Annotated in this window: 105 protein-coding genes and 1 pseudogene; 65 read left to right on the top strand and 41 right to left on the bottom strand. The window is 70.7% G+C overall.

The features are described 5' to 3' along the window. Window positions 1–139 precede the first annotated feature (139 nt). The gene (locus E1181_RS05520) at window positions 140–1162 is read right to left on the bottom strand and encodes an LLM class flavin-dependent oxidoreductase (protein ID WP_132672802.1); all 1023 of its coding nucleotides are present in this window, start codon (window positions 1160–1162) and stop codon (window positions 140–142) included. 7 nt (window positions 1163–1169) lie between these two features. Then, complete coding sequence (locus E1181_RS05515) at window positions 1170–2288, bottom strand: acyltransferase family protein (RefSeq protein WP_268952432.1); 1119 nt, start codon at window positions 2286–2288, stop codon at window positions 1170–1172. A gap of 132 nt (window positions 2289–2420) precedes the next feature. Here E1181_RS05515 and E1181_RS05510 point away from each other — a divergent pair, with 132 nt between their 5' ends. The 3 genes from E1181_RS05510 to E1181_RS32515 all read left to right on the top strand — a co-directional run bounded on the left by E1181_RS05510 (window position 2421) and on the right by E1181_RS32515 (window position 4367). Further along, window positions 2421–3392, top strand: coding sequence for a HAMP domain-containing sensor histidine kinase (locus E1181_RS05510; protein WP_235876420.1), 972 nt, complete (start codon window positions 2421–2423; stop codon window positions 3390–3392). Further along, entirely contained in the window at window positions 3389–4042 is a 654-nt protein-coding gene (locus tag E1181_RS05505; protein ID WP_132672800.1) for a response regulator, read from the top strand. The genes E1181_RS05510 and E1181_RS05505 overlap by 4 nt, the downstream gene beginning before the upstream one ends. A gap of 202 nt (window positions 4043–4244) precedes the next feature. Next, entirely contained in the window at window positions 4245–4367 is a 123-nt protein-coding gene (locus tag E1181_RS32515) for a hypothetical protein (RefSeq protein ID WP_268952431.1), read from the top strand. A 14-nt stretch (window positions 4368–4381) separates the two neighbouring features. On the opposite strand, the gene E1181_RS05500 is transcribed toward E1181_RS32515, so the two are convergent. Further along, complete coding sequence (locus tag E1181_RS05500; RefSeq protein WP_132672799.1) at window positions 4382–5332, bottom strand: helix-turn-helix transcriptional regulator; 951 nt, start codon at window positions 5330–5332, stop codon at window positions 4382–4384. A 62-nt stretch (window positions 5333–5394) separates the two neighbouring features. Here E1181_RS05500 and E1181_RS05495 point away from each other — a divergent pair, with 62 nt between their 5' ends. From E1181_RS05495 to E1181_RS05485, 4 genes are read left to right on the top strand one after another with little or no spacing between them, the layout of a single operon-like run. Then, window positions 5395–5964 carry a DinB family protein gene (locus tag E1181_RS05495; protein ID WP_132672798.1) on the top strand — a complete coding sequence of 190 codons (570 nt, stop codon included), beginning with the start codon at window positions 5395–5397 and terminating at the stop codon, window positions 5962–5964. 4 nt (window positions 5965–5968) lie between these two features. Next, on the top strand, window positions 5969–7051 hold the full coding sequence (locus E1181_RS05490) for a winged helix DNA-binding domain-containing protein (protein WP_132672797.1): 1083 nt from the start codon (window positions 5969–5971) through the stop codon (window positions 7049–7051). 39 nt (window positions 7052–7090) lie between these two features. Beyond that, complete coding sequence (locus E1181_RS32840) at window positions 7091–7216, top strand: TetR/AcrR family transcriptional regulator (protein WP_165944528.1); 126 nt, start codon at window positions 7091–7093, stop codon at window positions 7214–7216. A gap of 41 nt (window positions 7217–7257) precedes the next feature. Next, complete coding sequence (locus E1181_RS05485) at window positions 7258–7974, top strand: hypothetical protein (protein ID WP_132672796.1); 717 nt, start codon at window positions 7258–7260, stop codon at window positions 7972–7974. Between the two features lie 32 nt (window positions 7975–8006). Here E1181_RS05485 and E1181_RS05480 read toward each other — a convergent pair whose 3' ends face one another. Together E1181_RS05480 and E1181_RS05475 are read right to left on the bottom strand one after the other, a co-directional pair. Continuing rightward, window positions 8007–9599 carry a DUF4241 domain-containing protein gene (locus E1181_RS05480; RefSeq protein WP_165944520.1) on the bottom strand — a complete coding sequence of 531 codons (1593 nt, stop codon included), beginning with the start codon at window positions 9597–9599 and terminating at the stop codon, window positions 8007–8009. 515 nt (window positions 9600–10114) lie between these two features. Continuing rightward, window positions 10115–10750: a TetR/AcrR family transcriptional regulator gene (locus E1181_RS05475; protein WP_235876418.1), complete on the bottom strand. Its 636-nt coding sequence runs from the start codon at window positions 10748–10750 to the stop codon at window positions 10115–10117. Between the two features lie 92 nt (window positions 10751–10842). Between E1181_RS05475 and E1181_RS05470 the strand changes: the two genes are divergently transcribed. Further along, the gene (locus E1181_RS05470) at window positions 10843–12159 is read left to right on the top strand and encodes a flavin-containing monooxygenase (protein ID WP_132672794.1); all 1317 of its coding nucleotides are present in this window, start codon (window positions 10843–10845) and stop codon (window positions 12157–12159) included. Then, window positions 12156–13262, top strand: coding sequence for a serine hydrolase domain-containing protein (locus tag E1181_RS05465; protein ID WP_132672793.1), 1107 nt, complete (start codon window positions 12156–12158; stop codon window positions 13260–13262). The genes E1181_RS05470 and E1181_RS05465 overlap by 4 nt, the downstream gene beginning before the upstream one ends. A gap of 48 nt (window positions 13263–13310) precedes the next feature. Here the strand turns inward: E1181_RS05465 and E1181_RS05460 are convergent, their stop codons facing one another. Continuing rightward, on the bottom strand, window positions 13311–14270 hold the full coding sequence (locus E1181_RS05460; protein ID WP_235876415.1) for a chitinase: 960 nt from the start codon (window positions 14268–14270) through the stop codon (window positions 13311–13313). A 17-nt stretch (window positions 14271–14287) separates the two neighbouring features. Then, window positions 14288–15283 (bottom strand): chitinase, encoded by a 996-nt coding sequence (locus E1181_RS05455; RefSeq protein ID WP_132672792.1) that lies wholly within the window; start codon window positions 15281–15283, stop codon window positions 14288–14290. A 468-nt stretch (window positions 15284–15751) separates the two neighbouring features. On the opposite strand from E1181_RS05455, the gene E1181_RS05450 reads away from it, so the two are divergent. Together E1181_RS05450 and E1181_RS05445 are read left to right on the top strand one after the other, a co-directional pair. Further along, the gene (locus E1181_RS05450; RefSeq protein WP_132672791.1) at window positions 15752–16786 is read left to right on the top strand and encodes a C40 family peptidase; all 1035 of its coding nucleotides are present in this window, start codon (window positions 15752–15754) and stop codon (window positions 16784–16786) included. 161 nt (window positions 16787–16947) lie between these two features. Then, a complete protein-coding gene (locus E1181_RS05445; protein WP_235876413.1) occupies window positions 16948–17406 on the top strand; it encodes a L,D-transpeptidase in 459 nt (152 codons plus the stop codon). Between the two features lie 69 nt (window positions 17407–17475). Here the strand turns inward: E1181_RS05445 and E1181_RS05440 are convergent, their stop codons facing one another. From E1181_RS05440 to E1181_RS05405, 8 genes are all read right to left on the bottom strand, one after another. Then, on the bottom strand, window positions 17476–18084 hold the full coding sequence (locus E1181_RS05440) for a TetR/AcrR family transcriptional regulator (protein ID WP_207922023.1): 609 nt from the start codon (window positions 18082–18084) through the stop codon (window positions 17476–17478). Between the two features lie 28 nt (window positions 18085–18112). Continuing rightward, a complete protein-coding gene (locus E1181_RS05435) occupies window positions 18113–19273 on the bottom strand; it encodes an acyl-CoA dehydrogenase family protein (RefSeq protein ID WP_132672790.1) in 1161 nt (386 codons plus the stop codon). After that, window positions 19270–21264: an acetyl/propionyl/methylcrotonyl-CoA carboxylase subunit alpha gene (locus tag E1181_RS05430; protein WP_132672789.1), complete on the bottom strand. Its 1995-nt coding sequence runs from the start codon at window positions 21262–21264 to the stop codon at window positions 19270–19272. Before E1181_RS05430 ends, E1181_RS05435 begins: the two co-directional genes overlap by 4 nt. A gap of 12 nt (window positions 21265–21276) precedes the next feature. After that, window positions 21277–22875: an acyl-CoA carboxylase subunit beta gene (locus E1181_RS05425; RefSeq protein ID WP_132672788.1), complete on the bottom strand. Its 1599-nt coding sequence runs from the start codon at window positions 22873–22875 to the stop codon at window positions 21277–21279. Beyond that, window positions 22872–24062 (bottom strand): acyl-CoA dehydrogenase family protein, encoded by a 1191-nt coding sequence (locus tag E1181_RS05420; protein ID WP_132672787.1) that lies wholly within the window; start codon window positions 24060–24062, stop codon window positions 22872–22874. The genes E1181_RS05425 and E1181_RS05420 overlap by 4 nt, the downstream gene beginning before the upstream one ends. Next, on the bottom strand, window positions 24017–25723 hold the full coding sequence (locus E1181_RS05415; RefSeq protein ID WP_268952430.1) for an acyclic terpene utilization AtuA family protein: 1707 nt from the start codon (window positions 25721–25723) through the stop codon (window positions 24017–24019). The genes E1181_RS05420 and E1181_RS05415 overlap by 46 nt, the downstream gene beginning before the upstream one ends. Beyond that, complete coding sequence (locus E1181_RS05410; RefSeq protein ID WP_132672786.1) at window positions 25720–26511, bottom strand: TIGR03084 family metal-binding protein; 792 nt, start codon at window positions 26509–26511, stop codon at window positions 25720–25722. Before E1181_RS05410 ends, E1181_RS05415 begins: the two co-directional genes overlap by 4 nt. A 108-nt stretch (window positions 26512–26619) precedes the next feature. Beyond that, window positions 26620–27216 (bottom strand): hypothetical protein, encoded by a 597-nt coding sequence (locus tag E1181_RS05405; protein WP_132672785.1) that lies wholly within the window; start codon window positions 27214–27216, stop codon window positions 26620–26622. A gap of 274 nt (window positions 27217–27490) precedes the next feature. Here E1181_RS05405 and E1181_RS05400 point away from each other — a divergent pair, with 274 nt between their 5' ends. Both E1181_RS05400 and E1181_RS05395 read left to right on the top strand, forming a co-directional pair. Then, window positions 27491–27802: a hypothetical protein gene (locus tag E1181_RS05400; RefSeq protein ID WP_132672784.1), complete on the top strand. Its 312-nt coding sequence runs from the start codon at window positions 27491–27493 to the stop codon at window positions 27800–27802. Then, window positions 27799–29064, top strand: a complete 1266-nt coding sequence (locus E1181_RS05395) for a nucleotide sugar dehydrogenase (protein WP_132672783.1) — start codon at window positions 27799–27801, stop codon at window positions 29062–29064. Before E1181_RS05400 ends, E1181_RS05395 begins: the two co-directional genes overlap by 4 nt. 125 nt (window positions 29065–29189) lie before the next feature. On the opposite strand, the gene E1181_RS05390 is transcribed toward E1181_RS05395, so the two are convergent. Genes E1181_RS05390 through E1181_RS05365 form a run of 6 tightly spaced genes read right to left on the bottom strand, consistent with a single transcriptional unit; the run spans window position 29190 to window position 34651 of the window. Beyond that, window positions 29190–29645 (bottom strand): DUF6917 domain-containing protein, encoded by a 456-nt coding sequence (locus E1181_RS05390; RefSeq protein WP_132672782.1) that lies wholly within the window; start codon window positions 29643–29645, stop codon window positions 29190–29192. After that, the gene (locus E1181_RS05385) at window positions 29642–30526 is read right to left on the bottom strand and encodes a Gfo/Idh/MocA family protein (RefSeq protein ID WP_132672781.1); all 885 of its coding nucleotides are present in this window, start codon (window positions 30524–30526) and stop codon (window positions 29642–29644) included. Before E1181_RS05385 ends, E1181_RS05390 begins: the two co-directional genes overlap by 4 nt. Further along, window positions 30526–31593 carry an Ldh family oxidoreductase gene (locus E1181_RS05380; protein WP_132672780.1) on the bottom strand — a complete coding sequence of 356 codons (1068 nt, stop codon included), beginning with the start codon at window positions 31591–31593 and terminating at the stop codon, window positions 30526–30528. The genes E1181_RS05385 and E1181_RS05380 overlap by 1 nt, the downstream gene beginning before the upstream one ends. Beyond that, window positions 31577–32860 (bottom strand): M20/M25/M40 family metallo-hydrolase, encoded by a 1284-nt coding sequence (locus E1181_RS05375; protein WP_132672779.1) that lies wholly within the window; start codon window positions 32858–32860, stop codon window positions 31577–31579. The genes E1181_RS05380 and E1181_RS05375 overlap by 17 nt, the downstream gene beginning before the upstream one ends. Beyond that, window positions 32860–33699 (bottom strand): sugar phosphate isomerase/epimerase family protein, encoded by an 840-nt coding sequence (locus tag E1181_RS05370; RefSeq protein ID WP_132672778.1) that lies wholly within the window; start codon window positions 33697–33699, stop codon window positions 32860–32862. Before E1181_RS05370 ends, E1181_RS05375 begins: the two co-directional genes overlap by 1 nt. Beyond that, on the bottom strand, window positions 33689–34651 hold the full coding sequence (locus E1181_RS05365; protein WP_132672777.1) for a Gfo/Idh/MocA family oxidoreductase: 963 nt from the start codon (window positions 34649–34651) through the stop codon (window positions 33689–33691). The genes E1181_RS05370 and E1181_RS05365 overlap by 11 nt, the downstream gene beginning before the upstream one ends. Window positions 34652–34913: 262 nt before the next feature. Between E1181_RS05365 and E1181_RS05360 the strand changes: the two genes are divergently transcribed. Genes E1181_RS05360 through E1181_RS05325 form a run of 8 tightly spaced genes read left to right on the top strand, consistent with a single transcriptional unit; the run spans window position 34914 to window position 44847 of the window. Then, on the top strand, window positions 34914–36050 hold the full coding sequence (locus E1181_RS05360) for a DegT/DnrJ/EryC1/StrS family aminotransferase (RefSeq protein WP_235876401.1): 1137 nt from the start codon (window positions 34914–34916) through the stop codon (window positions 36048–36050). Continuing rightward, a complete protein-coding gene (locus tag E1181_RS05355) occupies window positions 36050–37168 on the top strand; it encodes a DegT/DnrJ/EryC1/StrS family aminotransferase (protein ID WP_132672775.1) in 1119 nt (372 codons plus the stop codon). The genes E1181_RS05360 and E1181_RS05355 overlap by 1 nt, the downstream gene beginning before the upstream one ends. Then, window positions 37158–38081 carry a UbiA family prenyltransferase gene (locus E1181_RS05350; RefSeq protein ID WP_132672774.1) on the top strand — a complete coding sequence of 308 codons (924 nt, stop codon included), beginning with the start codon at window positions 37158–37160 and terminating at the stop codon, window positions 38079–38081. The genes E1181_RS05355 and E1181_RS05350 overlap by 11 nt, the downstream gene beginning before the upstream one ends. Continuing rightward, window positions 38078–39370 (top strand): protoporphyrinogen/coproporphyrinogen oxidase, encoded by a 1293-nt coding sequence (locus E1181_RS05345; RefSeq protein ID WP_132672773.1) that lies wholly within the window; start codon window positions 38078–38080, stop codon window positions 39368–39370. The genes E1181_RS05350 and E1181_RS05345 overlap by 4 nt, the downstream gene beginning before the upstream one ends. 14 nt (window positions 39371–39384) lie before the next feature. Next, window positions 39385–40968, top strand: a complete 1584-nt coding sequence (locus E1181_RS05340; protein WP_328590846.1) for a class I adenylate-forming enzyme family protein — start codon at window positions 39385–39387, stop codon at window positions 40966–40968. Beyond that, complete coding sequence (locus E1181_RS05335) at window positions 40965–41744, top strand: class I SAM-dependent methyltransferase (protein ID WP_132672884.1); 780 nt, start codon at window positions 40965–40967, stop codon at window positions 41742–41744. Before E1181_RS05340 ends, E1181_RS05335 begins: the two co-directional genes overlap by 4 nt. After that, complete coding sequence (locus E1181_RS05330) at window positions 41741–43231, top strand: CoA transferase (RefSeq protein ID WP_328590845.1); 1491 nt, start codon at window positions 41741–41743, stop codon at window positions 43229–43231. The genes E1181_RS05335 and E1181_RS05330 overlap by 4 nt, the downstream gene beginning before the upstream one ends. Then, window positions 43228–44847, top strand: a complete 1620-nt coding sequence (locus E1181_RS05325; protein ID WP_132672772.1) for a class I adenylate-forming enzyme family protein — start codon at window positions 43228–43230, stop codon at window positions 44845–44847. Before E1181_RS05330 ends, E1181_RS05325 begins: the two co-directional genes overlap by 4 nt. Here the strand turns inward: E1181_RS05325 and E1181_RS05320 are convergent. Then, the gene (locus tag E1181_RS05320; protein ID WP_132672771.1) at window positions 44811–45347 is read right to left on the bottom strand and encodes an EF-hand domain-containing protein; all 537 of its coding nucleotides are present in this window, start codon (window positions 45345–45347) and stop codon (window positions 44811–44813) included. The two genes, E1181_RS05325 and E1181_RS05320, sit on opposite strands and share 37 nt — an antisense overlap. 139 nt (window positions 45348–45486) lie before the next feature. Here E1181_RS05320 and E1181_RS05315 point away from each other — a divergent pair, with 139 nt between their 5' ends. The 5 genes from E1181_RS05315 (at window position 45487) to E1181_RS05295 (ending at window position 49319) form a co-directional block, all read left to right on the top strand. Then, complete coding sequence (locus E1181_RS05315; protein WP_207922022.1) at window positions 45487–46608, top strand: amidohydrolase family protein; 1122 nt, start codon at window positions 45487–45489, stop codon at window positions 46606–46608. A gap of 69 nt (window positions 46609–46677) precedes the next feature. After that, complete coding sequence (locus tag E1181_RS05310) at window positions 46678–46923, top strand: hypothetical protein (protein WP_132672770.1); 246 nt, start codon at window positions 46678–46680, stop codon at window positions 46921–46923. 92 nt (window positions 46924–47015) lie between these two features. After that, window positions 47016–47789 (top strand): HpcH/HpaI aldolase family protein, encoded by a 774-nt coding sequence (locus E1181_RS05305; protein WP_132672769.1) that lies wholly within the window; start codon window positions 47016–47018, stop codon window positions 47787–47789. A 412-nt stretch (window positions 47790–48201) separates the two neighbouring features. Beyond that, window positions 48202–48681: a DUF4396 domain-containing protein gene (locus tag E1181_RS05300; protein ID WP_132672768.1), complete on the top strand. Its 480-nt coding sequence runs from the start codon at window positions 48202–48204 to the stop codon at window positions 48679–48681. A gap of 89 nt (window positions 48682–48770) precedes the next feature. After that, window positions 48771–49319: a GNAT family N-acetyltransferase gene (locus tag E1181_RS05295; RefSeq protein ID WP_132672767.1), complete on the top strand. Its 549-nt coding sequence runs from the start codon at window positions 48771–48773 to the stop codon at window positions 49317–49319. Here the strand turns inward: E1181_RS05295 and E1181_RS05290 are convergent, their stop codons facing one another. Then, window positions 49320–49904 (bottom strand): cysteine hydrolase, encoded by a 585-nt coding sequence (locus E1181_RS05290; protein ID WP_132672766.1) that lies wholly within the window; start codon window positions 49902–49904, stop codon window positions 49320–49322. Window positions 49905–50056: 152 nt separating this feature from the next. On the opposite strand from E1181_RS05290, the gene E1181_RS05285 reads away from it, so the two are divergent. After that, window positions 50057–51535 (top strand): ABC transporter substrate-binding protein/permease, encoded by a 1479-nt coding sequence (locus tag E1181_RS05285; protein WP_132672765.1) that lies wholly within the window; start codon window positions 50057–50059, stop codon window positions 51533–51535. Then, entirely contained in the window at window positions 51532–52311 is a 780-nt protein-coding gene (locus E1181_RS05280) for an amino acid ABC transporter ATP-binding protein (protein WP_132672764.1), read from the top strand. The genes E1181_RS05285 and E1181_RS05280 overlap by 4 nt, the downstream gene beginning before the upstream one ends. 7 nt (window positions 52312–52318) lie before the next feature. Here E1181_RS05280 and E1181_RS05275 read toward each other — a convergent pair whose 3' ends face one another. Together E1181_RS05275 and E1181_RS05270 are read right to left on the bottom strand one after the other, a co-directional pair. Next, window positions 52319–52705 (bottom strand): YchJ family protein, encoded by a 387-nt coding sequence (locus tag E1181_RS05275; RefSeq protein ID WP_132672763.1) that lies wholly within the window; start codon window positions 52703–52705, stop codon window positions 52319–52321. A gap of 12 nt (window positions 52706–52717) precedes the next feature. Continuing rightward, a complete protein-coding gene (locus E1181_RS05270; RefSeq protein WP_165944519.1) occupies window positions 52718–54067 on the bottom strand; it encodes a sulfatase-like hydrolase/transferase in 1350 nt (449 codons plus the stop codon). 243 nt (window positions 54068–54310) lie between these two features. Here E1181_RS05270 and E1181_RS05265 point away from each other — a divergent pair, with 243 nt between their 5' ends. Continuing rightward, on the top strand, window positions 54311–55441 hold the full coding sequence (locus tag E1181_RS05265) for a methyltransferase (protein ID WP_132672761.1): 1131 nt from the start codon (window positions 54311–54313) through the stop codon (window positions 55439–55441). On the opposite strand, the gene E1181_RS05260 is transcribed toward E1181_RS05265, so the two are convergent. After that, window positions 55410–56270, bottom strand: coding sequence for an alpha/beta fold hydrolase (locus E1181_RS05260; RefSeq protein ID WP_132672760.1), 861 nt, complete (start codon window positions 56268–56270; stop codon window positions 55410–55412). The two genes, E1181_RS05265 and E1181_RS05260, sit on opposite strands and share 32 nt — an antisense overlap. Window positions 56271–56362: 92 nt before the next feature. Here E1181_RS05260 and E1181_RS05255 point away from each other — a divergent pair, with 92 nt between their 5' ends. Then, the gene (locus E1181_RS05255) at window positions 56363–57601 is read left to right on the top strand and encodes a cytochrome P450 (RefSeq protein WP_235876399.1); all 1239 of its coding nucleotides are present in this window, start codon (window positions 56363–56365) and stop codon (window positions 57599–57601) included. A 9-nt stretch (window positions 57602–57610) separates the two neighbouring features. Here E1181_RS05255 and E1181_RS05250 read toward each other — a convergent pair whose 3' ends face one another. Then, window positions 57611–58009, bottom strand: a complete 399-nt coding sequence (locus tag E1181_RS05250) for a DoxX family protein (protein ID WP_132672759.1) — start codon at window positions 58007–58009, stop codon at window positions 57611–57613. A gap of 219 nt (window positions 58010–58228) precedes the next feature. Between E1181_RS05250 and E1181_RS05245 the strand changes: the two genes are divergently transcribed. The 9 genes from E1181_RS05245 (at window position 58229) to E1181_RS05205 (ending at window position 68943) form a co-directional block, all read left to right on the top strand. Beyond that, a complete protein-coding gene (locus E1181_RS05245; protein WP_132672758.1) occupies window positions 58229–59170 on the top strand; it encodes an Acg family FMN-binding oxidoreductase in 942 nt (313 codons plus the stop codon). A 447-nt stretch (window positions 59171–59617) separates the two neighbouring features. Continuing rightward, window positions 59618–61120: an adenylyl-sulfate kinase gene (gene cysC / locus E1181_RS05240; RefSeq protein WP_235876381.1), complete on the top strand. Its 1503-nt coding sequence runs from the start codon at window positions 59618–59620 to the stop codon at window positions 61118–61120. Continuing rightward, window positions 61105–61986, top strand: coding sequence for a sulfite exporter TauE/SafE family protein (locus E1181_RS05235; RefSeq protein WP_132672757.1), 882 nt, complete (start codon window positions 61105–61107; stop codon window positions 61984–61986). The genes cysC and E1181_RS05235 overlap by 16 nt, the downstream gene beginning before the upstream one ends. Continuing rightward, a complete protein-coding gene (locus E1181_RS05230; RefSeq protein WP_132672756.1) occupies window positions 61983–62735 on the top strand; it encodes a 3'(2'),5'-bisphosphate nucleotidase CysQ in 753 nt (250 codons plus the stop codon). Before E1181_RS05235 ends, E1181_RS05230 begins: the two co-directional genes overlap by 4 nt. Beyond that, window positions 62735–63637 carry a sulfate adenylyltransferase subunit CysD gene (cysD, locus tag E1181_RS05225; protein ID WP_132672755.1) on the top strand — a complete coding sequence of 301 codons (903 nt, stop codon included), beginning with the start codon at window positions 62735–62737 and terminating at the stop codon, window positions 63635–63637. The genes E1181_RS05230 and cysD overlap by 1 nt, the downstream gene beginning before the upstream one ends. After that, a complete protein-coding gene (locus tag E1181_RS05220) occupies window positions 63637–64905 on the top strand; it encodes a sulfate adenylyltransferase subunit 1 (protein ID WP_132672754.1) in 1269 nt (422 codons plus the stop codon). The genes cysD and E1181_RS05220 overlap by 1 nt, the downstream gene beginning before the upstream one ends. Before the next feature lie 31 nt (window positions 64906–64936). Then, window positions 64937–65593, top strand: coding sequence for a sulfotransferase family protein (locus E1181_RS05215; protein WP_132672753.1), 657 nt, complete (start codon window positions 64937–64939; stop codon window positions 65591–65593). Between the two features lie 222 nt (window positions 65594–65815). After that, window positions 65816–67312, top strand: a complete 1497-nt coding sequence (locus E1181_RS05210; RefSeq protein ID WP_132672752.1) for an arylsulfotransferase family protein — start codon at window positions 65816–65818, stop codon at window positions 67310–67312. Between the two features lie 155 nt (window positions 67313–67467). Continuing rightward, window positions 67468–68943, top strand: coding sequence for an MFS transporter (locus E1181_RS05205; RefSeq protein ID WP_132672751.1), 1476 nt, complete (start codon window positions 67468–67470; stop codon window positions 68941–68943). On the opposite strand, the gene E1181_RS05200 is transcribed toward E1181_RS05205, so the two are convergent. After that, on the bottom strand, window positions 68944–69588 hold the full coding sequence (locus tag E1181_RS05200) for a GTP cyclohydrolase II (RefSeq protein ID WP_132672750.1): 645 nt from the start codon (window positions 69586–69588) through the stop codon (window positions 68944–68946). A gap of 82 nt (window positions 69589–69670) precedes the next feature. Between E1181_RS05200 and E1181_RS05195 the strand changes: the two genes are divergently transcribed. Beyond that, a complete protein-coding gene (locus tag E1181_RS05195) occupies window positions 69671–70069 on the top strand; it encodes a 6-pyruvoyl trahydropterin synthase family protein (protein ID WP_132672749.1) in 399 nt (132 codons plus the stop codon). Next, entirely contained in the window at window positions 70066–71061 is a 996-nt protein-coding gene (locus tag E1181_RS05190; RefSeq protein WP_132672748.1) for a glycosyltransferase family 4 protein, read from the top strand. Before E1181_RS05195 ends, E1181_RS05190 begins: the two co-directional genes overlap by 4 nt. Window positions 71062–71073: 12 nt before the next feature. Here the strand turns inward: E1181_RS05190 and E1181_RS05185 are convergent, their stop codons facing one another. Continuing rightward, a complete protein-coding gene (locus E1181_RS05185; protein WP_132672747.1) occupies window positions 71074–72291 on the bottom strand; it encodes an RNA-guided endonuclease InsQ/TnpB family protein in 1218 nt (405 codons plus the stop codon). A 116-nt stretch (window positions 72292–72407) separates the two neighbouring features. On the opposite strand from E1181_RS05185, the gene E1181_RS05180 reads away from it, so the two are divergent. Together E1181_RS05180 and E1181_RS05175 are read left to right on the top strand one after the other, a co-directional pair. Continuing rightward, window positions 72408–73181, top strand: a complete 774-nt coding sequence (locus E1181_RS05180) for a methyltransferase domain-containing protein (RefSeq protein ID WP_132672746.1) — start codon at window positions 72408–72410, stop codon at window positions 73179–73181. Continuing rightward, on the top strand, window positions 73178–74116 hold the full coding sequence (locus tag E1181_RS05175) for a lysylphosphatidylglycerol synthase transmembrane domain-containing protein (protein ID WP_235876368.1): 939 nt from the start codon (window positions 73178–73180) through the stop codon (window positions 74114–74116). Before E1181_RS05180 ends, E1181_RS05175 begins: the two co-directional genes overlap by 4 nt. On the opposite strand, the gene E1181_RS05170 is transcribed toward E1181_RS05175, so the two are convergent. After that, window positions 74042–74731, bottom strand: coding sequence for a creatininase family protein (locus tag E1181_RS05170; RefSeq protein WP_132672745.1), 690 nt, complete (start codon window positions 74729–74731; stop codon window positions 74042–74044). The genes E1181_RS05175 and E1181_RS05170 overlap by 75 nt on opposite strands. Beyond that, window positions 74718–75689, bottom strand: a complete 972-nt coding sequence (locus tag E1181_RS05165) for a zinc-dependent alcohol dehydrogenase (RefSeq protein WP_132672744.1) — start codon at window positions 75687–75689, stop codon at window positions 74718–74720. The genes E1181_RS05170 and E1181_RS05165 overlap by 14 nt, the downstream gene beginning before the upstream one ends. 27 nt (window positions 75690–75716) lie before the next feature. On the opposite strand from E1181_RS05165, the gene E1181_RS05160 reads away from it, so the two are divergent. Next, window positions 75717–76397: a CDP-alcohol phosphatidyltransferase family protein gene (locus E1181_RS05160; RefSeq protein WP_132672743.1), complete on the top strand. Its 681-nt coding sequence runs from the start codon at window positions 75717–75719 to the stop codon at window positions 76395–76397. On the opposite strand, the gene E1181_RS05155 is transcribed toward E1181_RS05160, so the two are convergent. Then, the gene (locus tag E1181_RS05155; RefSeq protein ID WP_132672742.1) at window positions 76378–77064 is read right to left on the bottom strand and encodes a RibD family protein; all 687 of its coding nucleotides are present in this window, start codon (window positions 77062–77064) and stop codon (window positions 76378–76380) included. The genes E1181_RS05160 and E1181_RS05155 overlap by 20 nt on opposite strands. A gap of 130 nt (window positions 77065–77194) precedes the next feature. Between E1181_RS05155 and E1181_RS05150 the strand changes: the two genes are divergently transcribed. The 4 genes and pseudogenes from E1181_RS05150 (at window position 77195) to E1181_RS05135 (ending at window position 81556) form a co-directional block, all read left to right on the top strand. Beyond that, window positions 77195–78007 (top strand): hydroxypyruvate isomerase family protein, encoded by an 813-nt coding sequence (locus E1181_RS05150; protein ID WP_132672741.1) that lies wholly within the window; start codon window positions 77195–77197, stop codon window positions 78005–78007. Window positions 78008–78023: 16 nt separating this feature from the next. Further along, window positions 78024–78920, top strand: a pseudogene (locus tag E1181_RS05145) (2-hydroxy-3-oxopropionate reductase); the annotation flags it as partial. Between the two features lie 24 nt (window positions 78921–78944). Beyond that, a complete protein-coding gene (gene gcl / locus E1181_RS05140; RefSeq protein ID WP_132672739.1) occupies window positions 78945–80720 on the top strand; it encodes a glyoxylate carboligase in 1776 nt (591 codons plus the stop codon). Between the two features lie 11 nt (window positions 80721–80731). Then, complete coding sequence (locus E1181_RS05135) at window positions 80732–81556, top strand: fumarylacetoacetate hydrolase family protein (protein WP_328590843.1); 825 nt, start codon at window positions 80732–80734, stop codon at window positions 81554–81556. Window positions 81557–81705: 149 nt separating this feature from the next. Here E1181_RS05135 and E1181_RS05130 read toward each other — a convergent pair whose 3' ends face one another. Next, entirely contained in the window at window positions 81706–82329 is a 624-nt protein-coding gene (locus tag E1181_RS05130; protein WP_207922021.1) for a TetR/AcrR family transcriptional regulator, read from the bottom strand. 114 nt (window positions 82330–82443) lie between these two features. Between E1181_RS05130 and E1181_RS05125 the strand changes: the two genes are divergently transcribed. The 11 genes from E1181_RS05125 to E1181_RS05075 all read left to right on the top strand — a co-directional run bounded on the left by E1181_RS05125 (window position 82444) and on the right by E1181_RS05075 (window position 97484). After that, entirely contained in the window at window positions 82444–83706 is a 1263-nt protein-coding gene (locus E1181_RS05125) for an MFS transporter (RefSeq protein WP_132672737.1), read from the top strand. Next, window positions 83706–86189: a beta-glucosidase H gene (locus E1181_RS05120; RefSeq protein WP_132672736.1), complete on the top strand. Its 2484-nt coding sequence runs from the start codon at window positions 83706–83708 to the stop codon at window positions 86187–86189. Before E1181_RS05125 ends, E1181_RS05120 begins: the two co-directional genes overlap by 1 nt. Window positions 86190–86465: 276 nt before the next feature. Continuing rightward, window positions 86466–86993 (top strand): hypothetical protein, encoded by a 528-nt coding sequence (locus E1181_RS32705; protein ID WP_328590842.1) that lies wholly within the window; start codon window positions 86466–86468, stop codon window positions 86991–86993. Between the two features lie 143 nt (window positions 86994–87136). Continuing rightward, window positions 87137–87514, top strand: a complete 378-nt coding sequence (locus E1181_RS05110; protein WP_132672735.1) for a PH domain-containing protein — start codon at window positions 87137–87139, stop codon at window positions 87512–87514. A gap of 134 nt (window positions 87515–87648) precedes the next feature. After that, a complete protein-coding gene (locus E1181_RS05105; protein ID WP_235876359.1) occupies window positions 87649–89115 on the top strand; it encodes an FAD-binding protein in 1467 nt (488 codons plus the stop codon). A 456-nt stretch (window positions 89116–89571) separates the two neighbouring features. Continuing rightward, entirely contained in the window at window positions 89572–90615 is a 1044-nt protein-coding gene (locus E1181_RS05100) for a glycosyltransferase family 2 protein (protein ID WP_132672733.1), read from the top strand. Beyond that, window positions 90603–91034 (top strand): GtrA family protein, encoded by a 432-nt coding sequence (locus E1181_RS05095; protein WP_235876349.1) that lies wholly within the window; start codon window positions 90603–90605, stop codon window positions 91032–91034. Before E1181_RS05100 ends, E1181_RS05095 begins: the two co-directional genes overlap by 13 nt. Beyond that, the gene (locus tag E1181_RS05090; protein WP_132672732.1) at window positions 91031–93265 is read left to right on the top strand and encodes a hypothetical protein; all 2235 of its coding nucleotides are present in this window, start codon (window positions 91031–91033) and stop codon (window positions 93263–93265) included. The genes E1181_RS05095 and E1181_RS05090 overlap by 4 nt, the downstream gene beginning before the upstream one ends. Continuing rightward, the gene (locus E1181_RS05085; protein ID WP_132672731.1) at window positions 93262–95202 is read left to right on the top strand and encodes a PIG-L family deacetylase; all 1941 of its coding nucleotides are present in this window, start codon (window positions 93262–93264) and stop codon (window positions 95200–95202) included. Before E1181_RS05090 ends, E1181_RS05085 begins: the two co-directional genes overlap by 4 nt. Window positions 95203–95260: 58 nt before the next feature. Then, window positions 95261–95818, top strand: a complete 558-nt coding sequence (locus tag E1181_RS05080; RefSeq protein WP_132672730.1) for a TetR/AcrR family transcriptional regulator — start codon at window positions 95261–95263, stop codon at window positions 95816–95818. Between the two features lie 85 nt (window positions 95819–95903). Next, window positions 95904–97484 (top strand): GMC oxidoreductase, encoded by a 1581-nt coding sequence (locus E1181_RS05075; RefSeq protein ID WP_132672875.1) that lies wholly within the window; start codon window positions 95904–95906, stop codon window positions 97482–97484. Window positions 97485–97523: 39 nt separating this feature from the next. Here the strand turns inward: E1181_RS05075 and E1181_RS05070 are convergent, their stop codons facing one another. Then, a complete protein-coding gene (locus E1181_RS05070) occupies window positions 97524–98096 on the bottom strand; it encodes a dihydrofolate reductase family protein (RefSeq protein ID WP_132672729.1) in 573 nt (190 codons plus the stop codon). 157 nt (window positions 98097–98253) lie between these two features. Between E1181_RS05070 and E1181_RS05065 the strand changes: the two genes are divergently transcribed. From E1181_RS05065 to E1181_RS05045, 5 genes are read left to right on the top strand one after another with little or no spacing between them, the layout of a single operon-like run. Continuing rightward, complete coding sequence (locus tag E1181_RS05065; RefSeq protein WP_132672728.1) at window positions 98254–99474, top strand: ROK family transcriptional regulator; 1221 nt, start codon at window positions 98254–98256, stop codon at window positions 99472–99474. A 14-nt stretch (window positions 99475–99488) separates the two neighbouring features. Next, window positions 99489–100292, top strand: a complete 804-nt coding sequence (locus E1181_RS05060) for an ABC transporter permease (RefSeq protein WP_132672727.1) — start codon at window positions 99489–99491, stop codon at window positions 100290–100292. After that, window positions 100289–101077 (top strand): ABC transporter ATP-binding protein, encoded by a 789-nt coding sequence (locus E1181_RS05055; protein WP_268952429.1) that lies wholly within the window; start codon window positions 100289–100291, stop codon window positions 101075–101077. The genes E1181_RS05060 and E1181_RS05055 overlap by 4 nt, the downstream gene beginning before the upstream one ends. Window positions 101078–101086: 9 nt before the next feature. Continuing rightward, the gene (locus E1181_RS05050; protein WP_132672725.1) at window positions 101087–102070 is read left to right on the top strand and encodes an aliphatic sulfonate ABC transporter substrate-binding protein; all 984 of its coding nucleotides are present in this window, start codon (window positions 101087–101089) and stop codon (window positions 102068–102070) included. After that, window positions 102067–103563, top strand: a complete 1497-nt coding sequence (locus tag E1181_RS05045; protein ID WP_132672724.1) for a sulfatase-like hydrolase/transferase — start codon at window positions 102067–102069, stop codon at window positions 103561–103563. Before E1181_RS05050 ends, E1181_RS05045 begins: the two co-directional genes overlap by 4 nt. A 155-nt stretch (window positions 103564–103718) precedes the next feature. Here E1181_RS05045 and E1181_RS05040 read toward each other — a convergent pair whose 3' ends face one another. Together E1181_RS05040 and E1181_RS05035 are read right to left on the bottom strand one after the other, a co-directional pair. Further along, window positions 103719–104228, bottom strand: coding sequence for a hemerythrin domain-containing protein (locus E1181_RS05040; protein WP_132672723.1), 510 nt, complete (start codon window positions 104226–104228; stop codon window positions 103719–103721). Between the two features lie 81 nt (window positions 104229–104309). Then, window positions 104310–105620 carry an MFS transporter gene (locus tag E1181_RS05035; protein ID WP_132672722.1) on the bottom strand — a complete coding sequence of 437 codons (1311 nt, stop codon included), beginning with the start codon at window positions 105618–105620 and terminating at the stop codon, window positions 104310–104312. Window positions 105621–105973: 353 nt separating this feature from the next. Between E1181_RS05035 and E1181_RS05030 the strand changes: the two genes are divergently transcribed. Beyond that, the gene (locus E1181_RS05030; protein WP_132672721.1) at window positions 105974–106654 is read left to right on the top strand and encodes a polysaccharide deacetylase family protein; all 681 of its coding nucleotides are present in this window, start codon (window positions 105974–105976) and stop codon (window positions 106652–106654) included. A gap of 2 nt (window positions 106655–106656) precedes the next feature. On the opposite strand, the gene E1181_RS05025 is transcribed toward E1181_RS05030, so the two are convergent. From E1181_RS05025 to E1181_RS05005, 5 genes are all read right to left on the bottom strand, one after another. Continuing rightward, on the bottom strand, window positions 106657–107442 hold the full coding sequence (locus E1181_RS05025; RefSeq protein WP_132672720.1) for an alpha/beta fold hydrolase: 786 nt from the start codon (window positions 107440–107442) through the stop codon (window positions 106657–106659). A gap of 100 nt (window positions 107443–107542) precedes the next feature. Further along, window positions 107543–109243, bottom strand: a complete 1701-nt coding sequence (locus tag E1181_RS05020; RefSeq protein ID WP_132672719.1) for a PQQ-dependent dehydrogenase, methanol/ethanol family — start codon at window positions 109241–109243, stop codon at window positions 107543–107545. 12 nt (window positions 109244–109255) lie between these two features. Further along, complete coding sequence (locus tag E1181_RS05015; protein WP_132672718.1) at window positions 109256–109717, bottom strand: MSMEG_3727 family PQQ-associated protein; 462 nt, start codon at window positions 109715–109717, stop codon at window positions 109256–109258. A gap of 227 nt (window positions 109718–109944) precedes the next feature. Continuing rightward, complete coding sequence (katG, locus tag E1181_RS05010) at window positions 109945–112146, bottom strand: catalase/peroxidase HPI (RefSeq protein WP_132672717.1); 2202 nt, start codon at window positions 112144–112146, stop codon at window positions 109945–109947. Between the two features lie 23 nt (window positions 112147–112169). Then, complete coding sequence (locus E1181_RS05005) at window positions 112170–113564, bottom strand: DNA-binding protein (RefSeq protein WP_132672716.1); 1395 nt, start codon at window positions 113562–113564, stop codon at window positions 112170–112172. Between the last annotated feature and the right edge of the window lie 126 nt (window positions 113565–113690).

The raw sequence follows: 113690 nt of genomic DNA, 5'->3' as shown, positions 1-113690 counted from the left end.
AGGGGGTGTGGTGCGCGGCACAGTGGCTCACTGGCTCAGCCACTTTCCGTGAAACGCAGCCCGAAGTCAATACCGAACTGGCCAACTGGCTCATCCAGTTTCGGGACGCCGCCGGCCGCCCGGCCGCCTTGCGGTGCGATCAGCGCCAGCCGAGCTCCGGGGCCACGTGGCGGAGGATGCTGTCGATGACGTGGGCGTTGTAGTCCACGCCCAGCTGGTTGGGCACCGTGAGCAGCAGGGTGTCCGCTGCGGCGATCGCCTCGTCCTCGGCCAGCTGCTTCACCAGCACGTCCGGCGCCGCCGCGTAGGAACGACCGAAGATCGCGCGGGTGTTGGCGTCGATGTTGCCGATCTTGTCCTCGGTGTTGTCGTCGCCGCCGAAGTACATGTCGTCGAGGTCGTTGACGATGGCGAAGATGCTGCGGCTGACCGACACCCGCGGCTCGCGCTCGTGCCCCTCGGCGCGCCAGGCCTCGCGGAACGCCTCGATCTGCTTGCGCTGCTGGACGTGCAGCGGCTCGCCGCTCTCGTCGTCCTTGAGCGTGGAGCTCTGCAGGTTCATCCCCAGCTTCGCCGCCCACCGCGCCGTGGCGTTGGAGCTCGACCCCCACCAGATGCGGTCCCGCAGGCCGGGGGAGTGCGGCTCGACGCGCAGCAGCCCCGGCGGGTTGGGGAACATCGGCCGCGGATTGGGCTGCGCGAACCCCTCGCCCTTGAGGACCTCCATCAGCACCTCGGTGTGGGTGCGCGCCATGTCCGCGTCGGTCTGGCCCTCCGGCGGCTGGTAGCCGAAGTAGCGCCAGCCCTCGATCACCTGCTCCGGAGAACCCCGGCTGATGCCGAGCTGCAGCCTGCCGTCGGAGAGGAGGTCGGCCGAACCCGCGTCCTCGGCCATGTAGAGCGGGTTCTCGTAGCGCATGTCGATCACGCCGGTGCCGATCTCGATGCGGCTGGTCCGGGCGCCGATCGCCGCCAGCAGCGGGAACGGCGAGCCGTACTGCCGCGCGAAGTGGTGCACGCGGAAGTAGGCGCCGTCGGCGCCGAGCTCTTCCGCTGCGACGGAGAGGTCGACGGCCTGGTGCAGCGCGTCCGACGCGGTGCGCGTCTGCGAGTGCGGCGAGGCCGACCAGTGCCCGAAGGACAGGAACCCGATCTTTTTCACACCGGGTTCAACGCGGGCCGACCGTTTTTGTTTCCCGGGTGCGAGGCGCGCCACCACCCTGCTTGAAGGGCTTCATGAGCAGCTTGTGGGCCGGCTGCTCCACCACGCGGGTCAGCATCCACCCGAGGAGCGTGCCCGTCACGAGCATCGCCAGGGTCTGCGTGATGGTGTCGACCCCCACGTCCTGCAGCTTGCGCAGCACGATGTAGCCGATGGCCTGGTGCATCAGGAAGGTGCCGTAGGAGATGCCGGCGAACCAGCTGATCGCGCGTCGAGCGGGCTGCGGCATCGCCATGTCGGGGGAGCGCGCGACCAGCGCGATCAGGCACATGCCGATGGCCACGGCCACCGACGAGCCGGTGTCGGCCAGCAGACCTTCGGGCGTGCGCGTGTAGTTGTGCACCTCCTGCGCGGCCATGCAGAGCGCCAGCAAAGCCGCGAAGTGCGGGGTGGTCAGGCGCTTGACCGACCACATCCAGATCGCAACTCCCGCGACGAACAGGTGCCAGCGGTGCATGCCGACCCCGTCGACCACGGTCCGGTAGGTCTCGTCGATCGGCTCGGCGATCCGGATCGGCCACTGCGCCAGCGGCACCAGCACCGCCACCCACAGCACGATCACGATCCTGCGGCCGTGGCCCCACCAGCCCCGGTAGAGCAGGGCGGCGACGGTGAAGCCCATCAGCTGCAGCGGCACCGTCCAGTGCGAGCCGTCGATGAACGGGTAGAACTGCGGCTTCCAGTGCCACAGCATCAGCAGGTTGGCCCGCAGGTCCTCGGGCAGCGGGAAGAACCAGCCCTCGATCGGGAACGCCCGCAGCACGTAGTAGCTGATCACCACGGCAGCCAGGAACGACGGCAGCAGTCGGGCCACGCGGCCCCACCAGTAGCGGAGCAGGGAGCCGCGGCGGATCGTCACGCACGCGAAGTACGCGGAGACGACCAGCAGCAGGCTGGCCCCGACCTGATACGGGAACTCGAAGGTCCTCGGCTCCAGCTCGGGGTGGAGGAAGACGCTCAGGCTCGTGGAGTGATAGAGCATCACCAGCACCACGCAACCGGCCCGAACAAGATCCCAGCTGATCTTCCGGCGGCTCTGTCCACCGCCGGATCCGGCTGTCGTCACGCTTGTCGCTCTTCCTCTGCGCTAGTCCTCCAGCCAGCTTCACCCAGGAGAGCGACCGTTGGCCATCGGGGCTGACACCCATTTTTGGTGCGCACGACCCGTATGGGTGTTCGAAGGGCGACCGGTGGTCGAATGGGCGTTCAGGAGGTGCGGGACGTGTCCTTGTTCTGGCGGGTGTTCCTGCTCAACGCCGCCGTGCTCACCGGAGCGACGGTGCTGCTGGTGCTCAGCCCGGCCACGGTGTCCACGCCGGTGCTGCCCGCCGAAGGTCTGATCCTGGTCGCCGGGCTGGTCGCGATGCTGGTGGCCAACGCGGTGCTGCTGCGCATCGGGTTCCTGCCGCTGCGGCGGCTGACCCGCGCGATGACCACCATCGACCTGCTGCGGCCGGGATCGCGGCCGCCGGTGTCCGGGCACGGGGGCATCGCCGACCTGATCATGGCGTTCAACGCGATGCTGGACCGGCTGGAGTTCGAGCGCGCCACCAGCAACGCCCGGGCGCTGTCCGCGCAGGAGGCCGAGCGCCGCCGCATCGCCCGCGAGCTCCACGACGAGATCGGGCAGAGCCTGACCGCGGTGCTGCTGGAGCTCAGGCGGGTCGCGGACGAGGCGCCCGAGGCGGTGTCCGACGCGCTGCACCAGGTGCAGGAGACGACCCGCGACAGCCTGGACGAGATCCGCCGCATCGCCCGGCGGCTGCGTCCCGGGGTGCTGGAGGAGCTCGGCCTGGCCAGCGCGCTGAAGTCGCTCACCGGCGAGGTCCACGGCGTCGCCGCCCGGTGCCGGATCGAGGGCGAGCTGCCGGAGCTGGGAGAAGAGGTCGAGCTGGTCATCTACCGAGTGGCGCAGGAGAGCATCACCAACGCGGTCCGGCACTCCGGTGCGACCCGCATCCACCTGCTGGTGCAGGTGGAGCCTTCGGAGGTCCGTCTGCGGGTGCGGGACAACGGCGCGGGAATCGGGGACTCCCCGGAAGGCGCCGGCATCCGGGGGATGCGGGAGCGCGCGCTGCTGGCCGGGGCGACGCTGGCCGTCGAACCGGTCGCCGAGGGCGGCACGGAAGTCCGGCTCGACGTGCCGATCAACACCGGGGGCGGGCGATGACCGACACGACCCGCATCCTGCTGGCCGATGATCACGTGCTGGTCCGTCGCGGAGTTCGGCTGATCCTCGACAACGAACCCGACCTCGCCGTCGTGGCCGAGGCCGGCGACGGGGCCGAGGCCGTCGAGCTCGCGCAGGCGGAGGAGTTGGACCTGGCGATCCTGGACATCGCCATGCCCAGGCTGACCGGGTTGCAGGCCGCCCGGCAGCTCACCCGGCTGCAGCCGGACCTGCGCATCCTGATCCTGACGATGTACGACAACGAGCAGTACCTGTTCGAGGCGCTCAAGTCCGGTGCGTCCGGCTACGTGCTCAAGTCCGTCGCCGACCGCGACCTGGTGGAGGCGTGCCGCGCGGCCATGCGCGGCGAACCGTTCCTGTACCCGGGGGCGGTGACCTCGCTGATCCGCAGCTACCTCGACCGCGCGGGCCAGGGGGAGGCCGTTCCCGAGCGGGCCATCACCGACCGGGAGGAGGAGATCCTCAAGCTCGTCGCCGAGGGGCACTCCTCGAAGGAGATCGCCGACCTGCTCGTCATCAGCATCAAGACGGTCGAGCGCCACCGCTCCAACCTCATGGCGAAGCTGGGCATGAAGGACCGGCTGGAACTCACCCGCTACGCGATCCGTGCGGGGCTCATCGAACCGTGATCCATCACGGCATGTACGAGAATGTTCTTCACGAAACGACTTTCGCGCACGACCGGGTGGTGCGCCCGCGCTCCGGGAGGTCGAATCCGATCGTTCGTGCGGGTTAAAAAGCGACGAAACGCTTTGCGCTCGTCCGCAGTTTAGTGATCATGCGGTACCACTGAAGTGCGAAACATCGCATCAGAGAAGGAGTTCGGAAATCGTGACCGCTCGACCGAAAATCCTGACCGTCTACCTCCTGCTGGCCTGCCGCTACGGGGCAGCCGCCGGCCGGGCCGCCGTTCACCCCTACATCGGTAGCAGGGGGAACCAACGAGGAGCCTGAAACGGCAACCCGGCCTAGGGATTCGGTGCGCCCGCCGCTGCCCGGGTGTAGCGGTCGGCGAGTTGGGAGAAGGCGGTTCTGAGCTCCGGTGGTCCGATGACCTCCACGTCCGCGTCGTACTTCCCGAGCTCTGCGGCCAGTGCCTTCCACGACCACGAACCCAGCGTGAGCTTGCAGCGGTCGTCGGTCAGCTCCTCGACCACGCCGTCGTAGGTGTAGCGGGAGACCGTCCCCGCGGGCAGGTCGAGGACGACCTCTCCTTGGCACGGCCATGTTTCAGCCCCCTGGAACCTGGCCCTGACGAAGGCGGCCACGTCGCCGCCGGGGAGTTCGCGCCGGGTGAAGCGCGGACCCGTCGGGACGCGCGGGGTGATCCGATCGGCGCGGAAGGTGCGCCAGTCATCGCGGTCCAGGTCCCAGGCGACGAGGTACCAGCGACCGCCCCAGGTGATCAGGTGGTGCGGCTGCGTCCGGCGAGGCGCGGACGAGCCGGTGTAGTCGAACCGGAGCTCCTCCCGAGCGTGCACCGCGATGCTCAGGGCCATCAGGACATCGCTGTTGACGCGCTGGGCGGTGCTGCGCTCGACCGCGGTGATCTGCAACGAATCGATCCGGTGGCGGAGCCGCGAGGGCATCACCTGGCGGAGGGTGATCAGCGCGCGGGCGGCGGCCTCCTCGATGCCCGCTCCCGCCGTGGTCGCGATGCGCAACGCGATCGCGAGCGCGACCGCCTGGTCGTCGTCGAACAGCAGCGGCGGCAGGTTGCTGCCCGCTTCCAGCCGATAGCCGCCGTCAGGTCCTTTGATCGCCGCGATCGGGTAGCCCAGCTCCCGCAGCCGGTCGACATCGCGCCTAACCGTGCGGTCGCTGACCTCCAGGCGCTCGGCGAGCACCGAACCGGGCCAGTCCCGGCGCGCCTGGAGCAGCGACAGCAACGACAGCAACCGCGTCGAAGTTTTCCGCATGTACCCCATCGTGCCCGCAGTAGCGGACAGAACCTGACCGCTACCGGTGTCAAGCTGCTCTCATGACTGCTTCCAACACCGCACTCGACGTTGAAAAGGCTGACCTGCTCGCTGAGCTCGCCACCGTGCGCGGCCAGTTGCTCAACACCGTCCGGGGACTGACCGACGAACAGCTGGGCGAACGCCCGACCAAGAGCGAGCTGTGCCTCGGCGGGATCGTCAAGCACGTCGCGAGCACCGAGGAGTCGTGGCTGCGGTTCATCACCGACGGGTCGTCGGCGATGTCCTTCGCGCTGCCCGACGGAGTGACCTGGGGCGACATCGAGGCCGGCACCGCGCGCGAGTACCCGCAGTGGATGACCGACCGGATCAACGATTTCCAGATGCTGCCGGGTGACAGCCTCGAAGGAATCGTGCAGCGCTGCGAGGACGTCGCCGCCCGCACCGAGGAGATCGTGACCGCGCTGCCCGACCTGCTGATCACGCACCCGGTGCCCGACGCGCCCTGGAACGAACCCGGTACCGAGCTCAGCGCCCGCCGCGTGCTGCTGCACGTGATCTCCGAGATCGCGCAGCACGCCGGACACGCGGACATCATCCGCGAGACCATCGACGGCCAGACGACCACCTGAGCGCATGACCGTTCTCGACACCCGCGCGCTCAACCGCGCGACGCTGGCCCGGCAGCTCCTGCTCCAACCCGCGGACCTTGCACCGCGCGATGCCGTGGCGCACCTGTGCGGCGTGCAGGCACAGGACCCGCAGGAGCCTTTCGTCGGCCTCTGGTCCCGGCTGCGCGTCTTCGATCCGGCGGAGCTCTCGGAGCTGCTGACCCGCCGGCGAGTGGTGCGGACGCACCTGATGCGCCGCACCATGCACCTGCTGGCCGCCGAGGACGTCCTGTCCTGGCGGTCCCGGCACGACGCGATGCTGTTGCAGCGGGTCCTGGGCGTCTACCGGCGCGAGCTCGCGGAGGTCGACCTCGGCGAGCTCGCGGCCGCGGGCCGGGAGGTGCTGGCGGAGGGCGAACCGCATTCGCAGTCCGAGCTCGCGAAAGCGATCGCCCACCGCTGGCCCGAGCAGAGCCTCCGCGCTCTGGGCGAAGCCGTGGTCGGAGCCCTGGTTCCCGTGGTGCAGCTGCCGCCGCGAGGTCTGTGGCGGACCAGCGGGGCGGCCCGCTACCTGCCGGTTTCCGCTTGGTTGGGCCGGGACGTCGACCAGGAGTCACCCGACGACCAGGTCGGCAGGGACCTGGTGCGCCGTTACCTCGCCGCGTTCGGCCCGGCCGCCACCGCCGACATCCGCGCCTGGTCGGGGTTGGCCGGCCTGCCGGGCGCGGTGAAGGCGGTGCGTGACGAGCTCGTGTCCTTCCGGGACGAACGCGGGCGTGAGCTGCTGGATCTGCCCGACGCGCCGCGCCCGGACCCGGACGTGCCCGCGCCCGTGCGGTTCCTGCCCGCGTTCGACAACGCCATCCTCGGTTACGACGACCGCAGTCGGATCATCGACGACGAGCACCGAGGTCTGTCGGTGGCCGGCGAACGCGTCGTGCTGGTGGACGGCCGCGTCGCCGGCACCTGGAAGGTCGCCGACGAGACCGTGAACATCGCTGCGCTGCACACCTTCTCGCGCGGCCAACGTGCGGAGCTGGTCGAGCAGGGGAGCGCGCTGGCGTTGTTCCTCTCCGACGGCGAGACCGACCGCGCCCGCCTGACCTAGCCGGTCCGGGAGCGGAGCACCCCGAGCGACGGCTCCCGGCTGCTCGGGGTCGCCGTCTCCCGCTACGTCGTCGGCACGCCGCCGCTGGTCGACATGGGTGACGCGACGCTCATCCGCTGGTTGCGGCCTGTGCTGGCCCATTTCCTGACCACCGATGCGCCGTGAGATGGTGGCGTCGATCCCTACCGGTGTGCACAGTGGAGGCCATGGTGTTCCGCGTACCGACGCCCTCTGACGTCCTCGGCCTGGCGAAGTCCACGGTGGGCTGGGCAGCCGAAACGGCCACGGCCGCCGCAACCGCTCCGGTCCGGGTGCTGGGTCTTCTCGGTGAGACTGAGAAGCTGGTCGGCCGCATCTCCACGGTGGTGGATCAGGTGGAAGACCTGGTCCAGCGCGCCGGCGGAACCGTCGCCGACGCCGAGGAGACGATCCAGGACGCCCGCGCGGTCGCCGTGGCGGCCGCTCCCATCGTGGCCGCAGCCGGCCAGGTCTCGACCATGGCGGAATCGGTCGTGCGGCGGGCGAACGGGATCTGCGACGACGCGGCCAAGACCGTCGCCGAGGCCCAGCGCACCTCGGCCAACGCCGACGAGCTCCTCTCGCTGTACTCGCCCACGGCCAAGAAGGCCGCACCGCTGGTGGACAGGTTCGTCGAGGAGCTCTCCGACGCCGAGGTCGATGCGGCGATCCGCCTGGTCGACGAGCTTCCGCAGCTCACCGAGCACATCCTCACCGACATCCTGCCGATCCTGCGGACCCTGGACCGAGTCGGTCCCGAGATCCACGAGCTCCTCGAAGTCACCTACGACGTCCGCCGGGCGATCGCCGGCATCCCCGGGTTCCAGTTCTTCCGCCGCCGGGGCGAGGACAAGGTCGACGACGAGGAACCCGCGAAGCCGCAGTCGATCGCCGCAGCGGAGTGACCACCATCAAGTCGTGACCGGGAGGGCCGAGGTCAGCTCTCCGACGGCTCCGCCGGAACGCGTTCCTGGGCCGGAACCGACTGCCCCATGGGGATTGCCGGCGTGGCCGCGGTCAGCTCGGCGGTCACGAGCGGTTGCAGAGGCTCGGCCATCGTCAGGGCGGACGGTGCGATCGCCGACATGGCGGCCGACAGCGGGGAGTGCCCGTCGGTGACCTGCGTTCCCGGGGTGGTGCGGACGCTCCAGACGACGACGTCGTCGGTGTTGCGGAGTTCAAGACCGTCGTCGCCGACGGTCAGGTGCGCTCCCGGATTGCCCGCCGTGCCGGTGGACCACACGGCGCCGCCGCGCCGGTCGTAGAGGACGAGGTCGCCGTCGTCGAGGAGCTTGCAGCGGCCGGTCCCGCGGAACTGGGTGTCCGACGCCCAGAGCGCACCACGCCCCTCGTTGCTGTAGAGGACCAGGTTCCCGTCGTCCTGGTGGGTCAGCGTGTGACGGCCGGACGGGGAGGTCAGCGACTGGCGTCCCAGGGTCTGGCCGGGAAGCATCCGGTCACCGATCGCCGGCGGGCCGCCGGGGACGGACGCAGTGCTGTCGGAGGTCCAGACGATCTCGCCGTCGACGTCGGTGATGGTGACGTCGCCGCAGTCGCGCACCACGAGCTTGGCGGCCGGTCGGACCGCGCCGGTGGACCAGATCCGCCTGCCGCTGGGGGAGAAGAGCGCGAGGCCGTCGGTCTCGCGCAGCGCGCAGAGGGCGGTGTCCGCGCCGCAGGTGTTCGAGGCCCACCACGCCCGCATCGACTCGTTCTCGTAGAGCACGATGTTGCCGTCGTCCTGGTGGACCAATGAGAACCGGCCGTTCTCCGAGGTGAGGGATTCGCGGCGCAGCGTCTGCCCGGCGCGCATCTCGTGGCCGGTGGCGTAATCGCCCGGTGCGTAGTCCGGCGCGTCGAGCGGACCGCCGTCTTCGCCGTCGTCGTCACCGTCGTCGGTCAGGATGAAGAAGTCCGTGACGAAGCAGGTGATCTCGCCGTCGGCGTTGCGCCCCACCCAGGTCGGGTAGTGGCCGTCCCCGCCGCCGGAGGAGCACACGACGACCACCGTGCGGTCCTGCTCGTCGGCGAGTCGTCCCGTGCCCGTGCAGTCCCGTTCTTCCAGGGCCTCCAGCACGCGGTCAACGTACTCCTCGTCGTCGCAGAAGGACAGGTTCGCCGCGTCGATGAAACCACCGGTGCCGCCGTCGACGGGGTAGCCGAAGAAGGAGTCGCCGTCCAGGGTCGAGGCGTCCTGGTCACCCACCAGCGCCATCTCCCAGGAGGTCGCCGGCTCGTCGCGAACCTGGATCTTGATCGCTGCCACGGCCTGGTACCAGCTGAACTGATCGGGCTCGCCGAACCGGGCCTCGGCGAGCACGACCGGGTAGGTGCCTGGGGGAACCTCCTGCACGAACGCTCCGTCGTCGGACGAACCGAACATGAAGGGCTCGCCGGCGTAGACCTTCCCGGAGGGCATCCACAGCGAGGTCTCCTGGCGCAGCTGAACGGTGGCGTCGCCGAGCTTGGGGATCGAGTGGCGGGATCCGTCGGTGAAGATCTGGTCGAAGTCAGGGGCGGGGATCGGCATGGGGGCTCTTCCGTTGTGATGTCGGGTTGTTCTCCACACGTGGCACGAGTCGCGTTCGGTTCGCCCCACGCGAATCGGGTTCGGCCGAACGCCCGCCCCGGGCGGTCGCCGCGCGAATCCGCTGGACTCGCGCGGCGACCGCAGGATGCCCCAGGTTCCGAGTTTTCCCACTCTGCAGTTATCAAACAACGAGTGCCGCAAAAATGTTGGGTCAACCGACCTTGGGGTCGGAGTGGTGTTCTCCGCCGAGGAATGGCGGGTCTCGTGATCTGGATGGCTCATCGAGCGCTGCCGAGGGTGCGTTCAACCAGCCGCACCAAGCCGGGTTCATCCGGCGGATGAGCACTGTGGACGGTTGACCGCGGGCGTCGGGACGAGTGGTCGCGGAGGAAATCAGCTTCGAACTCATGTGCTAAATGATGCCCGACGGCGTTCGAAAACGCGAGCGAAAACGCATCGCTAAATAGGGTGATCAAGACGATCACTCAGTGAAACGGTGTGGGCCGTAACCTGTTTCAGGATTGCTCGGCCGAGTGACGTTCCTCGGGTGGCAGCAGCGCCGGGTACCAGATGTCGGTGAGCGTTTCCGCGGGATCGGTGTCGGTGGTGTCCAACGTGCCCTGAACCGCCCAGCGGGTGAAGAAGCGCTCCAGCTGAGTCACCAGCAGTCCGACCCGCAAGCGCGCCTCATCGCCGCGCGAGGCGCCCCACCGCTGCAGGTATCGCGGCATCGCGGCGGGCAGCTCGGCGACCGCTGCCGTCGCGATCGGCCGGAAGGAGGGCTCCAGAGCCACCGCCTCGTCCCACACCGGCAGGATGTCGCGGTTCGCCTCGAACCAGTGGAGGGCGCGGCGCAGCCACTCGGTGAACCGGTCCCGCGAACCGCTGGCCAGGACCGCGTCCAGGTCGGCGTAGACCGAGGCCGCGCGCTGCTGCGTCGTTTCAGCGCCGATCCGCCGCAGGACGTCGGGTTTGCCGTTGAAGTGCAGGTAGAAGGTCGCTCGGCTGCAGCCGACCTCGGAGGTGACGTCGTCGACCGTGACCGCCGCGTAGCCGCGCTCGACGAACAGTCGGCGGGCCGCCTCCAGCAGCGCGGCACGGGTCTGCTGCTTCTGCTGCTGCCTCAGCGTCAGGCGCTCGGTGTCGGTCACGGCCCCGACAATACAGCTGCCAACTCACTGGACACCGCGTCAGCGAAATGGCAGAGTCGATCGCCGATCGCATCGCGACGAGGAGGTTGCCGATGGGTTCCGATCCGGTGGTCTGCATCATCGGCGCCGGTTGTTCCGGCTTCACCACGGCCAAGCGGCTCCGCGACGCCGGAGTTCGCTACGACTGCTTCGAAGAGTCCGACGACATCGGCGGGAACTGGTACTTCGACAACCCCAACGGCCGTTCCGCCTGCTACGAATCGCTGCACATCGACACCTCGACCACCCGGTTGCAGTTCGAGGACTTCCCGGCGGCCGGTGCGTGGCCCGACTTCCCGCACCACACGCTGATCCACCGCTACTTCCGGGACTACGTCGAGCACTTCGGCCTGCGCGAGACCATCACCTTCAACACCCGCGTCGAGGCCGCCCGGCGAACCTCCGGTGGGAACTGGGAAGTCCGGCTGAGCAGCGGTGAGACGCGCGAGTACGACGCGCTGGTGGTCGCCAACGGTCACCACTGGGACCCGCGAACCCCGCAGTACCCGGGCGAGTTCGACGGGACGACCCTGCACAGCCACTCCTACCGCAGCCCGTTCTCACCGGTGGACATGCGCGGCAAGCGGGTCGTGGTGGTGGGCATGGGCAACTCCGCGCTGGACATCGCCGCGGAGCTGTCGCACCGCTCCATCGCCGAGCACGTCTGGGTTTCCGCACGTCGCGGGGTGTGGGTGCTGCCGAAATATCGGGGCGGCAAGCCGGCCGACAAGCTGATGATGCCGCCGTGGATGCCCAAGCGGCTCGCGCTGCGCCTGGCGCGCAAGGCCATCAAGAGCAACGTCGGCGCGATGCGGGACTACGGTCTGCCCGAACCCGACCACGAACCGCTGTCCGCGCACCCGTCGGTGAGCGTCGACTTCCTGGCCAAGGCGGGTTCCGGCGATCTGACCTGCGTTCCCGGCATCGAGCGGCTCGACGGCTCGGAAGTGGAGTGCACCGACGGCACCCGGATCGCGGCCGACGTGATCGTGTTCGCCACCGGCTACAACATGAGCTTCCCGTTCTTCGACGACCCGGAGCTGCAACCCGATGCCGAGCACCGGTTCCCGCTGTTCAAGCGGATCCTCAAGCCGGGCATCGACAACCTGTACTTCGCCGGTCTCGCGCAGGCGTCACCGACGATCGTCAACCTCGCCGAGCAGCAGAGCAAGCTCATCGCCGCGCACCTCACCGGCGAGTACCGGGCTCCCGCGACGGCGGAGATGCGGCGGATGATGGCGCACGACGAGCGCAAGCATCTGCGGCAGTACTACGACGCTCCTCGGCATACCATCCAACTCGACTTCGCCCGGTACGTGCGCGATCTCCACCGCGAGATCGCCGCAGGCAGAAAGCGAGCCACCCGATGAACGGTCACTGCGCACCCCGCTTCGCGCCGCTGCGCGACCTCCTGGAACGCCGGTTGGGCGAAGGCGAGGAACGCGGCGCCTCGATCTGCGTCGTCCAGGACGGCGAGGTGGTGGTCGACATCTGGGGCGGCGAAGCCCGGGAGGGCGTGCCGTGGGAGAGGGACACGCTGGTCAACACCTTCTCGGTGACCAAGACGATGCTCGCCCTGGTCGTGCTCGGCCTGGCCGATGCGGGGGAGCTCGACCTGGACGCGCCGGTGGCCCGCTACTGGCCGGAGTTCGCCGCTGAGGGCAAGGCCGAGGTGCTGGTCAGGCACGTTCTCGGGCACACCAGCGGACTTCCGGGCTGGGACGAGAAGATGACCGTGGCCGACCTCTACGACACGCGCCGGGCGGCGGCGCTGCTGGCCGCGCAGAAGCCGTGGTTCGAGCCGGGGAACGGGTCGGGCTACCAGGCGATCAGCCACGGCCACCTGCTCGGCGAGCTCGTGCAGCGGGTCACCGGGCGGTCCGCCGGAACCGTGCTGCGCACGGACTACGCCGAACCGCTGGGTGCCGATTACTGGCTCGGCGCACCGGAATCCGCGGACGAGCGGGTCGGGGTCCTCAAGTCGCCGCCGCACGCGCCCGACCTCGGCGAGTTCGGGCAGCGGGCGCTGCTCAACCCGCTGTTCTCGATGAAGCTGACCACCACGCGGGAGTTCCTCGGCGCCGAGCTCGGCGGGTTCAACGGTCAGGGCAACGCCCGCTCGGTCGCGCGCCTGCAGTCGCTGGTGTCGCACGGGGGCACCCTCGACGGCAGGACCTACCTGTCGCCGGAGACCGTGGAGCGGATCTTCGAGGTCCAATCCGATTCCCCGGACCGGGTTCTCGGTCACCGCATCCCCTTCGGCATGGGGTACGCGCTGCCCACGCCGGATCTCATGCCCACGCCGTCCGGGCGGATCTGCTGGTGGGTCGGCCACGGAGGCGCCGTGGTGGTCAACGACCTCGACCGGCGGATGACCATGGCCTACACGATGAACAAGATGGCCGCCGAGCTCGTCGGGGCGGCCAAGACCCGCGAGTACGTGCGCACGACCTACGAGTGCGTGGCGGCCTGAGGACATGACGACGCCGGCGACCCGCGGGGCCGCCGGCGTCGTCGGCGATCAGGCTCCGAAGCCCTTGAAGATGGTGGTGAACTCGAAGGGCTGCTGCTCGATGCTGCTGCACGTCGGCGACACCGCGCCGCCCGGGCAGCCGCCGTTGTCGCGGCCCGCGGACCAGAACGACAGCAGGCCGATCCCGTTGGCGTTGGCCCAGTCCAGCAGCTGGCGGGCGTGGTCCTGGGTGAAGATGTTGCCGTTGAAGTTGCGGCCGATCATCGGCGTGACGCCCAGCTTCTTCTTCAGGTCGGCGTCGCTGAGGTCGGGCCAGATCTCCTTCATCTGCTTCAGGGTGCTCTCGGCGGCCGCGATCACCGCGTCGCCCCACGGCTTCTGCGAGCCGAACTCCATGGCCATCGGGTTGACCAGCACGTCGACCCCGTGCGCGGCGGCGCTCTGCAGCACCTGCAGCGAGTAGGGGTCGAGGCCGGTCTCATCGGCCTGGACGCGCAGGGTGTAGCTGACCTTGGTGCCGCGCTCGGCCTGGAGCTTGGCGAGCGCCTCGTTGACGACGTCGTGCGGGATGGTCGCCTCGACGTCGACGTCGAGGTGGTTGGCGCCGGTCGCGTCGAGGATCGCCTTGTAGGCGCCCAGCAGCTCGTCGGCGGTGCCGCACACGCTCTCCAGGTACGGGCCCATGGCGCCGCCGGTGGCGACGATGACGTCGCCGCCCATGGCGCGCAGTTCGTCGATCTGGCCCTTGATGGCCGGGTCGTCGACGGCCCGCTCGCCACCCCACATCGGGGTGCAGCCGGCGGCGCTGCCGAGCACGAAGGCGAGCGTGAAGTGCTGCTGGCCGGTGGCCTTGGCGACCTCGGCCAGGGTGGGCTTCTCCTGCATCACGTCGATGTAGGGAGCGGACTTGATCTCGGCGGGCGCTTCCTGGGCGAGGGCGGAACCCGCCGCCAGCGGGAGCATCGAGCCCGCGACCAGGGCGGTGACGAGCTTTCGGGGGATTCGCACGGTGCTACTCCGGGGGCTCACTGGAACTCGGCGATGATCTTGGTGAATTCGTAGGGCTGCTGCTCGACGCTGCTGCACTTGCCGTCGGCCCATCCGCCGGGCTGGGTGCAGACGCGGTCGCGGTTGAGCGCCCAGTAGGAGAGGCGGCCGATCTGCTTCTGCTTGGCGTAGTCCAGCAGCGCGCGGAAGGTGTCCGGCGTGAACAGCTCGGACGGCTGGTCGGTGTGACCGTTCATGAGGATCACGCCGGTGCGCGCGTAGGCCGCGGCGTCGTCGAACTCGGGGTGCAGCTCGCGCAGCTGCTTGTGGAACGCCTCGGCGACCGAGATGGCGCTGTTGGCCATGTCCTGCCCGGGGCCGCCGTAGTCGAAGTCCATGATCTTGAACAGGTCGATCTCGGCGCCCATGTCCTTGGCGCGCTGGATCTCGGCCTTGCCCGCTTCGTTGAGGCCGACGGTGGTCATCGGCAGCGTCAACGTGACGTGCAGGTCGGGGTTGCGCTCCTTGAGCATCTTGATGGCTTCGAAGCGCTTGGTCTCGTTGGGGACGTCGCCGAGGTCGTCGCCCTCGATGTCGAGGTCGATGTGCGTCAGCTCGTAGGAGTCGATGACCTGCTGGTAGGCGTCCGCCAGGGCGGTGGCGTCGGCGCACGCGGTCGCGAGCTCGATGCCGTTGTAGCCGCCGAAGGACACCGAGATGTTGCCGCCGGCGGCGCGCACCGCGTCGGCCTTGGCCTTCACGGCGGTGTCGGTGGCGATCTCCTGACCGACCTTGCCGTCCCAGGTGGGGGTGCAGGAGTCGGTGGAGGGGGCCAGGGCGAAGGCGAAGATGTAGTCCTTCTGCCCGCTGGCCCGGATCGCCTCGGCGATGTCCTGCGGTTCGTTGTCCAGCGGCATGTAGTAGGGCGCGGCCTTGAGCTCACCGGGCGCGGCCTGCGCCGTCAAGGCTCCGGCGATCGGCAGCATCAGCAGGCCGGCGGCCAGCGCCGCCCATCGGATCGGTTTCCTCGTCACAGGGTTCTCCCCTCATGGCGACCCGGCCGGTCGGTCGGGTCGTGAATCGATCCGGAAGCGCGGCGCGCTCGGCCCCGGATTTCGCACTGCGGAGATCTCCGCTACCGGCGCGGCAGAAAGTATGTGCACCACGCCACGGAGTCAATGGGTCTAGACCACTTTGGCGGGACTACGCAACGACTCTGGACCAGGCGCGCCATCGGCAGCGCCCCCGTGCCGCAGCGGGTTCCGCCGGACACCGCGCCACGTCGTTCCGGAGCTGCCCGGCGTTAGCGGATTCCAGCGGTGCGAAGGATCACGATCTGCCAGCGGTCCTCACCACGCGGACGACCGCCTGCCACTTGATCCGTTCTTCCTGCGCACAGCCGGGTGAAGGGGGCTTCGCCCGGTTCCGGGAGGTTCAGCGGCGGGGATCTAGGGTGGCCGCCCATTGCCGCAGTACCCACTCGAAGGAGTGATCGGCTCCCCATGTCGAACGCCAACCCAACTCCGAGGCGCACCGCGTTGGTGGCGGCTGCCGCGCTCTCCACCGTGATGCTCGGCAGCACCCCGGCCACCGCCGAGCCCGAGTCGGGCGAGGCGTCGCAGGCGGCGCAGAAGCTGCGCGAGCTGTCCCGCCAGGCCGAGGTGATCACCGAGGACTACAAGAAGGCGCAGGACGACCACGCGGCCAAGCGCCACGACCTCGACCGGTTCAACGCCGAAGCCCAGCAGGCGGACCGGGTCGCCGGCGAAGCGCGCGTGCAGGAGGAGCAGCTCCGCGGCCAGGTCGACCGGCTGAGCAAGGCCTCCTACAAGGGTTCGCAGATGAACTCGATCGCTGCGGTCCTCGGAAGCGAAACCCCGGACGCGTTCCTGGACCGGGCCTCCACGCTCGACCTGATGGCGCAGCACAACTCCGAGTCCGTGCACGCCTACGCCGAAGCCACGCACCGCGCGGAGAGCGCCCGCCGCCAGGCCTGGGACGCGCGCGCCGGTGCCGCCAAGGCCGAGTCCGACGCCGCGCGGCTGGAAGGCGACATCGCCGGCCGCAAGAAGGAGATGGACTCCCAGGTCGCCAAGGTCAAGCAGCAGTACAACGAGCTCAGCGAGAAGGACAAGGACGCGCTGTCCGGCGTCGAGAGCGCCGTGGGTCAGCTCACCGGTTCCGGTGCGGCGATCAAGGCGGTCAACGCCGCCCTGGGCAAGCAGGGCTCGCCGTACGTGTTCGGAGCCAAGGGGCCCGAGGAGTTCGACTGCTCAGGCCTGGTGCAGTGGGCCTACAAGCAGGCAGGCGTCGACCTGCCGGGCTCGACGCGCTCGCAGGTGTCGGCGGGGCGTTCGGTGTCGCAGTCGGAGATGAAGCCCGGCGACATCGTCTTCTTCTACAGCTCCGCCAGCCACGACGGCATCTACATCGGCAACGGCAAGATCGTGCACGCCCCCACCGAGGGCCAGGACGTCACCGTCGAAGAGGTCGAGTACATGGGTGAGGTCCACTCGGTGCGTCGCGTCGCCGGCTGACGGCCGGTTGCGCGCAGCGGGTGGTGTTCCGGCATTTCGCGACCGCGCCGAAATCGGTTCCGCTACAGTGTGTGCTTGCATGATCACTGAAAGCCAGGTTCCTGGTCCCGCCCTCGCGTGAACCGAGGTTCCGGGCGAGGCGGAGAACGTTGGGAGAGCCCATGTTAAACAGGATCGCGATGGTGTCGGTGACCGCTGCGGCCACCGTGCTGCCGCTCGGCGCGGGCAGCGCGGCGGCCCAACCGGCGCCGGGCCCCGAGCTCGTCCCCGGCACGCCGTGCACGGCGACCGCGCATGCGTGCGTGAGCCTTTCGAAGAACCGCGCGTGGCTGATTCGCGCCGGCGAGGTCTACTACGGCGAGGCCTCGGCGCTCGGCGGCCGTCCGGAGAGCCCCACCCCGGCCGGGGTCTTCCACGTGACGTGGAAGGACAAGGACCACCACAGCAAGGAATTCGACGCACCGATGCCGAACTCGGTGTTCTTCACCAACACCGGCGTCGCGTTCCACCAGGGCAGCCTCACCGAGCGCTCCGCGGGCTGCATCCACCTGTCGAAGAAGTCCTCCACGGTCTTCTTCGACAAGCTCCAGGTCGGCGACGAGGTCCAGGTCGTCCCGTAAGCGGAGAACCCGTGGAGGGCCCGTGACTTTCGCGCACCACGTGCGGGAGTCGTGGGCCCTTCGTCACTTTCAGGACTGGGGGAGGGCGGCGTGCAGCGTCGCCGCCCACTGGGTGACGATGTTCTGGCGCCGCGCGGAGTCGTCGGTGAGGACGTCGGCGAGGCCGAGTCCCCGGGCGAGGTCGAGGGTGGCCTGGACGAGACGTCGCGTGGTCGGGTCGGTGTCGTCGGCGCCGAGCAGCTCGATCGCCGTCTGGTGGACCGTGCGGCCGAACTTCGCTTCCAGCGGCACGATCCGCTCCCGCAGGGACGGGTCCGCGGCGGCCGCCGTCCAGACCTGGAGGGCGGCCTTGAACAGCTCGCCCGTGTAGTGGTCGACGACCCTGGAGACCACGAACTCGGTCCGTCCTGGCCCTTCGGGCAGCCGGGTGCTCTCGGCGCGGATCTCCGCCATCCGCGCGTCGAACATGTGCTCCAGGGCTGCGGTGATGAGGTCCTCGCGAGCCGGGAAGTGGTGCTGCGCCGCACCGCGCGACACACCCGCGCGCTGCGCCGCGGCGGTGACCGTCGTGGCCTCCCAGCCCTGGTCGGCCAGGCAGTCGATGGTCGCTTCCAGCAGGCGTTGCCGCGTCGCCCGGCTGCGGTCCTGCTTCGGCTCGCGCGACGACATTCTGCTCATCCCCCCACCGGTGCTGACCGGATCCGGCTCAGTACGACTTCGGCAGGCCCAGGCTGTGCTGGGCCACGTAGTTGAGGATCATTTCACGGCTGACCGGAGCGACCCGGGCGATACGGGCGGCCCCGAGCATCGCGGCCAGGCCGTGCTCGGCCGTCAGGCCGGAACCGCCGTGGGTCTGGATGGCGCGGTCCAGGGCGGCGATGCTGGCCTCGGCGGCCGCGTACTTGGCCATGTTCGCCGCCTCGGCGGCCTCCAGGTCCAGGCCCTCGTCGTAGAGCGTGGCGGCCTTCTGCATCATCACCTTGGCCAGCTCCACCTCGATCTTGTGCTGCGCCAGCGGGTGGGCGATGCCCTGGTGCGCGCCGATCGGGGTCTTCCAGACCTGCCGCTGGTTGGCGTACTCGACGGCCGTGGTCAGGGCGTAGCGGCCCATGCCGGTGGCCAGGGCGGCACCGAGGATGCGTTCCGGGTTGAGGCCGGAGAACAGCTGCATCAGCGCCGCGTCCTCCTCGCCGACCAGCGCGTCTGCCGGCAACCGCACGTCGTCCAGGAACAGCGTGAACTGCCGGTCCGGGGCGATGATGTCCATCTCCATCGGCTGCGCCACGAAGTTCGGCGTGCCGGTGGGCACGACGAACAGCGCGGGCTTGAGCTTGCCGGTGCGGGAGTCCTCGGTGCGGGCGACGACCAGCACCGCGTCGGCCTGGTCGACGCCGGAGATGAACACCTTCTGGCCCTGCAGGATCCAGTCGTCGCCGTCGCGACGGGCGGTGGTGGTGATGTGGTGCGAGTTCGAGCCCGCGTCCGGTTCGGTGATGGCGAAGACCATCGTGGTGGTGGCGTCGGCGAGGCCGGGCAGCCAGCGCTGCTTCTGCTCGGGCGTGCCGTACTTGGTGATGATCGTGCCGCAGATCGCGGGGGAGACCACGACCAGCAGGAGCCCGGCGCCCTGGGCTGCGAGTTCTTCCTGCACCAGCGCGAGTTCGTAGATCCCGGCACCGCCGCCGCCGTACTCCTCGGGGATGTTGACGCCGAGGAACCCGAGCCTGCCCGCCTCGGACCAGAGCTCGGTGAGCGGTTCGTGCCGGCGCGCCTTGGGCAGCACGTAGTCGACGTGGTTGTAGCGCTGGGCGAGCTTGGCGACGGAAGCGCGCAGTTCCTTGCGCTCGTCGGACTCGATGAAGCTCATGCGTTCTCCTCGGTGTCCGGGGTGTCGACCACGGCGAGCACGGTTCCCACCTCGACCTGCTGCCCCGCGACGACGTCGAGCTCGCTGAGCACGCCGTCGGCGGGGGCGGCGATGGTGTGCTCCATCTTCATCGCCTCCAACCACAGGATCGGCTGACCTGCGGTGACGCGGTCTCCGACGGTGGCGGCGAGGCGGATGACCTTGCCGGGCATCGGGGCCAGCAGCGACCCCTCGGTGACCAGGTCGGCGGGGTCGGTGAAACGCGGCACGCGCGCCAGCGCGACCGGCCCGAGCGGGGAGTCGACGTGGACGCGGTCGTCGTAGCGGGCGATGTCGAAGCTCCGGCGGACCGGGCCGTGCTCACCCGGAACGTCGAGCACGACGCGGGTCGGGGTCGCCTCCACCAGCGCGAGTCCCGGGTGGTCGGCGACCTCGACGCCGGTGCGCTTGGCGAGGTAGGACACCTCGATCTCGCGGTCCCCGCAGGTGTAGGTCTTGGTCTGCGGCACCGACGGCAGGTTCCGCCACCCCGACGGGATCCGGGCGTTGGCCCGCGCGGTGAGGCGGTTCTCGGCGGCCGCGGCCATCGCGGCGGCGACCGCGGCGAGGTCGGCGGTGTCGTCGGTGGCCAGCGGGCGGGACAGGGCCGGCAGGCCGTGGCGGTCGAAGAACGCCGTGTCCGTGTCACCGGCCAGGAACGCCGGGTGCCGCAGGATGCGCACGAGCAGGTCCCGGTTGGTGACCAGGCCGTGGATCTCGGCTCGCGCCAGGCTCGCGGCCAACAGCCGCGCGGCTTCCTCCCGGCTCTCGCCGAAGGAGATGACCTTGGCCAGCATCGGGTCGTAGTGGATGCTCACCGCGTCCCCGTCGGCGAAACCGGAGTCCAGCCTGACCCCCGGAGTGCTCAGGACGGTGAACTCCGCTGCGGTGTCGCCGAACTCGATGCGCTCCATCGTTCCGCTCTGCGGGCGCCAGTCGTGCGCGGGGTCTTCGGCGTAGAGCCGGACCTCGATCGAATGACCTCGGGATGCGGGAGGTTCGGTGGGAAGCGCGTGGCCGTCGGCGATCTGCAGCTGGAGCCGAACCAGGTCGACTCCGGTGGTGTTCTCGGTGACCGGGTGCTCGACCTGCAGGCGCGTGTTCATCTCCAGGAAGAAGAACTCGCCCCGCTCGTCGGCCAGGAACTCCACGGTCCCCGCGCCCTCGTAGCCGATGGCGGAGGCCGCGAGCCGCGCGGACTCGAACAGCCGCTCCCGCATCTGCGGGCCGATGCGCTCGACCAGCGGGGACGGCGCTTCTTCGACGACCTTCTGGTGCCTGCGCTGGATCGAGCACTCGCGCTCGCCGAGCGCCCACACCGTGCCGTGCGCGTCGGCGAGGACCTGCACCTCGATGTGCCGGCCGGTCTCCAGGTAGCGCTCGCAGAACACGGTCGGGTCGCCGAAGGCCGACTCGGCTTCGCGACGCGCGGCGTCGAGCTGCTCCGGCAGCTCGGCCAGCGTCCGCACCACCCGCATGCCGCGACCACCGCCGCCTGCGGAGGCCTTGACCAGGACCGGCAGGTCGGACTCGGTGACGGACTCGGGGTCCAGCTCGGGCAGCACCGGGACCCCGGCGTCGGACATCAGCTTCTTGGCCTCGACCTTGGAGCCCATCGACTCGATGGCCTGGACCGGCGGACCCACCCAGCGGAGCCCGGCGTCGGAAACCGCCTGCGCGAACGCGGCGTTCTCCGAGAGGAACCCGTACCCGGGGTGGATGGTGTCGGCACCGGTGGACCTCGCGGCCTGCACGAGCCGCTCGGCCCTCAGGTACGTCTCACCCGGGGTGTCGCCGGGCAGCCGGACCGCCACGTCGGCTTCGGCGACGTGCGGCGCGGACGCGTCGGTATCGGAGAAGACCGCCGTGGTCGACAGGCCCATGCGGCGGGCGGTGGCGAAGACCCGTCGGGCGATCTCACCGCGGTTGGCGACCAGAACATGGGTGATCATCGCTTCAGGACCTCACATCCGGAAGACGCCGAAGCCCTCGGCGCCTTCGATCGGGGCGTTGTGGATGGCCGACAGGCACATCCCCAGCACCGAGCGGGTGTCGCGCGGGTCGATGACGCCGTCGTCGTAGAGCCGTCCGGACAGGAACATCGGCAGGGACTCGGCTTCGATCTGGTTCTCCACCGCCTCCCGCATCGCCGCGTCACCGGCCTCGTCGAACGGCTGGCCCTTGGCCTCCGCGGCCGCGCGGCCGACGATCGAGATCACTCCGGCGAGCTGGGCGGGGCCCATCACAGCGGACTTCGCGCTGGGCCAGGAGAAAAGGAAGCGCGGGTCGTAGGCCCTGCCGCACATGCCGTAGTGGCCGGCGCCGTAGGAGGCGCCCATCAGCAGCGAGATGTGCGGGACCTTGCTGTTGGACACCGCGTTGATCATCATCGCGCCGTGCTTGATGATGCCGCCCTGCTCGTACTCGGCTCCCACCATGTAACCGGTGGTGTTGTGCAGGAACAGCAGGGGAGTCTCGGCGCGGTTGGCCAGCTGGATGAACTGGGTGGCCTTCTGCGACTCCTCGGAGAACAGCACGCCGCGGGCGTTGGCGAGGATGCCGACTGGATATCCGTGCAGCTCGGCCCAGCCGGTGACCAGGCTCGATCCGTAGCGCGGCTTGAACTCGTCGAAGTCGGAGCCGTCGACGACGCGCGCGATCACCTCGCGCGGGTCGAACGGCACCTTCAGATCCGTGGGCACCACGCCCAGCAGCTCGTCGGCCGGGTGCAGCGGCTCGCGCACCTCCGCGCGCGGGGTCGGTCCCTTCTTGCGCCAGTTCAGGCGTTTGACGATGGAGCGGCCGATGCGCAGCGCGTCCGGCTCGTCGACGGCGAAGTGGTCCGCCAAGCCCGACACGGAGGCGTGCATGTCGGCCCCGCCCAGCGACTCGTCGTCGGCGTCCTCACCGGTGGCCATCTTCACCAGCGGCGGACCGCCGAGGAACACCTTCGAGCGCTCCTTGACCATCACCGTGTGGTCGGACATGCCCGGGATGTAGGCGCCGCCGGCGGTGGAGTTGCCGAAGACCAGCGCGATGGTCGGGATTCCGGCCGCCGACAGCCGCGTGAGGTCGCGGAACAGCGCGCCGCCCGGGATGAAGACCTCCTTCTGCGTCGGCAGGTCCGCGCCGCCGGACTCGACCAGGGAGATCACCGGCAGCCGGTTGCGCTCCACGATCTCGTTGGCGCGCAACGACTTGCGCAGCGTCCACGGGTTGGAGGTGCCGCCGCGCACGGTCGGGTCGTTGGCGACGATCATGCACTCGACGCCTTCGACGACGCCGAGGCCGGTGACCACCGACGCGCCGACCTGGAAGTCGCTGCCCCACGCGGCCAGCGGGCACAGCTCCAGGAACGGCGAGTCCTCGTCGATGAGCAGCTCGATGCGCTCGCGGGCGGTGAGCTTGCCGCGCTTGCGGTGCCGCTCGACCTTCGACGGGCCACCACCGGCGACCGCCGTCGCGTGCGCCTCGTCGACCTCGGCGATCTTGTCGAGCATCGCCTGGGTGGCCTCGGCGTACTCCCCGGAGCCGGTGTCCAGCGCGGATCGCAGGATCGTCATGCTCGGTACCCCAATCGGTTCGCCGCCAGTCCGGTCATGATCTCGGTGGTCCCGCCGCCGATGCCGAGGATGCGCATGTCCCGGTACTGGCGCTCGACCTCGGACTCGCGCATGTAGCCGAGCCCGCCGAACAGCTGCAACGCCTGGTGGGCGACCCACTCGCCGGTTTCCACCGCGGTGTTCTTGGCGAAGCACACCTCGACGGTCAGGTCCTGCTCACCGGCGACGGCGCGTTCGCCCAGCCGCCGGGTGTAGACGCGGGCGACGTCGATCTTGCGGGCCATCTCGGTGAGCGTGTTCTGCACGGCCTGCCGGGTGATCAGCGCGCGGCCGAAGGTCTCGCGGTCGCGGCACCACTGCTCGGCCAGGTCCAGGCAGCGCTGCGCGCTGGCGTAGGCCTGCACCGCCAGCGAGAGGCGCTCGCTGAGGAACGCCTGGGCGATGTGGAGGAAGCCGGAGTTCTCCGGTCCCACCAGGTTCTCCGCCGGGACGCGGACGTCGGTGAAGGAGAGCTCGGCGGTGTCGGAGGCGTGCCAGCCCATCTTCTCCAGCTTGCGGGAAACGGTGAACCCGGGAGCGTCCTTCTCCACCACCAGCAACGACACCCCGCCCGCGCCGTCGTCACCGGTGCGCACGGCGGTGACGACGTAGTCGGCGCGGCATCCCGAGGTGATGAACGTCTTGGCGCCGTTGACCACGTAGTGGTCGCCGTCGCGGTCCGCGCGGGTGCGCAGGTGACCGACGTCGGAACCGCCGCCGGGCTCGGTGATGGCCAGCGACCCGATCTTGTCCCCGGCCAGAGTCGGTTTCACCCAGCGCTCGATCTGCCGCGGATCACCGGCGGAAGCCATGTGCGGCACCGCGATTCCGCAGGTGAACAGCGAGGCGAAGGTGCCGCCGGAGCAGCCGGCGTAGTGCATCTCCTCGGCGATGACCGCGGCGTCGATGAGGTCACCGCCGCCACCGCCGACCTCGACGGGCAGTGCGGCGCCGAGCAGCCCCAGCGCACCGGCCTTCTCGTGCAGCGAACGCGGTAGTTCGCCCTCGCGCTCCCACCGGTCCTGATGCGGCAGGACCTCGGTCTCGACGAAGCGGCGCGCGGTGTCGCGCAGCACGCGCCGCTCGTCGTCGTCCCACGGGTTCACAGCAGCGCCTCCGGAACGTCGATGTGCCGGGACCGCAGCCATTCGCCGAGTCCCTTGGCCTGGGGGTCGAAACGGGCTTGGGACGCCGCACCTTCGCCGAGGATTCCCTCCACGACGAAGTTCAGCGCCCGCAGGTTGGGCAGCACCGTGCGGGTGATCGGCAGCTCGGCGGCCTCCGGGAGCAGGGTGCGCAGGCGGTCGACGGTGAGCGCGTGCGCCAGCCAGCGCCACTGCTGCTCGGTGCGCACCCACACACCGACGTTGGCGTTGCCGCCCTTGTCGCCGCTGCGCGCGGCCACGAACGTGCCCAGCGGGACCCGCCTGCTGGGTCCGTCCGGAAGCGGTTGCGGCAGGGCGGGTTCGGGCAGCGCTTCCAGCGATCGGGTCTCCGGGGCCGGTGGCACGTCGACGGGCTCGCCGCCGGGGAGCACCGCGACGTGCGGCACCTGGGCCTGGTCGACGTAGCCCGCGGTGAACACCCCGTACGGGGAGGCCTTGCCGGGGACGCTGGTGAGGCTGCACCCGGGATAGCTCGCCAGCGCCATCTCCACGGCCACGCCGGAGAACGCGCGTCCCACCACGTCCTGGTCGGGATCGCGCACCACGCAGCGCAGGATCGCGCTGGCCCGCTCCTCGGTGTCGGCGTCAGGTCGGTCGAGCCGCGACAGCGTCCAGGTGAGCTCGGTCGGTCGCCGGACCAGCCCGGCTTCGAGCTGGCGTTGCGCGAGTTCGGCCTTGGCCTCGACGTCCAGACCCGTGAGGACGAAGGCCATCTCGTTGCGGAACCCGCCGAGCCCGTTGAGCGAGACCTTCAGCTCCGGCGGCGGGGCTTCGCCGCGCGTGCCGCTGATCCGGACCCGATCGGTGCCGTCCTGGCCGAGCTCGATGGTGTCGAGCCTGGTGGTGACGTCCGGGCCCGCGTAGCGCGCGTCCTGGACCTCGTACATCAGCTGCGCGGTCACGGTGTCGACGGTGACCGCGCCACCGGTGCCGGGGTGCTTGGTGATCACGCTCGAACCGTCCCGCCGCAGTTCGGCGATCGGGAACCCGGGCCGGGTCAGGTCGGCGATCTCGGTGAAGAACGCGTAGTTGCCGCCGGTGGCCTGCGTGCCGCACTCGATGACGTGACCCGCGGCGACGGCTCCCGCGAGCGCGTCGTGGTCGGTGCGGTCCCAGCCGAAGTGGGCCGCGGCGGGCCCGACGATGACCGAGGCGTCGGTGACCCTGCCGGTGACCACCACGTCGGCACCGGCGTTCAGGCACTCCGCGATGCCCCAGCAGCCGAGGTAGGCGTTGGCGACCAGGGGCGCGCCGAGGTCGAGTTCGGCGGCGCGCGCGGTCAGGTCGTCGCCCTCGACGTGCGCGACCGACACGTCCAGGCCCAGGCGCTCGGTGAGCTCGCGGATCCGCGCGGCGAGACCGGCGGGGTTCGCGCCGCCGGCGTTGGCCACGATCCGCACGCTCCGCTCCGAGGCGAGGCCGAGGCACTCCTCCAGCTGGCGCAGGAAGGTCTTGGCGTAGCCGAGATCGGGGTCCTTGAGCCGGTCGCGGCCGAGGATGAGCATCGTCAGCTCGGCCAGGTAGTCGCCGGTGAGCACGTCGAGCTCACCGCCGGTGAGCATCTCGCGCATCGCGGAGAGCCGGTCGCCGTAGAAGCCGGAGCAGTTGCCGATCCGGAGGAGTTCGGGGTCGGCGCCGATCACGAGTGCTGCCCCGGCTTCCGGCCCTCGCCGGGTGCTCCGGCGAACGCCTGCGCGATGGTCAGCCAGTGCGCGGCGTCGGCTCCGACGGTCTCGACGGCGAGGTCGTCGGGATGCCGCCGCTGCGTGACCAGCAGGCAGAAGTCCAGCGCGGGACCGGTGATCCGCTGCGCGGCGTCGGCCGGGCCCCACTCCCACGCCTCGCCGCCGGGGCCGACCAGTTCGACGCGGAACGGTTCGGCCGGCGGGGTCTGGCCGTGGGTGGCGTAGGCGAAGTCGCGGGTGCGCACGCCGATGTGCGCGACGTTGCGGAGCCGCGCGGTGGGCGTGCGGGTGACGTCGAGCGCGTCGGCGATGTCCTGACCGTGCGCCCAGGTCTCCATCAGCCGCGCGGTGGCCATCGAACCGACGCCCATGGGCGGGCCGAACCAGGGGAGCTTGCGCCCGTCCTCGACGCGGCGCAGCGTCTCGGCGAGCCGAGCGCGACCGAGGCGCCAGGTCGAGATGAGGTCGGCGGGCCGGGCGCGGGCGCGCTCCTCGGCGCCCTCGTCGACGAAGCCGAGGGGGTTGCGCGCGGCCTCGTCCACGACGGCCGCGAAGGCGTCGGGATCCGTCGCCGACAGCAGCGCCACGTCGTCGGTCCAGGCCAGGTGGGCGATCTGGTGCGCGATCGTCCACCCCTCGGCGGGCGTGGGGCGAGCCCACTGCTCCTCGTCCAGCTCAGTGACGAGTTCGTCGAGCTCGTCACCTTCCACGCACATGTCGTCCAGCAGAGCGCCCACGTTGGCCATGCCGACCAGGGTGGGCCCGCGTCGGAGAAAAATCAAGCGCGCTTGATTGGTTTAGCGGGCGAAGCGAGGGGCGGAGCCGCAGCTCCGCCCCTCGCATCGCCCGCGGACCTACTGGCTGAGCTCGTACTTGCCCGCGAAGTCGAGCGAGTCCAGACCCCCGGCGAGGCAGCCGCCCGCCGCCGAGGCGAGGTCGAACTGCGCGCTGCCCTTGTGGGAGGCCTCGGCGAACTCACCGGAGGTGGTCTTGCCGGTGAACGCGCCGCCCGCGGGCTTGGTCGCGTTGGTGAGGTCGCCTTCGAGGTTCAGCTCGAAGTTCGCCTTGCTGGTCTTGGTGCTGCCGTCCTCGTACTTCCAGGTGATGTCGACGTCGCCACCGACGCCGCGCGGCAGCGAGGTGCACGACATCTTGCCCGCCATGTCGCCGGAGAACGTCGCGCTCACGACGCCCTCCGCCGCACGGCTGGCCGGGGCGCAGTTGGTCGCCTCACCCTCGACCTTCAGCTGGGTGTCCGCGCCGGCGGGGTTCGTCGACAGGGCCGGGGAGAACGCGGCCGTTCCGGCCATGTCGCACGACAGCAGCGCCTTGGCCTCGGGAGCGGGGGAGGGTTCGGCGTGCGCCGACACGGTGGCGGCGATCAGCGGAGCGGCGACCAGCGCGGCGGTCGCGCCGAAAATGCCGGACTTCTTCCCGAATTTGGAGAGCATGCGAATTGAACTCCTTCGTTCACAAAGGGTTGAAGGACCGTCCTTCGATTCAGAATGGGAGCACGGTTCCGTTCCGGCGGCAGTCCGAGTCGCACGATCGAGCGCACTATCCATGCGTTGCGATTGATGCAGATCTCTTCTCCCTGCGCGGGTTTTCGGCCGTTGCTACAGTCCGGTCCGCTGTTTTCCCGGGGTTTCCAGCTCAAGACGCCCTGGGCGGAGCGCGCCTCATCGCGGGAGTTCCGCGATGAGCAATCGGGGAAAGGAACATGACATGAGAATTCGACGCATCGCATCGGTTCTGCTCGCCTCCGCTCTGCTGGTGATGGGAGTCGTCGGATCGGCCGGCGCGCAGGCCCCGTCCGGCCAGGTCCTGGTGTTCATCGCCGACGCAGCCGTCCCCGTGGAGAAGTTCCAGAACCCGCAGGGTTGCCACGCGCTGCCGACCGGGACTCACGTGGTCATCAACGACACGGACCGCGCGATCACGCTGCACCCGACGCCCACCTGCACGGGGCCGGGCATCGAGCTGGCCCCGGGGCACGGCGCGCACGAACTCCCGGCGTTCGGCGGCTTCCAGGCATGACCGATCCGCGACTCGACCTGGTCGTGGTCGGGCTGGGGTACGTCGGTCTGCCGCTGCTGGCCCGCGCCCACGAGACCGGCATGAGCACCGCCGGTTTCGACATCTCCGGCGAGGTGGTGGCGGGTCTCAACGCGGGTCGCTCGCACGTGGCCGACGTCCCGGACTCCGCGGTCACCGACATGGTGGCCACGGGGTTCCGCGCCACGAACGAACCGTCGGTGATCGCTGACGCCGACACCGTCGTGCTGTGCGTGCCCACCGGTCTCACCGACGGGGCTCCCGACCTGAGCTCGGTCCGCGCGGCCGCGCGCGCGGTGGGGGAGAACCTGCGGCCGAACACCTTGGTCGTGCTGGAATCCACCTCCTACCCGGGGACCACCGAGGACGTCGTCCGCCCGATCCTGGAGAGCGGGAGCGGGCTTCGCGCGGGCGAGGACTTCCACCTGGCCTACTCGCCGGAACGCATCGATCCCGGGAATCCGCAGTTCGGCGTGCGCAACACTCCGAAGGTGGTCGCGGGCGTGACCCCGCTGTGCGCCAAGTACGGAGTGGCGTTCTACGGCCGCTTCATCGACACCCTCGTGGTGTCGCGCGGGACGCGCGAGGCGGAGATGGCCAAGCTGCTGGAGAACACCTACCGCTACGTCAACATCGCGCTGGTGAACGAGGTCGCGCTGTTCTGCGACCGGATCGGCATCGACGTGTGGGACGTGCTGCACTGCGCGGGCACCAAACCCTTCGGCTACGCCCCCTTCCAGCCGGGGCCCGGTGTCGGCGGCCACTGCATCCCGGTCGATCCGGTCTACCTCCACAGCGCCGCAGAAGGAGCCGGTTTCGCGTTCCGGACGCTGGCCGCCGCCCGCGAGGTGAACGAGCGGATGTCCGAGCACGTGGTGTCCCGGGCGCAACAGCTGCTGCGCGACAGCGGTGCGCCCGTCGACGGAGCCAAGGTGCTGCTGCTGGGGGTGAGCTACAAGCCCGACATCGCCGACATCCGCGAGACGCCCGCGGTTCCGGTCGCCGCCGGACTGCTGCGCGCCGGTGCCGAGGTCGCCTACCACGACCCGCACGTGCCGGGGTTCGAGGTCGTGGGCCGGCCGCTGAACCGCGTGGAGCACCTCGACGAAGGTCTGCGGGAGGCCGATGTCGCGATCGTGCTGCAGGACCACTCCTGCTACGACCCGGTGCGGCTGGTCGCCTCGCGGTGCCTGCTGCTGGACACCCGAGGCAAGCTCGCAGGCGAGAACGTGCAGCACCTTTGAGCGTTGTCGCGGTGCGGGTGGCCGAAACCTCCCGAACGGGAAAGCGCTGCGGTCCTCCTGCTCCGGGCGCGCCGACTCATGCAGTCCAACACGCGGCGTCGGCGCGTCCTCGCAGGAGAACCGCCTCAGAACCCGCGGCGGTGCGAGCTGAGCCCCACACCTGAGGCAGTGGCTTCCGGAGGCTGGGCGAAGGTCAGCTGCTCCTCCGGTCGCAGGTCCAGATCGCCTCCGCTGAGCGGTGTTTCGGTGTGGATGAGGATGTTGTAGTGGTTGGGGAAGTGACAGGCGTCGAAGCCGAGCACGGTGCCGACGACGCGGTCTGCGATGCGGAGCCGGTCACCGCGGTCGATCACGCCGCCGTGGTCGAACTCGGCGAAGCCGAGGAACGCCACCCGGTCGATGCGCGCTCCCGACGCCGTCTCGACGTGGTCGGTGGTGACGAGTTCGTGCACGTCACCGGCCCTGACGCAGCGGCTCGCGTGCGGTTCGAGCGACATGCCGCGCTCGCGGCGGTGATGCACCAGGACCTTGACGACCCGTGCCGTCAACGTCCTCTTCGGACCGTCCTCCTCGGGGTTCACCGCGCCTCCCGGTAGACCGAGTGCACGAGCTCCAGCGCAGCCAGACCACCGGGGTCGGTGCAGGTCGTGGAGGCGAAGGCGTCGAGCACTCCGCGGTACTCGTGCCACAGCGAGTTCTTGAACCCCGGGTGCCCGGCCAGCATGTCGGCGTGCAGCCGAGTTCCGTCCGCCAGCAGCACTTCCACGTCCTTGGTCTCGCCCGGGTGCGACCAGTCCAGCTCGACGACGGCCGGGAACCCGGAGGTCGATTCCAGCTCGACGACGGCCTGCCGGTCGGTTCCGCGCTCCTGCTTGACCACGGCGTGCGCCAGCTCGACGTCGCCGAGGAACAGCCGGACGAGGTCGAAGGCGTTGGGCCCGTTGTCGGCCACGCACCCGCCTCCGCAGCGGGCCGGGTCGAGGTACCAGGTGTCGCCGCCGATGTGCTCCTCGATGCGCTCCAGGTAGCGCACCCGCATCGCCGTCACCCCGCCGCGCGCGGCGACCTCGGAGCGCAGTCGGAGCACGTTGTCGTTGTAGCGACGGTGGAAGGAGGTCAGCAGCGGAACTCCCAGCCGCCTGGACAGGTCCACCAGCTCGCGGGCGTCGGCCAGGGCGACCGCGAGCGGTTTCTCCACGCACACCGCGATGCCGTGCCGCACCGCGTCCCGGCAGACCTCGGCGTGGACGTCGTTGGGGGCGGTGACGACGACGGCGTCGAGCTCGACGCGTTCGAACAGCTCCCGGTGGTCCTGGAAGCCCGGGACCTCCGGTGCGAACCCGCGCAGCTTCTCGGGGCGCACGTCGCACACCGCGCTCAGCCGCCATTCCGGTTCGGCCTCGACGGCGGCGAGGTAGTACGCGGAGATGGCGCCGAGTCCGACGACCGCGACGCGGCGCATCAGCCGACCACCGCTTCGTCGAGTTCGAGCAGCTGCACGAGCAGTTCCCGACGGACCGGAACGCCGTCCCGCCGCCGGCGCACCGCCCGCTCCGCCTCCCACCAGCCCGGGTAGTGCACCTCGCCCGCGGGCGGGCAGTCGAGCACCGCGCCGAACATCGCCCGCGCGGCCTCGGCGAAACCGGGGCGCAGCCGCTCACCGTCGATGGCCAGCACGAAGTAGCCGATGTCGTCGTCGCGCCCGGCGTCGCCGAGCAGCGCCTCCCGAGTGGGGCCGAGGGCGGAACCCGACAGCAGGGCGGCGAGGAGTTCGACGACCAACCCGAGGCCGAATCCCTTGTAGGCGCCGGTGTCGGGGTCTCCGCCGAGCCAGCGCAGGTGGGCGGTGCCGTTGTCGAAGGCGCTCGGATCGGTGACCGGGCGCCCGGTGTCGTCGGCCAACCATCCCTGCGGAACCGCCGCACCGTCACCGGCGGCGACCCGGACCTTGCCGGTGGGCACCACGGTCGTGCTCATGTCCAGCAGGAAGGGGTGCTCCGGCAACGCGGGCGCGGCCACCGCGAGGGGGTTGGTGCCCAGCAGCGGCAGCGCGCCGTGCGGGGGACGGGCGATGCGCTGACCGCCGCAGTTGCTCGCGACGACACCGATCAGGCCCTGCTCGGCGGCGCGTGCCGCGTGAAAACCGGCGCAGCCGAAGTGGGTGGCGCCGTGCACCGACACCAGGCCGATCCCGTGCTGCCGGGCGCGCTCGATCGCGTCGTCCATCGCCTCCGACGCCGCCCACAGGCCCAGCGCACGTCCGGCGTCGATCGTCGCGCAGGCGCCCAGATCGGTCCGGGTGACCGGTTCGGCGCGCGGGTCGACGCGGCCGGCGTCGAACAGCGGCAGGTACAGGCGGGGCAGGTTGAACACGCCGTGCGAGTCGAAGCCGCACAGGTCGCCGTGGCACAGCGCGGAGGCCGCCAGCTGAGCGCGATCGTCGGGCACGCCGCGGGCGCGGAACTGCTCGGTGACCAGGCGGTGCAGTCGTTCGTGCGGGACCTGCACGACGTCAGGCTGCGGGTGCATCGTGGTGTTCCTCTCCGGTGCGTTGCCGGGCGAATCCGGTGAGCACGGCCGAGACGACGGCCGCGAACTCCTCGAGCTCGGCGCGGTCGGCGTACTCGCCTTCGGCGTGGGCGTTGTTGGTGTCGAGGCGGCCGGGCCCGAGCACGGCGGTGTAGCTGCCGGGCAGGTCGTGCAGCCAGATCGCGTCGCAGGTGAAGCCCGGTTCGTCGTCCGGCCAGCGCTGCGCGCCGGAGCGGGCGAGGAGGTCCTCGGCCCACGGGTCGCTGTTGTCCAGGCAGGGCAGGCCGCGCTTGAGCCAGTCGACGCGGGTGATCGCCGCCGCGTCCCGCGCGGTGCGGGCGAACTCGCGGCTCCCGGCGAACAGCTCCCGGAACCGGTCGAGCCCGGCCTCCACCTCGCGGTCCAGCGCGACCTCGGCGTCGGCTCCTTCCGCCGTGGTGGCGTAGGTGAGGTTGAGCAGCAGGTCACCGGAGCCGTAGACGCGGTTGTGCAGGTCGCCGGTGCCCAGTCCGGCCACGCACAACCGGCCGGAGCGGTCGGCCGGATCGAGCCTGTCGGCCAGGTGCTGGGCGAGGAACCCGAGCAGCACGGTCGCGTTGTGGCCGGCGTCGGGCCGGTCGTCGATCGAGCCGTGGCCGTCGACCCGGATCCGCGCGGTCATCGACGCCGTGGATCGCGGCAGGTAGCGCAGGCCGGTGGGTTCGCAGCAGATGTTGAGCCTGCCGACGTGACCGCGCTCGACGAGCGGTCGGGTGCCGAAGGTGCCCATCGCACCGCCTTCTTCGCCCGACACCACCTGCACCAGCACGGAGACATCGCGCCCCAGCGCGGGTTCGGTGGCCAGGGCGTCCCGGATTCCCGAGAGGAGCGCGACCGAAGGGCCTTTCGCGTCGATCGCGCCACGCCCGGTGAACCGCCCCGAGTGCAGACCGGCGGGTTCGAGGCCCGCGACGGTGTCCAGGTGCACGTTGAACATCACCGTCGCCGAACGCGGCAGGTCGGGCCCGAGGCGCAGCAGCAGGCTGGGCTGCGCGTCGAGGAAGCCCGGTCCCGCGCGGCGCACGACCTCGGGCACGTCGGAGCGGTCGAGCACCCTCGGATCGGGCGGGCCGTGGTGCAGCACCTGGAACCCGATCTCCTCGGCGGCGCGGGCGTAGCGGCGCTGGGCCTGCCAGAGCTGCGGGGGTTCCGTAGTCTCCAGCGGGCTGACCGTCGGCGTGCCCAGCAGTTCCAGCAGCAGCGCGCAGTCGTCGTCGGTGAAGGGCATCAGGCGACGCCGGTGGGTGCGGCCTGCAACAGCTCCTCCAGCCGTCGCCCGGCCTGCAGGAACGGAGCCGGATCGGTGGCGGCCAGTCCCTCGTGCGGCCGCGTGAGCAGGTGCGGTTCGAGGGAGAACGCGCCGGTGTAGCCGTGGTCGAGCAGCATCCGCAGGCAGTCGCGCACCCGCGCGTTCCCGTCCCCGGGGAGCACGTACTCGGCGTGGCCGGGAGAGCCGACGGCGTCCTTGACGTGCACGTGCTCGACGTGCGGCAGGATCCGCCGGAGCACGTCGACGGCGCCGTAGCCGTGATCGACGCCGTTGCCCACGTCGAACAGCAGCCGCAGGCACGGCCCACCGGCGTCCACCAGCCGCAGCATCCGCTCGGGGTCCGAACCGGCCCAGCCCGAGCAGTTCTCGTGCAGCAGCACCACGCCGTGGCGGGCCGCTCGGTCGCTCAGCAGCGCGATCCGGTCCAGCACGCGCGCCTGCCACTCCGGTTCGTCCAGCCCGTCGGAGAGGTAGGACATGATCCTGATGTAGCGGGTGCCCAGGCTCGCGCACCGCTCGGCCAGCACGTCGAGTTCCCGCAGGTCCGCCGTCGGCGGCGCGGTGATGGGACGTGACCAGTTGCCGATGCGCGAATCCAGGCACACCACGCGCAGCCCGGCGGCCCGGACCGCCCGGTGCACCCGCAGGAACCGCGAGGAGTCCAGGTCGGCCAGCGCGTGGCCGTCGACCGCGCGCAGCTCGATCCCGGACCAACCGAGCCCGGTGATCGCGGCGATCTGCTCCGGCAGCGCGGCGGCGGCTTCGTCGCCGATCCCGGCGAGTTGGTCAGCGCGCATGCGCGAGCGTCCTCTCCTTGGCCGCGGTGAGCAGTCGGATGATGTCGGCGTGCAGGCCGAAGGTGCCGTGCTCGCCTGCGGGCCGGAGGTGGTGGAGGTAGGTGCGGACCATCCACCGGGTCAGCGCGTCGTCGCGGAAAACCGCACTGCGACCGTTGATGTCGAGCTGCGCGTGGTCGTCGTCGGCCCCGATCGGGTAGTGGCCGACGACCCGGCCGCCGTCGAGTTCGAGGGTGATGCGGCGGCGCCGGATCGGCGCGGTCAGGTCGGACCGGATCTCGCTGCGCACGCCGCTCGCGTGCGTCAGCGCCAGCCGGGCGCTGCCCAGCCTGGGCAGCACGGTGTCGGCGAAGCGCATGTCGGCGCACTCGGCTTCGGTGAGCTCGGCGGCCCCGGCCAGCCGCAGGACGACGCCGAGCGAGTGCGGCAGCTCCACGTCGAACGCGGTCGGGTGCCCGCTGGTCGCGCAGGACCGGGCGAAGCGGGGTTTGTCCTGGTCGAAGGTGATCGACCGCAGTCTGCCGCGCCCGACCAGCCCGGTCAGGTGCTCGGTGAGCCGGGAATCGAGCCAGTGGCTGACCACCGCGATGTCCAGGTCGTGCCTCTCGCGCAACGCGGTGATCGCCGCGAGCTCGTCCAGATCGGTGGCCAGCGGTTTCTCGACGATGATGCGTCGGAAGCCGTGCTCGGCGAGTTCGGCGAGGACCGCCGCGCGCCCCTGCGGCGGCGTGCAGACGTGGGCGACGGTCCGGTTCGGGTCGAGCAGCGCGGTCGCGGCGGCGATCGAGTCGGTCGTGGTGACATCCGGTCGGTGCCGTCTCGCGTCGGTATCGCAGGCCACCACGGGACCGGGCGCGAACAGCCCGGACGCGACCTCCCGGGCCTGCGCGAGCACCCGCAGGTGCAGGCCCGACCCGGCACGGCCGAGACCGATCACGAAGGGTTGCAGCATCGTTCGATGTCCTCTGTGGACCAGTAGGTGGAGTGGGAGCGCTGGAGATCCCGGGCTCCGGCCGACTGTACAGATCACCTCGGGAGCCGGAAGTCGTTCTGCCGACGGAAAAACGGTGTCTCACTGGAAGGAGTGAAGATGGCTCTTCCAGCCGTCGGAGACGATCAGGACTCGTTAGGTTCGATCTAGGTCCGGCAGCGGTACCGAGCGCTTCACAGGGGGTTGGTCGACGGTGTCCCTCGGGACGGAATTCGTTGGGGGAGTGGCGGAAGGACCTGTTCCGTTCTTCACCCAGGCGCGCACCTTCGAAAGGCTCTGGCCCGAGATCAGCGGCCGCATCTGCGACGTCTTCGACAACGGGAAGTTCTCCCACGGGGAGCAGGTCGGCGAACTCGAAACCGCGCTCGCGGAATATACCGGCGCACGTCGGGTGGTCGGCGTTAACAGCGGGACCGACGCGCTGGTCCTGCTGCTGCGGGCCCTCGGCGTCCGCTCCGGCGACGAGGTCGTGGTCCCCGCGTACTCCTTCATCGCCACCGCCACGGCCGTGGTCCTCGCCGGCGGCACACCGGTGTTCGCCGACATCGACCCCGCCACCTACGCGCTGGACCCCGACGAGATCGCCCGGGTCGCCACACCGCGCACCCGCTTCGTGATGCCCGCGCACCTGTTCTGCCGGATGGCCGACGTCGACGGGATCAACGAGGTCGCGCGGGACCTCGCGCTGACGGTGGTCGAGGACAGCGCCGAGGCCATCGGCATGCGCCACGGCGGCGTCCACGCCGGCCTGCACGGTGCGGGCGGTGTGCTGTCGTTCTTCCCCACCAAGACGCTCGGCGCGCTCGGCGACGCGGGCGCGGTGCTCACCGACGACGACCACGTGGCCGACGCCGTCGCGGCGCTGCGCCACCACGGGCGGGTCGGTCGGACCCTCAACGACTTCCCGGCGATCTCCACCGAGACCGCGATGGCGGGGACCAACAGCAAGATGGACGACATCCAGGCCGCGATCCTGCTGGCCAAGCTGCGGCACCTCGACGACGACATCGCCCGCCGCGCCGCACTCGCCGAGCGCTACCGAGCGGGCCTCGACGGTGTCGTGCCGCTGCCGGATCCCGGCGACGCGCCGGTGTTCTACGTGCAGCTGATCGAGGTGGAGCTCCGCGACGCGCTGGCCGAGCACCTCGCCGAGCGGGGCATCGGCACCGAGGTCTACTACCCGGCACCGCTGCACCTGCAGCCGTGCTTCGCCGCGCACGGCCACCGCCGGGGTGACTTCCCGCGCGCCGAGACCGCCAGCGCCCGAGCTCTCGCGCTCCCGCTGCACGCCGACCTGGAGCCCGAGCAGGTCGACGGGGTGTGCGCGACGATCCGCGAGTTCTACGCCGGGAGGCCCTGATGGAGATCCCGTTCTTCCCAGCCGACCTGTTCGAGAACGACCGCAAGGTGATGCTCGACCTCATCCGCGAGATCGGCGTGGCACCGGAGCAGAAGTTTATCCTCGGCGAGCGCACCCGGGTCTTCGAGGAGATGCTGCGCGACGACCTCGGCGCGGCCGACGTCGTCGCCTGCGGCAGCGGTACCAGCGCGCTGGGGCTCGTGCTGCGCGCGATGGAGATCGGTCCCGGTGACGAGGTCGTGGTTCCGGCCTTCGGGTGCGCTCCGCTGGCCTCGGCCGTTCTGGAAGCTGGCGCGCAGCCGGTGTTCGCCGACGTCGACCGGCGCACCGCGGTCGTCGACCCCGAGGACGTGGCCGCGCGGATCACTCATCGCACCAAGGCGATCATGCCCGCGCACATGTTCTCGGTCATGGCCGACATGCCCCGGTTGACCGAGATCGCCTCCTCGCGCGGGGTGCGGCTCGTCGAGGACTCCGCGGTCGCGCAGGGCGCGGTCCTGGCGGGAACTCCGGCCGGGTTGTGGGGCGAGGCGGGCGTCTACTCGTTCGTGCAGGTCAAGTCGTTCGGCATGCCGGGGGAGGGCGGTGCGGTGGTGACCCGCGACGCCGAGCTGGGGGCCCGGGTGCGGATGCTGCGCAACCACGGTCAGCGGACCCGGTTCGTGCACGAGGTGGTGGGCACCAACAGCCGCTTCGACGAGATCCAGGCCGCGTTCCAGACCTACCGCTACTCCGGGTTCGCCGAACGGCTGGCGCGTCGCGCCGACATCGCCGACCACTACACCTCGTGCTTCACCCCGCTGCCCGACGTCGTCCCACCGCCGCCCGGGCGCGATGGCCGGTGCTACTACGTCTACTGCGTGCAGAGCGACCGGCGCGACGAGCTGCGCGCGTTCCTCGCCGCGCGCGGGATCGGTTCGCACGTGTACTACCCGAGCCCGCTGCCCGAGCAGCCCGCGTTCGCGCCGCACGCCCCGGTGGGCGAGGGGTGGCCGGGTGCCGAGAGCGCCTGCGCGAGGATCCTGGCGCTTCCGGTGTACCCGCACCTGTCCGACACCGAGGTCGAGCGCGTCGCCGACGCCGTGCGCGAGTTCAGCGGGGGTGCGCATGACCGCTGAGGTCGTCGCGCCCCGCCCGACGAGCAGCGTTCGGGACTACCTGCGGCTCGGCAAGTTCGACGTCTACGACTACTACCTGGGCATCCTGATCGTCGCCTCCGCGGCACCCGCGGAACCGGTGACGCTGCTGCTGTTCCTGCTCGGCGAGGTCGCGGTGATCGTGGCCGGTGTCGCGTTCGACGACGTCACCGGCTACCGAGACGGCAGCGACCTGGTCAACTACGGACCCGATGACAGGCTGCGCAAGAAGCTCCGCAAACCGCTGGTCGCCGGAACGCTGACCGAGTCGCAGGCGCTGCGGTTCGCCTGGGGCGCGGCGGCGATCGGAGCCGCCCTGTGGACGGCGGCGGTGCTGACCGCTCCGCACCGTCCGATGTGGAGCGTGGTGCTGCTGGTCGTGGTGTTCGCCGCCGCGTTGCAGTACTCCTACGGGCTCAAGCTCAGCTACCGCGGTTTCCAGGAGGCGTTCCTGGTGGTGCTGGGCATGACCCTGGTGCTGGCGCCGCACGGTCTGATCACCGGCGAGTTCTCCGGGTTCGTGCTGGTGCAGGCGGTGCTGTTCGGCATGGGCCCGCTGATGTTCGGGGTGTACTCCAACACCAACGACGTCGACGGCGACCGCGCCGTGGGCCGTCCGACCGTCGCCGCGCTGACCACCGAGCGCGGCAACGCCCGGTTCATAGGCGCGCTGTCGGTGGGCGAGTTCCTGCTGGGCGCCCTGGCGTCGGTGACCGGGGTCGCGCCGTGGTGGTTCGCGCTGCTGGTGCTGCCCGCCACCGCGCTGCGCGCGCGGCAGTACCACCTGGGTTTCGCGGTCGGGGACATCATGCGGGCGCGCAAGCTCGGCTTCACCGCGCACCGCACGTGCGTGGCCCTGCTGGTGCTGGCCAACGTCCTGGTGGCGATCGGATGAGCCCCGACGTGGACGTGGCCGTCGTGGGGGCGGGCATCGCCGGGCTCACCGCCGCCACCGAACTGCGTCGCGCCGGGCTGGACGTGCGGGTCTACGAAGCGGCCGAGCGGATCGGCGGGCGCATGGCCACCGCCCGCGTCGACGGCTGCGCGATCGACACCGGCGCCGAGCAGATCTCCCCGCGCGGCTACCCGGCGACCTGGGACCTGTTGCGCCGGTTGAACTTCCGCCCGTCCGACGTGCCGCCGATCGGCAGGCCCATCGCGATGTGGCGGGACGGCGAGGCGCACCTCGGATTCGGTTCCGCGCGCGGCCTGCTCACCGGAGCCGGGCTGTCCCCGCGCGCACGACTGGACCTGCTGCGGCTGCCGACGCGCATCGACCCGGAGCGCCCGGAGAGTTCGAGCCTGGGCGATGCCACGGTGACCGCGCTCGCCTCCCGCCACCACCCGGACGTGCACGACTACCTGCTCCAACCCGCCGCGTCGTTCTGCCTCTGGGACCCGCGGCGGTCCTCGGCGGCGGTGCTGCTCGGCATGCAGCAGGCGGTCGGCAGCGCGTCGACCTGGCGCACCTACCGGGAGGGCATGGACCAGCCGTGCCGTCGCATGGCCGCCGAACTGGACGTGGTCATCGGGCGGCCGGTGAGCGAAGTCGTCTCCGGCGGTGACTCCGCGCGGCTGCGGGTGGGGGAGGGCGTGATCACCGCGCGGCAGGTGCTGCTGTGCGTGCCTGCTCCCGTCGCCGCTGCCTTGCACGCCAATCCGCCTGCGGCGGAAGCGGAATTCCTGACCGCCTGCACCTTCACCTCGGCGATCAAGGTGGCCATTCCGCTCGAGGCCCCGGTCGCGCTGCCCGGCAGGCCCTACCTGCTGATCACCCCGCGCGCCGAGGAGGACCTGCTGGCGGCGATCCTCTTCGACCACCTCAAGCACCCGGATCGCGTGCCGGCGGGCAAGGGGATGGTGACGGCGGTCGTCAACGCTGAATCCACCCCGGAGCTCCTCGCCGCGCCCGACCACGAGGTGGTCTCCCGCGTCATCGAGGCCGCGCGGCGCTACCTGCCGGTCAGCGGCGCGGCGCACGTGCACCGCCACGCCCACGCGCTGCCCGAGTGCACCCCGGCGGCCCTCGCCGCGCTGCCGGGTTTCCGGGGACGCGCGATCGGGCCGGTGGACTACGCGGGGGACTGGGTGAACCTGCGCCCGCACAGCGAAGGGGCGGTCCGCACCGCCGCGCTGGCCGCCTCCCGGGCGCTGAGCAGGTTCGGCGCCGCCGTTCCGGTCTGACGAAGGAGTTCGCGTTGCGTCCACACGACATGGGTGCGCTCTTCGACCGAGCCGCCTCGCGAGGTCACGCCACCACGGTGCACCTGGACCGGCCGTTCGACATCGCGCCCGGCGCAGGCACCGACCACGACGTGCCCGCGCTCGCCGAACTCGTGCGGGCGGCCTCCGGCTGGTGGTGGGAGGCGGGCGCGCGGCCCGGGAGCCGGGTGGCGATCCTCAAGGACGACCACTGGGACGTCGACCTGCTCGCCTGCGCCGCCGTCCGCGCCGGTGCGGTGCCCGCGAAGCTGTCCGGCCGGCTTCCCGCCGAGACGGCCTCAGCGCTGCTGAAGCGGCTGGAACCGGACGTCCTGGTGACCTCGCCCGGACTGATCGAGCGGGCCGCGGAGGAGGGCGTGGACCTGGCCTCGTTCGCGCGCACGACCGTGAGCACGGGACCGGCCCCGGGCGCGGTCCACCTCGACGAGCTGCGGGGGAGCGGCGTTCCGCAGCCGCACCGGCGCGGGGACGACGAACCGCTGGTCATCACCCACACCTCCGGCACCACCGGGGTGCCCAAGCTCGTGGTGCACTCGACCCGGTCGATCATCGCCAACCTCGCCCGCTTCGAGGCGCTCCCGACGCCGGTCGTGGGCATCCGCAAGGACGACGTGCTGGCCACCGCCAGCTCCTACGCCCACGGGCGGACGTTCTGCTGGACGGCCGTGGCCGTGAGCACCGCGCCGCGCGAGATTGTCGTCCTGACCGGTCAGGACCCCGATCAGGTCGACCCGGTGCTCCGGCAGCACCCGCCGACGGTCGTGGAGGGGCTGCCCGCTTCGTTCGTGCGGCTCAAGCCGCTGACCGCGCGGCTGGCCAACCCGTTCCGCCGCACCCGGCTGTTCATCAGCACCTACGACGCGGTGCACCCGCCCACCGTGCGAGCGTTCCTCAAGGCCAGCTGCCGGAAGCACCCGCTGTGGCTCGACGGGTTCGGCCAGACCGAGACCGGGCCGCTGACGTTCCGGATCCACCACCGCGGCTCGGTGCAGCGGCGGCGCTCCACCACGCACCGCGTGGGCCGGCCGATCCCGTTGAAGACGCGCCTGAAGCTGGTGGATCCCGGCACCTTCCAGCCGGTGCGGCCCGGCGAAACGGGGCTGCTGCTGGCTCGGACCCGCGCGCTGTGCCTGGACTACCTCGGCGAATCGGAGCGGTTCGCCGCCAAGAAGGTCGGAACCTGGTGGAACACAGGCGATCTCGGCATCCGCACCAGGGACGGCAGCGTGCACCTGGTGGACCGCGAGGTCGACTGCGCCGCCGAGGGGAGCTGCGTGGCCACCGAGGACACCCTGGAAGAACGCATCCCGCGCGCGATCGAATGCGTGCTGCTGGCCCGCGCGGACGAGCCTCCGCTGCTGGTCGTGATCACCAGCGACGGCGAGCTGTCCGAGCACACCTGGCGCCACGCCTGCCACGGCCTGCCCGCCATGTCCGCACCCGTCGTCCTGAGGTGGGAGGACGTGCCGCGAACCGGCACCGGCAAGGTGCGCAGGCTCGAACTGCTGGACCGGCTCACCGGAAGCGCCGAGACCTACGGAACGGGACGGTGGACATGACATCCCAGGCCTACGTCTTCACCAACGACGGCCCGCACTACGCCGAGCAGCACCGCTGCCTCGCCGCGTCCTACGACCACATCACCACCGGGCGACTGGCCGCCACCGGTGTCACCGACGGCTGGCGCTGCCTCGAAGTGGGCACCGGGCACGGCAGCGTCGCCCGCTGGCTGGCGGAGCGGGTCGCCCCCACCGGCAGCGTGCTGGCCGGCGACATCGCCCCCGGCGACGTCGAACCGCACCCGAACCTGACGGTCGTGGAGCACGACATCGCCACCGATCCGCTTCCCGCCGAGCGCTTCGACCTGATCGTGGCCCGCATGGTCCTGCAGCACTTCCCGCAGCGGAACGCCGTGCTGCGCAAGCTGATCACGGCGCTGAAGCCGGGCGGGTGGTTGCAGATCGACGAGCTGGACACCGGTTACGAGCCCGTCCTGATCGCCACCGACGCCGCCGTCTACGAGAAGTTCCTCGCGGCGAAGACCGATCACATGCGCTCCCGGGGAGGCGACCCGGAGTGGGGCCGCAAGGCGCCCCTCGCGATGCGCTCAGCCGGGTTGGTCGACGTCGACCCGCGCCCGCACATCGGTTCCCGCCACGCGGGCTCGCCCGAGCTCGCGCTGCAGTACAACCACACCTTCCACCTGCGGGAAGGTTTGCTGGCAGCGGGGATGACCGAGGCGGAGCTGATCCGGGTGCGCGAGGTCATGCGCGATCCGGGTTTCCGGGCGTCGTCGAGCGTTCTGTACTCGGTGCAGGGCAGGAAGCCGTCGTGATCGCCGAGCGGGTGGCGGCCGGGCTGCTGCGCGAGCTCGGCGAATTTCCCGCCGTCTGGTGCGACATCGACTGGCCCGGGCCGGTGGAGATGGCGTTGCGCGACGAATCCGCCGTGCAGGCGGCCTGCGGGATCATGCACGTCCACGGTCGAGCGTCCGGGGGTCTGAGGCGACTCGGCGTCGACTACGCCTCGGCCGTGGCCGGAGTCCTGGCCGTCCACGGCATGCTGGCGGCCGAGCTGGCGCGGGTGCGCGGCGCCCGGGTCGAGGCGGTGCGCACCTCGGTCGCGCAGGCGGCTCTGCTGGCGGTCGGCCAGTACCTCGCGGTGGCCACCACCGACGACGACTGGGACGAGCGGTGGGAATGCGGTCCGCGCCCGCCGTTCCGGTCGCAGGACGGCATCCGGTTCGAGCTCGAAGCGTTGAAAGCCGAAGGCTGGCAGCAGTTCTGGAGCCACCTCGGTGCCGAGCCCGCCGACGTGGCCGCCGGCTGGTGGCCGTTCCAGCAGCGCTTCGCCACCGCGTCCTGCGCGCTCCCGGAATCGCTGATGTCCCGCACGCGCCGGTTCCCGTTCCGGGACCTGCTGAAGGCCGCCGGGCAGGCGGGGGTGAGCGTCCTGCCGGTCCGCGACGAGCCGGGCCAGCCGACGAGGGTTCCCGCCTGCACGTTCCGGGACCTGCCGGGATCGTCGAGGGCTCGTCCCTGGACGGGAGGTGAACCGCTGGACGGGATCGTCGTCGTCGAATCGACGCGCCGGATCCAGGGCCCGATGGCCGGGCACGTGCTGCGGATGCTCGGCGCCGAGGTGATCCGCGTCGAGCCGCCGGGTGGCGACCCGATGCGCGGCATCCCGCCGATCTCGGGGGACAGCTCGGCCCGGTTCCGGGTGTTCAACGACGGCAAGCGCGTCACCGAGATCGACCTGAGAACCGCTGCCGGGCGGGAGGAACTGCGCGAACTCGTGGCCGGGGCGGACGCCTTCGTGCACAACTGGGCGCCCGGTCGTGCCGAACGCGACGGCCTCGACGCCGACGAACTCGCCCGCGTCAGGCCCGGTCTGGTCCACGCGTGGTCGTCGGGGTGGACGCCGCTGCCCTGGCCGGACCCGCCGCTGGGCACCGATTTCCTCGTGCAGGCCCACAGCGGCCTGGCGGCCACCGAACCCGACCGCGCGCCGTCGCTGATGACGCTCACCGACATCATGGGCGGACTGGTCTGCGCGGCAGGCGTCCTGGCCGCGCTGCTGCGCCGCGAGCGCACCGGGCTCGGCGCCCGCGTGGACAGCTCGCTCTACTCGGCTGCGGGGGTGATCCCGCGGAGCCCGGCAGGTCCCGCGCGGCTGCTGGAGCGGGACGGTCGGATGGTGCTGCTCGATGGCACACCGGTGTGCACCGACCTGCGGGAACTCGCCGCCGACCCGCGGTTCAAGCGCGCCCTGAACCACACCACGCACGTGTCACCGCAACCTCCTTGGGAGTTCGCATGAGCTGGACGTCGCGCAACGGGATCGAGATCCGCGACCTGGTGCCCGCCGAACTGCGCGCGCACTGGGTCGAGCAGGGACTGTGCCCGGATCGGCCGATCTACGACCTGTTCACCGACCGGGTCCGGTCGCACCCGGGACGCGAAGCCGTCATCGACGGCGAGGTGACGCTGACCTACCAGGACCTCGACCAGGCGGTGCGGCGCGTGGCCGCCGCCCTGAGCGCCGACGGATTCGGCCAGGGCGACATCATCGGGATCCGGTTGCCCAACGGGTGGCGCATGGTGGTCGCGGAACTCGCGGTGGCCGCCATCGGAGCCGTCGTGCTGGCCTACCCCGGAGGGAGCGGAACCAAGGACACGATCAGCCTGCTGGGTCGATCCCGAGCAGCAGCAGGCATTTTCAGCGATCCCGCTGACGCCGAGGTCGCCGCCGGGCTGCCGACGCTGCGCGCGGCGCACGTCTTCGACGACCTCGACAGCGGCGCCGACTGGCACCCGCCGGAACTCGACCCCGAAGCACCGGTGCGCATCCTGGTCACCTCCGGCTCGCAGTCCGACCCGAAGATGATCGCCTACTCGCACAACGCGATGGCGGGCGGCCGGGCCAACTACGTGCGGGCGTTGAGTGGCGGAGACGAGCCGATGCGGGCCCTGGCGCTGATGAAGCTCGCGTCCTCCTACGGTTCGCTCGTCACCCACGTGAGCATCGCCGCGCTCGGCGCCACCGTCGTCCTGCAGGACCGCTTCGACGCGGGCGAGACGCTCCGCGCGGTCACCCGGCACCGGCCGACCCACCTGTTCGGCGTGCCCACGATGCTGCGCAGGCTCACCGAGCACCCCGCCGAAGCGGACGAGGACCTGTCGAGCCTGCGGGCGGTGGTCTCCAGCGGTGCGCCGCTGTCGGACGTCACCGCCCGTGCGTGCACCCGCCGGTTCGCCGCGCGGGTCATCACCGTCTACGGGTCGTCCGACGGCATCAACTGCCACACCGCGCTCACCGGCACGGGCGAGGGGACGGGAACCGGCTCACCCGACCCGGAGGTCGCCGAGATCCGCATCGTCGACGAGGTCGGGCGCGACGCCGGACCCGGCGAGGCGGGGGAGATCTGGGCGCGCGGACCGATGACGCCGCTGAGCTACGTCGCCGCCACCGAGCTCGACGAGCGCCACCGCACGCGCGGCGGGTGGGTGCGCAGCGGTGACCGGGGCGTGCTGGACGAGCTCGGGAGGCTGCACGTGCTCGGCAGGATGGACAACACCGTGCTGCGCGGTGGTTTCCAGATCAGCCCGGCCGAGGTGGAGCGGGAGATCGGCGCGCATCCCGGCGTGGTGGACGTGGCCTGCGTGCCGGTCCCGGACGACGAGCTGGGGCAGCGGCTGTGCGCGTGCATCAGCCAGGCCGCCGGGACCGAGGACCTGACGTTGGACGAGGTCACCGCGTTCCTGGAGGGGGAACGCGGGCTGGAGCGTCGCAAGCTCCCGGAGTTCCTGCTCCGGTTGCCGGAACTGCCGCTGGCGCCGACCGGCAAGGTCTGCCGGCGCACGGTCACCGCGATCGCCGCCGAGCGCTTCGCCGCGGATCAGCCCGCGATGAGCTCCACGTCCAGCCTGCCGTAGTGGTATTCGCGGATCGCTGAGAGCAGTTCGTCGAGGCACAGCGTTCCGCGGCCGCCGACGTCGATGCGCTCGAAGGCCTCCCCGGCCCGCTCCTCGTCGAGGCCGAGGATGACCAGCCACCGGGTGAACTCGGTTCGGTCGACCCTGCCGTCCCCGTCGCGGTCGCACACGCCGACGACGCCGCCGATGACGGGGCGCAGCGCGCGGTTGAACGCGGCTTCGCCCTGCTCGAAGATCAGGTCTTCGGAGAGGGTGGAGAACTGCGCTTCGGTGATCGTCCCGTCGCGGGAGACCCCGGCCTGATCGGCGCAGAGGTCGAAGAGCGCGCCGAGGGAAGCGCGAAGGCGCGAGGCCGCCGGGTCGGCCGGGTCGAGGCCGAAGGCGCCGGCGATCCGCTCGGCCTCGCGCTCGACGTCCTGCCGGGTCAGCTCGCCGTTGCCGGCGAGGTCCCAACGGGCGAACCGGGTCTTGATCCGGCTCTGCGCAACACACCGATCCACTCGACACCGTCCACAATCGACCGTGAATTCCCCTGGAACAACACGACAATAGCCCGATTCAGATCATCTCGCCGGATCGCGCGCCACGTCTGCGGGAACTGGGTACATTCGGGCGCGGTTTCGAGAGGTGGTGGTGCTCGTGGAGTCGTTGGCCGCGGAGATCGAGGGGATCGCGCTGGTGGATCACCACGCGCACGGGGTGCTGCCCGCTGATCCCGGGCGGGCGGAGTTCGAGGGTCTGCTCACCGAGTCCGACCGCGCCGTTCCGCCGTGGATGACGCAGTTCGACTCGCCGCTCGGGTTCGCCGTGCGCCGGTGGTGCGCTCCCGTGCTGGGGCTGGCGCCGCACGCCTCGCCCGAGGAGTACCTGGCGGTCAGGGGATCGCTGGGCTGGGACGAGGTGACCCGGCGGCTGCTCGACGCCTCCGGGGTCGGGTGCGTGCTGCTCGAAACCGGGCTGGACAGCGGTCTCGGCGTGGCGGAGTTCGCCGGGCTGTCGGGAAGACCGGTCCACGAGGTCGTCCGCCTGGAAGCGGTGCTGGAGGAGGTCGCCGGATCCGGGGTCTCGGCGGCGGAGCTGCCGTCGCGGTTTCGCGAGGCGCTGGCGAGCCGGTCGGCGGTGGGCTTGAAGAGCATCATCGCCTACCGGTACGGCTTCGACTTCGACCCGGAGCCGCCCGGCGAGGCCGAGGTCGTCCGGGCGGCCGGCGCGTGGCTCCGGCAGGGCGCCACGCGGGTGAGCGATCCGGTGCTGCTGCGGTTCGCGCTGTGGGCGGGCGTGGAGCGCGGACTGCCGATCCAGCTGCACACCGCCTACGGCGACCCCGACCTGGAACTGCACCGCTGCGATCCGCTGCTGCTGACCCGGTTCATCAAGAACGTCGAGCCGCACGGCGTGGACCTGCTGCTCCTGCACTGCTACCCGTTCCACCGCAACGCCGCCTACCTGGCCCAGGTCTTCCCGCACGTCCACTTCGACGTCGGGCTGGCGATCAACCACACCGGAGCGCGTTCGGAGGCGGTGATCGCCGAATCCCTGGAACTCGCCCCGTTCGCCAAGGTCCTCTACTCCTCCGACGCCTGGGGCCTGCCGGAGCTGCACCACCTCGGTGCCAGGCTCTGGCGCAGGGGGATGAGCCGGGCGCTGGCCCACCACGTCGAGTCCGGCGACTGGAACTTCGACGACGCGCTCCGGGTGGCCCGCATGATCGGCCGCGACAACGCCGAGCGCGTCTACGGCCTGCGCGACTCGCGCTCGTGACGACGACCCGGTGGGGCGGTGGCGGGTTCGAGCCAAGTGCCCGATATCACCCACCGTGAGGTGTGGACGGTGGCGCTCCTGATCGTTACGTTGGTGCCGCCCACCGGAGTTGACGACGTCGTTACGGGGAGGGATCAGGCGATGGCGCCTCTTGACCTGCTGTGCGCTGTGCTGATCCCGCTCGCGCTGATGGTCGGAACGGCCGCCGCGATGGTCGGCCGCAAGGTCGTCGCGCAGCGTCTCGCGGTGACCTCCGGTGCACTCGCTGTAGTGGGTCTGGCGTTGGTCTCGGTCGTGTCGTTGTTCGGCCTGTGAGCCGGCGCCCCGGCGCGGGCTGTTGGAACGCGGTGTGCGGGTCGGTAGGAACGACGTGAGAGGACCCGATCGCCACGCCGGGAGGAAACACCGTGTCCGCAGCCGAATTCGCGCGCGAACTGCGCGCTCGTGAGGAGCTCGTCGGGTACTGGATCGCGCTGGACGCCCCGGCGGCCACCGAGCGGATCGCGCGGGTGGGCTACGACTACCTGGTCGTCGACGTCCAGCACGGGCTCATCGGCCATTCCGGGATGATCAACGCGTTGCTGGCCATCGATGCCGCCGGCGGTGCGAAAGGCCTGGTCCGCGTCGCGGCGAACGAGCCCAGCGGGATCGGCCACGCCCTGGACGCGGGAGCCGCCGGAGTCATCGTCCCGCTGGTCGACACGCCCGAGGACGCGGCCGCGGCGGTCGAGGCCACCCGCTACCCGCCGCGCGGGCGCCGCTCCTACGGTCCGATGCGGTCGGGCCTGCGGGTCGGCCCTCGGCCGATCGAAGCGGACGAGTCGACGGTGGTGATCGCGATGATCGAGACCGCGCAGGGCCTGGCCAACGTTCGCGAGATCTGCGCGACCCCGGGGCTCGACGGCGTCTACGTCGGCCCGGCCGACCTGTGCCTGGCCGTCGGCGGCGCCTACCCGGGAGATCCCGACGTGGCCGAGGAGTTCGAGGCCGCGGTCGAGAAGATCCAGAGCGCGGCGGCGGAGGCGGGCATCGCCGCCGGGTTCCACGTCTCCGACGGCGACGGGGCCGGACTGCGACTCGCCCAGGGTTACACCTTCGCCAGCATCTCCTGCGACCTGGTGCACCTGGAGGCCGCCGCAGCCGGTCACCTGCGCGCGGTCAAGGGATCGGCCCAGCGCTGAGGCCCTGAGCAAGCAGCAGCCCCGGAGCCGTTTCCTCCTCGGTGAGAAGGCCGAACCGGACTCAGTTCGGGGCTCCGGGGCCGGGTAGCTGCCTGGTATTCGCCGACCGCTCTCCCGCGTCGGGATCCACAGGATTTCGGGATTCGCGCACGTCGGGTCGGCTGTTGTGCCGTGGGCGGTCCTAGCGGACAGCCACCTCACAAGTCCTGTTGGTATTCAACGTCGGACCACCTCCTTTCCTGTGTGCCCGCAGGCTATGCCGCGTCCCGTTCCACCGGCAACAGATTTTTTCGGGTCCTGAAATCGCAGGTCAGAGTACTCGTCCGGGCGTCGATGTCGATCGTTGACACCCCTACCCCCTAGGGGTATGTTCGATTTCAGGACGACGGTGGACCGTTGCGGGGAGGGCATCATGGACCACGAGCACCACCACGCCGGTGTTGAGCAGCAGGACGGTCGCGCGCTGACCCGATCGGCGATCAGCGCCACGGCGCACTGCCTGACCGGCTGCGCCATCGGTGAAGTCCTCGGCATGGTCATCGGAACCGCGCTGGGCTGGGGGAACCTGGCCACCATCGTGCTCGCGATCGCGCTGGCGTTCCTGTTCGGCTACAGCCTAACGATCGTCCCCGTGCTGCGCGCGGGCGTCGGTCTCGGCGCGGCCATCGGCGTCGCCTTCGCCGCCGACACGCTGTCGATCACCGTCATGGAGATCGTCGACAACCTGTTCATGGTGCTCATCCCGGGAGCGATGGACGCGGGACTGACCAGCTGGCTGTTCTGGCTCTCGCTGGCCGCTGCCCTGGCCATCGCCTTCGTCCTCACCGTCCCGGTCAACCGAGTTCTGATCAGCCGAGGCAAGGGCCACGCAGTAGCGCACCAGTACCACTAGGGAGTTGTGGAGGTGGTGCTCCGCGTTCGGCCCCGCGTCAACCCGAGCCGGTCAACGCCGCTGGTGACAGGCCCGGTTAGGCTCGGGTCATGCCGATGTCTGTTCGTCTCGCCACCAAGGAGGACCGGCCCGCGATCCTCGAACTGCTCCAGTCCGCGCAGGAGAGCGCGGTACCCGAGGACAAGCGCGGGGAGCAGGGGTTCGTCCCGGGTGAGTGGGACGAGGAGGCGCTGGAGGCGTTCACCGGTGGTCCCGGCACGTTCCTGGTGGAGGACAAGGACAAGCTCGCCGGGGTCCTGCTGACCGCCGAAGGCGACAGCGCGCTGCCCGGGCCGGCGCAGCGGACCGCGGTGCTGACCAAGAACCTCGACGCTCCCGTCCTGCACTGCGGCCCGGTGGTGGTCGCGCCGAAGTACCGCGGCAAGGGCGTCGTGCGGATGCTGCTGTCGGGCATGGCGCTCATGCTCGGCGACCGGTACCCCAGCGCCGCGGTGTTCGTCGAGAACACCAACCAGCGCGGGTTGAAGGTGCACCGGGCCTTCGGCATGAACAAGCACACCCGGTTCACCCTCGACGACCGCGCCTACACGGTCTTCACCTTCACCCCGGCGGACTTCAGCCCCCGACCGGCCAGGTGATCATCCGCCGAGGCGCGCGAGGGCCTCGGCGCTGCTCAGGCAACCGCCGGTCGTGAGGTTCAGGTTCGCCACGGCCGCCTCGTGCACCGCCGGGTCCGCCGCGGTCGTGCAATCGGTGATCACGTGCGCGGTGAAGCCCAGATCGGTGGCGTGGCGGGCGGTCTGCTCGACCGTCAGGTTCGTGGCGACGCCGGTGATGAACAGCGTGTCGATCCCCCGGGCGGTCAAGCGGTCGGCCAGGTCGTTGCCCGCGAGGCCGGAGAGCTTCTGGTTGTCGACCACGTCCAGCGCGCCGGACATCTCCGGGATCAGCTGCGCGCCGGGGGAGTCGGGGCGGAAGAGCTCCTGGGCCTCACCGACCGCGCGCATGAACTCGGTGTTGCGCACCAGCAGCCCCTCGCCCTCCGGGACGGTGAAGCGGGTGAACACCACCGGTGCGGCCGCCTCGGCGTGGAAGCGCGCCGCGCGCTCGACCACGCCGCTGCGGGCCACCGGATCGGCGAGCATGCCGCCGAAGAACCCCTCAGGCTTGATCACGTTGACCTGCCAGTGCAGCGCCAGAATCGCGTGTGAACCGTTCGCCATGCCGGAATCGTGCCCGACGGAACCGCCTGGTGGTGGGAGGGTGCGGAATCCCGGCTCCCACATAGTGGATCTTGAGGCGGTGTCGCGGTGGTGGTCGTATGCTCCCGTCCACGGTGCTCGGACCGAGCACTGTGGACGGTGAGGAGTGGCCGATGCGGCATGCGCTCAGGTGCGCGCTGCTGTTGCTGACGTTGATGATCGTCGCCCCCGCGCAGGCCGGTGTCGCCGTCGCGCAGGACGCCGGGCCACCCGTGATCAGAGTGGGAACCGAGGGCACCTACCCGCCCTTCTCGTTCCACGACCCCCGATCGGGTGCGCTCACCGGCTACGACATCGAGGTCGTGGAGGCGATCGCCGAGCGCGCGGGCTGGCGGCTGGAGTTCGTCGAAACCCAGTGGGACGCGGTGTTCCCCGCGCTGGACTCCGGCCGGATCGACGTCGTGGCCAACCAGGTCTCCAAGAACGCCGAACGCGCGGCCAAGTACGGGTTGTCCGACACCTACACCTACTCCCACGGCGTGATCGTCCGGCGCACCGGCGACGAGAGCATCAAGACCCTCGACGACCTCCGGGGCAAGGTCACCGCCGAATCGGCCACCAGCAACTGGGCGGACATCGCCCGCGGCGCCGGTGCCCGGGTGGAATCCGTCGAAGGATTCGCCCAGGCCGCTGCGCTGCTCACCCAAGGCCGGGTCGACGCGATCGTCAACGACAACATCGCCGTGCTCGACTACCAGGCGAGCACCGGATCGAGTGACGTCGAGGTCGCGGGCAAGGCCGGTGCGGAGACCAGCGAGCAGGTCCTCACCTTCCGGAAGGACGACCGCGAGCGGCTCGACGAGGCGAACCGGGCGATCAGCTCGCTCAAGGCCGACGGCACGCTGCGCGGCATCTCCGAGAAGTACTTCAAGGCCGACGTCTCGGTCCCCGACGGCGGCAGCGCCGACCTGTCGCAGGGACGCGATCACCTGTCCACCTGGGAAGTCGTGCGCAACACAGCGTGGCCGATGTTCGTCGGCCTGGTGCAGGTGACGCTGCCGCTCACGGCGCTGAGCTTCGCGATCGGACTGGCGCTGGCGCTGCTCGTCGCGCTCGCGCGGATCTCGTCCTACCGGGTGCTCTCCGGGCTGGCCCGGGCGTTCATCTCGATCATCCGGGGAACGCCGCTGCTGCTCCAGCTGTTCATCGTCTTCTACGGGCTGCCGCAGCTGGGCGTGAAGTTCCCGCCGTTCACCGCCGCGGTCATCGCCTTCAGCCTCAACGTCGCCGGCTACGCCGCCGAGGTGGTGCGCTCGGCGATCCTGGCGGTGCCGAAGGGTCAGTTCGAGGCGGCCGCGACGATCGGGCTGAACTACCCGCAGACCCTCCGCCGGATCATCCTGCCGCAGGCCACCCGCACCGCCGTCCCGCCGCTGTCGAACACCCTGCTGTCGCTGCTGAAGGACACCTCGCTGGGCTCGGTGGTGCTGCTGACCGAGCTGTTCCGCGAATCGCAGCTGGCGGCGGCGGAGAGCAACGAGTTCCTCGCGCTGTACGCGTTCGCGGGGCTGTACTACTGGGTGATCTGCGTGGCGCTGTCGGCGGCGCAGAAACGACTGGAAACGCGACTGGACAGGTACGTGGCCCGATGACCGAAACCGAGCACACCCCCCGCATCCGCGTCCGCGGGCTGGAGAAGTCCTTCGGCGACCGGCACGTCCTGCGCGGCATCGACTTCGACTCCCCGGCCGGGACCTCGACGGTGGTCCTGGGAGCCTCGGGCTCGGGCAAGTCCACGCTGCTGCGGTCGCTCAACGCCCTGGAGGTCCCGGAACGCGGTGTCGTCGCCATCGACGACGTCGAGGTCGACTTCGCCGGGCTCGCGACCGGCAGGGCCGGACGCCGGGAGACCGAGCGGCTGCGCGGGCAGAGCGGGATGGTGTTCCAGGCCCACAACCTGTTCCCGCACCGCACGGTCCTGGAGAACGTGGTCGAAGGCCCCGTCGTCGCGCAGCGCCGCCCGCGCGAGGAGGTCGTCGCCGAGGCCCGCGCGCTGCTCGACCAGGTCGGTCTGGGCGACCGGGGCGATACCTACCCGTTCCAGCTCTCCGGCGGGCAGCAGCAGCGGGTCGGCATCGCGCGGGCGCTCGCGCTGAGGCCGAAGGTCGTGCTGTTCGACGAGCCGACCTCGGCGCTGGACCCGGAGCTGGTGGGCGAGGTGCTGGCGGTGATCAAGGACCTCGCCTCGCAGGGCTGGACCACGGTGATCGTCACGCACGAGATCCGCTTCGCCCGTCAGGTCGCCGATCAGGTGCTCTTCCTCGACGAGGGAGTGATCGTCGAGAAGGGCACCAGCGACGAGGTCATCGACGATCCTCGGGAGGACAGGACCCGCCGCTTCCTCAGCAGGATCCTCGACGCGGGCTGATCGTCGCTCAGTCGTGGTCGCCGTCGACGTAGAGCCAGGCCTTGCCGCGGCGGGTGAAGCGGCTGTGCTCGGCGAGCGACCCGGTCGCACCGTCGAGGCGGTAGAGGGCGCGGAAGTCCACGGTTCCCTCGGAGTCGAAGGGACCGCCGCCGGTGCGGCTCAGGATCTCCAGGCGCAGCCAGCGCTGCGACGGGTCGAGGTCGAGCTCCGCCGGGCGCGTCTTCGGGTGCCAGGTGCGCAGCAGGTAGTCGGCGTCGCCGACCGCGAACGCCGAGTAGCGCGAGCGCATCAGCTGCTCGGCCGTGGCCGCTTCGCGCTCACCGGCGTGCAGCGGTCCGCAGCACTCGCCGTAGGGCTCGCCGAGTCCGCAGGGGCACAGATTCTTCACGCTCACCTGGGAAGTTTCTCATCCGCTTCCCTGATGCCGCCGGGTGCGCTCGATCGCGGCGGCGCGGTTGCGCAGGATCTCGTCGTTGAAGATGCGGGCGCGCTGGGCCAGCGAATCCCGGATCAGCGGGTGGGCGGCGCCGACGTCGGTGGACTCGGCGGGATCGGTCTCGAGGTCGACCAGCATCTCGCGGCCCAGCTCCGGCCAGACCGTCGCCGGCCACAGCAGCTTCCACCGGTCCTGGCGCGCGGCGGCGACGGTCCACACCGCCTCCGGGACGACCTCGCCCGTCGGGCCCTCCTCCAGGTCGCCGTAGAAGTACAGCGTGCGACCGCGCGGCATCGGCTCGCCCGCCAGCGCGGGAGCGATGCTGATGCCGTCGATGGGCCGATCCGCCGGAGGCGGGGGAGCGCCGGCCAGGTCGATCAGCGTCGGCAGCACGTCCACGAACGAGATCGGGTACCGGTTCTCGGCGACCGGGACCCGGCCGGGCCAGCTGACCATGAACGGCACCCGGAGGCCGCCCTCGAACGCATCGGTCTTGCGGCCCCGCAACCCGCCGGTGCTGCCCTCGAACCACGGCCCGTTGTCGCTGGTGACGATGACCAGCGTGGACTCCACCAGCTCCAGCGCGCGCAGCTCGTCGAGCAGCCTGCCCACCTGCCGGTCGGCCTCGCGGAGGACGTCGGGGTAGCGGCCGTCGGCACCACCGGTCTCCTCGGGCACGTGGAACGGCTGGTGCACGGAGCTGTGCGGGACGTAGGCGAAGAACGGCCGTTGCCGCGCGACGCTCCTCCGGATGAACGCGATCGCGGCGTCGGTGTACTCGCCTGCCAGCCGCTCCTGCCCCTGCTCGGTGTTGACGTCGTCCACCGCCACCGCATCGCCCCGGTACAGCGGCAGCCACTGCTGGTCGCCCCACCCCTGGTCGTTGCTGTAGGGGATCCCGCAGAAGTGGTCGAAACCGTGCGCGGACGGCAGGAACCGGGGCCGCGCGTCCCACGGGTTGCCGGTCAGCCGCGGATCGCCCAGGTGCCACTTGCCGAAGACCCCGGTGGCGTACCCGGCCGCCCGCAAGGCCTCGGCGACCGTGTGCTCGAACTCCGGCAGCCCGCGGTCCTCCTCCGGCCACAGCACCTGCGGCAGACCGACGCGCTGCGCGTAGCGGCCGGTCAGCAGCGCGGTGCGCGACGGGGTGCAGATCGGCGCCCCGGCGTAGGCCTGCCGGAAGGTCATCCCCGCGCCTCCGACGGCGTCCATGCGCGGCGTGCCGACCGGCGAGCCGTACCGGCTCAGATCGCCGTAGCCCAGGTCGTCGAGAACGAGGAGCACGATGTTCGGTCGTGACCCCGAAAGCGCACCGGACATGTCAGCACCCCCTGACGCGGTCGCGGTCTCGATTCTCCCTGGAAGACGGCGGTTTTCCCGTTCTTGCCACCCGGTCAGCGCACGAAAACCGATCGTCTGGCCCAGCGCGGGGAGCAGGTGTGAGAAGATTGCCCGACTCGACGAGGGATCGGCCGTGGTCACGGACATGGTTCGAGGTGATCGCCGCTCCTGCGACGAAGAGCTGCCCGACCCGAGGCACCTTCGTCCCCGCAGGAGCAGGCAATGACCACGATCAGCTGGTCCGAGAACGGATCATCGAACTCCGCCCGTTGGCATTCCGAGAACTCGGCCCCCGCGCCGGTCAGCGTTGTCGTCGTCGACGACCGCACCACGGCGAAGGCCGCCCACCGCACCGCCGAGGCGGGCACGGCCATGCTCTGGCGCGGTGACTTCCACGCGGCACGCCGCCTCGTGCAGGACCTGGACCGCCGCCTGCGCCGCCGTCCCGAGCCCGAGGGCGACGCGGCGTCGCTGTTCCGCGCGCACCGCGCCGCGCGCGCCGAGCGGGCGGAGCTGCTCGGCCGGGTGCTGCTGGTGCTCGAACCCGACCGCACGCTGGCGCTGGATCGCGCACCCGACGTGCGCGAGGCGTGCCTGCACGCCTACGGCCCGCCCACCGGCGAACCGATGTGCGTCTCCGTGCCCGAACTGCTCGGAGTGGTCAGCGCCCACCAGTGGCACGAGAAGGGCGTGGACGTTCCCGCGCTCGGCGAGCGGATCCACCCCGACTACGGCGTTTTCGCGCCCGTCCGGAGCGAGTACGTCGACCTCGTCGCCGAAGCGCCGCTTCCGGCCGAACCCCCCGTCGCGTTCGACCTGGGCACCGGAACCGGCGTGCTCGCAGCGGTTCTCGGCAGGCGCGGCGCGCGCGTGGTGGCCACCGACATCAACCCGCGCGCTGTGGCGTGCGCCCGCGCGAACCTCCACCGGCTCGGTCTCTCCGAGCGGGTCACGGTCGAGGAGACCGACCTGTGGCCGAGCGGACGTGCCGACGTCGTCGTGTGCAACCCGCCCTGGATTCCCGCGCGACCCACCTCGGCGCTGGAACTCGGTGTCTACGACCAGGATTCGGACATGCTGCACCGGTTCATCGACGGCCTCCGCGAGCACCTCAACCCCGGCGGCGAAGGCTGGCTGGTGCTCTCCGACCTCGCCGAGCGGCTGGGCCTGCGGACCCGCGCCGCGCTGCTCGACCGCATCGCCGCCGCGGGGCTGGAGGTGCGGGACCGCTACGACACCGCGCCGAGCCACCCCAAGGCCTCGGACACCACCGACCCGCTCCACCAGGCGCGGCGCGACGAGATCACGTCGCTGTGGCGGCTCAGCGCAGGAAGTCCAGCAGGTGGTCGGTGACCTCGGCCGGCTTCTCCAGCTGCAGGAAGTGCCCGGCCCCGGACAGCAGCGCGGCGCTCGACGGCGGTGCGATGCGGGACCGCGCGACCGCGAAGAAGCGCGGGTCGATCGCGCCGTCCCAGTCGCCGTGGAGGTAGAGCAGCGGTTTCCGGGGTTCGGCGAGCGCCGCTCTGCTGCCGCGCGAGGCGAGGGCGCGGTAGTAGGACACGACGGCCTTCGCCCGGGCCTGGTCGGGGACGGCGCGCGCGAGGTGGGCGAGGTCGTCGGTGGCGTCGTAGCCCGGTGACCACGTCCGCCACAGCCGCCGGGCCAGCCGGGTGAAGTTCCGCTCGGCCAGGCCGGGGACCTGGTTGTAGGCGATGTACCAGGAGTGCCGCGGCTGCCTGACCAGCGCCGACAACCAAGTCCGGGCCACCGCCCGCGTCGGGTTCATCCAGGCCAGCGGAGGCACCGCCAGGAGGGCGACGCGCGCGTAAGGCGAGGACTTCTCGGCGGCCAGCGCGCCCGCGGTGATCGCGCCCCAGTCGTGGCCGATCAGCGCGGTGGAGGAGCTGCCGCCGAGGCGCTCGTGCAGCGCGACGGCGTCGGCGGCGAGCGCGCTCACCGAGCAGTCGCCGTCGACCGGGACGTCCGAGGGCGCGTAGCCGCGCAGGAACGGCGCCACCACCCGGTACCCGGCCTCGGCCAGCAGCGGCCCGACCGCGCGCCACGTCCACGCGGTGTCGGGAAAACCGTGCAGCGCCACCAGGAGCTCACCGTCCACCGGCCCCCACTCCAGGACCCCGACGTCGTGCGTCGGCAGGGAGATGGTGCGCTCGCGAGGGGTCATGACCGCCGACGCTAATCGCTGGGAGCACCCGCTGCGATGGTGGATCGATCCCGCCGGTGAAAGCCGAGTGCAAGCGGGAGAACCTAGCGTCGGTGATCGACTTGGGAGACAAGATGACCACGATCGATCTTTCCGACCTCGACTTCTGGGCCAAGCCGCGCTCGGAGTGGGACAAGACGTTCGCGGCGCTCCGCGCGGCCGACGAACCCGTGTTCTGCCCGCGCGACGACGGCCCCGGCTTCTACGCGATCACCCGCTACGACCAGATCGCCGAGGCCAGCCGGAACCCGCAGGCGTTCAGCTCGGAGCCCATCGCCGTCGGCCTCGACGACCCGCCGCCGGAGGCGTCGGAGCTGCTGGGGTCGATGCTGAGCATGGACGACCCGCGCCACGCGCGGCTGCGCCGCATCGTCGCCCGCGCCTTCACCCCGAGGATGATCGCCAGGGCGACCGACGACGTCGCCCGGCTGGCCGGCGAGATCGTCGACGGGCTGGTGGAGCGGGGGCCGTGCGACTTCGTCGCCGAGGTCGCCCAGCCGATGCCCCTGGAGATCGTGTGCCGGATGATGGGCGTTCCCGAATCCGCCCGGCCCGAGGTCGTCGAAGCGACCAACGCGTTCATCGCCGCCGTCGGAGACCCCGACTACCAGGACCCGAGCGGCAAGCCCCGGTCCGCGGTGCTGGTCGACAGCGCGCGGTTCATGCACGAGCTGATGGGCGAGCTCGCCTACGACCGGCGGGCGCACCCGGCCGACGACATCGTCACCGCGATGGTCCACGGCGACGTCGACGGCGAAGCGCTCAGCGACGCCGAGCTGGGCAAGTTCTTCGTGCTGCTGGTCGTCGCAGGCAACGAGACCACCCGCAACGCCCTCTCGCACGCGCTGGCGCTGTTCACCGACCACCCGGAGCAGCGCGACCTGCTGCTGTCGGACCTCGACGAGCGGATGCCCGCCGCCATCGAGGAGGTCGTCCGCTACGCGACACCGGTCAACTGGATGCGGCGCACCGCGACGCGCGACGTGGACCTGCTGGGCCACCGCTTCCGCGCCGGTGACCGGCTGATCATGTACTACGCCTCGGCCAACCGGGACGAGACGGTCTTCGTCGACCCGTACCGGTTCACCATCACGCGCAACCCCAACCCGCACCTCGGTTTCGGCTCGCGCGGCCCGCACTTCTGCCTGGGAGCGCACCTCGCGCGACGCGAGATCGCCCTGATGCTGCGGGAGCTGTTCACCCGGGTGCCCGACATCCACGCCACGGCTGAACCGGTCCGCCAGCGGTCCAGCTTCGTCAACGGGGTGCTGGAACTCCCCTGCGCGTTCTAAGAGCGCGGTTCAGCGCCCGGCGGCGCGCAGCGCGGTGCGGATCATCGGCCACTGCAACGGCAGCCGGGCGAGGGTGCCGGCGAAGAACGCCGCCGGTGCCGCACCGCCCTTGCGCTTCGCGCGCTTGCCCGCGTCCACGCTCATCTTGACGTTGCCGGGGAGGACACCGGCGAGCAGCGCGGCGCTGGCGAGCCCGGCGGCGCCACGGGTGCGCGGGTGCAGCAGCCCGGCGGCGCACGCCAGCTCGGCGACTCCGGAGACCTCCACGACCCGGCGGGGCGCGGGCAGCGCGGACGGGATCAGCGGCTCGAAGATCTGGGGCCTGACCAGGTGCAACGTCCCGGAGGTGGCGAACAGCGCGGCGAGTCCGACGATGGGGAGGTCCAGCGGTGCCGGGCGTGAGGTCATGCGCCGAACATAGTTGACCTGGTCGGGCGCGAGGGGCCGAGATAGGTCACACCGACGTCCGCCACCTGGCCGGATTGGGTGCGATGTACGGATGGTCGGGACTTTGTCCCCTGTGCGGGACCTCCGGCGGCCGGGAGCCTCGAGAGTCGGTCGGGGCGCGGTGCGCTGGGCGGCCGTGCCGTCCTGACCAGGGCGGATCGGAGTCGGGGGAGGAATCATATGGGCGTCGCGCAGAGAGAGCACACTGATGTTCGGGCACCGGAGGTCGAGTGGTCGCCCGCCGAGATCGGGGAGCTCGGTGAGGCCGTCTCGCGCGCTCCGTCGGTGCACAACAGCCGGCCGTGGTCGCTGACGCTGCACCGGCGCACCGCCGTGCTGCGCGAGGACCCGGCGCGGCGCATGCATCACGATCCGGAGGGCCGTGACCAGCGCATCTCGTGCGGTGCGGCGGTGATGAACCTGGTGCTGGCGGTGCGGAGCCTGGGGTGGAGCGCGCAGGTCGAGCTCGGGGCCTCCGGGGGTCTGGTCTCCGCGGCCGTCAGCGCCGGCGAGCCCGCCGACCCGAGCCCGCGGGAGGCGGCCTGGGCCCGCGCGATCCCGGAGCGCCGCAGCCACCGGGAGCCGTTCTCGGGCAAACCGGTGCCGGAGCTGCTCCGCGAGAAGATCTGGGACGCCGCCGCGGGCACCCGCTGCGGCGGGCGCTGGATCAACTCCGACGCCGAGGCCGCCGAGGTGGCGGGGATGCTGAGCCGGTCGGCCGCCGCGTTCCAGGCCGACGCCGACTACACCCGGGAGATGGCCGGGTGGGTGACGCCGGAGGGCAAGCGGTTGCGGAGCGAGTCCGAGGGGCTGCGCGGCCTCGCGGCGGCCGGGCTGACCGCCATGACCACGCACTTGCCTGACAAGGGCGGCCTGGCGCGGCTGCTCCGCGAGGAGTCGGTGCTGCTGGTGGGCACGCGCGGCGACCGCGCGATCGACCACCTGCGCGCGGGTCAAGCCGTCGAGCGGGCGTGGCTGGAGGCCGCCGGATCCGGCCTGTCGGTGTCGATGATGACCCAGCCGCTGCACGTGCCGGAGGTCCGCACCGGCCTGGCCGAACGCCTCGGCACGTCCCTCATCCCCCAGGCGATCATGCGCTTCGGCTACCCGAAGGGCTCCTGACGCCATCGGGGTCGCGCGTCCGGTGATCGTGGGCGGTGGGCGGTTCTCGTCCGAACCGCCCATGATCGATGTCGCTCTTGCCCGGTCAGTTCGGACCAGACCGCCCGCTGCTGGGGACCTCGCCACCGGGGGTCAGCGCGCTCGGAAAAACGGGAAAATCCGCTGGTTCTGTTAACGGAGGGCGATCTTCCGTTCACGTCGGCTGTGTGCCGGTGCGCGTTCCTCCGTGCGCGCGCGCCCTCTGGTTCCGTTGCTGTCCCGGAGGGCGAGGTTTGTCGGGTTGTGGCAGGTAGCGGGGACTGAATTCGGTTCTCCTCGTGGGAAAAATCAGAACTGGCGAGTATTGGTCACCGGGCTTCTCCGTCCGGGGGCGGTCGGTCACCGTATGGATCCAGATGTCCCACGGGATGGACCGGTTCGTCCCTCGATCAGAGGACAGAGGTGCCTGTGAGCGCGAACGGAACGGATGCCGATCGTCCGGGCGGGAGCACGGAGGTCTCCGCCGGTCCGCAACGCCGCGCGATCTGGGTTCCCGAACCCGCCGAGCTGTCCGATGTGGAACTGCTGCTCGACGGCGCTTTCCCGCCGCTGCGCGGATTCCTCACCGCAGACGAGGTCGAGTCGGTGCGCACCCGCCAACGCCTCGACTCCGACGTGCCCTGGCCCGAACCGATCACCCTGACGGTCCCCGAGGACGTCGCCGCGGCCGAGGAGATCGAGCTGCGCGACGTCGAGGGCGCCCCGGTCGCGGTGATCCGCAACGAGACCCCGTGGGCCGACGAGGCCGGCGCGCACCCGGCGGGCCCGCTCGTGGCCGCCGAGGAACCCACCGGAGTGCTCCGCCGGATGCGCCCGCCCGCCGAGCGGGTCCGGGCCGCGCTCCCGGCCGGACCCGTGCTCGGCGTGCTGCCGGAGTCCCCGCTGCACCACCGCGAGCTCGCCCAGATCCGCCAGCTGGCCGCCGAGCTCGACGCGCACGTCCTGATCCTGCCGCGCATGACCGGTCCGCGTCCCGAAGTGCTGGTCCAGTCGGTGCTGGCCGCTCGCCCGGAACTGCCCGAGGGCACCACGATCGTCCCGGTCCCGCTGGTGCGCCGCGCCGACCCGAAGCGCGACGCCCTGCTCGCCGCGCACGTCGCCGCCGCCTACGGCGCCACCCACCTGCTCTCGGACGGCCCTCTAGAACAGGCCCCCGTCCAGGCGATCGAAGCCCCAGAGCTGGTGCGCGACCACGCCGACCGCTGGCGCCCCGCAGCGCAGGTCGCTCCCTCCGAGAGCCGTCCCGGCCTCAGCGACGAAGGGCTGCGCGAACTCCTCGACAGCGGCGCTGAACTGCCCGGCTGGTTCACCACGCCCGCCATCGCCGAGCAGCAGCGCAGGCTCCACCCGCCGTTGACGGCGCGCGGGTTCACCGTCCTGTTCACCGGCCTGTCCGGCGCGGGCAAGTCGACGCTGGCCCGGGCGCTGCGCGACGAGCTCAGCAGGCACGACCACCGCGCGGTGACGCTGCTCGACGGCGACGTGGTCCGCCGGACGCTGTGCGAGGGGCTCGGGTTCTCCGCCGAGGACCGCAGCCGCAACGTCCGCCGCATCGGCTACGTCGCCGCCGAGGTCACCCGCCACGGCGGCGCGGCGATCTGCGCGCCCATCGCGCCGTACCACGCCGACCGGGACGCGGTGCGCCGCATGGTCCACGAGGCGGGCGGGTTCGTGCTGGTCCACGTGGCCACGCCGCTGGGGGAGTGCGAGCGGCGCGACCGCAAGGGGCTCTACCGCAAGGCGCGCAACGGGTCGCTGCCCGAGTTCACCGGCGTCTCCGCTCCCTACGAGGTCCCCGACGACGCGGACCTCGTCCTCGACACCTCCGAGCTGTCGCAGGACGAGGCCGTGGGGCGCGTCGTGGCCTTGTTGCGCGAGCGGGGCTGGGTGCGGTCGTGGACCTCGGTGTAGCGGCGACGGGGCTGCTCACCGGCCTGATGGTGGGCGTGACCGGCATGGGCGGCGGTGCGCTGACGATGCCGCTGCTGACGCTCGTCTTCGGCGTGCCACCGCTGGCCGCGGTGTCCTCGGACCTGGTGGCCGCGGCGGTGATGAAACCGCTGGGCGCGGCGGTGCACCTGCGGCGCCGCACGGTGCAGCCCAAGCTGGTCGGCTGGCTGTGCCTGGGTTCGCTGCCGTGCGCGGCGGCCGGGTCGCTGCTGGCGGGATCGCTGGGCAGCGGGGCCGAATCGGTGCTCAAGGAGATCGTGGGCGGCGCGGTGCTGCTGGCGGCGATCACGCTGTTCGCCCGGATGCTGCTGTCGCGCCGACCCTCCACATCGGACGGAACGCGGGTGCGCCCGGTGCCCACGGTGCTGCTCGGCGCGGTCGCCGGACTGGTGGTGGGCACGACCTCGGTGGGCTCCGGATCGATCATCATCGTGGTCCTGCTGCTGCTCAACCGCGGGCTGAGCTCGGCGCGGCTGGTCGGCACCGACCTCGTCCAGGCGGTGCCGCTGGTGCTGGTCTCGGCGATCGGCCACCTCTTCGCCGGCGATGTCCACATCGGACTGGTCGGTTCGCTGCTGGCGGGATCGATCCCCGGAGTGCTGGTGGGATCGCTGATCTCGGCGCGGGTTCCCGACCGGCCGGTGCGGGTGCTGCTCGGTGGGATGCTGGTGACCACCGGGCTGATGATGGTCGGCACCGACGTCCTGCCGGGAGTGTCGGCGGGACTGCTGGTCGTGCTGCTCGGCGCGGTGATTCCACCGCTGCGCAACGCGATGTCGTCGCGGCGGGAGACCGCAGCGAGTGATCACAGGGAGGTAGTGGGGTGAGCGACGACCACGAGCTGGCCGCGCGGCTGGCGCGGCGAGCGGGCGAGCGCCTGGTCGAGCTGCGAGAGGGGTCCACGGCGGAACCCCGGGCGCTCGGTGACGCCGGTGACGCCGCGGCCCACCAGCTGCTCGTCGAGGCGCTCGCGCAGGAACGCCCGGCCGATCCGGTGCTGTCGGAGCACGGCGTGGCCGGCCCGGAACGCGTTCCGGGCGAACGCGTGTGGATCGTGGACCCGCTCGACGGCACGCGCGAGTTCACCGAAGCCGGCCGAACGGACTGGGCGGTGCACGTCGCGCTCGCCGAACGCCACGAGGTCATCGCCTCCGCCGTCGCCTTGCCCGCCCAGGGCGTCGTGCTGGACACCGGCGCACCGCCGAAGCAGCCCACGCGGCCCATCGAGCGCCCGCGCATCGCGGTCAGCCGCAGCAGGCCGCCGGAGTTCGTCACCGCGATCGCCGCCGAGATCGGTGCCGACCTGGTTCCGATGGGGTCGGCGGGCGCCAAGATCACCGCCGTGGTCCTGGGCGAGGTCGACGCCTACCTGCACGGCGGCGGCCAGTACGAGTGGGACAGCGCCGCTCCGGTCGGCATCGCCCGCGCCGCAGGACTGCACACCAGCCGCCTCGACGGCACCGAACTCGTCTACGACCGCCCCGACCCGTGGCTGCCCGACCTGCTGGTCTGCCGCCGCGAGCTGGCCGTGGACCTGCTCGCCGCCCTGTCCGACCGAATCGAGGGGAGTCGCTGATGCCCGCCGGGCTGTCTCGTCTGGACGTACTGGAATCCGAGGCGGTGCACCTCATCCGCGAGGTGGTCGCCGAGCGCGACCGCCCTGCGCTGCTGTTCTCCGGCGGCAAGGACTCCGCCGTGCTGCTCAAGCTCGCGGAGAAGGCGTTCGCCCCGGCGCCGATCCCGTTCCCCGTGCTGCACGTCGACACCGGTCACAACTTCGAAGAGGTCCTCGACTTCCGGGACCGCCGCGCCGCCGAACTCGGCGTGCGCCTGGTCGTCGCCTCGGTGCAGGAGTCCATCGACGCCGGACGCACCACCGAACCCGAGGGCCTGACCAGCCGCAACCGGCTGCAGACGGCCTCGCTGCTGGAGGCCATCGCCGAGCACCGCTTCGACGCGCTGTTCGGCGGCGCCCGCCGGGACGAGGAACGCGCCCGCGCCAAGGAGCGCATGCTCTCCTTCCGCGACACCTTCGGCCAGTGGGATCCGCGCAACCAGCGCCCGGAGCTGTGGAACCTCTACAACGGGCTGATCCACCCCGGCGAGAACGTGCGCGCCTTCCCGCTGTCGAACTGGACCGAGCGCGACGTCTGGACCTACATCGACCACGAGGACGTCGAGCTGCCGTCGCTGTACTTCGCCCACAACCGCAAGGTCTTCGAGCGCGACGGGATGTTGCTGGCCGACAACCCGTTCCTGCCGCGCGGAGCCGATGAGCAGCTGGTCGAGCGGTCCGTGCGGTTCCGCACCGTCGGCGACATGACCTGCACCGGTGCCGTGGAATCGACGGCGACGACGGTGTCCGAGGTGATCGCCGAGATCGCCGCGACCAGGATCTCCGAGCGCGGCCAGACCCGCGCCGACGACCGCACCAGCGCGGCGGCGATGGAGGACCGCAAGCGGGAGGGATACTTCTGATGACCACCACCGAACCGGTCTTCGCCCCGGCCGACAGCCTGCTGCGCTTCGCCACCGCAGGCGCCGTCGACGACGGCAAGTCGACCCTGATCGGGCGGCTGCTGCACGATTCGAAGTCGCTGCTGGCCGATCAGCTCGAACAGCTGGAGGTGGCCAGCAAGGAGCGCGGGGACGAGCAGCTCGACCTCGCGATGCTCACCGACGGGCTGCGCGCCGAGCGCGAGCAGGGCATCACCATCGACGTCGCGCACCGCTACTTCGAGACCGCGCGGCGGGCGTTCATCATCGCCGACACGCCGGGCCACGCCCAGTACACCCGCAACATGGTCACCGGCGCCTCCACCGCGGACCTGGCGATCGTGCTCGTCGACGCCCGCAACGGGCTGACCGAGCAGAGCCGCAGGCACGCGGTGCTGGCCGGTCTGCTGCGCGTGCCGCAGCTGGTGCTGGCGGTGAACAAGATGGACCTTCTCGACTACGACGAGTCCGTCTTCCGCGCCATCACGGGGGAGTTCGCGGCGTTCACCGAGCGGCTGAACCTGCGCGAGGTCACCGCCATCCCGATCTCGGCGCTGCGCGGCGACAACGTCGTGGACCGCTCGGCGGCGATGCCCTGGTACGAGGGACCGTCGCTGCTGGAGCACCTGGAGCAGGTCGAGGTCGTCGACGAGACGGGCCTGTTCCGGCTGCCCGTGCAGTACGCGATCCGCGCGCAGGAGCAGGACTACCGGGGTTACGCGGGACAGATCGCGGGCGGATCGATCGCGCCCGGCGAGGAGGTGCTGCACCTGCCCTCCGGGATGCGCAGCCGCGTGGTCGCCGTCGACACCGCCGACGGGGAGCTGGAGCGCGGTCAGGCGCCGCAGTCGGTGGCGTTGCGGCTGGCCGAGAACATCGACGTCGGCCGCGGCGACCTGCTCTGCGCGGTCGACCAACCCCCGGTCGCGGCCGAGGAGCTGACGGCGTCGGTGTGCTGGATGTCGCCGAAGGCCCCGCTCACCCCGGGCACCCGGTTGCTGCTCAAGCACACCACCCGCGTGGTCAAGGCGATCGTCACCGAGGTCCGCGAACGGCTCGACGTCACCACCCTGGAGCGCGGGCCGGCCGAGTCGCTGGAGCTCAACGACATCGGCGAGATCACCGTGCGGCTCGCGCAACCGGTGTTCTGCGATCCCTACGAGCGCAACAGGTTCACCGGGGGAGCGGTGCTCATCGACGAGTCCAGCCATGCGACGGTCGGTGCCGTCCTGATCACCGACGCTCGCTGAAAACCCTGAACAGCACGACGAAGGAGCGACAATGGTCAAGATCATCGGGGCCGGTTTCGGCCGGACCGGAACCGCGTCGATGAAGGCGGCGCTGGAGCACCTCGGCTTCGCGCCGTGCTACCACATGTTCGAGGTCATCGCGCAGCCCGAACGCGCGAAGGACTGGGACCGCGCCCTGGACGGGGAGGTCGACGACTGGGAGACCGTGCTCGGCGGATTCGAGTCCACCGTGGACTGGCCGGGCTGCACGTTCTGGCGCGAGCTCATGGACTTCTACCCGGACGCGAAGGTGCTGCTCACCGTCCGCGACCCGGAGCGCTGGTACGACAGCGTTTTCAACACGATCTACCAGTTCGTGCAGGAGCCGCCGTCCGACGACGACTTCAGCACCAGGATGCGGCCGACCATAGAGCGGATGATCTGGAACGGCACCTTCGACGGCCGCTTCGACGACCGCGAGCACGCCATCAAGGTCTTCGAGGCCCACAACGCCGCCGTGCAGGAGGCCGTCCCGGCCGACCGGCTGCTGGTCTACAAGGTCGGCGAGGGCTGGGACCGGTTGTGCGAGTTCCTCGACGTCCCGGTCCCCGAGGAGACGTTCCCGCACGTCAACGACTCCGGCTCGATCCGCGACCTCGTCGAGAAGACCCAGCGAGAGGGCAAGTTCACCTCACCGTTCGAATCCTGATCAACACCGTTCGAGGATATCGCTTTGCTTTGCGGTGCGGGTGGCGGAACCTGAGCGGCTTCGTGGACTCCGTGCGCCGCTCCTGATGTATGTCCAATACACGGCGTCGCGGCGTACTCGCCACGAAGCCGCTCAGAACCCGCGGCGGTGCAAGTTGAGTCCCACACCTGAAACAGCGGCTTCGCCGCACACATGACAGTTCGAGCCTCTTCGAGGAGATCCATGTCCGCCAACAAGTTGGACCGCAGATCGGTGCTGCGGATGCTCGCCGCGGCACCGCTGGTTCCCGCGGCGTTATCGGGCACGGCGCAGGCCGCGCCCCGGCCGTCCGCCGGTGTGCTGGGCGCTGACCTGGTCAGCCGTCCCGACCTCCACCCGCCGCTGATGGAGATCATCACCCCCGCGGCGGCCACCGAGCCGGGGCACGTGCTGCTCACGCCCACGGGTGCGAGCACGATGGACGTCAACGCGCCCGCTCCGCGCGCGCCCATCCAGCCGGGTTCGATGCTGATGGACGACACCGGGCAGGCCGTCTGGTTCGGTCCCGCGACCGAGGGCGTGAACTTCGACCTGAAGGTCCAGCAGTACCAGGGGAAACCGGTGCTGACGTTCTGGGAGGGCAAGGTCGTGGTGCCGCCCGGGTTCGGCCACGGCAAGTTCGTGGTCCTGGACGAGACCTACAACCGCATCGCCGAGGTCGCCCCGGTCAACGGGCTGACCGGTGACCTGCACGAGTTCATCATCACGCCGCAGGGCACGGCCCTGCTCCTCGCCTACCGCGAGGTGCGGGTGGACACGACTCCCGTTGGCGGGCAGCCGAACTCGAAGGTCCTCGAGAACGTCGTGCAGGAGATCGACATCGCCTCCGGCGAGCTGGTCTTCGAGTGGAACAGCCTGGAGCACGTCGGCCTGGACGAGTCGTTCTACCCGGTTCCCAAGGACCCGGAGGCGTTCCACGACTACATCCACCTCAACGCGATCTGCGAGGACGGCGACGCGCTGCTGATCTCGGCGCGCTGCACGCACGCCGTCTACCGCATCGACCGCCGCAGCGGCGACGTGAAGTGGCGGCTGTGCGGGCGCAAGAGCGATTTCACGATGGGCGACGACGCCGCTTTCGCCTGGCAGCACGACGTTCGCAGGCACGCGGACGGTTCGATCAGCCTGTTCGACAACGCCGACGCGGCGGGGCGAGGCAAGTCGCGCGGCATGACGCTCGACGTCGACGAGTCGGCCAAGACGGCGACGCTGCTGCGCAGCGCGGAGAGCCCGGAGGGCCTGCTGGCGCCCAACCAGGGCAACGCCCAGATGCTGCCCAACGGTCACATGTTCGTGGGCTGGGGCGGCAAGCCGTACTTCAGCGAGTTCGGCCCGAACAACGAGGTGCTGTTCCACGGCCGCTTCGCGGAGTCGATGGGCTCCTACCGCGCCTACCGAGCCCAGTGGGTGGGCAAGCCCACCGACGCCCCGGCGGTCGCCGGGAAGCCGGGCGACGGCGTGACCAGCGTCTACGCCAGCTGGAACGGCGCCACCGAGGTGACCGCCTGGCGAGTCCTCGCGGGCCCCGACGAGCAGAACCTCACCCCTGTCCTCGACGCCCCCAAGGCCGGCTTCGAAACCAAGATCGACGTCGAGGGCTCCCACGCCTACGCAGCAGTGGAAGCCCTCGACGGCAGCGGAGCGGTGCTCGGAAGGTCAGCGGCCGTCGCCGTGGCGTGAGCGAGGGCGGTTCTGGTCCGAACTGACCGGGCAAAGAGGACGCGCGTAGCGGACGGTTCGGACCAAAACCGCCGGGTGGTGCATCAGGAGATGACCGTGACCAGGATGAATCGAGAGGAGGGTTAGGATGCTTTAGACCCGAAGGAGTGCTGATCGTGACCAGGCGCGGACCGGACGCGAGTGGACGCGGTGCGGCGGTTCCACAGGCCGACGACGAGCGGGAGGTTCGCCGCCGGTGTCGGCGGGCGCTCGGGGTGACCACGCTCGGGTTGATGCTGGTGCTGGTCAACGCCACTTCGCTGAACCTGGCGCTGCCCGCGCTGTCGGCGTCCTTCCAGGTTCCCGCTGCCACCGCCGACTGGTTCCTGGTGGCGTTCATGCTCAGCAACACCGCGTCGATCCTGGTGTTCAGCCGCATCTCCGACATGGTGGGGCGGCGGACGATCTACCTCGCCGGTCTCGTGAGCTTCACCGCGATCAGCCTGCTGTGCGCGCTCGCGCCCAACGCCACCGTGCTCATCGTGCTGCGGGTGCTGCAGGGCATCGCGGCGGCCACCACCGTCACCAACACGACCGCGATCCTCACCGACGTGTTCCCGCCGGACCGCCTCGTGCGCGGCCTGAGCCTGAACATCACCGCCGCGTCGATCGCCCAGATGATCGGCCCGGCGCTGGGCGGGCTGCTGGTGACCTTCGCCGACTGGCACGCGTTGTTCCTGGTCAACGTGCCCATCGGAATCCTCGCCGTGGTGCTGGGCGCGAAGCTGCTGCCGAAGATCCCGCGCGCACGCGGACCGCGGGAGCGCTTCGACGTCGCCGGAGCGGTGCTCTCCAGCGCGGGCCTGGCCGTGCTGCTGTTCGGCATCAACCGCATCGGGCCGTGGGGCGCGACCGACCTCCGGGTGCCGGCGGCGATCCTGCTGGGCATCGCGCTGCTGACGGCGTTCGTGCTGGTGGAGCTGCGGATCTCGGCTCCGCTGCTGGACTTCCAGCTGGTGCGCCGCCCCGGGCGCGGCCAGGCGTACGGGGCCGCGTTCTTCAACTCCTTCTGCCGCGCCGGCGTCGTGGTCCTGGTGGGCCTGCACCAGCAGATGGTCGAGCACCGCACGGCGCTGGAGGCCGGCTTCGTGGTGATGCCGCTGGCGCTGCTGATGATGCTGTGCGCGCCGCTGAGCGGACGGCTGTCCTCGCGCTGGTCGGCGCGAACCCTCTCCAGCCTCGGCGCGCTGCTGGTCGTGCTCGGCACCGCCGGACTGGCCGGCCAGCTGGCGACGCCCGGTGCGCCGCTGGTGCTGATGGCGTTGTGGCTGGGGCTCATCGGAGGCGGAACGGGGCTGTTCACCGCCCCCAACACCGGCGCGATCATGGCCGGAGTCAGCAGCGACCGCCGGGCTGTGGCCAACGGGATCCGCTCGATGCTGTTCAACAGCGCCCAGGCCGCCGGAACCGCCGTCGCGCTGCTGATCCTGACCACCTGGCTGGGCTCCTCCGGCGTGGCCTCCTACGCGGCGGACGCCGACGACCCGGCCGTGCGCACCGGTTTCGCGGTGGCCGTGGCCGCGACAGGTCTCGCGGCGCTGTCGGGATTCGTCCTGTCGCTGGCGCGCGGCGGCCCGTGGCGGGCGCGCTGATCACTCCGCGACGTGCGCGCCGATGTGCGGCAGGTCGTGGGCGAGCCGGTCGCGCTTGGCGGTGAGGTAGCCGAGGTTTTGCTCGTTGGCCGGTGCCAGCAGCGGAAGGCGTTGCACGACGGCGATGCCGGAGGTCTCCAGCGCGCGGGCCTTGTCCGGGTTGTTCGACAGCAGCCGGACCGAGCGCACCCCGAGCCGCCGGAACAGCCTCGCCGCCGGGCCGTAATCGCGGGTGTCGACGGGATAGCCGAGGGCGGTCGCCGAGTCCACGGTGTCCAGTCCCCGCGAGTCCTGCAGCACCTGGGTGCGCACCTTCGCCACCAGGCCGATCCCGCGCCCCTCCTGCCCGCGCAGGTAGACCAGCACCCCGGAGCCCTCGTCGGCGATCCGGTCCAGGGCGAGGCGGAGCTGATCACCGCACTCGCAGCGCAGCGCCCCGAAGACATCGCCGGTCAGGCATTCCGAGTGGATCCGCACCAGGACGTCCTCGCTCGCCGAACCGAGGACCAGCGCCAGGTGCTCGACCCCGTCGACCGGGTCGCGGAAGGCGATGCAGCGGAAGTTCGCGCGTCGCGTCGCCAACTGCGATTCGGCGACGTCCTCGTCACGGATGGTGTCCTCGCGCCTGACGGCTCGCTCGTGCATCCGGCCCTCTCGTCACCTCGTCCAGCAGTCATTACGCTCGGTCGAAGTCTCGACAGTAACCGGCAGACCACCGGAGGTCACCTTGTTCACCGTGACGGTTCGTGACCACGTGATGATCGCCCACAGCTTCCGGGGCGAGGTCTTCGGTCCCGCGCAACGCCTGCACGGCGCGACGTTCGTGGTGGACGCGACGTTCACCCGCGAGGAACTGGACGCCGACAACATCGTCGTCGACATCGGACGCGCCACCGAACAGCTCGGCGAGGTGCTGGCCGGGCTGAACTACCGCAACCTCGACGAGGAACCGGAGTTCGCCGGGGTCAACACCTCGACGGAGTTCCTGGCGAAGGTCATCGCCGATCGCCTCGCCGATCGCGTCCACGAGGGTTCCCTCGGCGAATCCGCGCGCGGGCTCAGCGGTTTGCGCGTCGCGCTGCACGAATCGCACGTGGCCTGGGCCGGCTACGAACGGGCGCTGTGAAGGTCCACTTCGTCGTCACCACCGTCGACCGGCCCAGCGGCGGCAACGTCTACGACCGCCACGCCACCGCGGGCCTGGCGGCGCTGGGCTTCGACGTGCGCGAGACGGCGATCGCGGGAACCTGGCCGCAGCCCGGCGACGACGCGCGCGAGCGGTTGGCCGAGGTGCTCGCAGCGGTGCCGGACGGGGGAGCGGTGCTGATCGACGGGCTCGTGGCCTGCGGCGTTCCCGAAATCCTCGGCGCCCACTCCGACCGGCTGCGCACGGCCGTCCTGGTGCACCTCCCGCTGGCCGACGAGACCGGGCTCGACCCGGCGACCGCGGCGCGGCTCGACACCGCCGAGCGCACGACCCTGCGCGCGGCCGACCTCGTCATCGCCACGAGCCCGCAGGCCGCGCAGCGGCTCGCCCGCCACCACGGTCTCCGCCGCGTGCGCACCGCGGTCCCCGGCACCGACTCCGCAGCGCTCGCGCCCGGAACCGACGGGGTGTCGCGACTGCTGTGCGTCGCTTCGCTGACACCGCGCAAGGGCCACGACGTGCTCGTCGAAGCCCTCGCGGACCTCCCTCTGAACTGCGACTTCGTCGGCCCGGCCCCCGATCCCGACCGCGTGCGGCGGTTGCTCGAACACCACGAGCGGATCCGCTGGCGCGGGCCGCTGCACGGCGCGGAGCTCGCCGACGCCTACGCCTCCGCCGACCTGCTCGTGCAGCCCTCCCTCGCCGAGACCTACGGCATGGCCGTCACCGAAGCCCTGGCACGCGGCATCCCGGTGATCGCTAGCGCCGTCCCGGACGCGCTCGGCGACGGCGGCCTGCTCCTGCCGCCCGGGGACACCAAGGCCCTCGCCGACGCGCTGCGGCGCTGGTCCGACGACCCGGACTTCCGGTCCCGGCTCCGCGAGTCGGCGCTGCGCCGCCGCGATCAGCTGCCGACCTGGGCGTCGACAGCGCGACAGCTGGCCGCCGCGCTGACTAGCCTGGGAGCTTGACTACTCCCTCGCCTAAAGGCGGGGGGATTCCATCCGGCTCACGTCGGATAGTTCCTGCTTCGTTGCCGGTCGCCCCGTTCGGGAGGTCTCCCGTTGAGGTCTTACACCAGCTCCACAGGCTGTCACCGCCAGCCCGGCGGCCAAGATGTTCTTAGCTGCGTTGATGTCCCGGTCATGCCGGGCTCCGCAGCCGTCACACGTCCATTCGCGGACGTTGAGCTGCATGCTCTCGGTGAGCTTGCCGCACTCCGAGCACGTCTTGGACGAGGGGAACCAGCGGTCGATCACGACCAGGTCCCGGCCGTACCAGGCGCACTTGTACTCGAGCATCGACCGCATCTCGGCCCACGACGCGTCACTGATCGCGCGGGAGAGACGGCGGTTGTTCACCATGTTGCGCACGGACAGGTCTTCGATCACGACAGTTTGGTTTTCGCTGACGAGTCGAGTGGTGACCTTGTGCAGGTGGTCCCGCCTGCGGTCGGCGATCTTCGCCTGAACGCGGGCGACCTTGAGCCGGGCCTTGGCCCGGTTGTTGCTGCCCTTCTCCTTGCGGCCAAGATCCCGCTGGGCTTTGGCCAGGCGTGCGCGTTCCCGGTCGGAGTGCTTGGGGTTGGTGATCTTCTCGCCAGTCGACAAGGTGGCCAGCGAAGTGATTCCGGCGTCCACACCCACCGCCTGATCGGTGGGCGTGTGGTGGTTGACCGATGTTTCGACGAGGATCGAAACGAACCACCGGTCCGCGCTGTCCCGCGACACCGTGACCGTCGACGGCTCCGCGCCTTCCGGCAACGGTCGGGACCAGACGATGTTGAGTGGTTCCCGCATCTTCGCCAACGTCAGCTGACCGTCGCGCCACTTGAACGCGGACCGGGTGTACTCCGCCGAAGCACGAGACTTCTTACGGGACTTGAAACGCGGATACTTCGCGCGCTTGTCGAAAAACGCAGTGAACGCGCCCTGCAGATGCCGCAACGTCTGCTGAAGCGGAACGCTCGACACCTCGCCCAGGAACGCCAAGTCCTCGGACTTCTTCCACGCGGTGAGCATCGCGGACGTTTCGTTGTAGTTCACCCTGCGTTGTTCGGTGAACCACGCGCGGGTCCGCGCATCGAGGGCGAGGTTGTAGACCTTCCGGACGCAACCGAAGGTGCGAGACAGCTCTGCCGCCTGCTCCTCCGTGGGATAGAAACGGTACTCAAACGCCCGCTTCACCTGCGTCCCACTCACGTCTCACAAGATATCAAGGCAACCTGTAAGAACCGATCTTGGGTGGTCGCCAAAGGGCACTCGGGATCGGCTCCTCCCCCGCCCGAAGGCGGGTGTTTCCGCCGATTGGATTTCCGATGACCGACGCCGGTTTCGCCCCGGAGTGGCTGGCGCTCCGCGAACGCGCTGATGCCGAGGCCCGCGCGGCGGACCTGCTGGGACCGCTGCGCGAGTCGCTGCCGGACTCCAGGCTGGTCATCCACGACCTGGGATGCGGCACCGGTTCGATGGGCCGGTGGCTGGCCGGTCGGCTCGACCGCCCGCAGCACTGGGTCCTGCACGATCGCGATCCGCGACTCCTCGCGCTCGCCGAAGCCACCTTGGCGACCGAGGACGTCACCGTCGAAACCCGGCGAGCCGAGATCGCCGGACTGCGCGCGACGGACCTGGCCGGAACGTCGCTGGTCACCGCCTCCGCGCTGCTCGACGTGCTCACCGGGGCCGAAGTCCGCTCGCTGGCCGCCGCCTGCGTCGAGGCCCGCTGCCCCGCCCTGCTGACCCTCACCGTCGTCGGGCGCGTCGAGCTCGAACCGCCGGAGCCGCTCGACGAGCGGTTCCAAGCGGCGTTCAACCAGCACCAACGCCGTCACCTGCTCGGACCCGACGCGGTGCCCACCGCCGTCGCGGCGTTCGAGGACCTCGGAGCGCGGGTGCTCACCCGCCCGAGCCCCTGGCTGCTCGGCCCGGGCCCGCTGGCCGAGGAGTGGTTGCGCGGCTGGGTCGGCGCGGCCTGCGAGCAGGAACCCGAGCTGGCCGCAGCGGCACCCGGCTACCTGCGGCGGCGATCCGGTGACCTGCGGGTTCTGGTCCACCACGCCGACCTGCTCGCGATACCGGGGGAGCGGGCGTGATCCGCCGGCTGTGGCCCTGGCTGCGCGTGCTCGTCGCGGCCGGGATCCTCGCGCTGCTGGCGTGGCGGCTGGGCACGGACGCCTTCCTCGACGGGCTGCGCGCCATCGACGTCACGACCGCGCTCGCGGCGCTGGGCATCGGGTTGGCGACCACGGTGTGCAGCGCGTGGCGGTGGTGCGTGGTCGCGCGCGGTCTCGGACTGCGTCTCCCGCTGGGCGCGGCGGTCGCCGACTACTACCGCGCGCTGCTGCTCAACGCCGTGCTGCCCGCCGGGGTGCTGGGCGACGTGCACCGCGCGGTCAGCCACGGGCACCGCTCCGGAGACCTCGGCGGGGGTGTTCGCGCCGTCGTGCTCGAACGCTTCGCCGGGCAGATCGCGCTCATCACCGTCGCGGCCGTCGTGCTGCTGACCGGCCCGGCGTTGCCGTTCGCACTCGCTCCGGGGCTGGTCGTCGCGGCAGCGGCGGCGGGGCTGAGCCTGCTCGTCCCGGCGGTGCGCCGCGCGGCGGCGACGTTCTGGCGCGACGCGCGTCGTGGCGTGCTGACCCGGCGGGCCCTGACGCCCGTGGCGGTCTCCTCGGTCGCGACCGTCGCCGGGCACCTGGCGCTGTTCCTGGTCGCCGCGCGGGTCGCGGGAGCGGACGTTCCGGTCGCGACCCTGCTGCCGCTGCTGGTGCTCGCGCTGCTGGTGATGGCGCTGCCGGTCAACGTCGGCGGCTGGGGACCGAGGGAAGCGTTCCTGGCGGTCGCCTTCGCCGCCACCGGGTGGGACCCGGCGCAGGGCCTGGCGACCTCGGTGACCTACGGGGTGCTGGCGGTGATCGCCGCGCTGCCGGGCGTGTTCGTGCTGGTCAGCCGTTCAGCCGAGCGCCGCCAGGTGGCCGCCGAACGCCGCTACGAGTCCGGCGAGCAGATCTCGGCCCTTGCGAGCTGAGGCCAGCGACGGACGGCCGATGACGCCCGACTCCGCGTAGCGCGGCAGCCCGGTCGTGAGCAGGTGCCTGCGGTCGTCGGCGAGGTGATCACCGGTCTCGTAACCGGGGCGGACCAGATCGGGGTGGGCGTGCAGCAGGATCGAGGTCTCCACCTCGCCCGCGTGCATGTCGCTGCGCGCCGGTGTCTCGACGCCGGCGGCCTCCCTCGCCTCGTCCCAGTCGCGCGCCGCCGGGAACAGCGCCATGTCCCCGCCGGCCTCCTGGACGACGTTGGACAGCACGTAGTTCCCGCCGTGGCCGTTGACCAGCACCAGCTTCGGCACGCCGGAGCGGCGCAGCGACTCGAACACGTCGGTGACCACCAGGTGCAGGGTGCGGGCGGAGATGCTCACGGTTCCCGGCCAGGCGGCGTGCTCCTGCGAGCACGAGATCGTCACCGGCGGCAGCAGCTGCACGGGGCGGGCGGCGGCGACCTCCCGGGCGATGGTGCAGGCGATGACGGTGTCGGTCACCAGCGGCAGGTGCGAGCCGTGCTGTTCGAGGCTGCCGATCGGCAGCACCGCGACATCGGTTCGCCGGTCGCGCACGTCGTCGGTCGTGTCACGGACGAGCATGACCCGCACGGTAGTCAATCCGGTGGCACAGCGCCGGAAGCTCGCCCGAGAGCAGTTCGGGCAGGTCGTCGAACGGGCTCGCACCGGTGATCAGGGCGTCGAAGGCCGGATCGGCGAGCAGGTCCAGCGCCAACGACATCCGCTCGGCGTGACTGCGACGCGGATGAGCGACCACGCCGACCTGGCTGCTGCGGATCGTGAGCCGCCGGGAGTGGAAGAACTCGCCCAGCGGCAGGCCCACCTCCGCGTCCCCGTACCAGCTCAGCTCGACGACCCGCCCCTCCGGCGCGAGCAGTTCCAACGAGCGCACCAGGCCCTGCCGGTGGCCGCTGGCGTGCACGACGAGATCGCACTGCTCGTGGGCGCGGTCGGGGGTGGTGAAGTCGACGCCGAGGACGCGCGCGGTCATCTCGCGAGCCGGGTCGACGTCGACCAGCTGCGCCCGGACGCCGGGCACGCGCGCGAGGATCGCGGCCACGGCGCACCCGACCATGCCGCCACCGACGACCGCGATCCGGTCACCGACCAGCGGGGCCGCGTCCCACGCTGCGTTGACCGCGGTCTCCACGGTTCCGGCGAGCACGGCTCGCTCGGGCGGGACCTGCGGGGGCAGGACGGTGACCGCGTCGGCGGGCACCACGTAGCGGGTCTGGTGCGGGTACAGGCAGAACACGGTGCGGCCCGTCAGCTCGGCGGGCCCGCGTTCGACCACGCCGACGTTGAGGTAGCCGTACTTGACCGGCCACGGGAACTCGCCCTCCTGGAACGGCGCCCGCATCCGCTGGTGCTGGGATTCGGGGATTCGCCCGCGCAGCACGAGGCTTTCGGTGCCCCGGCTGATCGCCGAGTGCAGGGTGCGCACCTGCACCTGATCCGGCGAACGCTCCGGCAGCGCGGCGCGCCGGATCTCGCACTCGCCCTCTGCGGTGACCCACAATGCTCGCGTGGCCTCTGCCATGGACGACCTCCGAGAACCAGAGTGGCGATGATCGAACTCCACCGCAACACAGCCGAGCACCTGACGTGGGCGGCCGTCCAGGTGGGCGCGCTCGGCGCGGTCGCCGCGACCACCGGTCTGGGACCGGCCGGTTGGGGCGCCGGGATCGGCTGCGCGATCGTCACCCTGGTGCTGCTGCGCCGCTCGATGCGTCGGCACGACCGGACCTCGCTCGGACACGCCGACCGCATCACGCTCGTGAGGGCCGCGCTGACCGCGGTGATCGCAGCGCTGGTGGTCGACGGGGCGGGGCCCGCGATCATCGTCACCCTCGGCGTCCTCGCGCTGATCAGCGATTTCCTCGACGGCAGGCTGGCCCGGCGCACCGGCACGGTCTCGGTGTTCGGGGCGCGGCTGGACATGGAGGTCGACGCGTTCCTCATCCTGGTGCTCAGCGCGCACGTCGCCGTCGCGTTCGGGGTGTGGGTGCTGTCGATCGGGGTGATGCGCTACCTGTTCGTGGCCGCGTCGTGGGTGTTGCCGCGGCTTCGCGGGGAGCTGCCGCCGAGCTTCGCCCGCAAGACCGTGGCCGCCGTGCAGGGGATCGTGCTCGTCGCGGCGTCGTCGGGGATCGTGCCGCACGCGGGGGTGCTGGTGGCCTGCGCGCTGCTGGCTCTGGTGTGGTCGTTCGGCCGAGACGTGCTGTGGCTCAGCCGTTCTCGGACGTGATCTTCGGGAAGTAGCGCAGCACGGCGACATCGCCGAGCCGGGTCACGTCCTCGAGGTGGAAGCGGCGTGCCGGACCGCCGGGGAAGTCGTCCGGGTTGAGGAATCTCGGCGCGCCCGCCTGTCCGATGAGCATCGGCGCGATCGCCATCCGGATCTCGTCCGCCAGACCGGCTTTGAGGAACTCGGTGTGGACGCAGGTCCCGCCCTCGACCATGAGCCGTTCGACGCCCCGCCGGGCGAGGTCGTCGACGAGCTCGGCGAAGTCGATTCCTGTTCCCAGGGAAGCGATTTCGGCCAGATCGCCCACGCGGTCGCGCGCTGCCCGCGCGCCGTCGTCGGTGGTGTAGACGAGCTTGCCGCCGCCGCGCTGCCACAGCCGCAGGGCGGGGTCGAGGTCGCCGCTGCCGGACACGACGACCTTCAGCGGGTGCTCGGGCAGGCCGCGCGCGGTCCGCTCGGCGCACCGGACGGTGCTGCGGACCAGCAGTCGCGGGTCGTCCCGGCGCACCGTGCCCGCGCCCAGCAGGATCGCGTCGGACTCGGCGCGCACCTGGTCGACGTGGTCGAAGTCGGCCGCGTTGGACAGCGGGAACCGCTGCGGGGCGACGTCGTCGATGAAGCCGTCCGCGCTGATGGCGACGCTGAGCAGAACGTACGGGCGCGACACGTCCGCCACCGTACCCAGTCGTGATCGGACTCGGCTCGGTTAAACAAAGTGTTGACAAGAGCCGGTGATGGCCGCCACTATTCTGTGGAACGGAAACAAAGATCCACGATACGAAATTAGGACGGTCGCGATGAGTCACGCACTGCCCTACGAGGTCAACTGCTCGATCCTGCTCACCGACCTGCCGCTGCTGGAGCGACCGGCCGCCGCCAAGGACGCCGGCTTCGACGCCGTCGAGTTCTGGTGGCCGTTCGACACCGCGGTGCCCGCGCATCGCGACGTCGACGCCTTCGTCCGCGCCGTCGAGGACGCGGGAGTGCGGTTGGTGGGGCTCAACTTCTTCGCCGGGAACATGCCGGGCGGCGACCGCGGGCTCGTCTCGTGGCCGGCGCGCAGCCAGGAGTTCCGCGACAACGTCGACGTCACCGTCGAGATCGGCGAACGCCTGGGCTGCACCGCCTTCAACGCCCTCTACGGCAACCGCGTCGACGACGCCTCCGCCGAGGAGCAGGACGCCCTGGCCGTGGAGAACCTCGCGCTCGCCGCGAAGTCCGCCGCCCGCATCGGCGGAACGGTGCTGGTCGAGCCGGTCAGCGGACCGCAGCCCTACCCGCTGCGCACCGCCGCCGACGCGCTGGCGGTCATCGACCGGGTGGAGGCCGAGGCCAGGGCGACCAACCTCGGGCTGCTCGCCGACCTCTACCACCTGGCCGTCAACGGCGACGACGTGGACCAGGTCATCGCCGACCACGTCGGGCGCATCGCGCACGTGCAGATCGCCGACAACCCGGGCCGCAACGAACCCGGCACGGGCTCGCTGCCGCTGCAGCGGCAGCTCGCCGCGCTCGAACGCGGCGGCTACCGCGGCTGGGTCGGCCTGGAGTACAAGGCCAGCGGCCAGGCGGGCCCCTTCGACTGGCTCCCGCGCGAACGCCGCAGCTGAACCAAGAGATCCGAGGAGGAAGCAAGCAATGAGCTCGATCGCGTTCATCGGCCTGGGCGTCATGGGCAGCCCCATGGCCGTGCACCTCGCCAACGCCGGCCACGACGTGACCGGCTACAACCTCACGCCCGACAAGTACGGCCCGCTCAAGGCGGCGGGCGGGAGCTCGGCCGCCTCGATCGCCGAGGCCGTCGCGGGCGCCGAGATCGTCTGCGTGATGGTCCCCGACAGCCCCGACGTGCGCGACGTGCTCACCGGGGAGGGCGGGGTCTTCGCCAACGCCAAGCCCGACGCGCTGATCATCGACTTCTCCAGCATCCGCCCCGACGTCACCATCGAGCTCGCCGGCACCGCCGCCGAGAAGGGGTTCCGGCTGCTCGACGCCCCGGTCTCCGGTGGTGAGGCCGGTGCGAAGAACGCGGCGCTGTCCATCATGGTCGGTGGCTCCGAGGCGGACTTCGCCGCCGCGTCGGAGCTCTTCGACCACGTCGGCAAGACCGTCGTGCACGTCGGGCCGAGCGGTGCGGGTCAGACCGTCAAGGCCGCCAACCAGCTGATCGTGGCCTCGAACATCCAGGCGCTGGCGGAAGCCGTGGTGTTCGTCGAGTCCTACGGCGTGGACACCGAAGCCGCGCTGGAGGTCCTCGGCGGCGGGCTCGCCGGGTCGGCGGTGCTGGAGCAGAAGCGGCGCAACATGCTCGACCGCAGCTTCGCCCCCGGTTTCCGCATCGACCTGCACCACAAGGACCTGGGCATCGTCACCGCCGCCGCCCGCGAATCCGGTGCGGTCGTGCCGCTGGGCTCGCTGCTCGCGCAGCTGATGGCCTCCGCTCGCGCCAACGGTGACGGCGGGCTCGACCACTCCGCGCTGCTGCGCGGCGTCGAACGACTCTCCGGTCTCAGCGACACCTGACCACCAGCCGAAACGAGGACGAACATGACGCGCATGCGCACCGTCGACGCCGCCGCCCTCATCCTGGAGAAGGAGGGCGCCACGCAGACCTTCGGGCTGCCCGGCGCCGCGATCAACCCGTTCTACAGCGCCATGAAGAAGCACGGCGGCATCCGCCACGTGCTCGCCCGCCACGTCGAGGCCGCCTCGCACATGGCCGAGGGCTACACGCGGACCGAAGCGGGCAACATCGGCGTCTGCGTCGGCACCTCGGGGCCGGCGGGCACCGACATGATCACCGGGCTGTACTCCGCTTCGGCCGACTCGATCCCGATCCTGGCCATCACCGGCCAGGCCCCGGTCGCCAAGCTGCACAAGGAGGACTTCCAGGCGGTAGACATCCAGTCGGTGGCCCAGCCCGTCACCAAGTGGGCGGTGACCGTGCTGGAACCGGCCCAGGTCCCGGGCGCGTTCCAGAAGGCGTTCCAGCTGATGCGGTCGGGCAGGCCGGGTCCGGTGCTCCTCGACCTGCCGCTGGACGTGCAGCTGGCGGAGATCGAGTTCGACATCGACACCTACGAGCCGCTGCCGGTCGCCACACCGGCAGCGACCCGCGCTCAGGTCGAGCACGCGCTGGAGATGCTCAACTCCGCGGAGCGGCCGCTGATCGTCGCCGGTGGCGGCGTCATCAACGCCGACGCCTCGGACCTCCTGGTGGAGTTCGCCGAGACGCTGGGAGTTCCGGTCGTGCCCACGCTGATGGGCTGGGGCACGATCCCCGACGACCATCCGCTGGCAGCCGGCATGGTCGGCCTGCAGACCGCGCACCGCTACGGCAACGCCACCATGCTCGCGTCGGACTTCGTGCTCGGCATCGGAAACCGCTGGGCCAACCGGCACACCGGAGGTCTCGACACCTACCGCGAGGGCCGGACGTTCGTCCACGTCGACGTCGAACCCACCCAGATCGGACGGGTCTTCGCGCCGGACTACGGCATCGTGTCCGACGCCCGGGCCGCGCTGGAGGTCTTCGTCGAGGTCGCGCGCGAATGGCGGCAGCAGGGCAGGCTCGCCGATCGCGGAGGGTGGAGCCGGGAGTGCCAGGACCGCAAGGCCGAGCTGCTGCGCAAGACCCACTTCGACGCTGCCCCGATCAAACCGCAGCGGGTGTACCAGGAGATGAACCGCGCGTTCGGACCCGACACCCGCTACGTCTCCACGATCGGGCTCTCGCAGATCCAGGCCGCGCAGATGCTGCACGTCTACCGGCCGCGGCACTGGATCAACGCGGGTCAGGCCGGTCCGCTGGGCTGGACGGTGCCCGCCGCCATCGGCGTGGCCACCGCCGACCCGGAGTCCACGGTGGTCGCGGTCTCCGGCGACTACGACTTCCAGTTCCTCGTGGAGGAGCTGGCGGTCGGCGCGCAGTTCAACATCCCGTTCGTGCACGTGCTGATCAACAACGCCTACCTCGGGCTGATCCGGCAGGCGCAGCGCGGCTTCGACATGGACTACTGCGTGCAGCTGTCCTTCGACAACATCAACGCGCCGGAGCTCTCCGGCTACGGCGTCGACCACGTCAAGGTCGTCGAAGGGCTGGGCTGCAAGGCGCTTCGGGTGTTCGAGTCCGAGGGCATCTTCGACGCGCTGGAGCAGGCCAAGAAGCTCGTCGCCGAGCACCGGGTCCCGGTGGTGGTGGAGGTCGTGGTCGAGCGGGTCACCAACGTGTCGATGGGCACCGAGATCGACGCGGTCAACGAGTTCGAGGAGCTGGCCGAGTCCGGCGCCGACGCTCCGACCGCGGTAGCGGGCCGGTCGTGAGACTGGTCAGGGTGGGCGAACCCGGTGCCGAGCGGCCGGGGGTGTTGGACGCTGCGGGCCTGGTCCGCGACGTGTCCGGGTTCGCCCACGACATCGACGGGGACCTGCTGGCCGATCCTGAACGCCTCGCGGCCATCGACGCCGGTCGCGAGGCGCTCCCGGAGCTGTCCGCGACGCGCTTCGGTCCGCCGATCGCGCCACCCGGCAAGGTCGTGGGCATCGGCCTGAACTACCGCTGCCACGCCGCGGCCGCGGGTGCCGAACCCCCGGCGGAACCGATCGTGTTCCTCAAGCCCAGCAGCGGGATCACCGGTCCGAACGACGAGATCGTGCTGCCGCCCGGCAGCGCGCACACCGACTGGGAGGTCGAGCTGGGCGTCGTGATCGGCACCCGGCTGCGCTCCTGCCCGGACCCGGCGGAGGCGCTGCGCTCGGTGGCCGGCTACGTCGCGGCCAACGACGTCACCGAGCGGGCGCACCTGAGGAGCGGGCCGACGTGGGTGCGCGGCAAGTGCCACGACACCTTCAGCCCGCTGGGCCCGTGGCTGGTCACCGCCGACGAGATCCCCGACCCGCAGGCCCTGAGCCTGGACCTGCGGGTGAACGGGACCGATCGTCAGCGGGGCAGCACGGCCGACATGGTCTTCGGAGTCGCTGAGCTGCTGTCGCACCTCAGCGGCCTGATGACGCTGCACCCGGGGGATCTGGTCCTCACCGGAACCCCGGCCGGAGTCGCGGCTTTGCACCCGGAGCCGCGCCCGTACCTCCGTCCCAGCGACGTGGTCGACATCGAGGTCCAGCACCTCGGGCGCCAGCGCACCACGGTGCGGGGATAGGGGCCCGAGGCGGGAGGCGAGCGCACTGCCGGGCGCGATCCTCCCGCCTCGGGAGCACCCGGCGGCCACGGCCATCTTGACGGCTCCACCAGAGGTGGGGCCGTCTTCTGCGCTCTGATGGGGTGTCGAGATCCGCGCGCGACGAGCGGTCAGGTGCTGATCGCGTTTCGCAGGCGGGACGTGTACTGGCGGAAGAGGGCCGGCATGTCGATCTTCTTCGGGGCCAGGAGCCATTGGAGTTGGAGACCGTCGATGGTCGCTACGAGCTCGGCCGCGATGCCCTCGCAGTCCGTGTCCGCGCGGATCTCACCGCGTTCGACCCCGGTGCGGAGTTCGGCGGCGATCATCTCGCGGACGTTGTCGTAGCGGTTCTGGAACCAGTCGCGCGCGGGGTGCAGGTCGGCGGTGCTCTCGCCCGCCAGGACCGTGAACGACTGGACCATCCCGGTCAGGTAGGTGTTGTACTCGACCAGCTTCTCCAGCGCGGCCAGCACGTCGATGCCCTCGGCCCCGTCGGCGAGGAAGCGCCGGGTGTCGAGGCGGTCGCGCTCGTCGAGCACTGCCGCGAGCAGGTCCTCCTTGGTGGGGAAGTGATGCAGGAGCCCGGCCTGCGACAAGCCGACCTCGCTGGCGATGCGGGCCAGCGAGCAGCCCTGGTAGCCGTCCTGGGCGAAGGCCTCCACCGCCGCGTGCAAGATCCGCTCCCGCGCCGCCTCGCCGCGGGCGGACCTGCGTCGCGGGGCGCTTCCCTCAGGAGTGGAGTTGGCGATCACGGGTCAACCTTACGACAAATAAAGTAACAGAACAATAACAGAACCTACTGATCGCTCGGCTTTGGCGTCAGGATGCTCGATCAACGCAACGATGCGAATTTCCTGGAGGCCGTCATGGCTGGGTCCGGCACGACCACCGAGCGAAGACTCGAAACCGAACGGGCGAGCACCACTTTCATCACCGCCTACGCGCTCGCCTACCTGGGGATGTGGGTGGCGCTGCTCACGCCGGTGGTGGTGACCCTGGCGGTGCGCGTGCAGCAGATCGACCCAGATGGCAAGGAGGGAAGCCTCGCGCTGGTCACCGGAGTCGGAGCGCTGCTGGCCCTGGTGGCCAACCCGTTCTTCGGCCACCTCAGCGACCGCACCACCTCCCGGTTCGGGATGCGTCGGCCGTGGCTGGTCGGTGGAGCGCTGACCGGAACGCTCGGGCTCGCGGTGGTGTCGCTGGCGCAGGACGTGCCGGTGCTCCTGATCGGCTGGTGCATCGCCCAGGCAGGGCTGAACGCGGTCCTGGCGGTCCTGACCGCGCTGCTTCCCGATCAGGTGCCCGCCGAGCAGCGCGGCCGGGTCTCCGGACTGCTCGGAATGGCGATGGCGGCGGCCACCGTGCTCGGCACCTTCCTCGCCCAGGCGCTCCAGGGCTCGTCGTTCTGGATGTTCATGGCTCCCAGCCTGTTCGGACTGGTGTCCGCGCTGCTGCTCGCCTCGGTGCTGCGCGACCGCAGGCTCGAACCCGGCGATCGCCCCCGCTACGACGTCCGCGAGTTCGCGCGCGGCTTCTGGGTGAACCCCGTGCGCAATCCCGACTTCGGCTGGGCCTGGCTGAGCCGGTTCCTGCTCTTCATGGGCGTGGCAACGCTTCTGACCTACCAGGCCTACTACTTGACCGACCGGTTGCACGTGCCCGCCGACGAGGTGGCGCGGCTGGTGTTCGTGGCGACCCTGGTGCAGACCGGGTTCGTGGTCGCGGGCAGCAACGCCAGCGGCTGGCTCTCGGACCGGCTGGGCCGCCGCAAGATCTTCGTGCTGAGCTCGGCGGTGGTCTTCGGGCTCGGCCTGCTGGTGATCGGGCTCGCCGGTTCGTTCCCGATGTTCCTGGTGGGCATGGCGCTCACCGGTCTCGGGCAGGGCGTCTACCTGGCCGTCGACCTCGCGCTGGTCGCCGACGTGCTGCCCAACCGCGAGACCGACGCGGCCAAGGACCTCGGCGTGTTCAACATCGCCAACGCGATGCCCCAGTCCCTGGCGCCGGCGATCGCGCCGGTGTTCCTCGCCGTCGGTGGCGGCGGCAACTACCCGGTCCTGTTCGGCGCCGCCGCGGTGTTCGCGGTGATCGGTGCGCTGAGCATCCAACCAGTCAGGAGGGTTCGTTGATGTCCACGGCCGATCTGCGCGCGCGGGTGAGCGCGCTGTCGCTGGAGCAGAAGGTCCGGCTGCTCACCGGGGCCGACTTCTGGTCGTTGCACCCCGAACCGGTCGCCGGTCTGCGCCGGATGGTCGTCTCCGACGGTCCGGTCGGCGTGCGCGGCGAAGCCTTCGACGAGCGCAGCACCTCCGCCAACACCCCGAGCCCGACCTCGCTGGCGGCGTCCTGGGACGTGGACCTGGCCCACCGCATCGGCCGCGTGCTGGCCGCCGAGGCGCGGCGCAAGGGCGTGGACGTGCTGCTCGCGCCGACGGTGAACCTGCACCGATCGCCCTACGGCGGACGGCATTTCGAGTGCTTCAGCGAGGATCCGCTGCTGACGGGCGAGATCGGCGCAGCCTACGTGCGCGGCGTGCAGTCCGGCGGTGTGGGCGCGACCGTGAAGCACTTCGTGGCCAACGACTCCGAGACCGACCGGATGACCGTCGACGCCCGCGTCGACGAGCGAACGCTGCGCGAGCTCTACCTGGCGCCGTTCGAGCACATCGTGCGCGAAGCCGGACCGTGGCTGGTGATGGCCGCCTACAACCGCGTCAACGGCACCACCATGACCGAGCACCCCATGCTCGACGAAGTGCTGCGCGGTGAGTGGGGTTTCGACGGCGTGGTCATCTCGGACTGGTTCGCCACCCGCTCCACCGAGGACGCCGGCCGCGGCGGCCTCGACCTGGCGATGCCCGGACCGGACAGCCCCTGGGGGCAGCAGCTCGTCGAGGCGATCCGCGAAGGTCGGGTCCCGGAGTCCGAGGTGGACGACAAGGTGCTGAACCTGCTGCGGCTCGCGGAGCGGGTCTCCGCGCTCGACGGCGCCGAGCCGCCGGCCGTGGACGCCGCCCGTCCCGAGGTCGAGCTGCGGCGCGCGGCCGCAGCCGGTTTCGTCCTGGCGCGCAACGACGACGAGCTGCTGCCCCTGCGGCCCGCGAGCATGCGCAGGATTGCGGTGCTCGGGCCCAACGCCGCGGCTGCCCGCACCCTCGGCGGCGGCAGCGCCAGCGTCTACCCGCCCTACACGGTCTCCCCGCTCGACGGACTCCGCGCACGGCTGGGTGAGGAGGTCGAGATCGTGCACACCACCGGTGCCCGTTCCACCGAGCTCCTCGCGCCGGCGTCGCCGTCCCTGGTCACCGATCCGGACACCGGCGAACCCGGCCTGTCGGTGCGGTTCCTGGACGCCGACCGGTCGCCGATCGGCACCGAGCACCGCAACAGCGGGAAGCTGATCTGGATGGGGTCGTTCGGGCCCGACGTGCCGGTGGACGCGGTCGGGATCGTCGAGGTCCGAGGCCTCCTGCGCGCGACCGAAACCGGCGTGCACAGGCTCGGCGTGGCCGGGGCCGGCCACTTCACGCTCACCGTCGACGAGCAGCCGGTGATCGACGGGGTGCTGGAACTGCCGGGCGGCCCGGACCCGATCGAGGCGATGGTGCGGCCACCGCAGCGCACCGCTGAGGTGAAGCTCGACGCCGGGCAGGAGGTGGAGGTCGTGCTGAGCCATCGGGTCGCCCCTGATGCGATCGGCACCACCTTCACCCTCGGCCTGGAGCCACCGGCGCTGCCGGAGGAGGACGAACTGGCCCGAGCCGCGGAGCTCGCCGCGTCCGCCGACGTCGCGGTGGTGGTGCTGGGCACCTCCGACGAGAGCGAGAGCGAGGGTTTCGACCGCGACACCCTCGCCTTGCCGGGACGCCAGGACGAGCTGGTGCGCCGAGTCGTGGCCGCGAACCCGAACACCGTCGTCGTGGTCAACTCGGGGGCACCGGTGCTGCTGCCGTGGGCCGAGGACGTGCCTGCGGTGCTGCTGTCCTGGTTCCCCGGGCAGGAGTTCGGCAACGCGCTCGCCGACGTGCTCACCGGCGATGCCGAACCCGGCGGCCGCTTGCCGGTCACCTGGCCGGCCGCCGAGGGGGAGCCGCTGCCGAGCACCCGGCCCGAGACGGGTGCGCTCGACTACGCCGAGTCGATCCACATCGGACACCGCGCCTTCGAGCGGGCCGGGATCGAGCCCGCGTTCTGGTTCGGCCACGGGCTCGGTTACACCACCTGGGAGTACGACAGCGCCGACGCGCCTGCCGCGATCGCGGCAGGCGCGGACATGACCGCGCAGGTCCGCTTGCGCAACACCGGGCAGCGACGTGGACGCGAGGTCGTGCAGGTCTACCTGTCCCGGAACGACGAGGTGGAGCGACCGGCGCACTGGCTGGCCGGGTTCGCCGCGGTTGACGCCGAGCCGGGGGAGGAGGTGGCGGCCGAGGTCCGGATTCCGGCCCGTGCGTTCCAGCACTGGCAGGACGGGCAGTGGCGGAACGAAACCGGGAACTTCACCGCGCACATCGGACGTTCGCTGGCGGAGTTGCCGCTCCAGGTCGAGGTGAAGGTCGGGACGCGAGCGCGCGTTGAGGACGTGCGGGGCGGCGGTTCTTCGAGCGGGTGAGCTGCCGCCCCGCGTTTCGGGTCCGACTCCTGTCGCCCTGATGGGTTATCGTGAGCGCACCATCGGGTGATCAAGTGGACGAATTGCGGATCACTTTGATCCACATTGTCCGAATTTGCGCAGGTCAGGGTAATTGCCGTGCGGTCTTCGCGTTGATCGGCTCGCATGGCGGTGCTCTGGGGGTGGGTCTAGCGTTCGCTCCGCAATTGATCTCAGACCTTTCGTGGAGACGTGACCCGTTTTCGGGCGTTGTCCACTGGAGAAAGTGGGGTAGCGGTGCGCACATTCCGTGAAACCGCCTACTGGGCGGCGGTTCTCGCCATGGGCGCTGGAATGTTGATCGGGGCGCCGGCGTCCGCCGACAGCACCGACAACGACGGCGTCAACATCGGCAACGACAACAACGTCAGCGTGCTGCCGGTCCAGCTGTGCGGCAACAACGTCGCGGTGCTGGGTGCGGTGGCGCCGATCGGCTCCCCGCAGGACGTCGAGTGCGTGAACGCGCCGATCGTCGACCACCCGGAGAAGCCGGACCACCCGGAGAAGCCGGATAAGCCGGATTACCCGGAGAAGCCGGAGAAGCCGGATTACCCGGAGAAGCCGGATTACCCGGATTACCCGGAGAAGCCGGATTACCCGGAGAAGCCGGAGAAGCCGGATCACCCGGAGAAGCCCGACCACCCGCAGAAGCCCCCGGCGCACCAGCCGCCGTCGGACTCCGACGAGGTCGAGGACGTCGCCGAAGAGCTGCCCACGGCCCCGGCACCCGAGGTGACCGAAGGCCACGTGGCGGTCACCGGCTAGGACCTCTCGAACCTCTCGACGGCGCCGGCCGGTCTGCGGATTCCCGCGGGCCGGCCGGCGTTCTCATGCACGCCCGCGGCTCGGTCCGGCACCGCGGAGTTTCGGTACGGTGGTGGGGAAGGATCTTCGGTGAGGAGCGGGACATGGGTCTGTTCGGCGGGATGATGGGCAACGCTTCGGGGGTCGATCCCCAGGTGGCGGCGAAGGAGTTCGGGCGCTTGCTGGCGCAGGGCGAGCAGATCCACGCCGCCTACCAGCTGATCCGGGACTCGCTGATCTTCACCGACCGGCGCCTGATCCTCATCGACAAGCAGGGAGTGACCGGCCGCAAGATCGAGTACCACTCGATCCCGTACCGCAGCATCACCCACTTCTCCGTCGAGACCGCAGGCACTTTCGACCTCGACGCCGAGCTGAAGATCTGGATCTCCAGCACCGCCGAGCCGGTGTCGCAGCAGTTCGGCAAGGGCGTCGACGTCTACGAGGTGCAGGCCCTGCTGGCCGCCTGCGTCGCGCGCTGATCCAGCGGGTCCGGCCTCCAGCCGCCGATCTTCTGGACAAGCCGATAGAACGTGTTACATTTTGATCCTGGTTTTGCTTCGCAGGTGCGCAGCACTGGGCTGTAACAAGTTCTAGCGGCGGGTGGGCCATGGGCATGGAAATCCCTGATCCGGTGTCGGTCGAGTCGGTGGACTCCTTCTCCGACGAAGTCGACGTTCTCGTGATCGGTGCGGGCATGGCCGGTGTGAGCGCGGCTCTCGAGGCTCGCGAATCGGGAGCGAAGGTCCTGGTCATCGACGCCGGAGGACGGCTGACCTGCACCAGCGCGATGGCCGGCGGGCACTTCTACCTCGGGGGTGGCACCGAGGTCCAGCGCGCGACCGGGTGGGATGACTCGGCCGAGGCGATGGCGGACTACCTGGCATTGATGTCACCCGAGTGCGACCCGGCCAAGATCCGCGCCTACGCCGAGGACAGCGTGGAGCACTTCCGATGGCTGGAGTCGCTCGGGTTCGAGTTCAACCGCGAGTTCTACCCGGACAAGGCGGTCGTGCAGCCGGGCACCGAGGGCCTGAGCTTCACCGGCAACGAGAAGTGCCTGGACGTCGCGGCGGTGGCGAAGGTGGCACCGCGCGGGCACAAGGTTCCGGTGCCCGGCGACACCGGAGGTGCCGCTCTCGTCGTCGGTCTCGCGCTGGACGAACTCGGCTCCCGGGGCGTCGAGGTGCGCTGGGAGACCGGCGCGACGGCGCTGATCGTCGACGGCGCCGACGTCGCTGGCGTCACCTGGAAGAACCTGGACGGCGGCACCGGTGCGATCAGGGCCGGGTCGGTGATCATCGCGGCCGGCGGTTTCGTGCTCAATCGCGACATGCTCGAGGCCTACGCGCCCGACCTGCTGGCGGTGGAGAGCAACGGCATGGCGCTGGGGAACACGCACGACGACGGCCTCGGAATCCGCATGGGTCAATCCGTGGGCGGCGTCGCCGACCACCTGGACAAGGTCTTCGTGACCGGTCCCTTCTACCCGCCGGGCGAAGCGCTGCGCGGCATCGTGGTCAACGAGCTCGGCAAGCGCTTCGTCAACGAGGACTCCTACCACTCCCGCACCTCCGCCCACGTCTTCGAGCAGCCCGGACGGGTCGCGTACCTGATCCTCGACTCGGGCACGATGGTCGAGCCCGCCTACCGGTTCCAGCCGCTGATCGACGGCTGGGACACCATCGAGGAGATGGAGCAGGGACTCGGCATCCCCGCGGGGGCGCTGGCCGAGTCCATGGCCGCCTACAACGAGGCCGCCGCGCGAGGCGAAGATCCGGAGTTCCACAAAGCTCCTGAATATCTGGTTCCGCTCGACAGGGGTCCCTGGGGGGCCTACGACCTCACGCCCGGGAAGTGCTTCTACGCCGGTTTCTCCTGCGGAGGTCTGCGGGTCACCGTCGACGGCGAACTGCTGCGCGAGGACGGCTCGGTCGTGCGCGGTGCGTTCGCGGCCGGGGCCTGCGCCTCCAACCTCGCCATCGACGGCAAGGGCTACGCCTCCGGCATCCAGCTCGGCGAAGCGTCGTACTTCGGTCGCCGCGCCGGACGTCGCGCCACATCCGCGACCCAGCGGGGTTGAGCGTCGCGGCTGTGAAGGCGCGGGCCGCCTGAAACCACGCCATGGAGTGAGCGTGTGCGCTGGGTTGTGCGGTCTGGACGCTTCTGATCTAACGTCAATCGCGATTGATCGAAATTCGAAATATGAATCTGTTCTGCGAAACCGCAACGCGATTGGCTCGGCAGATGAGCGCGAACTTCTGGACGTGGGTCGTCCTGTTCGCGCCCGTCCTGCAGCAATGACCCTTGGAGGTGCAGCATGCCGGGCTCCGGCACGCGGAGAATCCCCCGCTGCACGAGCAGAACGCGCAGCCTGGCCGAGGTCGGAAACGGCTCCCGAGAAATCCGAATCGCGGATCTGAGCTGCTCGGTGAGATCGTACTGCCGGCTCTGCCGCACCGTCTTATTCGCGCCGCACGATTGATCGATTTTTCGAACCGACGTTTTCGTGATTTCTCAATCTTGCGCGAGTGCGAATATGGATCTTTCTGTGGTGATTCCGTGCTTCAACGAGGAGCGCGGTTTGAAGGAGCTCCGCGATGAGCTCAACGCTGTGCTTCCCGCGCTCGTGGGCCGGTACGAGGTCGTGCTCGTCGACGACGGCAGCACCGACGGCACGCTCGAGGAGGCCCGCCGGCTGAGCAGCCTGGACCCGCGGTACCGGTACCTGTCGTTGAGCCGCAACTTCGGCAAGGAGGGGGCCATGCTCGCCGGGATTCGCGAGGCGACCGGCGACCGGGTCCTGATCATGGACGCCGATCTGCAGCACCCGGCGTGGCTGATCGCGGACATGCTCAAGCTGCTCGATTCCGGCCACGACCAGGTCGTCGCGCGCCGCGACCGGCACGGGGAACCGCGTGTCAGGGCACTGCTGTCGAAGCTGTACTACATCGGGGTGAACAAGCTCGCGGACGTCCAGCTCGAGGACGGGGTGGGCGACTTCCGGGTGCTCTCCCGCCGGGCGGTCGACGCGATGCTGGCCATGCCGGAGAGCAACCGGTTCTCCAAGGGCCTGTTCGCCTGGGTGGGCTTCCGGACCGCGACCGTTCCGTACCGCAACGTCACCCGCAAGTACGACCGGTCCTGCTTCAGCCTCGGCAAGCTCGTCAACTACGGGATCGACGGCGTGGTCTCGTTCAACAGCAAGCCACTCCGCGCGGCGGTGTACCTGGGCAGCCTGGTCACGCTGCTGGCCTTCGTCTACGCCGTGTACGTGATCGTCTGCGCGCTGGCCGGTTTCCCCGGTGTTCCGGGATACGCGACGCTGATGGTGGGCATCACCGGGTTCGGCGGGATGCAGCTGCTGCTGCTGGGCGTGGTCGGCGAGTACGTCGGGCGCATCTACCTCGAATCGAAGAAACGACCGCCCTACTTCATCAAGGAGTCCGGTGGCTCGGTGATGCCGCCTGCTCGAGAGGGTTCCGACAGCGCCCCGAAGGTGATCATGCCCCGGCGCCCCTCCGACGGCCCGCTGGTCGCCGACCCCGGCACGGGCAACGGAGGGCAGCAGTGCGCGGACTGAACGAATCCGGCAGGTTCGCGCGCTTCGTGGTGGTGGGGGTCGTGAACACGGTCGTGCACTACTCGGTCTACCTCGCGACGTGGCTGCTGGTCGGATACCTGGTCGCGCACGTGCTCGCCACGATCGCGGCGATGTCGGTGTCCTACGTGCTCAACTGCCGGTACACCTTCCGCGTCCGGCCGCGGCTGCGGACCTTCCTGCTGTACCCGGCGTCGAACTGCGTCAACCTCGGGCTCAGCGCCGCCGCGATGTGGCTGCTGGTCGAAGTGGTCGGCATCCACCCGTTGCTGGCGACCGTGCTCGGCGGCCTGGTGGCCACCCCGGCCACCTACCTGGTGAGCCGCCTGATCCTGACCTCCCGGAAACGCCTGCTCCACCCGGGCCCCGATGAGCCGTTGCCGATGGGGAGGGCATCGTGACGCAAGTCGTCGCCGTCGCTCCGGCCGAGAAGGCGGAGCCCCACGAACCCGACGCCGCGCGCGATCCCGGTCGGGTGTCGGTGCCGTTGATCACGTGCCTCCTCGTGGCGGCCCTGGCGCAGCTGCCCGTCCTGCGGCCTGGGTGGTTTTACTTCGCCGACGACTCGGCCACCCAGATCCTGCCCATGTGGTACCACCTGGGCCACCAGGTGCGGAACGGGACCTGGCCGCCGGTGCTGGATCCGGACCTGCTGCTGGGCGGGAACCTCGCCGCCGAAACGCTGTTCGGCATCTGGAACCCGGTCAACGCCGTGGTGTGGGTGGGGGTTTCGCTCGCCGCGGACGTGGGGGTCGCCGGCATCGTCGTGCGGACGGTCGCGCTCGCGGCGGTCGCGCTGGGCTGCTACCTGCTGTGCCGCGAGTACGGAGCCGCTCGGTGGTCGGCGAGCGCGCTCGCCACCGCGCTGCCGTTGACCGGATCGCTGCTGCACTTCGACGCCGCGAAGTGGCCCGCCGCGCTGCTGGCGTTCGTGTGGGTTCCGTTCGTCTGGCTGGTCGCGCGCCGCATGGTGCGCGGTCGCAGCAACGCCTTCTGGGTCTTCCTGCTCGGGGCGCTCGCGGTGACCGCGGGAAACCCCTACGGCCTGCTCGGTGCGTGCGTGGTCCTCGCGGCCCTGCTGGTCGAGGCCGGATCGCAACGGCGATGGGCGGCGGTCAGCCGGCTCGTGCTGGTCTCGACGGCGATCGCGGCGGTCGTGCCGCTGGTGTACCTGCCGCTGGTGCGCACCGCCCACATGACCTGGCGCACCACCTCGGGCGGCGTCGACAACAGCGGAGCGCTCGCGCCGCACCTGGACGATCTGCTCAACCTCAGCATGCCGACCTACGTCCCTGCCGTTCCCGATGTGGGTGTGCCCGCGGTGTACTTCTGCTGGTTCGCGGTCCCGCTGGCGTTCTGGTGCGACTGGTCGGTGTTGCGCGGGCGTTCGCGCGAGCTCGCCGGCCCCTTGGTGATCGCGGTCGTGTACCTGCTGGTCGTCCTCGGGCCGTCCGAGGTGTGGATGTTCCGCTGGCCGCTGCGGGTGGTCCACTACGGCTACCTCGCCCTGGCCGTGCTGCTGGCCGTGGTGCTGGCAGCCGGGCTCCGGCTGGATCGCCCGCGTGCTCGTGTGACTGCCACGGCGGTCTTCCTGCTGTTGGCGGTGTACTTCACCGCCGAGCGCAGTCCGGATCTGGTGACGCTGCGCCGTGCGGTGCTCATCGCGCTCCTGATCGGACTGCTGATCACCGCGGGGCTGGCGCTCTACCGCGCGCGCGGGACCAGGCCGCTGGTCGCGGTGCTGCAGGTGGGCACCGCGCTCACGTTCGGCGCGCAGTGCCTGTGGTTCATCGGTGGTGGCGCCGACTTGCACTACTACTTCCCGAGTTCTCCGAAGCAGATGCGGGAGAGCTACGCCGGCCGGTACGAGGGGCGCGTGCTGCAGATCGCCGACACCGCGCTGAACGAGCCGGGACCGGGTGAGGAATCCCGGGAGATGTGGCGCGACATGGCCGTGGGCAACTCCTTCCTGCTGTCCGATGTGGACCATCTCGGCTCGTACACCGGGATCGGTTTCCGCGAGTTCGTCGACGTGCTGTGCCTGCGCTACGACGGATCGTCGTGCCCGGCGGCCTACGACGCGCTGTGGCGCCCCCCGTCCGGCGCGGACGTCCGGCTCGCGGACCTCCTGCTGCTGGACACGGTCGTCGTCCAGCACAAGAGCGTTTCGCGGCCGGTCGTGCCGGAGGGATGGCACCTCGTCGAGCGGAACTCCCGGGTCAGCGTCCTGCGGCGGGATGAACCGGCCTCGGCCGGAACGGGACACCTCAGCTGGGCGTCGCCGCACCTGCGAGTGGTCTCCGACGTCTCCGACGGGCCGCGCACCGAAGGGGTCGACGTCCGCCGGACCGGGGGAGGGGCCGGGCGATTGGTCTTCGCGAGGATGGCCTGGCCCGGCTACACCGCGACCTGGAACGGCTCCGAGGTTCCCGCTCACGCCGGGCCCGCCGGCCTGCTGGAAGTCGCATTGCCGCCCGGGCCGCCCGGGCCGGGACGGTTGGAACTCACCTGGGTGCCGCCGAGCATGCGCCTGGGGCTCGCGTCCGCGGCGGGCGGCGCGCTGCTCGCCGCGGGCGTCGGGATCCAGCAGGCCACCGCGCGTCGCCGGGAGTCCGCCGGAGCACCTCGATGAGCAGGAAGATCGCATTCGGCATCGCGGCGGTGCTCGCGCTCCTGGCGACCTGCGGGGCGCCGCCGCCGCGCGACCCGGCCCGGCCCGAGCCGCCCCCGCAGGCGCACCACGCGCAGGTGACCGCGCACCCCGACGACGACCTGCTGTTCATGAACCCCGACCTGGCCGAGGGCCTGCGCAGCGGACGTCCCACGACGGGCATCTACCTCACCGCGGGCGAAGCGGCCGTGCCGGACCAGGCGGGCTACAGCGCGGCGAGGCAGGAAGGCACCCGGGCCGCCTACGCGCAGATGGTCCGCAAGCCCAACGAGTGGCTGCGCGGCACGATGCCGGTGGGGCACGGGCGCCTGGCCGAGGTCGACACGCTGCGCGCCGATCCCGACGTCAGGCTGGTCTTCCTGAACCTGCCCGAAGACGCCAACCCGCAGCAGGGGCGACACGCGTTGTCCAGGCTGCGGCACGATCCCGCGCTCACCGTCACCACGACGGTTCCGGCGGGTGCCGCCGTGCCGCACCCGCAGCTGTTCGACCGGCGTGCGGTGGTCGAGTCCATCACCGCGCTGCTGGACGCGTTCCAGCCCACCGTGGTACGCCTGCAGGACGACCAGCCCGACAGGCGCTACCAGTCCAACTGGGTCGGGGCGCACAACCACCCGGATCACGTCGCCGGCGCTGCGCTGGCGAAGGAGGCGCTCGCCGCGCACCGGCCGCGCGCCTTCTCGCCGATGGTGCTGACCTACCGCGACTACAACGTGGCCGACACCCCCTCGGCGCTGTCCGATGAGGACAAGGGCACGACCCGCGAGGCGTTCGCCGCGTACGCGGTTCACGACGTGCTCGCCAAGGGTGGCATCTACCGGAGCTGGAGCGACAACAGCGCCTACCGGTGGCCGCGAGGAGGGCGGTGGGCAGCCCGGAGCGAAGATGGTGTGGTGCGGGCGTTCTCGGTGCGAGCGCACGGCCTCGCGCGCTGGACGCGCACTCCGCAGGGCGTCTGGAACGGCCCCGAGCTGATGCCGCTGCCGGAACCGCTCCGCCCGCACGTCACGTTGCTGGGAGAGGGGCGGGAGCAGCCGGTGCTGGTGGCCCAGAGCGAGGACGGCGCGCGAATCCTGGTCCTGCGGCAGGAGAGGTCGGGCATCTGGCCCCGGCGTTGGGAAGTGGTGGACGCCCCCGGCGCGGCCGATCCGGTCCAGAACGGTCTTCCCGCCACCACCGTTGACTCCGATGGTCGGATCGTGCTGGCGGTCAAGAACGCCGCCGGTGGGGTCAGCATCCGCAGGGAGCTCTCGCCGGCGAGCCAGAGGTGGCAACCCTGGTCCGATCTCGGTGGCACCGACGTCCAGGACGGCGTCTCGATCGTCCCCGGCGGTGGCGGCGTGGTGCACGTGTTCGCCACCACGCGTGAACAGGTGCTGCACTGGGAGGTCCCGCGCACCGGAGACGCGCGTGCCGAAGCGGTGCCGATCGGCCCGGCCCGGCCGGCGGGCGCTCCGGTGACCGAGCGCGCTCGCGACGGGCTGATCCGGCTGCTCGTGCGCACCGATCGAGGCGGCGAGCTGGTCGAGCGGACGTTGACCCCGCAGGGCTGGCGGGACGGGCCGGTGACGTCGCCCGGCACCGGTGGGATCGGTGATCCGGTCGCGGCCGGACCGGGCCCGCACGGCGTCGCGGAACTGGTCCGGGTCGCTCGTGACGGTGCGGGGAACGTCCACGTCGCGGATCGGGCCGGAGCTGGATGGGTCGACGTGGGCGGATCGGTCACCGATCACCCCGCCGCGATCGTCGAGCCCAACGGCGACATCACCCTCGTCGGGCTGGGTTTCGACGGCGGGCTGGTGGTCAACACCGGTGCGCAGGGCCCAGGCGGTCTCCGGTTCGCGGGATGGCGTCCCGGGGTGGTCGCGCCCCCGGTTTCGGCTGCGGGGACGGACTGACCGGCGAACCGGATCGACCGGGCGTTGCCGGAGCATCCGGGCGTCGGATACTACCCCGATGGATGTGCACACCAGGATCGTCGACGCGGCGATCCAGCGGATGGCGACCGCGGGCTACGAGGGCCTTTCGATCAGCTCGGTCGCCCGGCTCTCGGGCCTGTCCCGTCCGACGATCTACGCGCACTTCGGAACCCTGGACCAGCTCGCCGCGGAGGCGCTGGAAGCCGCTGCCGTCCAGGTGATCTCACGGGTGATAGAGCGGGCGCGCGAGGAGGCGTCGTCGGCCGCCGACTACGTCGTGGAGGTCATGGTCGCGGCGCGCTCGGAGTTCCGCAGCAGTCCCGCGCTGGCGCCGATCGCGTTCCCGCAGCGCGGCACGATCCTGTTCGACGGCGACGCGGTCGGCCCGGGCGCTCTGGAGCTGTCGCGCTCGTTCCTGCTGCCGCTGCTGGAGTTCCAGCCGGAGCTGGAGGACGACCTGGAGGAGATCGCCGAGACCTGCCTGCGGTGGCTGGTGTCGCTCGTGCAGTTCGAGAGCGAGCGATCGCGCTCGAACTCGAAGCTGCGCGCCTACCTGCACCGGCATCTCGTCCCGGGGTTGGGCGTCACCTCCTGACCTTTACATCGTTGACAACAGTTGTAAGGATGCGTCAACGACAGAAAGGGCCGGTGTGCGCGCTCCGACCTCCCGCCGCCGCTTCATGGGCATGGCCGCTCTCGGTTCCGCCTCAGCTCTCGGGCTGACCACCATCTCGACACGTCACTCCGCCCAGGCCGCCGAGCACTCCCCGGCGGTGGTCATCGGAACCGGATACGGCGCCGCGGTCACCGCGCTGCGGCTCGGAGCTGCGGGCGTGCCCACCGTGATGCTGGAAATGGGCCGGTTGTGGAACACCCCGGCCGAGGACGGCAAGATCTTCTCCGACATGCCCGCCCCGGACCGGCGGGCGATGTGGTTCAAGAACCGCACCGAAGCGCCGCTGGCCTCGTTCCTGTGGCTGGACATCGCCAACCGCGACATCGAGCCCTACGCGGGCGTGCTCGACCGCGTCAACTACGGCGACATGTCCGTCTACGTCGGACGCGGCGTCGGCGGCGGATCGCTGGTCAACGGCGCGATGGCGGTGACCCCGAAGCGCTGGTACTTCGAGGAGATCCTGCCCGAGGTCGACGCCGACGAGATGTACGGCAGGTACTTCCCGCTGGCCAACTCGATGCTCGGCACCAACCACATCGACCAGGACTGGTTCGAGACCTGCGACTCCTACCAGTTCGCGCGCGTGTCCCGCGCCGCCGCGCAGAAGGCGGGGTACAAGACGACGTTCGTGCCCAGCGTCTACGACTTCGACTACATGCGGCGCGAGGAGGACGGCCTGGTGCCGCGCTCGGCGCTGGCGTCGGAGGTCATCTACGGCAACAACCACGGCAAGCGCTCGCTGGACCAGACCTACCTCGCCGCCGCCCTGGGCACCGGCAACGTCACCATCCAGACGCTGAGCGAGGTCCGCGACATCGCCCAGCAGCAGGACGGCAGCTACGCGCTGTCGGTGCGCCGGATCGATGAGCTGGGCAACGTGCTCGACGTCCGGCAGCTCACCACCGACTACCTGTTCCTCGGCGCCGGCAGCCTCGGGTCGACCGAACTGCTGGTGCGCGCCCGCGACACCGGCAAGCTGCCCGATCTCGGCGAAGCGGTCGGCGAGGGCTGGGGCACCAACGGCAACGTGATGCTCGGCCGCGCCAACCACATGCGGGACCTCGTCGGACCGCTCGAATCGGGCATGCCGGCGATGGGCATCGACGCGTGGGAAGACCCGGTGAACCCGGTGTTCGCCGAGATCGCGCCGGTCCCGGCCGGTGTGGAGACGTGGGCGAGCCTGTACCTGGCGATCACCCGCAACCCGGAGCGCGGCTCGTTCCGCTACGACCCCGGCGCCGACCGCGCCGTCCTGCAGTGGCGCGAGGAGCAGGGGCAGCCGTCGATCGACGCGGCCAAGCAGCTGTTCGACCGGATCAACTCGGTCAACGGCACCAGCTACCGCTACGACCTGTTCGGCGACACCAGGGCCTTCGAGAACCGGTTCACCTACCACCCGCTGGGCGGACTCGTCCTGGGTGAGGCCACCGACCTCTACGGCCGGGTCAAGGGGTACCGCAACCTCTACGTCACCGACGGCTCGCTCATCCCGGGCAGCACCGGCGTCAACCCGTTCGTCACCATCACGGCCCTCGCGGAGCGCAACATCGCCCGCGTGCTGGCCGAGGACGTCCGGACCTGCTGACGCTCCGGCGGGCTCGGCCGGAGCCGAGCCCGCCGGTCCTCAGCGCACGACGTCGAAGACGTTCTTCTGGATCCCGTTGGAGTAGACCTCGTGCTCGACGAGCCGGAGCTTCTGGGCGTCCTTGTCCGAGCTGCTGAACAGGCGCTTGCCCGCGCCGAGCAGGAGCGGGAAGACCAGGAGGTGGTAGCGGTCGATGAGCCCGGCGTCGGAGAGCGCGCGGTTGAGGGTCGCGCTGCCGTGCATGATGATCGGCCCGCCCTCGGTCTCCTTGAGCGCGGCGACCTCGTCGACCGAACGCAGGATCGTGGTCGGTCCCCAGTCGGTGACCAGCGCGTCGTCGGTGAGCGAGGTGGACACCACGTACTTGGGCATGTCCTTGTACTCGGCGAAGTCCTCCATCGACGGCCAGACCGGGCTGAACGCCTCGTAGCTGACCCGGCCCAGCAGCATCGCGGTGGCCTCCTGCTGCTCCCGGCCCTTGATCTCGAACGCCTCCGGCAGGAACTCGACGTGCTTGAACGTCCATCCCGAGTTGCGGTACCCGGGCTCGCCACCGGGCGCCTCCACGACGCCGTCGAGCGAGATGAAAGCCGAGCTGATGAGGGTGCGCATCTGAAGAACTCTCCTTGATCTCGAACGTCTGCTCGTGTGGACTCCCCGCCGGGCCAAAACTCATCGGTCGGGGGCACTCGTGCAGCTCAGCGGAGGGAGTTCCACTCCGCAGAACAATTCTGTCGGACCCTTGCCGGAAAAATGGAGTCGTTCGAGCATGTCCGACATGCGATTGCCAGGCGAGGCGCATGCGCTGGTGCGGCACACCCACCAGGAGCGGGTGCTGCGCGCGCTCCGCGAGCGAGGTGCGCTGAGCCGCGGTGAGATCGCCAGAGCGGTGGGCCTGTCCCGCACCACCATCTCGGAGATCACCCGTGACCTGCTGCAACACGGCGCCGTCGTGGTGGTCGACACCGATGCGGCGTCGCGCGCGGGGAGCGGCCGGCCCGCCGAGCGGCTCGCGCTGGACCCCAACTCCGGGCAGTTCCTGGGCGTGGACTTCGGGCACCGCCGGGTCCGCGTGGCCATCGCCGACGCCGCCCACGAGGTCGTGGCCTCGGGACGTCAGACCTACGACGACAGCACGGGGTGGCCGGAGCGCATCGAGACCGCCTTCGAGCTCATCGACCGCCTCAGCGCCGAGCGGGGCGTGCACTTCCGGGCCTTGCAGGGCATCGGCATCGGTGTCACCGGTCCGCATCCGCGCTCGTCGGCCCCGCACGCCCCGGAAGGCGCGTTCGGCCCGGGTTTCGCCGCCGCGCGCGACGACGTCGACGTCTCCTTCGCCGAGCGCTTCGGGGCTCCGGTGATGGTGGACAACAACACCCGCCTCGCGGCGCTGGCCGAAGCGCTCGCAGGTGACGCCAGCGCCGAGAACGTGCTCTACGTGCGGTTGTCCGACGGCGTCGGCGGAGCGTTGGTGATCGGCGGGCGGCTCGTGCCCGGCGCCACCGGCCTGGCGGGCGAACTCGGCCACGTCACCGTCGTCCCGGGTGGGGCCCGCTGCCGCTGCGGCAAGGACGGCTGCCTGGAAACGGTCGCCTCGGTCCCGGCGATGCTGGCGGCGTGCGAGCAGCGCGGCGCCGACGTCGGTTCCCTCGACGAGCTGGCGAGCTCCACCGATCCCGTCGTCGAGCAGGTGCTGCGCGACGCGGCGCGCGCGCTGGGGCGGGCCGTGGGCGTGGTGGCGATGGTGTTCAACCCGGCCGAGGTCGTGATCGGCGGCGACATCGCCCGGCTGGCACCGGTGATCGTCGAGCAGACCAGCGACACCGTCGGCGCCGAGCTGTTCCCGTGGGTCGCCGCGAAACCGGCCTTCCGCTGCGCGCGGCTCGCCGACGACGACGGCGCCACCGGGGCGCTGGCCGCGCTCTTCCGCAGCTCACCCCTGCTCGCCGACTACCCGGAACCGGCGCCGATCCGCGCTCTTCCGGCCTGAAGGAGCCCCCGACCATGGCAGTTCTCAGCGAGCGCGACGCCGCGCCGAAGGCCGATCCGGGGCCCGCGCCGCGCCGGCGCAGCGCACCGCTGGTGCTCAACGCCGCCTCGATCCTGCTCGGCATCGGGGTGTGGTGGGCGCTGGCGGCGCTGGGCATCAAGATCCCGGCACCGCCCGAGGTCGCGGCCAGGGCGGTCGAGATGGCCGGCGACGGAACGCTGCTGGACGACACCGCGGCCAGCCTCGGGCGGGTGCTGGCCGGGTTCGCGCTGGGCACCGCGCTGGCGGTCGTGATGGGCTTCCTGATGGGCTGGTACGGGCCGGTGCGCGCGCTGGCCGAGCCGTGGGTGCAGTTCTTCCGCACCATCCCGCCGCTGGCCATCATCCCGCTGGCGATCGTGCTGATGGGCATCGGCGAGGTCCCGAAGATCTTCGTGATCTTCTTGGCCGCGTTCCTCGCCTGCGTCATCTCGACGCTGCAGGGAGTGGTCACGGTCGATCCGACGCTGATCAACGCCGCGCGGGTGCTGGGGGCCGGCGACGCGACGATCTTCGGCCGCGTCGTGGTGCCGGCGTCGGCGCCGTTCATCCTCGTCGGCATGCGCGTCGGCCTCGGCTCGGCGTGGGCGACGGTGGTCGCGGCCGAACTCATCGCCGCGCAAGAGGGTCTCGGCTTCCGGATGCAGAACGCCCAGCTGTACTACGACCTACCGACGATCTTCGTCAGCCTCATCACCATCGGCGTCCTGGGCCTGGCCATGGACCGGCTGCTGCTGCTCGCCGAACGCAAGCTGACCGGATGGCAGGAGCAGCGGTGAACCCCAAGATCGCCCTGGACGGCGTCACCAAGTCCTTCGACCTCGGCCGCGATCGGCTCGTCGCGCTCGACGACGTGTCCCTGGAGATCGCCGACAACGAGTTCGTCACCGTCGTCGGCCCTTCCGGATGCGGCAAGAGCACCCTGCTCAACATCCTCGCCGGGCTGGAGGAACCGACCGCGGGACGCGCCCTCGTCGACGGCGTCCCGGTCTCCGGCCCAGGCCCGGACCGCGGGGTGATCTTCCAGCAGTACGCGCTGTTCCCGTGGCTGACCGTGCGCGGCAACGTCGAGTTCGGCCTCAAGATCGCGGGCGTGCCCCGGGAGGAGCGGCGGGCGCGCGCGGAGCACTTCATCGACGTCGTCGGGCTGACCTACTTCGCCGACGTGCTGCCCAAGGCCCTCTCAGGCGGGATGCGCCAGCGCTGCGCCATCGCCCGCGCCTACGCCGTGAACCCCGCGATCCTGCTGATGGACGAGCCCTTCGGGGCACTCGACGCGCTGACCAGGGTCAAGCTCCAGGACCAGCTGCTCAGCGCGTGGGACCAGGAGCGGCGAACGGTCCTGTTCATCACCCACGACGTCGACGAGGCCGTGTACCTGGCCGACCGGGTGATCGTGATGGCCTCCCGGCCGGGCCGCATCTACGACGCCGTCGAGGTCGACCTGCCCCATCCGCGCACCGAGGAGGTCCGGCTGAGCGCGGAGTTCACCGCGCTGCGCAACCGGGTCTGGAACTCCGTCTACCACCAGGACAACGACCGCGCCCTCCCGGCGCGGGACTGAGAGGACGCCATGACCAGCAGGAAGAGATGGCTCGCCGGCGCGCTCGCCGGACTCGTCGTGGCGCTCACCGGGTGCGGTGGCGGTTCGGAGGCGTCCAACGAGGTCCGGTTCGGCTACATCGGCGACTACAACGGTGCCAGCCTCCTCGCGGTCGCCGAGGACCAGAAGCTCTGGGAGAAGCACGGTCTCGACGCCACGGCCAGCGTGTTCACCAACGGGCCGCTGCAGATCCAGGCGCTGGGCAGCGGTGACCTGGACTTCGGCTACATCGGGCCGGGCGCGATGTGGTTGCCCGCCTCCGGTCAGGCCAAGGTCGTCGCGCTGAACACCCTCGGCAACGCCGACCGCGTCATCGCCCAGCCCGGCACCGGCAGCATGGCCGACCTGCGGGGCAAGACGGTCGGGGTGCCGCAGGGCACCTCCGGGGAGATGATCCTCGACCTCGCCCTGCGCCGGGCGGGCATGACCAAGAACGACGTCAAGGTCGTGCCGATGGACGCCTCGACGATCGTCTCCGCCTTCTCCGCCAAGCGCATCGACGCGGCCGGGTTCTGGTACCCGGCGATCGACACGATCCGCAAGCAGGTCCCGGGGCTGGTCGAGCTGGCCAAGAACTCCGACTTCCGCGGGGAGATGGAGTTTCCGACCGTCTTCGTCGCGGGCAACGACGTCGTCACCGGTCAGCAGGACAAGGCCCGGCGCGTGCTGGCGGTGCTGCGCGAGGCCATGCAATACCGCTCGGCCAACGCCGAGCGCACCGTCGAGCTGACCGCTGAGCTGCTCGAGAAGGACCCGGCGCAGGTGCGCGCCGACGCAGCCAACGTGCAGGTGCTCGGTGCCGAGGAGTTGGACCGCTTGACGGCCGACGGCACCGTGCGGAACTGGCTGTCCACGATGGACTCCTACTTCGCCGGGACCGGCCAGCTCGAGCGGAGCACCGGACCCGAGAACTACTACACCGGCGACCTCTTCACCTCGGCGGGCCAACCGTGAACCAGCGCAACGTCCTGTTCCTGATGACCGACCAGCACCGGACCGACACCCTCGGCGCCTACGGCAACCCGATGGCAGCGACGCCGAACCTCGACGAGCTGGCCGCCACCGGGACCCGCTTCGACCGCTGGTACACCCCGACCGCCATCTGCACGCCCGCGCGCGCCAGTCTGCTCACCGGGCAGGCGCCGTTCCGGCACAAGCTGCTGGCCAACTACGAGCGCAACGTCGGCTACATCGAGGACCTGCCCGAGGGGCAGTTCACGTTCTCGGAGGCGTTGCGCGCCCGCGGCTACAACTGCGGGCTGATCGGCAAGTGGCACGTCGGGACCCAGAAGTCCGCCGGTGACTTCGGTTTCGACGGTCCGGACCTCCCGGGCTGGCACAACCCGGTCGACCACCCCGACTACCTGACCTACCTCGCCGACAACGACCTCCCGCCGTACGAGATCAGCGACCGCATCCGCGGCACCCTGCCCAACGGCGGTCCGGGCAACCTGCTGGCGGCGAGGCTGCACCAGCCGGTGGAGGCGACCTTCGAGCACTACTTGGCGACCCGCGCCATCGAGATGATGGAGCGCTACGCCGCCGACGCGCGCGAGCACGACAAGCCGTTCTTCCTGGAGCTGAGCTTCTTCGGCCCGCACCTGCCCTACATCATCCCCGACGAGTACTTCGACATGTTCGACCCTCAGGAGGTGCCGCTGCCGCGTTCGGTCGCCGAGACCTTCCACGGCAAACCCCCGGTCCAGCAGAACTACAGCGCGCACTGGACGTTCGACACGATGCCGCTGGAGACCACGCGCAAGTTGATCGCCGTGTACTGGGGGTACGTGGCGCTCATCGATCACGAGATCGGCCGGGTCCTCGGCGCGATGCGCCGCCTGGGCCTGGCTGACGACACGGCGGTGTTCTTCACCTGCGACCACGGCGAGTTCACCGGTTCCCACCGGCTGCACGACAAGGGACCGGCGATGTACGAGGACATCTACCGGACGCCGGGCATCGTGCGCGTGCCCGGCGAGCCCGGGGGAGTGGTGCGGTCGGAGTTCGTCAGCCTGCTGGACTGCACCGCCACGATCCTCGAACTGGCCGGCATCGACCCGGAACCCGCCGTGGATTCGCGCAGCCTGCTCCCGCTGGTGTCCGATGAGGACGGTGTGGAGTGGCCCGAGGAGATCGTCTGCGAGTTCCACGGGCACCACTTCCCGTACCCGCAGCGGATGCTGCGCACCGACCGGTACAAGCTCGTGGTCAACCCGGACTCGGTCAACGAGCTCTACGACCTCGAAGCCGACCCGGACGAGCTCATCAACCGCTACCCGCACCCGGAGATGGCGGAGGTCCGAGCCGGTCTGATGCGCCGACTCTACGACCTGCTCCGGGAGCGGGGCGACAACTTCTACCACTGGATGACCTCGATGTACGAGGTCGGGGAAGTCGCCTACGACCCCACCCTCAGCGGCCTCGACGAGGACAGCTACCAGCGCTGATCAGGCCGTCACCATGCGAGCGCCGTCCCCCTGCCGCCGCCGGTAGGCGGTCGCCCCCGGCCCCAGTCCTCGGACGCGACGTGCGCCGCTCAGGCGATCGGTGCGGGGGTTCCGGCAGCTGGGTGAGCTGCCGGAACCCGTTGGCGCGCGTGGTTTCAGTGCTGGTGCTCTGATGGTCCCTTGCTGCGGACGAGGGCGCGGACGTTGTCGATGCGTCCGCAGTCGGCGTCGATGAGTTCGCGGCGCTTGGCCGTGAACGCCTCGCCGAGCTCGGCGAGGTGGTCCGCGTCGACCTGCGCCCGCGCGTCGTTGAGGACGGTGCGCTCCTCCTCGTCGAGGTGGTGGGTCAACGACTTGCTGAGCTCCTCCAGCCGGGAGTCCCACTCCTCGGACCCCGGTTCGTCGCACTCCATGAGCGCCAGGAGCGCTTCGTGGCCCTCCGCGTGCTCCTCGGCCCCGTGGTCGACGTCCTCGGCGTCCTCGGCGGAGAGCTTGCGCAGCACCGGGTACACCTCGGATTCCTCGGCCTCGGCGTGCGCGACTAGGAGTGCGGCGATCTCGCCGAGCGCGGACCTGCGGTCTCCCGCGGAGCTGCGCAGGGTGCGCAGCAGGTCTTCGAAGCGGCGGTGATCGGCCAGGATGAGTTCGACGACGTCCTCGGACACGGTGGTCCCCTTCGGCCTGAGGTGGGGTTCGGGCTCCTGCGGATCATCGAGGATCACCGTGTGCCTGGCAAGGAAGTGCGCTCAGAGCTTCGTCGGGGTCGGTGCGTCGCTGAGATCCCGCTTGTAGGTCTCGGCCAGCAGGTAGGTCGAGGCGAACGAGATCAGGCAGAGCACGACGACGTACCCGGCGATGGACAGCGAGCTCCCCGTCGCCGCGAACAGCGCGGTGCAGATCATCGGGGCGATGCCGCCGCCGAGGATCGCCGCGATCTGGTAGGCCAGCGAGGCGCCGCTGTAGCGGAGCCGGGTGCTGAACAGCTCCGAGAAGAACGCCGACTGCGGCCCGTAGACGGCGGTGCGGCAGGCCTGCACGACGAGCCCGGCCAGCAGGAACAGGCCGATCGAACCGCTGTCGACCAGCATGATCCAGGGCACCGCGAACAGGGCGAGCGCCAGCATCCCGCCCAGCGACATGCCGCGCCGACCCATGCGGTCCGAGAGCAGGCCGAACGCCATCATCAGCGGGATGTCGACGGCCGCCAGCAACGCGTTCGCGCTCAGGATCGTGGTGCGCTCGTAGTCGAGGGTCTTGGTGGTGTAGGAGACGATCCAGGTGGTGCCGACGTAGAACGTGGCGTTGGTGGCGAGGAAGGACCCGGCGGCGAGCAGGATCGTCTTCGGGTGCTCGCGCAGCACCTCGATCACCGGCATCCGCTGGGCGCGCTCCTTCTCGTCGCGCTGCACGGCCTGCTGGAACACCGGGCTCTCGCTGATCTTGAGGCGGATGGCGAATCCGACGACGATCAGCGCTGCGCTGCACAGGAACGGGACCCGCCAGCCCCACGCGAGGAAGGTCTCCTCGGACATGTTCGCCGACAGCGCCGTGAACGTCAGGTTGCCCAGCAGCAGGCCGGCCGGCACGCCCACCTGCGGCCAGCTCCCGTAGAAGCCGCGCTTGCCCTTGGGCGCGTGCTCGACGGCCATGAGCGCGGCTCCGCCCCACTCGCCGCCGACACCGATGCCCTGGGCGAAGCGCAGCAGCGTCAGCAGGATCGGGGCCCACACGCCGATCGTGGCGTAGGTCGGCAGCAGCCCCATCAGCAGCGTCGCGACGCCCATCAGCATCAGCGAGCCGATGAGCATGGGCTTGCGCCCGAGCTTGTCGCCGTAGTGCGCGAACAGCACGCCGCCGATGGGGCGGGCGAGGAAGCCGACGGCGAAGGTCGCGAAGGCGGCGACGGTGCCCACGACGGGGTCGAACTTCGGGAAGAACAGCTGGTTGAACACCAGCGCTGCGGCGGTGCCGTAGATGAAGAAGTCGTACCACTCGATGGTGGTACCGATGAGGCTGGCGAGCGCTACTCGTCGCGCACTCGTCGCGGTGGCGGCCATTCGGTCGACCTCCGGGGGAGTTGAGGCGTCTGTGACCCAGATAACTAACGGTGTAAGTTTTAGGGACGGTAGCGATCCGGGCGAATCATCACAAGAGGTACTTCTCGACTCCTTCCGGATGAGAAAGTTTCGGAAATTGAGCCGATCCTTACGCCGTACGGTTGTCCTCCTTCGGCCGGCTCCGCTCGAAGTGGTTGCGCTTCAACGTGAGAACGCCGTGGAAGCGAGGCGTTTCACGGTTCCAGGGCCGAAACTGTTTCGAAAACAAGTGTTTGACCATGCCGCGACGCCACCGCATACTCGGTCCGGTCGGTCGGATCTCCCGTCAGCGCGGTCGAGAGGATGCGGTGGGCATGTCAGCGAGAACGAGGGCGCGCGGCTGCGTCGCCGGTGCGGTCCTGGTGGCGGCGGTTCTGGTGGCCCCTGCGACGGCCTCCGCTCAGCCCGCGTGCTCGGGTTACGTCGGGCTCACCTTCGACGACGGGCCCGGCGACACCACCGCGGAACTGCTGAACGCCCTGCGGCAGAACGGCTTGCGCGCAACGATGTTCAACCGCGGCGACGGCGCGGACGCCCACCCCGCGCTGGTGAAGGCGCAGGTCGACGCGGGGATGTGGGTCGGCAACCACAGCTACGGCCACCCGCACATGACGCAGCTGACCCGGTCCGAAATGGACGATGAGATCTCACGCACCCAAACGGCCATCGCCGGCGCGGGTGGCGGGACCCCGAACCTGTTCCGCCCGCCCTACGGGGAGACCAACGAGACCCTGCGCGAGGTCGCCGCGTCCCACGGCCTCACCGAGATCATCTGGGACGTCGACTCCCTGGACTGGAACAACGCCACGGTCGATCAGATCGTGGAGGCCAACGCCCGCCTCACCGACGGCCAGGTCATCCTCATGCACGACTGGGCGCCCAACACCCTCGAAGCGATCCCCAGGATCGCGGAGGTCCTGGCGGGCAAGGGGCTCTGCCCGGGAGCGATCTCCCCGCGCACGGGTCAGGCGGTCGCCCCCGGCGAGCTTCCGTGAGGTCAGTTCTGCCCGTTCGATTCGGACCAGAACTGACCGCGGGTGAGGAACGGGTGGGCGTGGGTCAGGACCTCCGCGGTGCTGCGCCAGGTTTGGACGTGGTCGGCGTCCGGGATGGAGGCGAACGGCGTCCCGGTCCGGGTCGCGAAGGCGCGCATGGGGTCGTGCCAGGGATCGGCCGCGCCCGCGTACATCAGCAGCGGGACGGGGCTGCGTTCCAGTGATGCGTGCACGCCCGGTTCGTGGCGGAAGGCCTCGTAGTTCGCCCGCAGCGCCTCGGGACCGACGGCGTCGATGACGGCCGCGTAGGCGGGGTTGGTGCGCGCGCCCTGCTGCATCAGCGGCCAGGGATCGGTGTCGGCGGGGAGCTCCAGGGCGTCGAGCATCGCCTCGACCGCCGAGCGGAAGCCGTCGATCGGGTCGAACGCGCCGGCGATGAGGCGGGTGAGCCGCTCCGGTGCGTGCGCCGCGACGGCGTAGCCGGTCAGGGCGCCGAGCGAGTAGCCCCAGAACGCGGCCTCGTCCAGGCCGAGGTCGTCGAGGACGGCCGTGACGGACTCCGCGCGGCGGGCCAGCGAGTAGTCGGCGGTCGTCACCGGGGCGGAGCTCGCTCCGAGCCCGAGCGGATCGACCGTGATCACCGTGTGGGTGGTCGCGAGAACCGCGGTGTAACCGGCCTCGGTCCACTGCGCGCCGGTCTGGAACATGCCCGGGTGCAGCACCAGCGGTGGCCCGTCACCGACGACCTCGTAGGCGATCTTCATTCCGCTGCGCTGCGCGATCGGCACCTGCTCCTCCTCGACCCGGGTCCGGCGAGCATGGCACGACTCGGCCCCGGGGTGGAGGTTTCCGAGGAAACTCCCACTCCCGGGGCCGAGTCGGGATCGTCTAGCGCATGGCCGGGATGTCCGGCAGCGCGAAGACGATGAGGGCGCTGCCGTGGCCCGCGCCGAGCATTCCCGGGAGGAAGCCCTCGATCCAGCCGCCCCAGCCGACCGGTACGGCGACGTACTGCTTGCCGTCGACCGAGTAGGTCATGGGGCTGCCGTGGTGGCCGCTACCGCACTGGAACTCCCACAGCTTCTCGCCGTTGCGGGCGTCCAGAGCGACGAACTCACCCGAGGGCGTGCCGGCGAAGACCAGGTCTCCGGCGGTGGTCAGCACCGAGGAGCACATCGGCAGGCTGTTGCGCCAGCGCCACCTCTCCTCGCCCTTGGAGTCGAAAGCGCTGATGGAGCCGCGCATGTCGTCGGCATCGACCTGAACTCCCGCGCCCCAGTAGGGGATTCCCTCGCGGAACTCGCGGCGACGTCGCGTGGCGGTGGCCCCGACGTCCTGCACCGGGACGTAGAACAGCTCGGTGCGCGGGCTGTAGGCGGCGTGCGTCCACTCCTTCGCACCGGCCGGGCCGGGGTAGAAGTGGACCGGTTCGCCTTCGGCGTCCGGGTACTTCCTGGGCGTCACCTTGCCGTCGCGGGTGATGGTGCCCCAGTCGATCCGGTCCACGTAGGGCGTGACCGAGATCAGCTCGCCGTTGGTGCGGTCGAGCACGAAGAAGTACCCGTTCTTGTCGAAGTGGCCGAGCATCTTGCGCCCGTCCTGGTCGAACAGGATGTTCTCCATGGTGCTGTCGTAGTCCCACACGTCGTGCGGGGTGCACTGGTAGTGCCACTGGATCTGGCCGGAGTCCACGTCCACCGCGATGATGCTGTCGGTGAAGAGGTTGTCGCCCTCGCGGACCGCGCCGTCGAAGTCCGGAGCCGGATTGCCCGTGCCCGCGTACAGCAGGTTGGTATCCGGGTCGAAGGTCGCGGTGACCCACGGGTTCGCGCCGCCGCGCGCCCACGCCTCGCCGTCGGCGGGCCAGGTCTCAGAACCCGGCTCACCCGGCTTGGGGACCGTGTAGCAGCGCCAGCGGTGCTCGCCGGACTCCAGGTCGAAGGCGTCCATGTGACCGCGCACGCCGAACTCGCCGCCCGAGCTTCCGACGATGACCATGTCCTTGACGATCAGCGGAGCGATCGTCGCGCTCTCCCCGGCCCGCACGTCGCCGACCGTCTTGTCCCAGACGCGATCGCCCGTCACCGCGTCGAGCGCGAGAAGGTGCGCGTTGGGCGTCACGGTGAAGACCTTGCCCTTGGCCACCGCGACACCGCGGTTGACGTTCCCGCAGCACAGCGACACGTCGTAGGGCACGGCGTGCTTGTAGCGCCACAGGTGCGCGCCCGTCTTGGCGTCGAGAGCCCACACCCAGCCGTCCCAGCCGGAGACGTACATGACCCCGTCGACGACCACCGGCGTGGCCTCGAACGCGTAGGTGGAAGCCCCCGCGATCATGCCTTCGGTGCTCGCCTGGAAGATCCAGGTGGGGCCGATGCTCTTGACGTTCTCGGTGTTGATCTCGTCGAGCAGGCTGTAGCGCTGCCCGTCGTAAGCGCCGTAGTAGGTGAGCCAGTTGTGCGATTCGGAACGTGCGTCGAGCAGCCGGTCGTAGTCGACGCTCATGGCGACGTCGGGTGCGTTCCGGGGCTCTGTGGTCAGCCACCCCTGGTTGATCGCCTCACCGGCGTCCACGTATTCCACGGTCATGGTCGATCCTCCTCACGGGCGCGGCTGGTCGGGGCGGTCGAGACGGGCTTCCGGTGGCACCTCGCCGAGCACGACGATGGCGCCGGTGAGGCCGCGGCCCTCGTCGTTGCCGGTGGGGGAGCTGAACCAGTAGTAGCCGGGTCCGTCCAGGTTGAGCTTGGCCACGCCCTTGGAGTGGTTGACCAGCCAGATGAACTTGCGGTCGCCGTTGCTGGGCAGCAGCGCGCAGTGGGTGTTCATGTCGTCGTTGATGAGCGTCAGTTCGAGGTCGCCGCCGTGCGGGAGGATCAGGATCGAAGGATCCCAAGCGATCTCGTCCGGTTCGATGCGAACCGTGGCCTCCATCGTGCCGTCGGCCCGTTCGGTGGCCTGTTCGATGTTCCCGGTGCCGAGCACCCGGCCGATCGTCGCCCCGTTCTGGACGTCCAGGCCGACCGCGTTGAGCATGTCGGTGCGTTCCTTCGCTGTCGTCATCGGACCTCACCTCCTCGTGAATCCGTCTCCCGAACGCGCCCGAAGATGATGTGCTGCGAACCGAATTCGTGAACGCAGTTCGAAAAAGTCAGGTGTGCTGGGGAGAACAGCAGTGGGTCGAACCAATTTCCCCGTACCGAATCGGACATTACGCCGGGTGCTGGGTGGCCAAAACCGGAGACCGCCGGACCGGGCGCCCGTACCGCTCGCAAGGCCGGAACTACCGCTCAGACACCGAACCTGCCGAGGTTCATGACCTTGTCCCAGGCGCGGGTGAAGTCGTGCACGAACTTCGCTTCATCACTGGCGTAGACCTCGGCGATCGCGCGCAGCTCGGAATTCGACCCGAAGGTGAGGTCCACTCGGCTCGCAGTCCACCGAACGCGACCGTTCGCCCGGTCCTTTCCCTCGAAAGTGCCTGATTCAGGAGCCCATTCGGTGCTCATGTCGAGGAGGTTGGTGAAGAAGTCGTTGCTGAGCTTCCCGGGGCGGGTGGTGAGGACGCCGAGCGATGACCGGTGGTGGTTGGCGTTGAGGGCGCGGAGTCCGCCGATGAGCGCGGTCATCTCGGGCGCGCTGAGCGTGAGCTGGTTGGCGCGGTCGACGAGGAGGTGCTCGGCGGGCAGCGGGGCGTGCGGGCCGGTGTAGTTGCGGAAGCCGTCGGCGGAGGGTTCGAGCGCGGCGAAGGAGTCGACGTCGGTCCACTCCTGGGCGGCGTCGGTGCGCCCTGGCGTGAAGGGCACGCGGACGCCGTCGGCTGCGTGTTCGATGGCCGCGCAGCCCGCGAGAACGATGAGGTCGGCCAGCGAAACCCGTTTCCCAGCGTTTTGTTCGGTGTTGAAGCGCTCCTGGACCGCCTCCAGAGCGGCGATCACGGGCCCCGTGGTGCCGGGATCGTTGACCTGCCAGTCGCGTTGCGGCGCCAGCCGGAGGCGAGCCCCGTTCGAGCCACCCCGCTTGTCGCTGTCGCGGTAGGTTGAGGCCGACGCCCAGGCGGTGAACACCAGCTGCGGCACGGGAATCCCGAGGTCGAGGATCCGGGACCTGAGCTGGGCGATGTCGTCGGAGTCGACGGGGTCGTGGTCGGCTTCGGGCACGGGGTCCTGCCAGATCAACCACTCCTGCGGGACCAGCGGTCCGAGGTAGCGCTGCCGGGGTCCCATGTCGATGTGGGTGAGCTTGAACCAGGCGTGCGCGAAGGCGTCGGCCAGCTCGTCGGGCCTGGCGAGGAAGCGGCGTGCGATCTTCTCGTAGGCGGGGTCTTCCTGCAGCGCCAGGTCGGTGGTCAGCATCGTGGGCGTGCGGCTCGTCGACGGGTCGTGGGGGTCGGGAACGGTTCCGCGCCCGTGGCCCTCGCGGGGCACCCACTGCCACAGCCCGGCCGGGCTGAGCACGACCTCCCACTCGTAGGCGAACAACGTCTCCAGGAACGAGTTGTCCCACCGGGTGGGCGTCGGGGTCCAGATCCCCTCCAGGCCGCTGGAGATGGCATCCGCACCCGTACCGGTGCCGTGGCCGCTCCGCCAGCCCAGCCCCTGTTCCTCCAGCCCCGCGCCTTCCGGCTCAGGGCCCAGGTGCCGGGCCGGATCGGCGGCGCCGTGGGACTTGCCGAAGGTGTGCCCGCCGACGATGAGCGCGACAGTCTCCTCGTCGTTCATCGCCATCCGCCCGAACGTCGTGCGGATGGCCTTGCCCGCGGCGATGGGGTCGGGCAGCGTCGCGGGTCCCTGCGGGTCGACGTAGATCAGGCCCATCTCGTCCGCCGCGAGCGGTTGCTGGAGGTCGCGGACGCCGGTGTGGCGCTCGTCGGCGAGCCAGGTGCGCTCCGGGCCCCAGTAGACGTCGGCTTCGGATTCCCACACGTCCTCGCGGCCTCCGGCGAAGCCGAGCGTGGTGAAGCCCATGGATTCCAGAGCGCGGTTGCCGGCGAAGACCATGAGGTCGGCCCAGGAGATGTTGCGGCCGTACTTCTGCTTGACCGGCCACAGCAGGCGGCGTGCCTTGTCGAGGTTGCGGTTGTCGGGCCAGCTGTTGGTCGGTGCGAAGCGCTGCATGCCCGTGCTGGCGCCGCCTCGGCCGTCGCTGATGCGGTAGGTGCCGGCGCTGTGCCAGGCCATGCGCAGCACCAGCGGGCCGTAGTGGCCGAAATCGGCCGGCCACCAGTCCTGCGAGGTCGTCAGGACCTCGTCGATGTCGCGGGCCACGGCGTCGAGGTCGAGCTTCGCGAACTCGGCCGGGTAGTCGAAGTCCGGACCTAACGGGTTGGCCGCGGGGTGGTGCTTGGCCAGGATCCGCAGGTCGAGCCGGTGCGGCCACCAGTCGCGGTTGTCCCCGCCCGCCGCCGGGTGGTTGCGGACGCGCTCGACGCGCCGTCGCACGCTCTGGTCGTAGTTCCGCGTGACCGCCACCGCATCGGGGTTCTCCGGCATCGCGCACCTCCCTCCCGGGGACCTCAGATGTCCAGCGCCCGCCGCACGGCAGGGGCGTTGCGCCGGGAGACCGGCACCATCGCGTCCGCGCCGGTGTCCATCACCAGAAGCAGTTCGCCCTTGCACCGGCGTTCGACCTCGCGGACGCGTCCCACGTTGACCACGTACCGGCGGTGCACTCGCAGGAATCCGGCATCGCCCTGCTCGGCTTCGAGCTTGTCGAGGCTGCCGGAGGCGGCGCGCAACCGTCCCTGGTCGGTGGACAGCCAGACGTCGTTGCCCTCCGACTCGGCGAAGGCGACCTCGGACAGCCTCAGCAGCACCATCCGGTTCTCCCGCGTCGCCACGATCCGGTCCGTCCTGCCGCGGTGGTTCGCACCGCCTTCGACGCGCGGCAGCTGCTCGCCTTCGGCGACGCCGAAGGCGAACAGGTTGCCGACCAGGTGCCCGGACAGGAACACCGGCCGAATGCTCACCGAGCTGGGTTCATCGCTGAGGTGGGTGTGGACCTGCGTCGTGCCGATCCAGTCGGGGTCGCGGGACGCCTGCTTGACGGCGTAGCGGGCGGCCTTGATCACTTCGGGCAGCCTCGGGTTCCACCGCACCGCCGGATCCGTCGCGGGCGTCGAGCTCGGCACGCCGAGCAGCACGCCGGCGGTGTCGTCGGCGATCACGACGCGTCCCGCCGGGTCCAGCGCGGCCAGCGGCACGCCCGAGCGAGAACGGGCGTGCTGAAAGGCCGCGATCAGCTCAGCGCTGCCGTCCTTGGCGCGCTGCACGAGCGTGCGCTGCGTGCGGGTGGCCGCGTTGCTCAGCCAGGCGCCTGCCGAGGTGGGTGGTTCGCTGCGCCAGCAGGAGATGTTGAGCACCGCGATCGGTTCGCGCGTCACCACGTCCCGCACCGCCACGCCCGCGCAGGTCCAGTCGTGGAAGGCCTGGCACCAGTGCTCGGCCCCGCGCACCACGACCGGCGCGTGCGACTCCAGCGCGGTTCCCATGCCGTTGGTGCCCGTGGCCTGCTCCGACCAGCAGAACCAGGTCGACAGGTTGGCTTCGGCGGCGATCTCGCGGGTGGCCGGATCGCCCCACTCGGCCAGGATCCGGCCCGTGGCGTCGGCGACGGTCACCACGCCGCCGCCGCTGCTGACCTCGTGCGCCACCGATGCCGCGCGGAACCCCAGTTCGGCGAACACGACGTCGTGTTCGAGCGTGTGGTCGACCTCCGCCACGGCGATCGGGGCCTTGGTGAGGCCGGGATCGACGCGGTACTGGTCGCGGCAGCGGTGCCAGGAGATCGCCACTTCCGGCCGCACGCCGCGGATGTCGTCCTCCCCGCGCACGAAGCGTTCCCACGCCCCGTACACGGTGGTGTTGCCGGGGACGCGGGACATCGGGTCCAGCCGGTGCACCTCTGCCATACAAGACCGCCTTTGGTCTCCCACCGAGCCGACCGGGGAATCGGCGGATTCCGCTGCTCCAGGGACTACCACCAGCTTATTCCCGAATCCCGCACCAGCACGACGAGAAACCCCACCAACCCCACC

The organism is Saccharopolyspora terrae (genome assembly GCF_004348435.1).
Lineage (GTDB): Bacteria > Actinomycetota > Actinomycetes > Mycobacteriales > Pseudonocardiaceae > Saccharopolyspora > Saccharopolyspora endophytica.
Note: the sequence above shows the minus strand (reverse complement) of the source record. Positions and strands in the feature narration are given on the sequence as shown.

Coding starts and splice junctions, on each gene's coding strand:
- E1181_RS05295 (WP_132672767.1), top strand. CDS start 48,771: ATGCCGATGTCTGTTCGTCTCGCCACCAAGGAGGACCGGCCCGCGATC.
- E1181_RS05220 (WP_132672754.1), top strand. CDS start 63,637: ATGACCACCACCGAACCGGTCTTCGCCCCGGCCGACAGCCTGCTGCGC.
- E1181_RS05300 (WP_132672768.1), top strand. CDS start 48,202: ATGGACCACGAGCACCACCACGCCGGTGTTGAGCAGCAGGACGGTCGC.
- E1181_RS05020 (WP_132672719.1), bottom strand. CDS start 109,243: ATGACCGTGGAATACGTGGACGCCGGTGAGGCGATCAACCAGGGGTGG.
- E1181_RS05435 (WP_132672790.1), bottom strand. CDS start 19,273: ATGAGCTTCATCGAGTCCGACGAGCGCAAGGAACTGCGCGCTTCCGTC.
- E1181_RS05335 (WP_132672884.1), top strand. CDS start 40,965: ATGACATCCCAGGCCTACGTCTTCACCAACGACGGCCCGCACTACGCC.
- E1181_RS05260 (WP_132672760.1), bottom strand. CDS start 56,270: ATGACCCCTCGCGAGCGCACCATCTCCCTGCCGACGCACGACGTCGGG.
- E1181_RS05165 (WP_132672744.1), bottom strand. CDS start 75,689: ATGGCAGAGGCCACGCGAGCATTGTGGGTCACCGCAGAGGGCGAGTGC.
- E1181_RS05395 (WP_132672783.1), top strand. CDS start 27,799: ATGACCGATCCGCGACTCGACCTGGTCGTGGTCGGGCTGGGGTACGTC.
- E1181_RS05365 (WP_132672777.1), bottom strand. CDS start 34,651: ATGCTGCAACCCTTCGTGATCGGTCTCGGCCGTGCCGGGTCGGGCCTG.
- E1181_RS05080 (WP_132672730.1), top strand. CDS start 95,261: ATGGATGTGCACACCAGGATCGTCGACGCGGCGATCCAGCGGATGGCG.
- E1181_RS05070 (WP_132672729.1), bottom strand. CDS start 98,096: ATGCGCACCCTCATCAGCTCGGCTTTCATCTCGCTCGACGGCGTCGTG.
- E1181_RS05485 (WP_132672796.1), top strand. CDS start 7,258: ATGGTGTTCCGCGTACCGACGCCCTCTGACGTCCTCGGCCTGGCGAAG.
- E1181_RS05035 (WP_132672722.1), bottom strand. CDS start 105,620: ATGGCCGCCACCGCGACGAGTGCGCGACGAGTAGCGCTCGCCAGCCTC.
- E1181_RS05410 (WP_132672786.1), bottom strand. CDS start 26,511: ATGGCCAACGTGGGCGCTCTGCTGGACGACATGTGCGTGGAAGGTGAC.
- E1181_RS05440 (WP_207922023.1), bottom strand. CDS start 18,084: ATGAGCAGAATGTCGTCGCGCGAGCCGAAGCAGGACCGCAGCCGGGCG.
- gcl (WP_132672739.1), top strand. CDS start 78,945: ATGACGCGCATGCGCACCGTCGACGCCGCCGCCCTCATCCTGGAGAAG.
- E1181_RS05105 (WP_235876359.1), top strand. CDS start 87,649: ATGGAAATCCCTGATCCGGTGTCGGTCGAGTCGGTGGACTCCTTCTCC.
- E1181_RS05400 (WP_132672784.1), top strand. CDS start 27,491: ATGAGAATTCGACGCATCGCATCGGTTCTGCTCGCCTCCGCTCTGCTG.
- E1181_RS05125 (WP_132672737.1), top strand. CDS start 82,444: ATGGCTGGGTCCGGCACGACCACCGAGCGAAGACTCGAAACCGAACGG.
- E1181_RS05345 (WP_132672773.1), top strand. CDS start 38,078: ATGAGCCCCGACGTGGACGTGGCCGTCGTGGGGGCGGGCATCGCCGGG.
- E1181_RS05120 (WP_132672736.1), top strand. CDS start 83,706: ATGTCCACGGCCGATCTGCGCGCGCGGGTGAGCGCGCTGTCGCTGGAG.
- E1181_RS05470 (WP_132672794.1), top strand. CDS start 10,843: ATGGGTTCCGATCCGGTGGTCTGCATCATCGGCGCCGGTTGTTCCGGC.
- E1181_RS05380 (WP_132672780.1), bottom strand. CDS start 31,593: ATGCACCCGCAGCCTGACGTCGTGCAGGTCCCGCACGAACGACTGCAC.
- E1181_RS05350 (WP_132672774.1), top strand. CDS start 37,158: ATGACCGCTGAGGTCGTCGCGCCCCGCCCGACGAGCAGCGTTCGGGAC.
- E1181_RS05150 (WP_132672741.1), top strand. CDS start 77,195: ATGAGTCACGCACTGCCCTACGAGGTCAACTGCTCGATCCTGCTCACC.
- E1181_RS05480 (WP_165944520.1), bottom strand. CDS start 9,599: ATGCCGATCCCCGCCCCTGACTTCGACCAGATCTTCACCGACGGATCC.
- E1181_RS05500 (WP_132672799.1), bottom strand. CDS start 5,332: ATGCGGAAAACTTCGACGCGGTTGCTGTCGTTGCTGTCGCTGCTCCAG.
- E1181_RS05100 (WP_132672733.1), top strand. CDS start 89,572: ATGGATCTTTCTGTGGTGATTCCGTGCTTCAACGAGGAGCGCGGTTTG.
- E1181_RS05085 (WP_132672731.1), top strand. CDS start 93,262: ATGAGCAGGAAGATCGCATTCGGCATCGCGGCGGTGCTCGCGCTCCTG.
- E1181_RS05180 (WP_132672746.1), top strand. CDS start 72,408: ATGACCGACGCCGGTTTCGCCCCGGAGTGGCTGGCGCTCCGCGAACGC.
- E1181_RS05215 (WP_132672753.1), top strand. CDS start 64,937: ATGGTCAAGATCATCGGGGCCGGTTTCGGCCGGACCGGAACCGCGTCG.
- E1181_RS05015 (WP_132672718.1), bottom strand. CDS start 109,717: ATGACGACAGCGAAGGAACGCACCGACATGCTCAACGCGGTCGGCCTG.
- E1181_RS05270 (WP_165944519.1), bottom strand. CDS start 54,067: ATGTCCGGTGCGCTTTCGGGGTCACGACCGAACATCGTGCTCCTCGTT.
- E1181_RS05445 (WP_235876413.1), top strand. CDS start 16,948: ATGTTAAACAGGATCGCGATGGTGTCGGTGACCGCTGCGGCCACCGTG.
- E1181_RS05370 (WP_132672778.1), bottom strand. CDS start 33,699: ATGCGCGCTGACCAACTCGCCGGGATCGGCGACGAAGCCGCCGCCGCG.
- E1181_RS05325 (WP_132672772.1), top strand. CDS start 43,228: ATGAGCTGGACGTCGCGCAACGGGATCGAGATCCGCGACCTGGTGCCC.
- E1181_RS05250 (WP_132672759.1), bottom strand. CDS start 58,009: ATGACCTCACGCCCGGCACCGCTGGACCTCCCCATCGTCGGACTCGCC.
- E1181_RS05495 (WP_132672798.1), top strand. CDS start 5,395: ATGACTGCTTCCAACACCGCACTCGACGTTGAAAAGGCTGACCTGCTC.
- E1181_RS05005 (WP_132672716.1), bottom strand. CDS start 113,564: ATGGCAGAGGTGCACCGGCTGGACCCGATGTCCCGCGTCCCCGGCAAC.
- E1181_RS05110 (WP_132672735.1), top strand. CDS start 87,137: ATGGGTCTGTTCGGCGGGATGATGGGCAACGCTTCGGGGGTCGATCCC.
- katG (WP_132672717.1), bottom strand. CDS start 112,146: ATGCCGGAGAACCCCGATGCGGTGGCGGTCACGCGGAACTACGACCAG.
- E1181_RS05425 (WP_132672788.1), bottom strand. CDS start 22,875: ATGACGATCCTGCGATCCGCGCTGGACACCGGCTCCGGGGAGTACGCC.
- E1181_RS05065 (WP_132672728.1), top strand. CDS start 98,254: ATGTCCGACATGCGATTGCCAGGCGAGGCGCATGCGCTGGTGCGGCAC.
- E1181_RS05245 (WP_132672758.1), top strand. CDS start 58,229: ATGGGCGTCGCGCAGAGAGAGCACACTGATGTTCGGGCACCGGAGGTC.
- E1181_RS05060 (WP_132672727.1), top strand. CDS start 99,489: ATGGCAGTTCTCAGCGAGCGCGACGCCGCGCCGAAGGCCGATCCGGGG.
- E1181_RS05290 (WP_132672766.1), bottom strand. CDS start 49,904: ATGGCGAACGGTTCACACGCGATTCTGGCGCTGCACTGGCAGGTCAAC.
- E1181_RS05075 (WP_132672875.1), top strand. CDS start 95,904: ATGGGCATGGCCGCTCTCGGTTCCGCCTCAGCTCTCGGGCTGACCACC.
- E1181_RS05030 (WP_132672721.1), top strand. CDS start 105,974: ATGTCAGCGAGAACGAGGGCGCGCGGCTGCGTCGCCGGTGCGGTCCTG.
- E1181_RS05465 (WP_132672793.1), top strand. CDS start 12,156: ATGAACGGTCACTGCGCACCCCGCTTCGCGCCGCTGCGCGACCTCCTG.
- E1181_RS05420 (WP_132672787.1), bottom strand. CDS start 24,062: ATGGCTGCGGTCCCGGCACATCGACGTTCCGGAGGCGCTGCTGTGAAC.
- E1181_RS05210 (WP_132672752.1), top strand. CDS start 65,816: ATGTCCGCCAACAAGTTGGACCGCAGATCGGTGCTGCGGATGCTCGCC.
- E1181_RS05355 (WP_132672775.1), top strand. CDS start 36,050: ATGGAGATCCCGTTCTTCCCAGCCGACCTGTTCGAGAACGACCGCAAG.
- E1181_RS05450 (WP_132672791.1), top strand. CDS start 15,752: ATGTCGAACGCCAACCCAACTCCGAGGCGCACCGCGTTGGTGGCGGCT.
- E1181_RS05200 (WP_132672750.1), bottom strand. CDS start 69,588: ATGCACGAGCGAGCCGTCAGGCGCGAGGACACCATCCGTGACGAGGAC.
- E1181_RS05280 (WP_132672764.1), top strand. CDS start 51,532: ATGACCGAAACCGAGCACACCCCCCGCATCCGCGTCCGCGGGCTGGAG.
- E1181_RS05385 (WP_132672781.1), bottom strand. CDS start 30,526: ATGCGCCGCGTCGCGGTCGTCGGACTCGGCGCCATCTCCGCGTACTAC.
- E1181_RS05510 (WP_235876420.1), top strand. CDS start 2,421: ATGGGCGTTCAGGAGGTGCGGGACGTGTCCTTGTTCTGGCGGGTGTTC.
- E1181_RS05375 (WP_132672779.1), bottom strand. CDS start 32,860: ATGCCCTTCACCGACGACGACTGCGCGCTGCTGCTGGAACTGCTGGGC.
- E1181_RS05050 (WP_132672725.1), top strand. CDS start 101,087: ATGACCAGCAGGAAGAGATGGCTCGCCGGCGCGCTCGCCGGACTCGTC.
- E1181_RS05265 (WP_132672761.1), top strand. CDS start 54,311: ATGACCACGATCAGCTGGTCCGAGAACGGATCATCGAACTCCGCCCGT.
- E1181_RS05505 (WP_132672800.1), top strand. CDS start 3,389: ATGACCGACACGACCCGCATCCTGCTGGCCGATGATCACGTGCTGGTC.
- E1181_RS05490 (WP_132672797.1), top strand. CDS start 5,969: ATGACCGTTCTCGACACCCGCGCGCTCAACCGCGCGACGCTGGCCCGG.
- E1181_RS05430 (WP_132672789.1), bottom strand. CDS start 21,264: ATGATCACCCATGTTCTGGTCGCCAACCGCGGTGAGATCGCCCGACGG.
- E1181_RS05285 (WP_132672765.1), top strand. CDS start 50,057: ATGCGGCATGCGCTCAGGTGCGCGCTGCTGTTGCTGACGTTGATGATC.
- cysD (WP_132672755.1), top strand. CDS start 62,735: ATGCCCGCCGGGCTGTCTCGTCTGGACGTACTGGAATCCGAGGCGGTG.
- E1181_RS05170 (WP_132672745.1), bottom strand. CDS start 74,731: ATGCTCGTCCGTGACACGACCGACGACGTGCGCGACCGGCGAACCGAT.
- E1181_RS05160 (WP_132672743.1), top strand. CDS start 75,717: ATGATCGAACTCCACCGCAACACAGCCGAGCACCTGACGTGGGCGGCC.
- E1181_RS05405 (WP_132672785.1), bottom strand. CDS start 27,216: ATGCTCTCCAAATTCGGGAAGAAGTCCGGCATTTTCGGCGCGACCGCC.